The following is a 113,589-nucleotide window of genomic DNA, read 5'->3' on the forward strand; positions in this document are numbered from 1 at the left end:
CCTTGCCTCGCTGAAAACCGAGGCCGTGCTGAACGAAGAGGGCACGCATTACATCGTCAACGGTCAGAAGACCTGGACGACCCTTGGCCAGCACGCCAACATGATCTTCTGCCTTGTGCGCACCGACAAGAAGGTAAAGCAGCAAGAAGGTATCTCGTTCCTGCTGATCGACATGGATAATCCCGGCGTCGAAGTCCGCCCGATCATCCTGCTGGATGGCACCCACGAGGTGAACGAAGTCTGGTTCACCGATTGCAAGGTTCCGGTCGAAAACCTTGTCGGCAAGGAAAACGAAGGCTGGACCTATGCCAAGTACCTGCTGACCCACGAACGCACCAACATCGCAGGCGTCGGGTTCTCTCAGGCCGGTCTGACCGCGGTCAAGCGGATCGCACGCGCCGAAATGTCCGGCGGCAAGCCGTTGATGGAAAACCCGCACTTTGCGGCACGTGTTGCACGGGTTGAAATCGACCTGATGGCGATGAGCACGACCAATTTGCGCATCGTTTCCAAGGCGGCGGCAGGTGCGGCACCGGGTGTTGAATCCTCCATGCTCAAGGTCAAAGGCACGATCATCCGTCAGGAAATCAACGATCTGGCCCGCCGTGCGGCAGGTGCCTATGCGATGCCATTCGCATCCGAAGCGATTGAGGGGTCCAACCTTGCCCTGCCTGATCCGTTGAACGCAGGCCCCGTGGCCGCGCAATATTTCAACAACCGTAAACTGTCGATCTTTGGCGGCTCGAACGAAATCCAGCGCCAGATCATTGCCAAAACAACGATGGGAGGTGGAGCATGAACTTCGACCTGACAGAAGAACGCCAAATGCTTCAAGACAGTCTGCGCCGTTTCCTGCGCGACAAATACGATACCGCGACACGCAACAAGATCCTTGAAAGCGACACAGGGTTTTCCGCCGACATCTGGAACGGCCTTGCCGAACTGGGTGTCATCGGCGCGTTGTTCACCGAAGATCAGGGCGGCTTTGGCGGCGCTGGTTTCGACCTCGCGGTGGTGTTCGAAGAGCTGGGCCGCGCAGGCGTGGTTGAGCCCTTCCTTGATACGGCTGTTCTGGGCGGTGGTCTGATCGCCGAACTGGGCAATGACGACCAAAAAGCCCATGTCGAAGAAATCATCGGCGGCGCGCTGCAACTGGCGTTTGCCCACGGCGAACCTACCAGCCGCTATGATATGAACCGCGTCAGCACCACGGCCAAGGCCGATGGCGACAACATCGTGTTGAACGGCCGCAAGGCTGTCGTCGTGAACGCCGAAAACGCCGACATGCTGGTTGTGTCTGCGCGCGAAAGCGGTGACGTGGCAGACGAGGATGGCATTTCGCTGTTCCTGGTGCCTGCCGACGCCAAAGGCATCACGCTGCAAGGCTATGCCCTGCTGGCCGGTGGCCGTGCTGCGGAAATCACGCTGGATGATGTGACTGTGCCTGCCTCTGCCCGTCTGGGTGACGCTGGCAAGGCATACCCCGCGATCGAGGCACGTATCGCCGCCGCAAACGTCGCGATCTGTGCGGAAACGCTGGGTGCAATGGAAACCGCTTGCCGTCTGACGCGCGACTATCTGATGACGCGCAAACAATTCGGCAAACCGATTGGCACGTTCCAGGCGCTGGCGCACCGCATGTCCGACCTGTTGATCGAGATGGAGCAGGCACGCTCTGCCGTGATCGTCGCGGCTGGCCATCTGGAAGCCGGATACAAGAGCCGCGAAAGCCATGTATCTGCTGCCAAGAACCTGCTGGGCCGCGCTGGCCGTTTGGTTGCCGAAGACAGCATCCAGATGCACGGCGGTATTGCCATGACCCAGGAATACGAACTGGCCCATATCGCCAAGCGTATCATCATGTCAGACCACCGCTTTGGCGACACCGACCACCATCTGGAGCGCTACATTGCCATCGCAGCAGCCTGACGAAAGCTTGCTGATCCGGGACGAGACCGGCACCCAAACGCTGGTCGGGTATGTCGTTGACATATCCGATCCGCCCCACGGGCGCTGTTACCTTGATCTGGGTCCGCAACACCTCAACCGGCACGGCGTCCTTCATGGCGGTATCGCGGCCACTTTGCTGGATAACGCATGTGGCATGACCGGATCGCTGAGCGTTGATCCCAAAGGTCTGAACCCGTTCTTGACGATCTCGTTGACCACGCAGTTTCTGGCAGCGGGTAAACCGGGGCGGGTCACTGCCACGGGTCGCATCAAGGGCGGCGGGCGCAGCCTGCTTTATATCGATGCGGAACTGGTCCACGAAGACGGCACCGTGATTGCCACATCGACGGGCGTGTTCAAACGCGTCCCACAGGAGAAACTGACATGAGCGCACGGATTGAGGACAAGGGTGACCGGATAATCGTCTGGAACGGCAATGCCCATAAACGCGGTGCCCTGTCGCCCGAACTGTACGCCTGCATCAAGCAGGCGATTGAACTGGCTGCCGCACCCCGTGTTCGCGCGGTCATCCTGACCTCCGAGGGCGATTTTTTCTGCGCAGGCGGAGACCTGAACGTGTTGATCGCGCGCCGCGACCTGCCCGAGGACGTGCGCCGCAGCAAGATCGACGAATTGCATGATCTGGTGCGCGCGATCCGCAACAGCCCGGTGCCCGTGATCGCCGCTGTTGAGGGCGGTGCCGCCGGTGCGGGCCTGTCCTTTGCGCTGGCCTGCGACCTGATTGTCGCCGCGAAAGGTGCCAAATTCACTGCTGCTTACGTGAAAGCTGGCTTGGTCCCCGATGGCGGTCTGACCGCGTCGCTGGCCCGCGCCTTGCCGCGTCAGTTGGCGATGGAGATGTGTTTGCTGGCGTTGCCTGTCACCGTCGACCGGATGCATGACCTTGGCGTTGTGAATGCGCTGGCCGAACCGGGGGCGGCGATGGAAGGTGCGATGGCCTATGCCGACCGTCTGGCCCAGGGCCCGCGTCAGGCGCAATCTGTCATTCGCGGCCTTGTCGCCCAAGCCTATGACGTGACCGAGGCCGCGCAACTGGACGCTGAACGCAACGCCATGGCCCATGCCGCTGGCGCGGATGAAGCTGCCGAAGGCATTGCCGCCTTCCTGGAAAAGCGCAAACCGAATTACGGCGGCTGACACGCTGCCAAACTGAATATGCACTTTGCGGCCCAAGCCGGCCCAAAGCGAAAATACCTGCGAGGAGGCAGAGCTATTATGGCGCGCGTAGAGCAATATCTTGAGCAACAGATCACATCACGGGGTGATGCAGCTGCCCTAAGCGATAGCGTCGGCACCCGCTGGACATTCAATGATCTTGGCAAAGCCTCGGATGCGGTGGCTGACCAGTTGAGAGCGGCGGGCGTTCAGCCAAACGACCGGGTCCTGCTGCTGTCGGAAAACTGCGGCGCTGCCGTGGCCACGATCTTTGGCACCTGGAAAGCCGGTGCTGTGATCATCCCCGTCAACGCCCGCCAGACCGAGGGCGAGGTGAAACGCATTCTGGATCACGCCGCACCTGCTGCCGTGTTGATGACCACCGGCGCATCGCCGGATGCGGTAAAACATGCCGAAGCCATGGGCGCGCAGGAGATCACCGGCGCATTCGGATCGCTGCATCTGGCCACGCCCATTGCCAGCAATCCTGACGCCGACCTAAGCGATGTTGCCGTCCTGCTGTACACAACGGGCACCACGGGCGACCCCAAGGGCGTGATGCTGACCCATGAAAATGTGCGCTTTGGCGGCATGACCTCGGCCAATTTGCGCGGCATGACGCCGGGTGACGTGGTTTACGGCGTGTTGCCGCTGACCCATGTGTTTGGGCTGTGTTCGGTGCTGACCGCATCCTGCTATATCGGGGCCGAAGTCCGGCTTGAAGCGCGTTTTTCGGCTGAAAAGCTGTATAAAGCGTTGACGTCGGGCGTGAATTTCCTGTCCGCCGTGCCACAGATGCACGCATTGCTGATGCAATACACCAAGGAAAAAGGGCTGACCCAGCTTAATTCCGAAACCCTGCGCTATGTGTCGTCAGGGGCCGCACCGCTGGACCCTGCCTGGAAACGCAAGGCCGAAGGGTTCTACGGCGTGGCGATCCAGAACGGCTACGGCATGACCGAAACCACCGCAGGGACATCGGCAACCTCCAACCCCATCGGATCGCCCGATGTATCCGTCGGCCCGCCACTGGCAGGAATCGCGGTCAAGATTGACGACACCGTCGAAGGCGGCAGCCCCGGCACAGGCGAAGTGCTGACCCGTGGCCCGCACATCATGAAGGGCTATTACAAGAACCCCACCGAGACTGCGAAAGTGGTCGATGCCGAGGGCTGGCTGCGCACCGGTGATTTGGGCAAGCTGGACGAACAGGGCCTGCTGCATATCCTTGGCCGGTCGAAAGAGCTGATCATTCACGGCGGGTTCAACGTGTACCCACCCGAGGTCGAAGCCGCGATCAACGACCACCCGCAGGTGATCCAGTCTGCCGTGATCGGACGCAGCAAGGACGGCGACGAGGAGGTGCTGGCATTTGTCCAGATCGCCGAGGGCGACACTTTGGCCCCCGACGATCTGCGCGCTTTTGTGAAAGAGCGGTTGACGGGATACAAACGGCCCAAGCATATCATCATCGGCACTGCCTTGCCTGCGGCACCCACGGGTAAGATCCTGAAGCACAAGTTGATCGAGACGTTCAAAGATCAGCTTTCCTGAACCCCATTGAAATAAAAAAAGGCCGGCCCCCCATGATGGAAGGCCGGCCTTTTCATGCGCATCGCATCGTTCGTTCGAGGTTTAGACGTAAACGCCCGACGCCGCAGCGCGGATCGCGCGGATGTTTTCGCCGTAAGGGGCCGGATCGCTGGCCGACCCACCCCGGAACACAGCCGATCCTGCCACCAGTACATCCGCACCGGCCTGCGCCACGCTGGGGGCTGTCTTCACATCGACGCCGCCATCAATTTCGATATGGATCGGACGGTCGCCGATCATGGCGCGCAGGGTTTTGATCTTGTCGGTCATGTTGATGAACTTCTGACCGCCAAAGCCGGGGTTCACGGTCATCACACAGACCAGATCGGTGATATCAAGCAGATGCTCGACCGCCGAGGCCGGCGTGCCTGGGTTTAGCGCCACACCTGCCTTGGCCCCCGCGCCGCGGATCGCCTGAAGCGTGCGGTGGATATGGGGGCCGGCCTCGACGTGGGCGGTGATGAAATCGGCACCGGCCTGCGCGAAGGCATCAATATAGGGATCAACGGGGGCAATCATCAGATGCACGTCCATGATGCCCTTGATATGCGGGCGGATCGCCGCACAGGTCGTGGGGCCAAAGCTGATGTTGGGCACAAAATGCCCGTCCATCACATCGACATGGACCCAATCCGCGCCTTGCGCTTCGACGGCGGCGCATTCTGCCCCGAAATTCGCGAAATCGGCGGCAAGGATGGAGGGGGCGATTTTGATAGAACGATCAAACGACATGTTTCTGGGCCTTATTGGGAGGGTTGAGCGCGATATAAGCATTGGCAGTGCCGGTGGCAATCGGCGGAGCCTTCGGCGAGGATTTTAGACCATTTGGAAATCAGGGTCAGATTTTATAATAGTCGCGATACCAGTCGACGAAGTTTTGCAAGCCGGTTTCAATCGGGGTGACGGGGCGCTGGCCTGTGAGGTTTTGCAGCAAGGTGGCATCGGCCCAGGTGGCGGGCACATCGCCGGGTTGCATGTCGTGGTAGGTCTTGATCGCTTCGCGCCCGCAGGCTTTTTCGATGGCGGCGATGAAATCCATCAGCGGCACGGGGCTGTCATTGCCGATGTTGACGACGCGGAAGGGTGCGACGTTGGACAGGCTGTCGTTTTCAACGGGCGTGTCACCGGGCACGGTGTCGATCAGCGCAAGGATCGAGGCGGTCAGATCGTCGATATAGGTGAAGTCACGCTTCATGTCGCCGTGGTTGTAGATGTCGATCGGGTCGCCGTTCAGGATCGCTTTGGTGAATTTGAAATGCGCCATGTCGGGGCGGCCCCATGGGCCATAGACGGTAAAGAACCGGAACATGGTGATCGGCAGATGATACAGATGCGCATAGCTGTGGGCCATGTTTTCAGTCGCCTTTTTGGTGGCGGCGTAGAAGGACATTTGCGTGTCGGCCTTTTGGGTTTCGGCATAGGGCATTTGCGTGTTGGAGCCATAGACCGAGGAGGTCGAGGCCAGCAGCATATGCGCGGGGGGATAGGCGCGGGCGGCTTCGAGCAGTTCAAACGTGCCGATCAGGTTCGCCTCGACGTAGTCGCGCGGCGCGTCGATGGAATGGCGCACGCCCGCCTGGGCGGCCAGATGCACCACCGCGTCGGGGCGGTGCTGTTCGAACAGCGCCATCAGCGTGCCGGGCGTTTCCAGCCGGTCGTTGATCACGCTGAACCCTGCATGCTGGTTCAGCATCGCCTGGCGGCGTTTCTTGAGGGCGACATCGTAGTAATCCGACAGGCAGTCCAGCCCGATGACTTTCCAGCCGGCCTCCAGCAGCGCGATGCTTGTGAAATAGCCGATAAATCCTGAGGAACCTGTGACAAGGGCCGTGCGCGTCATAGTTCAATCTCCAATACGCCATTCGGGTCGGCCGCGCGGGACTGGCACAGGATGATTTCGGTTTCGCGCTGGTGGGCGGAAAGGACGAAATCGCGATGCTCGGCCTTGCCCGACAGCAGCTTGCATTTGCAGACCCCGCATATGCCATCGGCGCATTTGATGTCCAGTTTGATATCTGCGGCAATCAGCGCATCGCTGGCGGATTGATCCGCGCCCACGGGGATCTCGCGGCCATCCGGCAGGCGCAGGGTAAAGGGGTGATTGACATATTCGGGCTGCACGGGGGGTGCGAAATATTCCAGATGCAGCGCGTCATCGGGCAGGCCGCTGGCCCTGCCTGCGTCCATCACCGCCTGCATATAGGCGTCAGGCCCGCAGGTGTAGACATGGGTGCCCTGTACCGCGCGCGCGATCAGCGTAGCCAAATCGGCGCGGGTGTTTTCCGCGCTTAGGTGGATGTGGACGCGGTCAGACCAGGGGGCCTGCGACAGAAGGTCGGTAAAGGGGGCCGCTGCACGCCACGGGGCCGAGTAATGCAGTTCAAACGGTTTGCCGATGGCATGCAGGCGATGGGCAAAGGCAATCATCGGCGTAATGCCGATACCGCCGCCAAACAGCAGGCTGTGGGGGGCGTCCTTGATCAGTGGGAAATGGTTTGCCGGGGTCGAGACGAAAACCCGCCGCCCTTGGGTAAAGATGCGGTGCAGCAGGGCGGAGCCGCCCCGGCCCGCATCCTCGCGCAGCACCGCGATTGTGTAGCTGCTGCGATCGGCAGGATCACCAAGCAGTGAATAGGGGCGCAGGTATTCGGGGGCGACAACCAGATCAAGATGCGCGCCAGCTGTCCAGGGCGGCAGATCAGCGCCATCGGGGCGGGCGAATTCATACAAGGTTACGGCCCTGCTAAGGGGGCGGACCGACACGATGCGCAGGTCAAGCACAGGCGTGGCTGTTCCGGCATCATAAAGGTGCAGATGCGCGGTTTCGCCTGCCGCTGTGCGCGCGCGGTGTACGTCGGCGGTGATCAGGGCAGCGTGCGCCTTGATCCCTGCCTCGCGGTTCATCGGGTCGGGATAGGGCCAGGGATGCGGGGCAAGCGGGGCGGGGTAGACGGCCAGGGTTTGATCTTCGGCACGCAGTTTGAGGTCGGGGTGAAGGCCGCGGGCGTTGACCGGATGGGTGGGCGATGTGACCGTGCCGTTGCGCTGCTGTTCGATGTCCCACCACCATTTTTTCGCAGGGTTCAAACCGCCACGGCCCAAGGTGTCATCCAGCCGCGCCAGCAACGGGGCCGCGGCGGGGATGGTGCTGGCGGCCCAGCGAAACGGAGCTTCGGCGAACAGCCCTTCGAGGTTCCACGGGCAGGTTTTCATGCAGCGCCCACACATCGACCCGCCCTTGTTGGTGATCCGGTAGGTGGCGCATTTCTGACTGTCGGATTTCCAGATCTCGTAGCCGTTGAACATCTTTTTGGGGCCAGCGGTGATCGCGCCAGACGGGCATTCGCGGGCGCATTTATTGCAGGCCTCGCAGAATTTTTGCAGGCCGAAATCAATCGGTTTGTCATGGGTGACGGGCATGGTGTGGGTGACCACGCCGGATTTCAGCCGCGGGCCAAGGAACGGGTTCAGGATCACCTCTCCGATGCGGCTGACTTCGCCAAGGCCCGACAGCAGCAACAGGGGTGGCTGCAACACATCGCCATCCATCACCGTATGGGCCTTGGCGTCAAAGCCGAGATTGCGCAGATGCTGCGCCAGAATGCCGCCCAGAACCGAAAACCGCAGATAGGCGCGCATGGATTGGGCGGTGCTGATCCAGTCATCGCCGGAGGCACCCTCCATCGTGTCAAAGCCTTGGTCGATCACCACGCTGAGCGCTTGGTCGTGGGGCGGGGTGATCGGCGTGCCAGTTGCGTCATGGCTGTACCATGTCCAGTCAGGGCAGGCGGACAACCCTGCCGCATCGACCCCCAGAAAATACGCCGCCGCTTTCAGGTTTGCGGCGTTTCGCGCGGCACCTGCATCCTGTGCCGTCGGGGCGCGGGGACCCTTTTGCAGCAGGATCAGCGCGCCCAGCAACCTACGTTGCGCCGAGGCAGGGGCAGATTTGACGATATGTTGGCCGTCTTTCATGGCGTCCTGCACTTTGGGCCCCATGTCGCCAAACTGGCCGCGCGCAAACATATCCGTGCGCTTGGGGATGCGCGGCACATTGGCGGCGTCAATATAGGTGGTGGGGCTGTCGACCCGCTTGAGGGTCTCGAACGGGTGGGGGCCATCGACAAAGCTGCGCTTGGCATAGGGGTCGTGGGTCCGGGCGTTGGCCCCGCCATGGGTGCCAAGCTGCCACGCCAGCCCGCGCAAGACAGATGCGGGTTGCTGCGCCAAGGGGCATAGCGGCAGGTCCGCGGCCATTGGCATGTCGGTCGTGATCGCGGCAAGCCCATAGCGTTGGCCCAGCCAAGGCGCGCAAGGCGCATCGTCCTGCATCACGGTCAGGCCCGCCGCCAGCGCGAGTTTCGGCAGATGCACATCGCTGCAGGTCGACGAATGGGCGCGGGCATCAAAGCCGAGGATGCGGATATATTCCGCCAGAATGGTGGCTGTTTCAGTGGCACGCAGGGACGCACGTTGGGCTTGGGCGTCGATGATCCAGTCGGACCCTTTTTCGGTTTGCGCAGGATCACGCGGATAGGCGACCAGCACGACAATCGCGTGGGTGTGGTGGGGGACCGTCGCGGTGTCCGCGCCAGCAGTATCGTGCAGATCGGCCATGATTGCGTCGATGCCGGTGGCCAGCGTTTTGGTCTGGCGGTGTTTCAGATCCTCGACCAGGGCTGCAACATCGGGGTTCTTGCGCGGCACCCGCAGGAAGGCAGATGCGGGCAGGGCGCAAACCCCCATCATCGAGGCGTCGTTGTAATAGCCAAACGCCTTGAGGTGCTGCGCCCGTTCCACAGGGTCATCGGGAATTTCGGCTTTGGTCTCCTTCACCTTGCCCGACCTCAGGGCATCCATCATCGCCTGAAACGGGCCCATCGCGTTGATGATGCTTTGGGGTCTTTCAGGTGCGCAAAACGAGACGGTTGGAAACGGGATTTCCGGAAACTCCGCAGGCGGTTCGGCCTTCCTGCGCAGGCGTTCAAGCGGGTAGGGGCCAAGATGGACGGGGCGCGATTTACCGGAAAAAATCTTCATAGGGTGAACCGTGCCACCGGGGAGGCGGAAAAGACAGCGTAAAGATAATCGGCGTTTGAAAGGCGGCTGTTGCGGCCTCTTGGTCGTCAGGCCGATGCGCGTTCCTGAAAGCGGCTAGGCGGTCGGCCCCGCGAGGGTTACCTCAAGATCGCAGGGCATACGCTGCGCATAAAGGCGGCGCGCATTTGCCATGTCGTTGCCATCGGCACGGGTTTCGGCCTGTGCTTGGGTGTGGTCATGAGCCAGCCAGCGCTCAACCAGCCGCGCGCGCAGGATATCCGGCGGCACATTCAGGAATATCCGGAAATCCCAAAGCTCGTATAAGTCGCGCCAGCCTGTGTCATCGAACAGCAAATAATTGCCCTCAACGATCACGGTTTTCACACCGTCGGACAGCGCGCCACCATCGGGAACAGACCTGTCATTGCTGCGGTCAAACGTCGGAAAGGACACCGCGTCGCGGGTGCCAAGTCGCGCAACCAGATCGGTCAGGCCCGCCACGTCAAATGTTTCCGGCGCGCCTTTTCGGCTGCGCAACCCGCGCAGATCCAGATCGGCGTTGTCCAGATGAAACCCGTCCATCGGAACAACCTGGGTGCGGTGCCCCTGGGCGGTCAGGTGATCCGCGATTTTGTCGGCAAAGGTGGATTTTCCGCTGGCAGGGGCACCGGCCAAAGCGACCAGGCGGCGTTTTCCCGCAACGGGGGCGGACAGGATCGCGGCACAGATATCTGCAAGGGTCGGATCGGTTTCGGTCATCTTTGCCCCATCTTTCGGCTGATCTTAGTCGATACGGCTAAAGCCTTCGACCAATTGGCGCAAGCCGATCACGGCCCCCAAAACAATACAGGCCAATGTCACAGGCGCGCTATAGGCCAAGACCGAAAATGCCGATAATCCCTGTCCGACGCTGCATCCGACGGCAACAACCGCCCCGAAGCCCATCAAGACGGCCCCGCCCATCTGGCGGCGCAATTCGCGGGGGTCTTCGCAGGCTTCCCACCGCATATGACCCTTGATCAGGCATCCGGCCAGCGCCCCCAGAATGACGCCCGCAACAGACCCCGTGCCAAAGCTGATGGTGTTGCCCGAGGACGTCATGAGGTACAATAACGTCTCGCCCACAGGGGCGGTGAAAGTGTGCGAAATGACGATGCTGCGGTCAAATCCGTTTGCGGAAATCCACTGGGTGGCGGCCCAGCCCGAAACAACGGCAACACCAACGACGGCACCCCAGAAAATGGAGGCAGGGCTGGCCCTCAACCCCTTGTGCAGCAAGGTCACAGCGACCAGCAAAACGCCAGCCGTGATGCCGACAATATGCAGATCGACGGGGATATGGCGGGCGACCAGATGCGCCAGACCGGGGGTATGGGTGCCCACCTCGGATGTCGGGAATAATGCCAGACGGGTTGAGGAGAGCGGACCGCCAAGCGCCACATAGCCCGACACGCCCATGACGACCGATATCATAAACGACCGCAAGTCACCGCAGCCCATGCGCGCCAATGCGCCGTAACCGCAGTTGCCTGCAATCGCCATGCCATAGCCGAAGGTCAAGCCGCCGATGATGCTGGCATAGGGGTTCCATGCAAGGGAAAGGTATAGTGTGTGGCTGAGGTCCAGTAACCCGCCCGCGGATAGGCCGAATGTCCCGATCAACGCGACGCCAAGGGCAATGCCCCACATGGCAAAACGGGTGGAGGTGGCACCATAATACAGGTCTTCGATGGCACCCAGTGTGCAAAACCGCCCAAGCCGCGCCGCAAGACCCAGCAAAACCCCACCGAACAATCCGGCAAAGGCCATCAACGCGGGCTCGGAAAACCGGTCCAACATCAGCGCACCCATTCCGGTCATTTCAGATCAGTCTGCGCGACAGAAAAGATCATAGACAACTTCCATGATCTGCTTTGGGCGTTCATCCGCAAGGCGGTAAAAGATGGTCTTGCCATCCCGGCGCGGGATCACCAAACCTTCAAGCCGCAACCGCGACAGTTGTTGGGAAACAGCGGCCTGCCGTGCCGACAGCAATTCTTCGAGTTCGGTCACAGATTTTTCGCCCGATGCCAGATGGCACAGGATCATGAGCCGTCCTTCGTGGCTGATCGCCTTGAGAAAGTTGGAAGCATGAACAGCGTTTGACGCCATTTTGTCGAGGTCTTCGGCACACATGTTTTTGTCAAATACGGGTAAGCCCACTGGACGGTTTCCTTCGTACATTTTTCATAGTCAAAACTGCAGTGGCCATTCCAAAACAGCATTTAACGCCTCAGCTTCCGTTCGGCGGCATCATCAAATTGTTATCATACATTATCTTTTCCAATACACCCCAAAAGAAATCCTCGCCCGGATAGCCTTCGATGCGGGAAATTTCCTGCCCGTCGACCACCAGAATAAAGGTTGGCGTGAACCGCAGGCTGCGCGCGAACGTCAGGTCGGACGGCGTGTCGGCCTTGATATCAATGCGGCGCAGGGGGGCGGTTTTGCCGGCTTCGGTTTTGGGATAGATCGGCGCGATCTCGTCATTCCAGCGGGCGCACCACATGCAGCCTTTTTCCTCGGCCATGATCAAAGAAGCCTCGGCCGAGGCTTGGCCCGACAGTGTTGCCAGAGCCAGAAAAGCAAAAAGGACAGCGCGGATACGTGACATGAAAAGACCTGTTGATTTCGTATAACATAATGCGAATATGTGCATGACACAAGATAAAGGCAGCCCTCATGCTTGAAATTACGTTTATTGGCGCTGCGGTTGCCGGGTTGCTCTCCTTTTTGTCGCCCTGCATCCTGCCGATCGTGCCGTTCTACCTGAGCTATCTGGCGGGTGTCGGGATGAACCAGATCACCGCAGACGGGCCGGTAGATGCCGCTGTGCGCCGCCGCGCTGTGCTGGCGTCGCTGTTTTTCGCTGCCGGTGTCATTACCATTTTCATGGGGCTGGGGGCTGCGGCGTCCACCTTTGGTCAGGTGGTCCGAGAGTATTTCGACTATCTGCGCTGGATCGCGGCGGCGATCATCATCGCCATGGGGCTGCATTTTCTGGGCGTGATCCGCATTGGAATCCTGTACCGTCAGTTCCGGTCGGACGCCGGTGATACCGGATCGACCAGCCTGATCGGGGCCTATGTGATCGGGCTTGCTTTTGCCTTTGGCTGGACGCCCTGCGTGGGGCCGGTTCTGGCGGCAATCCTCTTTACGGCTGCGGGTACCGATACCGCGACCAATGGTGCGCTGCTGTTGTTTACCTATGGCGTTGGCATGACCGCACCTTTCGTTCTGGCCGCGATGTTTATTGGCCCGTTCATGCGGTGGATTGCGCGGTTTCGCCAGCATCTGGGCACCGTGGAGAAGGTCATGGGCGTTTTGCTGATCATCTTTGGTCTGCTGATCGCAACAAATTCGATGAACTATATTGCGCAATGGATGATTGAGACCTTTCCGATTTTTGGTGGCATCGGATAAATTGCGCTCAACAAGGAGTGATCATGATGAAGCTTTTGAATGCCTGCCTGACCGTGGCTGCCGTCGCCTTGTCCGGTTCGGCCTTTGCCGCTGAATTGGGCGATGACGGTCTGCACAAAACCGAATGGATGCGCGACACCTTCAAGGATCTGAACGAGGATCTGGCCGAAGCCAATGCCGAAGGCAAACGCCTGATGCTGACCGTCGAGCAGCGCGGCTGCATCTATTGCGCGAAGATGCACGAAGAGGTGTTTCCTCTGCCCCATATCGATGCCTACCTGAAAGAGCATTTCTTTGTCGTGCAGATCAACATGTTCGGCGATGTCGAAGTGACCGATTTCGACGGCGAATCCCTGCCCGAAAAAGACATGGTGCGCAAATGGGGGATGCTGTTCACGCCGACGCTGGTGTTTTTGCCCGAAGAAGTGCCCGAAGGTAAGACCGCAGCAACCGCAGCGGTCGCGACAGTGCCGGGGGCGTTTGGGCCGGGCACGACCTTTAATATGCTGCAATGGGTGGTGGATAAGGAATACGAGGGCGACGAGCCGTTCCAGAAGTATCTTGCGCGCAAGCTGCAAGAGCAGGGCAACTGAACCGGCCCGCCTTGATCACGCTAACTAAAAATTCACAAAAGCGAATTTATAGTTGCGTCAATTTGGCGCTGAGTCTACGCTAGTATACAAATAAGAGTCTTTGGGAGGACACATGAGAGTTTCAATATACGCCTTTGTTGCGTCAGTTGGGGTTGCTACCAGCGCATTTGCCGCAGAAGTCGCACCATCCGACGTGAGCTATACGGACGGTGCGGTCGAGATGTCTTTGACAGGTGTTGCCGGCAACCCTGAAGAGGGCGCTAAGATCGTTGGCAGCAAAAAGCTGGGCAACTGCGTGGCATGCCACGAAGTCAGCGCTTTGCCAGACATCGCGTTTCAGGGCCTGATCGGCCCCGCGCTTGACGGTGCCGGCGACCGCTGGAGCGAAACCGAACTGCGCGGCATCGTGGCAAACGCCAAGATGATGTTCGAGGGCACGATGATGCCGTCCTTCTACAAGAACACCGGCTATATCCGCCCGGGCAACGCCTATACGGGCAAAGCCGCCGATGACACGCTGGGGCCGCTTTTGTCGGCGCAGCAAGTTGAAGATGTCGTGGCATATCTCGCCACGCTCAAAGATTAAAAGCCCCGCAAAAAGGGGTTTGTTCAGGAGTATGACAATGGAATTCACAAGACGTAATGCGATCGTCATGGGTGCAGGCGCATTTGCCGCGCTGGCGCTGCCAAAGCTGGCCATCGCGGCCGGGGGCGAAGACGCAATTGCCGCCTTTACCGGTGGCGCAGAAATGGCGGACACGGGCGTAACACTTACCGCGCCCGAAATTGCTGAAAACGGTAACACCGTGCCAATCGAAGTTGACGCCCCCGGCGCGACCGAGATTATGGTTCTGGCGATGGGCAACCCGACACCGGGTGTGGCGACGTTCGCTTTCGGCCCTCTTGCCGGATCGCAGCACGCGTCCACACGTATTCGTCTTGCGGGTACGCAAGATGTGGTGGCGATCGCCAAAATGGCTGACGGGTCCTTTGCGAAAGCATCGAGCACGGTAAAAGTGACAATCGGCGGCTGCGGCGGCTAAGGCTTTATAAGGAATTAATGAAATGGCATCTGGTGTAAAACCCCGCGTCAAAGTACCAAAATCGGCAGCAGCAGGTGAATCAATCACCATCAAAACGCTGATCAGCCACAAGATGGAATCCGGCCAGCGCAAAGACGCCGACGGCAACGTGATTCCACGTTCGATCATCAACCGCTTTACCTGCGATTTTAATGGTCAAAATGTAGTGGATATCACGCTTCAGGCGGCGATCTCGACCAACCCATACCTTGAATTCGACGCTCTCGTGCCAGAGGCCGGGACGTTCACCTTTACATGGTATGACGATGATGGCGACGTCTATACAGACACAAAAGACATCGCAATCGGTTAAGCGTCTGCATTCTCGGGAGGAATAAGAATGAATAAATTCACCAAAGGTTTAAGCGCCTGCATGACCGCGATTATCGTGGCATCGGGTGCAATGGCCGAACCAGCAGACGACAATCTGGTCATCAACGAAGATATCGAAATCGTAACCCGCACAGCCGCGCCTGCGCATCTTTCTGATGTCATGGACGAAGTTATGTCGGGTTGGTTGTTTCGTGGCGAGGAAACCCGCGCCATGGAACGGGATGATTTCGACAACCCGGGCATGATATTTGTCGAAAAGGCCGAAGAAACCTGGAACACTGCTGACGGTACCGAAGGCAAATCCTGCGCGGATTGCCATGGCGCATCAAGCGACATGTCAGCCGTACGCCCTGTATATCCGAAATACGTCGAAGCCGCTGGCGAAGTGCGTACCTTGGAAATGCAGATCAACGATTGCCGTGAAAACCGCATGGGTGCCGAAAAGTGGAAATACACTGGCGGCGACATGGTTAACATGACGGCGCTGATGGCGTCTGTTTCCCGTGGCTTGCCTGTGAACGTCGCCATCGACGGTCCTGCGCAATCCACATGGGAACAGGGCAAGGAAATCTATTACACACGTTTTGGTCAGCTTGAGCTGTCCTGCGCAAATTGCCACGAAGACAACTATGGCAACATGATCCGCGCGGACCACCTGAGCCAGGGCCAGATCAACGGTTTCCCCGCCTACCGTCTGAAGAACAGCAAGCTGAACGCAGTTCAGGACCGCTTTAAGGGCTGTGTCCGTGACACCCGCGCCGAAACATTCGCGCCGGGCAGCCCCGAATTCGTGGCGCTGGAACTGTATGTCGGCTCGCGCGGTAACGGTCTTTCTGTCGAAGGCCCGTCGGTCCGTAACTAAACTACTCGGCCCCGCCTTACTTTCGTAGGGCGGGGTTTTTCGTCCATTACTTATTCAAACATGCGCATGTGAATGCGCGAAATTAAGGCAAGTCGCATGATTTCTCGTCGTGATTTTCTTCAGGCCAGCATGGCTGCAACCGCCCTTTACGGGGCATCGTCTTTTGGCAACTGGGGCAAGCTGGCCGCACAGCAGGCGCTGACCCAAGACAAGTTGCTTGAATTTGATACCTTCGGCAATGTCAGCCTGATCCACATCACCGACATTCACGCGCAACTAAAGCCGATCTATTTCCGCGAACCGTCGATCAACATCGGCGTCGGCAACAACAAAGGGGCCGTGCCCCATGTCACCGGTTCTGATTTCCGCAAGCTTTACGGCATCGACGATGGCAGCCATTCTGCTTACGCGCTGACCTATGATGATTTCTCGTCGCTGGCCAAGGGGTATGGCAAGATGGGTGGTCTTGATCGCGTGTCCACCGTGATCAACCAGATCCGCGCCGACCGGCCCGATGCCTTGCTGCTGGATGGCGGCGACACATGGCATGGCAGCTATACCTGCTATCAGACTCAAGGTCAGGACATGGTTAACGTCATGAACGCGCTCAAGCCTGACGCGATGACGTTCCACTGGGAATTCACGCTGGGGTCAGACCGCGTCAATGAAATCGTCGAAGGGTTGCCCTTTGCCGCGCTTGGCCAGAACATTTTTGACGCCGAATGGGACGAACCGACCGAACTGTTCCCCCCCTACAAGTTCTTTGAATCCGGTGGTGTGAAAATTGCCGTGATCGGGCAGGCTTTCCCTTACATGCCGATTGCCAACCCCGGTTGGATGTTCCCCGAATACACTTTTGGTATCCGTGACGAACGGATGCAGGAAATGGTCGACGAAGTCCGCGCCAAAGGGGCCGAACTGGTTGTTTGCCTGAGCCACAATGGTTTTGACGTAGACAAGCAGATGGCCGGAATTGTGACTGGCATTGACGTGATCCTGTCGGGTCACACCCACGACGCGCTGCCCGAACCTGTTTTGGTGGGCGAGACGATCATCGTTGCGTCGGGGTCGAACGGCAAATTCGTCAGCCGCGTCGATCTGGACGTGCAGAATGGCCGCATGATGGGCTTCCGCCACAAACTGATCCCGATTTTCTCGGACGTGATTGAACCCGACAAGGCGATTACTGCACTGATCGACGAACAACGCGCGCCCTATGCCGATCAGCTCAGCGAAGTTATCGGCAAAACGGCCGACGACACGCTGCTGTACCGCCGCGGCAATTTCAACGGCTCGTGGGATGATCTGATCTGCGACGCGCTGCTGTCTGAACGCGAGGCCGACATCGCGCTGAGCCCCGGCGTTCGCTGGGGGCCGTCGATCCTGCCCGGTCAGGAAATCACCCGCGAAGACATCTGGAACGTCACCTCGATGACCTATCCCGAAGCGTACCGCACGGAAATGACCGGTGAATTTCTGCATGTCGTGCTGGAAGACGTGGCCGATAACCTGTTCAACCCTGATCCCTATTACCAGCAGGGCGGGGATATGGTGCGCACCGGCGGGCTTGGCTACCGCATTGACGTGACCAAACCCCAAGGCAGCCGCATTACCGAAATGACCCTGCTGAAAACAGGCGAGCTGATTGATCCGGCCAAGACCTATCAAATTGCCGGCTGGGCCTCTGTTAACCAGGGCACCGAAGGTCCGCCGATCTGGGACGTGGTCGAAAGCCATATTCGCAAGCTGGGCACCGTATCGCTCGCTGAAAATACCAGTGTAACCGTCGACGGCGTTTAACGTCGAAATTTAACTAAGGGAAGGTTTTGTCATGTCAGACACCTTTGAAGCAAAAAAACCAAACCGGCGCGCGTTTCTGCGCGGTGCCGCGACCGCAGGGGTTGGCGCACTTGCTGCCGGCGCTGCGCGCGCTGAGACACCTGATCCGCTGATCACCGAAACGCAGGAATGGGCACAGTCCTTTGGCGATGGCGTTGACGCCACACCTTACGGTTTGCCGATCCAGTTCGAAGGTGATGTGATCCGCCGCAATGTTGAATGGTTGACGGCCGATACTGTAAGTTCGATCAACTTTACGCCGATCCACGCGCTGGATGGCACGATCACGCCCCAAGGCTGCGCGTTCGAGCGTCACCATTCCGGTGCGATCGAGCTGAAGAAAGAAGACTACCGCCTGATGATCAACGGGCTGGTCGACCGTCCGCTGGTCTTTACCTATGCCGACCTTGAACGTTTTCCGCGTGAAAACCACACGTATTTTCTGGAATGTGCGGCCAACACCGGCATGGAATGGGCCGGCGCGCAGCTGAATGGTGCGCAGTTCACCCATGGCATGATCCACAACATGGAATATACCGGCGTGCCTTTGCGCACCCTGCTGGAAGAAGCGGGTTATGATACCGCAGGCAAATGGGTCTATGTCGAAGGTGCCGATGCATCGTCGAACGGGCGTTCCATCCCGATGGAAAAGGCACTGGACGACGTTCTGGTTGCGTTCAAAGCGAACGGCGAAGCGCTGCGCAAAGAGCATGGCTATCCTGTGCGTCTTGTCGTGCCCGGATGGGAAGGCAACATGTGGGTCAAGTGGATCCGCCGGATCGAAGTCACCGATGCCCCGGTCGAGAGCCGCGAAGAGACCAGCAAATATACCGACACGCTGGCCAATGGCATCAGCCGTAAATGGACGTGGGAGATGGACGCGAAATCCGTCGTCACCTCGCCCAGCCCGCAATCGCCGATCACTCATGGCAAGGGGCCGCTGGTCATCACCGGCCTTGCATGGTCCGGGCGTGGCGCGATCACCCGCGTTGATGTGTCCAAGGACGGCGGCAAGACATGGGAAACCGCGCGTCTTGCCAAACCCGGCGAGAAAATGGCCCTGACCCGCTTTTACCTCGATACGGATTGGGACGGCGAAGACATGTACCTGCAAAGCCGCGCGATGGATGAAACCGGCTATGTCCAGCCTACCAAAACGCAGCTGCGCGACGTGCGCGGGCTCAATTCGATCTATCACAATAACTGTATTCAAACCTGGTGGGTTCGCCCGAACGGGGAGGCTGAAAATGTCGAAGTTTCTTAAATCAATCTCCATCGGTGCGGTTGCCACCTTGTTGGCCATGCCTGCGGCTGCGCAAACATTCGGCCTGGGCCGTGCTGCCCTGCCAGAGGAAATCGCCGCCTGGAATTTGGACATCCACCCCGATGGGACGGGCCTGCCTGACGGTCAGGGCGATGCAATCGAGGGCGAAGAAATCTTTGCCGCGAAATGCGCCGCCTGTCACGGCGACTTTGCCGAGGGCATTGATAACTGGCCGAAACTGGCGGGCGGTATGGATACGCTTGACCACAAGGACCCTTTGAAAACGGTCGGGTCATATTGGCCCTATCTGTCCACCAGCTTTGACTACATCCGCCGCTCTATGCCTTACGGCAATGCGGGGACGCTGACGGCAGATGAAACCTATGCGATCGTGGCCTATATCCTGTATTCCAACGACCTGATCGAAGATGATTTCGTGTTGTCCAAGGACACGTTCCTTGACGTCGAGATGCCAAATGCCGACGGGTTTATTGTGGACGACCGGATGGAAACCGAAGTCGCGATTTGGTCCGGCGAGCCTTGCATGACCGAGTGCAAGGACAAGGTCGAAGTGACCATGCGCGCGCTGGTTCTGGATGTGACCCCCGATGTGGACACAACCACAGCCGCAGCCGCTGAACCTGCTGCCACCGAAGAACCTGTCGCAGCCGCCGCCCAAGAGGAACCCACCGCAGAGCCCGTCGTCGCTGCTGCGGACCCGGCCTTGATCGCCGAGGGTGAAAAGGTATTCCGCAAGTGCAAAGCCTGCCATCAGGTCGGTGACGATGCCAAAAACCGGTCCGGTCCGATCCTGAACGGTGTGATGGGGGCATCTGCGGGCCATATTGATGGCTTCAAATACTCCAAAGCGTTGATGGGTAAGGCCGAAGAAGGTCTGGTCTGGACTGACGAAACCCTGGCAGAGTTCCTTGCCGGTCCCAAAGCCTATATCAAAGGCACAAAGATGGGTTTTGCAGGTCTGAAGAAAGACGACGAGATCAAAGCGGTCATCGCCTATCTGGCGACGTTTTCGGGCCAGTGATCCCGGCTGGCTGCCTCTGACATGTTGATCGCCACGGCCTTACCAAGCCCGTGGCGGTCGACCCTGGTTTCGATACCACAGATGAAATGGACCGGGCGATCCGCCTGCGCATTTTACAAAACCGACAAGCTTATAGTGCGACGCAACTCCACCTAGTCATAATGTATACTTGGTCGTCAGGCGAAATCACTGATAAGCTTACAAAATGGGACAGGCAGGACCATTCCGGCCCTGCGCCCCCCCACACCCGTAAGGATACATAAGATGAAACTTACCCTTGGTGCCCTTTTACTTTCCCTAGTTGCAACGCCGTTGTTGGCCCAAGATCAGTCGATCACATACCCTTTTGAAGGCAGTTTCGAAGACGCGACATTCGCGGTCGAAAACGCGATTATCGGCAAGGGGCTGGTCATTGACTATGTCAGTCACACTGGCGAAATGATGAACCGGACCGGTGCCGATGTCGGCAGCGATGTCGAGATTTTTGCAGCAGCGGATGTGTTCTTGTTCTGCTCTGCCGTCTTGTCACGCAAGGTGATGGAGGCAGACCCGTCGAACATCGCCCATTGTCCCTATGGCATCTTCGTCACGGATACGAAGGGCGATGTCGCTATTGGCTATCGCACCTACCCCGAAGGGCCGATGCAAGAGGTTCAGTCACTTCTGGATGAACTTGTCAAAACCGCCGTGGGCGGAATGTAGGGTTTACTCGAACTCCATCTGCTCGAACAGGCGACCGGCGTTTTTGGTGGCCAGTTCCTCGAAAGTGTCCAGATGGGCATAGGGCGTTTGGTCGACGTAATAGGCGTCGGCCAGTGTCCCCCCCGCATCCAGATGCTCTCCGATTTTGCCGCGCAGATATTCCAGATACCCTTTGGTATAGCGCCGCACCTGCGCCATGTTCGTGGGGTGGCCGTGCCCGGGAATGACGTAAGTCGCACCAAGCGCCTCGAACGGGCCATCCCATGTTTCCAGCCATTCATCCGTCAGCGTATCGGGAAAAATCGGCAGCATGCGTTCGTGAAACGCGATGTCGCCCGCGATAACGAGGCTTTGTTCCGGCAGCCAGATCACAATATCGCCGGGGCTGTGCGAGGGGCCAAGATGCAGCGCCTCGATATGAAAATCCCCCATATCAACGATATATTCATCGTCAAAAGTTTCCGTGGGCGGGGTCAGTTCCGTGCCGTCAGCGCGTTCTTTCAACCGCTCTTGGGCGGCGCGCAGTGACCCGGGGCCTTCTTCCTCGAACGCCTCTGCGCCTTCGGTTTGGGCGACGATTTTCACACCTTGTTCGGCCCAATAGGTATTGCCCAGCATCGCGTGGCCTTGGCCGTTTTCGTTGAACACCAGCTTGACCGGTTGATCGGTCACGGCCTTGATCTCGTCATGCAGGGCTTTGGCCAGTTGGTACGACCCGCCACTGTTAATCACGATTACGCCGTCACCGGTCACAATGAAGCTCAGGTTGTTATTGTGCCCGGCGTTTTCATAGGTCGGCGGCGCGGTGGCCCCGATGGCGGAATACACATGGGGGATAAATTCGACCGGTTTGGAATAGAGAACCGAATTGGGATACTGATCCGCAATATCTTCGCTGGCCCAAACGGGCAGGGCGGCGAGGGCAAGGGCAAAGGACAGGGCGCGCATTTTCACAGCTCCGTCACAAAGGTAAAGCCGTCCGCGGCCTTGTCGATCCGGCCAATGCCGCCATGGCCCAAATGGAACCCGACGATCGGCGTGGCCGAAGCCACCAGATCATTGATCAGGCCAACCCGCGTTTTGGCCCCCAGCACGCGGTCTTGATCCGAACCGGATTCCCACGCGGGGCGGGCCAATGCGACATGGTCATTGCCAATGCTGTCGCCCACAATCATCACCGCACTGTTGCCCGCACGGACCTCGAACGCCATGTGGCCGGGGGTGTGGCCGGGGGTCATGCGCGCGCCGACACCGGGCACGACTTCGTCCCCATCGTTAAAAAATGTCATCTGCTCTGCAACCACAGCCAGACGCCGCTCGGCCCCGATCGCAAAGGCCTGACGGCCGCTGTCGATGGTGTTCACGGTATTCGGGTCCGTCCAGTAATCCCATTCGGCCTGTCCCATATAATGGGCCGCATTGGTGAACAGCGCATCGCCGAAATCATCCAGCACGCCCCACAGGTGATCGGGGTGGCCGTGGGTAAAGACCAGATCGGTGATGTCATCGGGGGCGACGCCAAGGGCATCCAGCGCGTCCAGCATCTTGCCCGCTGTGGGCATGAATTCGGAACCGGAGCCCGCATCAAACAGCACAACCCGCCCGTTGCCGCGCAAAAGGCTCAGGTTGCAGGGCGGCGTCAGCTGGTCGTATTCCTGACCGGCGCGTTCAAGGATCGGCATCAATTCGTCCTTGGGCATGGCATCAAAGATGAAGCTGCCGGGAAGCGTCAGATGGCCGTCACTGACCACATCAAGGGTCATGTCACCCACGGGGATCTGGGCATGTAGAAATCCCGGCACACCCATCATTGCCCCGGCTGCGACACCCTGCAGCATGAAGTCGCGTCTATTCGGAAACATATCCCACTTTCCTCTTTAAAAATTCCATAGTATGAATATGTCTTAAGGACCGCGGTAGTGCAAGCATTGTTCACGTCGCGTTTACCCGCCTGTAGAGGAGCATGTTTCGATGACAGACTATCCAGTAGATATGAGCGTTACCCCAGAAGTTTCAGGTCATTTCGACCCCGCAACCAACACGATCAGCTATATCGTGCGTGACCCAAATTCAACGTCCTGCGCGATTGTCGACTCGGTCATGGACATTGATTATGCGGCAGGCCGTATCACCTATGATCACGCCGACGCCCTGATTGCCGAGATCGAGAATAAGGGTCTCAAGCTGGAATGGATCATCGAGACCCATGTCCATGCCGACCACCTGTCTGCCGCGCCCTATATCCAGCAAAAGCTGGGGGGCAAGATCGGCGTCGGTGAAAAAATCATGGTCGTGCAGGAAACCTTTGGCAAAATCTTTAACGAAGGGACCGAGTTCGAGCGGGACGGGTCGCAGTTTGATGCCTTGTTCAAGGATGGCGATACCTACCAGATTGGCGGGATGAACTGTTTTGCCATGTACACCCCCGGCCACACGCCGGCCTGTATGGTGCATGTGATGGGCAACGCCGCCTTTACCGGTGACACGCTGTTTATGCCTGATGGTGGATCGGCGCGCGCGGATTTCCCCGGCGGCGATGCAGGGCAGTTGTATGACAGCATTCAAAAGGTGCTGAGCCTGCCTGACGACATGCGCCTGTTCATGTGCCACGACTATGGCCCCAACGGCCGCGATATTCAGTGGGAAACCACGGTGGGCGAAGAAAAAGCCCACAATATTCACGTGGGCGGCGGCAAAACCCGAGAAGAGTTCATCACCTTCCGCACTGAACGTGATGCGCAACTTGATATGCCCAAGCTGATTATCCCATCGCTTCAGGTCAACATGCGAGCAGGCCATATGCCGAAAGACAAAGACGGCAATGTGATGCTCAAAGTGCCCGTCAACGGCCTATAGGAAAGATCTGAAAACGTGGAAGTCAAGAAGCTCACGGAGCGTCTGTCGGTCAGCCCTCAGGTGCTGGCTGACGATATCGCCGACCTAAAGGCGCAGGGTTTTCGCGCTATTGTTTGCAACCGTCCTGATGGCGAAGGCACCGACCAGCCCACCTTTACCGAGATCGAAGCCGAGGCAAAAAAGCACGGCATCGAGGCGGTGTATATTCCGGTGGTCGCTGGCAAGGTTGTGGATACCGAGGCTGATGCCTTTGGTGCGGCCTTGGAGACACTGCCCGGTCCGGTTCTGGCCTATTGCCGCACTGGCATGCGGTCGGCCACGCTTTGGTCCTTGTCCCAAGCGGGCAAGACCGATCTGGCCAACATCCTGTCCAAGACCAAGGCGGCGGGCTATGACATGTCAGGGGTTGTGCGCCGCATTGCGAATGGCGGCAAGACGCCCACCGAGACGGGCGATGTGACCTTTGAGGTTGTGATCGTCGGGGCGGGCGCGGGCGGTATCGCCGCGGCGGCCAGCCTCAAGGCGCGCCAGCCCGATCTTGAAATCGCAATCATCGACCCTGCCGATGTGCATTACTATCAGCCCGGCTGGACAATGGTTGGCGGCGGCGTGTTCGACGCATCGCAAACGGCCAGAACGATGGCATCGCTGATCCCGCGGGACGTGCACTGGATCAAGGCAGCCGTCGCTGCATTTGAACCCAAGAACAACGCGATCATTCTGGATGGGTGCCGCGTGGTGAAATACAAGCGGCTGATCGTGTGCCCGGGCCTCAAGCTGGATTGGGGCAAGATCGAAGGGTTGAACCAAACGCTGGGTCAGAACGGCGTCACATCGAACTACCGCTATGATCTGGCCCCCTATACCTGGGAATTAGTCAACTCGATCAAATCCGGTCGCGCGATTTTCACGCAACCGCCCATGCCCATCAAATGCGCCGGTGCCCCGCAAAAGGCGATGTATCTGTCAGGGGATGCATGGCATCGCCGCGGTGTGCTGAAAGACATCGACATTCATTTCAACAACGCCGGTGGTGTGTTGTTCGGCGTCAAGGATTACGTGCCTGCGCTGATGGAATATGTGCAGAAGTATAACGCGCATTTGAACTATTTTCACAACCTTGTTGCGGTTGATGGCCCTGCCAAAAAGGCATGGTTTGATGTGGCCAAACCCGACACCCCGGTAGAGCGTGTCGAGATCGAATTCGAGATGATGCACGTCTGCCCGCCGCAGACGGCACCTGATTTCATCCGCGTGTCGCCCTTGGCCGATGCTGCGGGTTGGGTCGATGTCGACCAAGCGACTTTGCGTCACAAGACCTTTGATAACATCTGGGCGCTTGGTGATGTGATGAATGCGCCGAACGCCAAAACCATGGCCGCCGCGCGCAAGCAGGCCCCTGTCGTGGCTGATAACATCATCGCTGACATGGCCGGACATACCGCCAAAAGCCAATATGACGGCTATGGGTCATGCCCGCTGACAGTGGAACGCGGCAAGATTGTTCTGGCCGAATTCGGCTATGGCGGCGTATTGTTGCCCAGCTTTCCCAAAGCGGTCATCGACGGCACAAAGCCAAGCCGCGCGGCGTGGTTCCTGAAAGAAAAAATCCTGCCCCCGATGTATTGGCAAGGCATGTTGAAAGGGCGCGAGTGGCTGGCAAAGCCCGAAGCCCTGACAGCGAAGATTGATTAGGATCAAGCGCGACAGACCCCGCTTAGGGGATGAACCTAACAGGCCGGGGTATTAATCTCGGTCTGCCACCCAATTACGAAAGTCGGCGCGACAATGCCCCAGAACCTGTCCAAATACCTGCCAATCCTAGACTGGGGGCGCAGCTATAATAAAGCGGCCCTGTCCAACGATTTGATGGCCGCTGTGATCGTGACGATCATGTTGATCCCCCAATCACTGGCCTATGCACTGTTGGCCGGTCTGCCGCCCGAGGCAGGGCTTTATGCGTCGATTGTCCCTATCATTCTATATGCCATTTTTGGCACCAGCCGTGCCTTGGCCGTGGGGCCGGTCGCGGTTGTGTCACTGATGACGGCTGCGGCTTTGGGCAATATCGCGGATCAAGGCACGATCGGCTATGCCGTTGCGGCGCTGACGCTGGCGTTCCTGTCTGGTGCGATCTTGCTGGCGATGGGGCTTTTCAAGCTGGGGTTTCTGGCCAATTTCCTGTCCCATCCGGTGATTGCGGGCTTTATCACCGCCTCGGGTGTCATTATCGCGGCCAGCCAGATCAAGCATATTCTGGGCATCAGCGCGTCGGGTGAGAACCTGATCGAACTTATTCATTCCATTCTGACCCATCTGGGGGAAACCAACTGGATCACCCTGGTCATCGGTGTGTCGGCGACGGGGTTTTTGTTTTGGGTGCGCAAAGGGCTAAAGCCGCTTTTGAAATCCAAAGGGTTCAGCGCAGGTGCGGCAGATGTCGCGACCAAAGCCGGGCCAGTGGCTGCGGTCGTCCTGACAACCGTGGTGGTGTGGCTGTTCGGTTTGTCCGGTCACGGTGTGCGCATTGTGGGCGCAGTCCCGCAAAGCCTGCCGCCGCTTACCCTGCCTGATTTTTCATTCGATCTGATGGGCGCGCTGTTGCTGCCCGCGATCCTGATCTCGGTCATCGGCTTTGTTGAATCGATTTCGGTCGCCCAGACCTTGGCCGCGAAAAAGCGCCAGCGGATCAATCCCGATCAGGAACTGATCGGTCTGGGCACTGCCAACCTTGGCGCGGCCTTTACCGGCGGTTTTCCTGTAACGGGCGGTTTTTCCCGTTCCGTCGTTAACTTTGACGCAGGCGCGGAAACCCCTGCGGCGGGTGCCTTTACAGCAGTTGGTTTGGCCATCGCCGCCCTTGCACTGACACCGCTGGTGTTTTTCCTGCCGCAAGCCACCCTTGCCGCCACGATCATTGTGGCTGTGTTGACGCTGGTTGATTTCAGTATCCTCAAAAAGTCGTGGAACTACTCCAAAGCCGATTTCGCAGCCGTTCTTGCCACGATGTTGATCACTTTGGGCAGCGGTGTTGAATTGGGTGTGACCTGCGGTGTTGTGCTGTCGATTCTTCTGCATCTCTATAAAACCACCCGCCCTCATATCGCCGAGGTAGGGCAGGTGCCCGGCACGCAGCATTTCCGCAATATCCACCGTCACAGTGTTGAAACCGACCCGACTATCCTGACGTTGCGCATCGACGAAAGCCTGTATTTCGCCAATGCGCGGTTTCTTGAGGATTACATCTATGACCGGCTGGCGGGTGATCATGCGATCAAACATGTTGTGCTGATGTGTTCAGCCATCAACGAGATCGACTTTAGTGCGCTGGAATCGCTTGAGGCCATCAATGCGCGCCTCAAGGATATGGGCATCAAGCTGCACCTGTCCGAGGTCAAAGGCCCCGTGATGGACCGGCTGCAAAAACAGCATTTCATCGCGGACCTCACCGGCAAGGTGTTCTTGTCCCAGCACTCCGCATTCGATGCGTTGAAAAAATCCGCCGCCTAAGATACATCCATTTGCAAGTTTATTTCTGATCGCTACAACTGGTCCCGACATCCCCTGCGCAACAATGTTTCGCAGGGGGATATAGGAACCAGATCAGGAACAAGCGATGATACCGATCAACCCACCCGCACCCGCGATCACGCCCACCAAAACGATTGTCGAGGTCGTGCGCGCCAATGCCCAAGCCCACCCCGACAAACTGGCGCTGGTGTGCGAGGGGCAGCAGGTGAACTGGGGCGCGTTCAACACCCGGATCAACAAGATTGCCAATCTTGTCCTGTCGATGGGTGTGAAAAAGGGCGACAATATCGCGATCATCTCGCCAAACTCGATCCCTTATGCGGAACTGTTCATGGGTATCCTGCGGGCAGGGGCCTGTGTGACGCCGCTGTCGACGATGGCATCGCCCGAGGCATTGGAAAAGATGCTGACCGATTGCGGAGCCCGCGCGATTTTTGTGGCAAAGCAATATCTTGATCTGGTCCATGGGTTCGTGACCGATCTGGATATCGCCCGCTTTGCGATTGATTTCGACGATCCCGCGTTCGACGCTTTTGACGCGGCGGTCGAGGCGGCGGATGATACCGACCCGAACATCCCGCTGGACATGTCGGATGCGTTCAACCTGATCTATTCGTCCGGCACCACCGGCACCCCAAAAGGCATCTTGCACAATCACTGGATGCGGGCCGCGCAGATGGACCGTGTGTCGCCCAACGGCTATGATGACAACGCGCGCACGCTGCTGTCGACGCCGCTCTATTCAAACACCACAATCGTATCTTTCCTGCCCACGCTTTATGGCGGATCGACCGTTTATCTGATGCCGAAATTCGACGCCCGCGGGTATCTTGAGATCGTTGAACGCGAGAAAATCACCCACACGATGCTGGTGCCTGTCCAGTATAAACGCATCATGGAAATCCCCGATTTCGACAGCTTTGATCTGTCCTCCATGCGGGTCAAATTTTCGACCTCTGCACCGCTGCGCGCGGATGTGAAGGCCGATGTGCTGGCGCGGTTCCCCGGCAAACTGCTTGAATATTACGGCCTGACCGAAGGGGGCGGTGTCACGGTTCTGAATTCGGCCGAGCATCCGGACAAACTGCACACAGTCGGGCAACCGGCACCCGGCAACGAAATACGCCTGATTGATGAGGCCGGGAACGAAGTCGCCCAAGGCCTGGTCGGAGAGATCTGCGGCCGCGGGCCCACCATGATGGCGGGGTATTTCGGGCGCGATGATCTGACCGCCGATTACATCTGGCGCGATGCCGGGGGACAGGTGTTTTTCCGGTCCGGTGACATGGGCCGCTTTGACGAGGACGGGTTTCTGATCCTGTCGGACCGCAAGAAAGACATGATTATTTCGGGCGGGTTGAACATCTATGCCGATGACCTTGAACTGGTGCTGCTGGCCGACCCCGATGTGACCGACGCTGCCGTGATCGGGGTGCCGTCCGATGCATGGGGTGAAACGCCCTATGGTCTGGTGGTGTTGCGCGACGGGGCCTTGCGCACTGCCGAACAGATCTGCGCCGATGCAAATGCCAAGCTGGGCAAAAGCCAGCGGTTGTCAGCGGTAGAGGCCCGCGAAGCCTTGCCGCGCAGTTCGATCGGGAAGATCCTGAAAAAAGAACTCCGCATCCCGTTTTGGGAAAATGCGAAAACCTGATCCAAAGGAATATGCCGTGACTACGCCAAATGATACGCCGATGAACGGCGCTGAAAGCCTTGTGAAAACCCTGCTCGATAGCGGGCTTGATACCTGTTTTACCAACCCGGGCACGTCCGAGATGCATTTCGTTGCCGCCCTTGACCATGTGCCCGGCATGCGGTCGATCCTTGTGCTTCAGGAAGGGGTCGCAACCGGTGCCGCTGACGGGTATTTCCGTCTGGCGGGCAAACCGGCCTGCACCTTGCTGCATCTGGGGCCGGGTTTGGCGAACGGGTTGTCCAACCTTCACAACGCGAAAAAGGCCGGGTCCGGCGTGGTGAATATTGTGGGCGAACATGCGGTCAGCCACATTGAACTGGACGCGCCCCTGACATCCGACATCGAAGGGATCGCGGCCCCCGTTTCCCATTGGGTGCATACGTCGCTGTCATCGACCGATGTCGGTGCGGATGCGGCAAAGGCGGTCCATGCCGCCAATGTGGCACCGGGTCAGGTAGCCACCTTGATGCTGCCCAGTGACACCGCGTGGAACGAGGGGGGCAAAGTCGCACAGCCGATCCCCGCAGCCCCCAGACCCGCCTATGACCAAACGGCACTGGAAAACGCCATCGCGGCACTATCCGGCCCCGACAGTTTGCTGTTGTTGGGTGGTGCGGCATTGGACGAACATACCTTGGAAACAGCGGGGCGTATTGCGGCGAAAACCGGCTGTTCGTTGCTGTGCGAATGGGCCAATTCCAAGCTCGAGCGCGGGGCAGGGCGGGTCGTGATCAACCGCGTGCCGTACCCTATTGATCAGGCGCTCAAGGCGCTTGCGCCGTACAAGCGGATCGTTCTGGTCGGTGCCCGTGCGCCCATCGGGTTCTTTGCCTATCCGGAAAAACCCGCCATCCTGACGGCAGCGGGCACCGAAATCATCGATCTGTGCAAAACATCCCAAGACATCACCGCCGCGCTGGCTGCGCTGTGTGACGGGGCCGGTGCGCAGGATGCAGCACCCGCCAATGTCGCCGACGCTGTTGTTCCGGATAAACCGACAGGCCCGCTTGACCCCGATGGCATCGCCAAGGTTCTGGGGCGCATGATCCCCGAAAACGCCATTGTCGTGGACGAGGCGATTACCACAGGGCGGGCGTTCTTTCCCGTCACCGCAGGGGCCGCCAAACATACCTGGTTGAACAACTGCGGTGGGTCCATCGGCTATGGCTTGCCCGTTTCAATCGGTGCTGCGGTGGCGTGTCCTGATCGCAAGGTACTGGCCTTGGTCGGGGATGGCAGCGCGATGTACACCATTCAGGCATTGTGGACGATGGCGCGCGAACAGCTGGATGTGACGATCGTGATTTTCGCCAACCGCGTCTACAAAATCCTGCGCGGGGAATTGACCAATGTCGGTGTCAGCAATGCAGGCCCCAAGGCGATGGACATGCTGTCGCTGGATCGCCCGACGCTGAAATTCGTCGAGATGGCCCAGTCGATGGGTGTCGAGGCAACCCAAGTCACGGATTGCGAGGCGCTGGAACTGGCGATTGAAACCGGGCTGGCGACCAAAGGCCCCTATCTGATCGAAGCCGTGCTTTAAGCGAGCTTATGTAAGCAACAAAAAAGCCCCCCGCCTCCATAGGAAGCGGGGGGCTTTTTTCTGTCGCGCGGGCTTAGCGGTCTGCGCCGCCCTCTGCATCATCCGCATCATCGCTGTCAGGCACATCATCGCTTTCGATCCGCTTTGTCTCGTGCTTTTTCGCGGATGGCGTTTTTCGTTTCTCGGGGCCTTCGATCTTGAACGGTTGCGTGCTGCCGTCCTTGTTTTCGCCCAGCCAGATGGTTTGCTGCGGGAAGGGGATTTCAATGCCGCGTTCATCGAACACTGCCTTGAGGTAGCCGTTGAAACTGCGGCCAATGCCCCATTGTTTGCCGGGCTCTGTCTTGATCCGCGTGCGCACAACAACGGCACTGTCGCCCAAGGATTGCACGCCGAACCATTCCAGCTCTCCCATGATGTTCTCGGCGACTTCGGGCTCGTTTGCGGTCATCCGCTCAAAGGCCTCGAACATGGCGTCCTTAGCCTCTTCGACGTTCTCGCGGTAAGCGATGCCCATGTCCGTCACCGTATAGGCAAAACCGCGCATGTAGTTGCTGACCATATCCACCGTGGAAAACGGGATCATGTGGAACGCGCCTTGTACATCACGCAAGGAAACCGACCGCACCGACAGCTTTTCGACGGTGCCGGTGGTGCCGCCAACGGTGATCACATCGCCCACGTTGATGACGTTTTCAAACTGGATGAAGATGCCGGTGATGATGTCCTGCACCATCTTTTGCGCACCGAAACCGATGGCCAGACCCAAAACCCCGGCGGATGCCAGCAGCGGCCCGATATCCAGACCGATTTCGCTTAGCACGAACATCAGCGTCAGGATCGCCAGCGCAATCGTTGCGGCATTGCGCATCAGCGTCAGCAATGTCGTCTCTCGGGATGTGGGGACAGCACCGTATTCGGGGTTCAGTTTGTAATCAACGAAAGACGTCAGCGCCAGCCAGATGGCAAAGGCGACTGTCAGGATCGCACCGACCGAGATCAGCGCGGTTGTCATCGCCAACCCGATCTGGCTTTCGAGCCAGCCCTTCAGGTCAATCATGCCGATGACATCCAGCGTGAACATCAGCACACAGATCAACAGCACCAGGCGCAGCAAACTGAATGCACGCGGCACGAAGGTGTTGATCCGGCGTTCGAGCAAGGGCAGCTTTTCGTTGATGTCTTGGGGCAGCGAAATCCCGCGGTGCACCGCACGGGCCAGCAAACCCGACAGCAGCGCGGCCAGAATGATCGCGGCCAGAATTTTCCCCGACCCGACAAGGGCGTTCAGCGTCACGTCCGCAGGCTGGGTCATCACCACAATGAACATCGCGGCGATATACCCCAGAACGATCCAGTGCCAGATCCCGGCCAGCCCGCGCAACAGGCGGATGATCGCGCCTTGCTTGCGGTGGTCTGTGATGACGGGTTGTTCGGCAGGGTCTGCGGCCAATTGCGGCTCTGCCTCGTCTTGCAGCCAACGGGTCACGTCAGCACGGCGGCGCAGCACGATATAGACCAGATACAACAGCACCAAGACAGACAGCACCGCAGACACGCCGGACCCGGCGGCTGTGTTGACGCTTTGGTTGATGATCGGCACGATCAGCAGCTGGCCATAGCCCAGAACGCTGACAACGATGCTGAGGTAACGCGTCAAAACCCGCGCTGCGAAATCGCTGACCGGCACAATCCGCAGACCCGAGGCAACGGGGGACAGGAAGGCGCGGATGATGACCTTGGTCAGTTCGACCAGCAGGAATGCGTTCAGATACATGGATTGCCGGATGCCGATTTGCCCGAAATCGCCGACAGCAAAAATGGTGATCAGATAGCCCGCCGCCCATGCGAAAATCACAATGAAGGCGTCCAGCAGGTTGGACCCGATGAACAGGCCGATCGACCCCAAGACCCCGACATCTTCGGCCTTGCGCCCCATCCTTGCGTATAGATGGCGGGCAAATCGGCGCAGAGTGACAAAAAAGAGGATGGTGATCGCGATGACCGTCAACAGCCCGGGGATCGCCTCAAGCAGCACCGAAAGCTCGGCCCCGCTCAGGCCGGAAAACACACCGCCGCCGCCCTTGAGAGACGCCCAGAATGCAGTGACTGTCCCGACGGTCTCTTGCCCCACTTCCTGAGTGATCAGCGCGATTTGCCGACCGATGGAAATGCCATTTTCATCCGCCGCATCAACGATGGCTTCCGGGGTGACAGGGGCCTCTGGTGTGGCGTCCGGTGTCACGGTTTTTTCCAGATCGGCAATCAGTGCGGCGCGGGCGGTGTCATCTTTGAGAACCTCAAGCAGGGTCGCTAGGGGCGTCTTGTCTGCCTCAGCGGGGCTTTCGGTGCTGGTCTCGCTGGCCTTGGTGGATTTGACGCCCGGATACAGCGATTGCGCCTGTGCGGCAAATGGTGCGAGGAAAAATAGCCCAAGGAGAAGAACCGCCCCGATAAGCTTCGGAATAATGCTCGAAGTGGCATCAGCTTTGGAAAGGTTCGTCATGGGGTCTCTTTTCTTAACAACTGTGGGCCCGACGGATGGCGTCTTGCCTACCCGCTCGAGTGGACTGACGTCTTATGGGGGGTGTTTGTTCCAAAGAAAAGTGAGTTGATTTGCATGATACCAAATGATTTCGACGCAAAAAGCCCGTTTTGATCCACAATCGACGATTTTGGCAGGGTGAATATTCACGGGCGCGCGCTGCAAACGGTGGCAGCAAACGCGGGGTGTTCGGTGCAGCCGGATGCCACTTGCAGGACGGTCGCAATGAAAAAGCGGGCGTTGGGTAAACGCCCGCTTTTCAGCTATCGGCGGTTTGCAATGGGTGGCGATCACCCCGTGCAGTTACGCCTTGTCTTTAGACAGGTAGCCAAAGATTTGATCCTTAAGCAGCATCCGTTCTTTGCGCAGTTCCAACAGATGTTCATCCGATGTTGGTTTCACATTTGTTTCGGCGGCATGTACGGCCCGGTTGGCCACGTGATATGCATCATGCAGCTTTTCGAAATGCGCATCGGTGCGGCAGAGTTCTTGCATCTTGGCGACATATTCAGGAAATTCCGCAGCAAGTTCATGTGGCGTATTCGACATTTACGATCTCTCAATTCAGGTTTGTGCGTGCTCTGCCCGACACCAGGTGAGGGTCAGAACACGGGTTAACTGGCGGCAGGCCCAGACAGTGAAACAAGGGCCATGATCCAAAGATCAAATCCCGTTTTGCGACGTCTTTGGGGGATTAACGCAAACGTCCACATGCCTGTTCTGCCAGTGAAAGGATGCCATGGTTTTAGGCCAGATACTTTGACCTGCATCAATTTTGACCAATGCGATCATAGACATGGCACCTGAATGGCCAATAATATTATACCCGACTAATTTTGTCGGGTTGACATACCCGACTGATTTAATCAGATATGGGGCCAGTCACGTCATTCCGGTACTGAATCGGTCTGGCCAAAGTTAAACTACGCGAGGTCCGCAAGATGCTATTCAAGACGCCACCAACTGCCGGGAACACCGGCTTGGCCCAACGTGTTGAACAGTGTTTGGCATCACGTCATGCCGCGTTCCGCTTTCAAATCTTGGCGGTTTCAGGCTGTGCCTTCATTGCGGCACAGCTGGCATGACCGTCGGACAATTGCCGCCGCAGGTCCCGCATACGCCTGCCTTGCCGACCTATAACGCCCGTGACCTGACGCAGAGCGGTGAGCTGGCGCAGATCGTTCTGGAAGGTCAAATCTATACCCTGCGGATCACGCGGGCTGGCAAGTTGATTTTGACGAAATGACACAGCCAGCAAATAATCGCGGCGGTGCGCCAGTCGGCTTTGTGATCGAACTGGATCAGATCGAAGCCGCTTCCGTCATTTTCCTGAGGCTCTGGTCAGACGGGCCTGATGCGCAAGCCAAGGTCTGGAATGACCTGTCAGCGGCACTTGGGCCCGATCGGGGCCGCAAGGCGCTTCAGTCGTTCGAACAACTGTGCAGCTTGTGCACCCGTTACGGGCGCAGACCGCTGATGCGCCATTCGGTCCAGTGCAAATGCCTTGGGGCTGATGAATCCTGCTTTGCCAACTTCATCGCATCGGCTGCGGATGGCGATCACGAAGATGCCATGTTGATTGCGACATTGCTGGTGCGGGCAGATGTGGCCCCGCTCATCCTGTCATGCGCTGTCGATTTCGGACTGGCGCTCAAGCGGATGCATCTGACACCCGCGCCGGCCCCGACACCTTGCACACCTACATTACACTAAAGGGACAGACCCATGAAAACGATGAAACTGATGACGGCTTTGGCCGCGGTCGCCTTGGCCACACCGGCACTGGCCGTTGAAAAGACGGATGTGCTGAACACCTATGTCTCCATCGCGGCCGCCAATTACCAAGACAGCCTGATTACAGCGCAACGCCTGCAAGCCGCCGTCAATACATTGCTTCAGGCACCATCCGCCGAAAACCTGACCGCAGCCCGCGCGGCCTGGCTGGCGGCGCGCATTCCCTATCAACAGACCGAAGTGTACCGCTTTGGCAATCCGATCGTTGACGATTGGGAGGGCAAGGTGAACGCATGGCCGCTGGACGAGGGGCTGATCGATTATGTCGATGCGTCCTATGGCGGGGCATCGGACGAGAATGAATTCGCGGTTCTCAACGTGGTTGCCAGCCCCAAATTCACATTGTCCGGCGCGGAAATTGATGCAACCGACATCACGCCCGAATTGCTGTCAGACACCCTGCACGAGGCGGACGGCGTCGAATCCAACGTGGCAACCGGATACCACGCGATTGAATTCATGCTCTGGGGGCAGGATTTGAACGGCAATGACCACGGCGCGGGCAACCGGCCCTGGACAGATTACGCTATGGGTGATGACTGCACCAACGGCAACTGCGACCGCCGGGGCGCATATCTGAAAGCGGCGACTGATCTGCTGGTATCCGACCTGGAATATATGGTCGCGCAATGGGCCAATGACGGTGCCGCGCGCACCACGCTTTTGGCCGATACCGATGCTGGGCTGGCGGCCATGCTGACCGGCATGGGGTCGCTGTCCTATGGCGAACAAGCGGGCGAACGGATGCGCCTTGGTCTGATGCTGAACGACCCCGAAGAAGAGCATGACTGCTTTTCCGACAACACCCACAACAGCCATTTTTTCGACGGTATGGGCGTTCAGAACGTCTATCTGGGTGAATATGTGCGCGTCGATGGCACGCTTGTGACGGGGCCGTCCCTGTCTGACATGGTCGCCGAAACAGATGCCGCCCTTGACGCTGAAATGCAGGGCAAGCTGAGCACAACAATGATGGCGCTTGGCCGGATCAAAACCGCCGCCGAGACTGGTTTTTCTTATGACCAGATGCTCGGGCGCGGCAATCAGGGCGGCGAGGCGCTGATCATGGGCGGTGTAAACGGCCTGATTGATCAAACCCGATCCATTGAACGGGTTGTTAAGACCCTTGGCCTTGATCAAATCGCGTTCGAGGGGTCGGACAGCCTTGATGACCCTAACGCGGTTTTCCAGTAATTCCATCCGTCAGTCAAAAATAATCAAGAATCTCAGGACAATAACAATGAAAACGACACTCGTTTTGGCAACGCTTTGCGGCGTTGCTTTGGCAAGCACTTCGGCAGTCGCACAAGACTCCGGTTTCGAATGGGAAGGCAGCATCGAGATCGGCGTTGACAGCACGCTATCATCAGATGACCCGACCGCGGAACTGACAGACGCCTATATCTTGATCGAGGCCGCGTTCGAGGCGGCATTGACCGACCGCATCAAGGCCTTTGGTGGGCTGACGTTTGAATCGGTCTCTGACCCGGTCGCCAGCCGCCAGTTCGGTGACTTGGGGCTATATGTCAGCGAATTGGGGCTGCGCTTTGATCTGGGCGGGGCCGTCGTCTCGGCCGGTAAGATGAGCCCGATCTTTGGTGTGGCGTGGGACGCGGCAACGGGCTTTTATGGCACATCGCTGGCTGGTGATTACGAACTGGCCGAGATGATCGGCCTGACCGTTGATACACCCGTGGCCAGCACCGGTGGCGTGCTGTCCTTTGCGGTGTTTTATGCCGATGACAGTTTTCTCAGTGACAGCATCGGGTCCAAGCGTGGCCGTAATTCTGTTGCCGCTGGCGGGGTCGGAAACACCGGCAAGCTGAACAACTTTGCGATCCAGTACAGCCAGGAATTTGGCGAAACCACCGCATGGATCGGCGCGCGGCAATTGTCGGCAGGGGTTGGCGATGTGTCGGATGAAACCGGCGTTGTCGGGGGGCTGGCCCATGATTTCGGCAACGGCTTTGACGGTATCGTCGAGGTCGCGCATTTCAACGGTGCGGGTGGTCTGAACCAAAACGCGACCTATGCGACTTTGGGCGGTGCCTATGGCACGGGCGATTGGACGTTCTCGTCGACTGCGACGCTGGTTGACACTCAAAGCGGCACCGACAGCATGATCGCCCTTGGCGTTGATCGTGCGCTGTCCGAACGGGCCGAAATCAACTTTGGCCTGGCGCGTTTTGACGTGGGCGGGGTCAAATCCACAGCCGCGGGTCTGGCCGCGGTTGTATCGTTCTAATAAGGCGTCGATGTTTGCCTGCACCAAAACCACCTGTCAGATCGGGCCAGACAAGGTCGATCCCGTCTGGCTGGTGAATGGGCGGGCAATCCTCATTTGAAACAAGAGCAGTGAAAAAGAAATGCCCGACTTGTCAGTTCAAAAAACAATGATGCTTGGATGTGGGGCGATCATGGCGGCGGTTCTTGGGGTTGCCGCCATTGCCGGTGAAAAATCATGGAACCTTGGTGATCCGCATTTGAATGTGATCCCCAGAACCGCGCAAGAAACCGCGCGCATCGCGGCAGTGACGGCCCTGACCTCTGATTTCTCGGCCCCCCAGCGGTTCGAAGACAAACCCGCCGGTGCCGCCACAGTGCGCGCGCGCAGGGATGCGGATGCTTTCTCGCAACCGTCCGGCAACATCAGTTTCAAAGACGAACTGACCTTTAAAATGGGCAACGGATTGTTCCGCAAGCTCTGGGTGTCCTCGCCGTCCTCGACATTGGCATCAGACGGGCTGGGGCCATTGTTCAATGCGCGGTCCTGCCAGCGCTGCCATTTGAAAGACGGGCGCGGACATCCCCCCGAAAACGCGCAGGACAACGCGATTTCTATTTTTCTGCGCGTGTCGATCCCCGGCACCCCCAATGACGCGATGGCTGATATCCAAGGGTATTTCGCGACCCTGCCTGACCCGACCTATGGCTCGCAGTTGCAAGACTTTGCCGTGCAGGGGCACAAGGCGGAATACAGCCTTGGCATCACCTATCACGAACTGCCCGTGACATTGGCGGACGGCATGGTCGTCACCCTGCGTGCGCCGACATATTCGGCCGATCATCTGGGCTATGGCCCGTTGCACCCCGACGCGATGTTCAGCCCGCGTGTCGCGCCGCAGATGATCGGCCTTGGTCTGCTCGAGGCGATCCCCGCGCAGGATATCCTTGCGGGCGCTGATCCCGATGATCTGGACGGCGACGGCATTTCCGGTCGCCCCAATGTGGTGATGTCGTCGGTGCACACCCAGCCGATGTTGGGCCGTTTCGGGCTCAAGGCCGGGGCCGCCACCATTCTGGAACAATCGGCTGCGGCGTTTTCCGGCGACATAGGCATTTCATCGCCCTTGCACGTGGCGGGGGCAGGGGAATGCACAGCGGCGCAAAGCGTTTGCCAAGATGCCATTCACGGCGACAGTGATGACCGTGTGTACGAGATCGACGCCGAAGGGCTGGATCTGGTGGCTTTCTACAGCCGCAATCTGGGCGTTCCAGCGCGGCGCGGGGCGGATGACCCTCAGGTCTTGCGGGGCAAGAGACTGTTCTATGAAACAGGCTGCACGGCCTGCCACACACCCAGCTTTGTGACCCACCGACTGGCAGACCAGCCAGAGCAAAGCTTTCAACTGATCTGGCCGTTTACCGATATGTTGCTGCATGATATGGGCCCTGGTCTTGCCGACAACCGCCCCGAGGCCCGCGCATCGGGCAGCGAATGGCGCACCCCCCCATTGTGGGGCATCGGCCTGACGCAACAGGTCAGCGGACACAGCTATTTCCTGCATGACGGGCGCGCGCGATCCATTCTTGAGGCCGTGCTGTGGCATGGTGGCGAGGCGCAAGCCCAACGTGATACTGTGATCGAGATGCCAACCAAAGATCGTGACGCCCTTATCGCCTATCTGGAGAGCTTATGAAACGCATTCTATTGACCGCATTGGTTGTCGCAGCACCTTTTGTGGCGGCTGCACAATCGAGCGATCCGGTGGCGGCCAAGGTGATCGACACGCATATCCTGCCCCGGTTTGAAACCTTGGCGGACACCTCGGACCAGTTGGCCCAGGCGGCCACGGCCGATTGCACGCCAGCGTCTGAACCCTTGCGGGCGGCCTATGGCGATGCGTTTGACGCGTGGGTTTCTGTCAGCCACTTGCGCTTTGGCCCGACAGAGGTGAACGACCGCGCCTTTGCCTTGGCGTTCTGGCCGGACAGTCGCGGTGTCACCCCCCGCACGTTAAGCACCCTGATCGCAGAGCAGGATCCGGTGATCGCCACGGCACAGGAATTCGCCAAAGTGTCGATTGCTGCGCGCGGGTTTTATGCGCTGGAATTTCTGCTTTATGATGACGTGCTTGGCGCGGCTGGCGACCCTGCCTATCACTGCGCATTGGTGCAAGCCGCCGCCGCAGATATCGCCGTGACAAGCGCTGCAATCCTGACCGATTGGCAGGGCGATTACGCGGCCCGCTTGCTGAACCCCGGCCCAACCGGCACATACCGCTCGCAAGAGGAAGTCTTGCAAGAACTGTTCAAAGCGTTGACGACCGGATTGGAATTCACCTCGGATACGCGCTTGGGGCGGCCCTTGGGCAGTTTTGACAGGCCGCGCCCGAACCGTGCCGAAGTCTGGCGCTCGGGCCGGTCTGCGCGCCATGTCGCGCTCAGCCTCGAGACGCTTGAAAACCTGATGGTACTTTTGGCGGGGGGCAATGCCGATCTGGTGGCACGGTCCGAACAGGCGTTCGATACGGCGCTGTCGCAGATTGAAGCTCTGGACGATCCGGTGTTTGCAGGGGTAGCCGCGCCACAGTCGCGGTTGAAGGTCGAAGTCGTGCAGCAATCTGTTGATGCCATCCGCGATATCGCCCGTCAGGAACTGGGGCCGACATTGGGTGTGGCAGCAGGCTTTAACGCGTTGGACGGAGATTGATATGCAAGCCAACCGGCGGCGGTTTTTAGGGGGCTTGCTGGCAGCAGGTCTGGTCCCGAAACCCACTTGGGCGGATGCGGGCGGCCCGGCCTATCTGGCCGCAGCGGCAAAGCCTGACGGGTCATTTGCCCTGTGCGGGATCGGCGCGGCGCTGGATATTATCTTTGAAATTCCACTGCCCGCGCGGGGCCATGCCGCCGCAGCCCATCCGACCCGCCCCCAAGCCGTTGCATTCGCGCGGCGGCCGGGCACCTTTGCGATTGTGATTGACTGCGCGTCAGGCGCGGTCAAGGCAGAGCTTCATTCCCCGCAAGGGCGGCATTTTTATGGGCATGGGGCGTTTTCCCAAGACGGCGACTGGCTGTTCACAACCGAGAATGATTTCGAACTCGGGCGTGGACGCATTGGCGTTTGGGACGTCAACAAAGGCTATACCCGCGCCGGCGAAGTCGACAGCGGCGGGGTTGGGCCGCATGATATCAAGCGGCTGCCCGGATCGGATATTCTGGTCGTTGCGAATGGCGGGATCGACACCCATCCCGATTCAGGGCGCGTGAAACTGAACATCGCCACGATGCAGCCCAACCTGACCTATCTGGATCAGGGCGCAATCATCGAGGTCGCAAAGCTGCCAGCCGAGATGCACAAAAACTCGATCCGGCATTTGGCCATCGGGCCAGACGGGCAGGTGGCATTCGGGATGCAATGGCAAGGCGAAGGTGAGGCCGCAGCGCTTGTCGGGCTGCACCGGCAGGGTCAGGCGATTGACCTTATTCACCTCGCCGAGGATCAGGCCCGCAGGCTGGATGGCTATATCGGCAGCATCGCCTATTCCCGCAACGGCAAGGTCATCGCCGTGACATCACCCCGCGGCGGTGTTTTGCATCTGTATGATGCGGAACGGCTGGTGCTGGATCAGGTGTACGGGATGCAGGATGTTTGCGGTGTCGCAGCCCGGGATCGCGGGTTCGCGATAACGTCGGGCACTGGCGACATCGGCAGTCTTGCGGGCCAGGGTCCGGTCCTTGCGCATTCGGATGCGCTGCGGTGGGACAATCATCTGGTCGAGGTGTGACCGGCGGTTGAAAACCGGTCGGCGCAGAAAAATGGCGGGGCCATGTGCAGCCCCGCCAAAGGGTGTTTACTTCAGCAGTTCGGTCCAGATCGCGGTGTACAGATCGACTGCGGATTGTGGGCATGTCGGCAGGAACTTACCGCCCGCTGCGAATTCCGCAGGGGTGACGATTTCCGGCGCGGTTTTCATGTCTTCGGGCATGAACTCCTCTGACCCGGCAACCCCGTTTGCATAGCGTGCAAAGCTGGAAATCATCGCGGCGTTTTCGGGCTCAAGGATAAAGTTGATGAACTGATATGCCTCGTCCACGTTCTTGGCATCCGACAGCAGGGCAACCGAATCCATGAACAATGGATAGCCTTCCTTGGGGTAGCCATAGACGATGTCGGGGTTGTTGATCCGTGCCCGCATGGTGGAGCCGTTCCAGTTCACCGACGCCGCATAGTCACCCGAAGACAGCTTGTCTGTGGTGCCATAATCCATCGACAGCCATTTTGGTTTGGCGGCCATCATCTTGTCGCGGACCTTTTTCAGCAGCTCAAGGTCTTCGGTGCAGGCTTCGCCGCCCAGGTTGAAGATCGCCATGTTGATCACGTCGGTCATCTCGGGCACGACGTTGATCTTGCCGACCAGTTCCTCGGGCGGGTCCATGAACAGTTCGGATGTGTTCACGTCGCCGCCATAGACGGTTGTGTTCACCGCGATGCCAACGGAACCCCACTGCCATGGCACGGAATGTGTGCGGCCCGGATCCCATGGCACGTCTTTCCATTCGGCGGCAATGTTGCCGATGTTGGGGATCTTGGAATGGTCCAGTTCGGCGATCAGGCCTTTGCGGACATAGACCGGAATGTAGTTCGCCGATGGCACCACCAGATCGAAACCGGAACCACCCGCCTCGACCTTGGTGAGGGCGGTTGTGTTGCTGTCATAATCGGTGATCGTGACAGCGATGCCGGTTTGCGCGGTGAACTTTTCGATCATTTCGGGGCTGGTGTAGTTGCCCCAGTTGAACAGGTTCAACTCACCTTCGGCAAAGGCACCGATGGTACTGCCGATAAGGGCCGTGGTCGCAAATAGAAGGGTCTTCATATAGCTCTCCATTGTTGAAAATTTACGGGTTAGTCCCGCTTTTTGGTTACGAAAACAAAGACAGTCAGGATCAGGACAGTCAGGGCCAGCAGCGCGGTTGATATCGCGTTCACCTCTGGTGTCAGCGCACGGCGCAATTGGCCCAGCATATAGGTCGGCAGTGTATCTTGCCCTGCGGATTTTACAAATTCGGTGATGATGACGTTATCAAGCGAGATGATAAACGCCAGCATTGCGCCCGCGATGACCCCCGGCAGCAAGAGCGGCAGCGTGACATATCGGAAGGTCTGCCAGGGTGTCGCATAAAGATCGGCGGCAGCGGTTTCCATCGCCGTGTCCATCCCCTCGAGCCGGGCCTTGATCGGCAGATAGGCAAAGGGAATACAAAAGGCCGAATGGGCCAAGATCAGATAGCCCAACCCGGTGTAGCCCGTCGCAACCTTGACCGAGGAAAAGAAGATCAGCAGCGCAACCGCCGTCACGATTTCGGGCACCATCAGCGGTTGGTTGATGATGACATAGATCATCGTTTGCCCCGTGAACTTGCCCCGCCTTGTGGTGCCCAATGCCGCCATCGTCGCCACGGTGGTCGAGATAACGGAAGCCCAGACCGCGATGATCAGGGACCGGGCGGTCGCGTCCTGCACCGCTTCGTTTTTGGCGGCAACGGCGTACCATTCCAGCGAAAAGCCGCCCCATTGGTTGACGGAATCCCCGCCGTTAAACGAATAGATCACCAGCGTTATGATCGGCGCATAAAGCAGAACGAACGCAAGGATCGCGATAAACGTAAAGCCGGGCAGGGTGGTGACATCAAAAACGCGTGGTTTAGCCATTGCTATCATCCCGTGACGAGGCCCGCGTGTAGATGATCAGCGACACCAGTACGACCAGCAGCAACACTGTCGAAAGCGCCGCCCCCAAAGGCCAGTTTTGACCCTGGCCAAATTGCAATTCGATAAAGTTGCCGATCATCATGTTCTTGCCGCCCCCCAACACGCGGGGCGTGACATAGGCACCAAGGCTGGGAATGAACACCAGAATGGAGCCGGCAATGATACCCGGTTTGATGATGGGCAGGATCACCCCGCGCAACACCTGCCACCGCGAGGCATAAAGATCATAGCCCGCCTCGATCAGGCGGAAATCGAACCGGTCGATGGCAGCGTATAGGGGCAGAACCATCAGGGGCAAATACACATAGGTCATGCCGATCAGCACCGCCGTATCGGTGTACAGAATCTGGATCGGTTCCGAGATCAGGTTAAAGTGCATGAGGAAGGTGTTGAGGATACCTTGGTTTCGGATCACCTCCATGATCGCAAAGGTGCGGATCAGCAGGTTTGTCCAGAACGGAATGGTGATCAGAAACAGCCAGAACGCGCGCGATTTTGCGGGGCGGGTGGCGATAAACCACGCCGTGGGCAGGCCAAAGCCAAAGGTGATAATTGTTGTGGCGATGGACAGTTTCACCGACCTCCAGAAGATCGACAGGTTCGCATCGGCAAGGCTGACCGTCTGGTCAAAGATGTCGCGTTCAAACAAGACGCGGAACCAGCCTTCGCCGGACAAGATCCAGCGAACGCCGGAATAATCGCCCTTTTCCAAAAAGGAATACAGCGCGACGATCAACAGCGGCCCGCTTGCCGCCAGCACCAGCAGGATCAGCGCAGGCGCGGACAAAAGCCAGCCATCAAGCCCTTTGCTGCGGCGGGTTTTGCGGCGGCTCATGATTTCAGCACCTGCACGGCTTGCGCGTCGATGGCGATGCCGACCGTATCACCCACGTCAAAGGCACCGGATGACTTTGATTGAATGCGCGCGACCAGCGGGCTGCCGTCTTTCAATGTGATCGTATAGTGGGTGTCGGTGCCCATATAGATCGCTTCGGTGATTTTGCCGCTGATGCCGGTTTGGGTCGTTGTCATACTGACCTGTTCCGGCCGGATCGCCAAGGTCACCGCACCTGTTTCGCCCTGCAATGGCACGGCCAGCAGATCGCCGGTGCCGATCCGCACCTGATTGCCCTCGACGGTGGCATCCAGAAAATTGGTCTCGCCGATGAAATCCGCGACGAAACGGTTTACGGGGCGGTCATAGATATCGTGCGGGGTGCCGACCTGCAAAAGCGCGCCTGCCGACATGACGCCGATCCGGTCGGACATGGTTAACGCTTCTTCCTGGTCGTGGGTGACGAAAACAAAGGTAATGCCGGTTTCGGATTGCAGCCGCTTCAGTTCGCTTTGCATTTCCTTGCGCAGCTTCAGATCCAGCGCCGACAGCGGTTCATCCAGCAAAAGCACCTGTGGTTCAGGGGCCAAGGCGCGGGCCAGCGCCACCCGTTGCTGTTGCCCGCCGGACAGTTGTTGCGGCAAACGGTTTGCGAAATCCTCTAGCTTGACCAGCGCAAGCACGCGGTCGACCGCCTTGGCCACATCAGCCGCCGACGCGCCGCGCATTTTCAGGCCGAACCCGACATTCTGCGCGACCGTCAAATGGGGAAACAAGGCATAGGATTGGAAAACGGTATTGACCGGACGCTGATAGGGCGGGTCATAGGTAATGTCTGTGCCAGACAGATGGATGGAACCGCTTGTGGGCGTCTCGAACCCTGCGATACAGCGCAGCAAGGTGGTCTTGCCGCAGCCCGATGGCCCGAGCAGGGTAAAGAATTCACCCTTTTCGATGCTGATCGACACATCGCCAAGCGCCGTAACTGCGCTGGCCCCCGCCCCATAGATTTTTCCGACGTTGCGCGCATCGATTGCGATATCTGTGTTCACGTCTATTTCCCCTGCTGCGGCTTTCAGTTTGCGTTGGGCCCCGGCACTAAGCAAGGAAATCCGCAAGCATCTTTGGCCTTTGATGTTCCCATGGGGCTGCTTGCTCAAGTTCTGCGCAAAGCGCGATCAGCGTCGCGTCATCGCCGAAAGGTGCCGCCAGATGAACGCCAACGGGCAGGCCTTCATCTGTCCAGTGCAGGGGCACGGTTGCCGCGGGTTGGCCGCTGGCGTTGAACGCCGCACAGAACGGTGAATATTCGAAAACGCCGCCCTTACCCACGCGGTAGTTCTCGTAATCATCGCGGTCGTGGGTGAAGCGGCCAACAAGGGCAGGGGGTTCGGCCAGGGTTGCGGACAGGATGATATCAACGTCGTCGAATGCGGCTGCCATCTGGCGGCCATAGGCGTGGATTTTATTGACCGCCCCCAGATAGGCGGCACCGGAAATTTTGGATGCATAGGCCAAAGCACTGCGCGCCACGCCCTGAACATCGCCCTGACGCAGGTCGCGCCCTTTGGCCTTGAGGGTGTTTTCGATCCAAAGCGCTGTGCCGCAGGCGACGATCTTGGTCCAGGCGTGCATCATCCCTTCGTGGTCGGCCTGGGGGCAGCCGGGGGTCACGTGATGGCCCAAACCTTCGAGTATCCGCGCAGTTTTCAGCACGGCTTCCTTGCAGGCCGGATCAATGGCACCGCCGGTAAATGTTGTGTCACACAGCGCGATGCGCAGACGGCGCGGCGGGCGGATTATGGCTTGGCTATAGGACGTCTCCATCGCGGGGGCGGCATAGGGGGCACCGGCATCGGGGCCCGCGCAGGCATCCATCATCGTGGCATTGTCGCGCACCGATCGGGACAAAAAGCCGTCGATGGCCATGCCGCCCCAGCCTTCGCCCGCAGCAGGACCGTCAGGAAAACGGGCGCGCGTGGCCTTGAAACCGAACAAGCCGCAGCTTGACGCAGGGATGCGCACCGACCCGCCACCATCGGACCCGTGGGCCATCGGCACGATGCCCGCTGCCACCGCAGCGCCCGACCCGCCGGATGACCCGCCAGAGGTATGTGACAGGTTCCAGGGATTGCGCGTCGGCCCGCCGTAAACGCTGGATTCTGTGACCGGGCCGATCCCGCCTTCGGGGGATGTGGTGCGCCCGAAGGTGACAACGCCCGTGCTGCGCATCCGGTCGTAAATCGCGCTGTCATAGGTATAGTGTGTGTCTTTGAGCAGGTTGGACCCGCTATGCGAAGGGAAATCCTTCGCCTCGGCCCCGAGGTCTTTCATCAAGAACGGCACACCTTTGAAGGGGCCGTCGGGCAAACCCGCCTTGATCGCCTGGCGTGCTGTTTCTTCTTGCAACAACACAACCGCATTCAGTTGCGGATTAAACGCGGCAACCCGTGCCAATGCATCGTCGAGCAGTTCATCGGGGGATGCGGCACCGGATGCGACTTGCTGCGCCAGAAATGTTGCGTCGTCTTGATCATAGGTATCCATGTGCTGCACATCCTTTGCGGGCCGGTTCAGCAGATGGTCACAGCCATCGCTGTATCACTAAGGCTACCTTAGGATGATGCCACAAGAAGGCAATACGCGTTTTCGGATGTCGCCTGATACGGGGGCGGCCCTCGTTTCTGCCCGTGGCGGGCTGCGCTATTGCAGCCTTTGAGAGAATCGTGATGAATGCAAACCTGCGGCACAACGATCACGACACTGACCTTCGGAGACCTGATTTGGACCACTTTGACTATGTAATCGTCGGTGCAGGGTCGGCTGGATCTGTTCTGGCCAACAGGCTGACCAGCAGTGGCCAGTTCAGCGTTCTGCTGCTTGAGGCTGGCGGATCGGATATGAACCCCTGGGTCCAGATGCCCATCGGGTACGGCAAGGTCTATTACGACAAACGGGTCAATTGGAAATACACGACAGAGCCGGTTCCGGGCCTGAACGGCCAGCGGTCCTATTGGCCGCGCGGCAAGGTCTTGGGCGGATCAAGTTCGATCAACGCGATGGTCTATGTGCGCGGGCATCCACAGGATTATGCCGAATGGAACGCGGTGGCCCCCGGGTGGGGCTGGGACGACATTGAACCCGTATTCCGCCGCATGGAAAACTGGGACGGCCCGCAAAGCAATGCGCGCGGGGTCGGTGGCCCCTTGGCCGTGCATGACGTCACAGACGAGGTGCACCCGCTGACGCGCACCTATCTTGAAGGGGCCGCACAGGCGGATATCCCGACCAACCGCGACTATAACGGCCCCCACATGGAAGGGGCCTGTTGCTATCAGATTACAACCAAAGGCGGCTATCGCGCCTCTGCGTCGCGCAGCTATTTGAAGCCGGCCAGAAAACGCCCCAATCTTGAGGTCCGCACAAAGGCCCATGTCACGCGGGTCTTGCTGGATGGGACGCGGGCGACGGGGGTCGAATACCGGCAGGGCGGTCACACCCATAAGGTCGAGGCACGGGCCGAAGTGATCTTGTGCGGCGGCGCGATCAATTCGCCACAACTGCTGCAATTGTCAGGCATCGGGCCGGGGGGCGTGTTGCAACAGCACGGCATAGATGTGGTGTCGGACGCATCCCAGGTCGGGCGCAACCTCCAAGACCATCTGGGCAGCGATAACCTTTATGTCTCGCGCGTGCCCAGCTTGAACCAGGAACTGCGCCCGCTGTTGGGCAAGATCAAAGCGGCCCTGCATTATGCGATGTTGCGCAAGGGTCCGCTGTCATTGAGCCTCAATCAGGGGGGCGGGTTTGTGCGTGTCTCCGAGGCGTCAAAAGGGCCGGATTTGCAGCTTTATTTTTCGCCTGTCAGCTATACGCGTGCGCCTGTCGGCGTACGCCCCTTGATGAACCCCGACCCATTCGCGGGCTTTTTGATGGGGTTCAATCCGTGCAAGCCGACCAGCGTCGGGCATTTGCAAATCCGGTCGCCCGACCCGATGGAGGCCCCCGAAATGCAGCCGAACTATCTGGACACTGACCATGACCGCGCGATGATGCTGGCCGGTACAAAACTGATGCGCCAGATCGCGGGCACCGCCGCCATGCGGGCGGTCATCGAAAGCGAACTGTACCCCGGGCCGGATATTGTCAGCGATGATGATATCGTCGCGTATAACCGTCAAAAAGCGTGGACCGTCTTTCACCAATGTTCGACCTGCCGCATGGGCAGTGATCCTGCCGCCTCGGTCGTTGACGTGCACCTTAAGGTGCACGGCATTCAGGGATTACGTGTTGCCGATGCGTCGGTCTTTCCAACCATTCCCACGGGCAACACCAATGCACCGGCCATCATGGTCGGTGAAAAGGCATCCGACATTATTCTGGCCGATGCAAAGCGCTGAAAAGGACAACAGATGAAGCTGAAATCGATCGAGACTTTCACCACCCCCGATGTCGGCTTTGTGCGCGTCACAGCCGAGGACGGATCGCAAGGCTGGGGGCAGGTGTCGAGCTATCATTCCGATATCACCTGCCAGATTTTGCACCGGCAGGTCGCACCGCATGTACTGGACAAAGACACAACCGATCTGGATGACCTGCTGGATATCGTGGCCGAGCGTGAACACAAGTTTCCCGGCTCGTACTTGCGCCGCGCAATGGCCGGGGTGGATACGGCAATCTGGGACATGCGCGGCAAACAGCAGGGTAAATCCGTGGCCGAATTGCTCGGCGGCACACCGGGTTTGATCCGCGCCTATGCGTCCTCGATGAAGCGCGACATCACCCCCAAGGACGAAGCCGCCCGCCTGATACATCTGCGCGACACCCAAGGGTTCGACGCCTTCAAGGTCCGTGCCGGTGCCGAAGTCGGCCGCGACAAGGACGAATGGCCCGGCCGCACCGAAGAGATCATCCCGACAATGCGCCGCGCGCTGGGCGATGATGTTGATCTGCTGATCGACGCGAACAGCTGCTATTCGCCTGACCGCGCGATCGAAGTCGGGCACATGCTGCAAGACAACGGTTTCACCCATTTCGAGGAACCTTGCCCCTATTGGGAGTTGGAGCAAACCAAGCAAGTCACCGATGCCCTTGATATCGACGTGACCGGAGGAGAGCAGGATTGCGACCTGCCAACATGGAAACGGATGATCGATATGCGGGCCGTCGATATCGTGCAGCCCGATATTCTGTATCTGGGCGGGATCAGCCGCACATTGCGGGTTGCCAAAATGGCCGCCGCTGCCGGCTTGCCCGTCACCCCGCATTGCGCGAACTGGTCACTGGTTACGCTGTTCACGATGCACCTGCTGCGCGCGATCCCGAATGCCGGCAAATATCTGGAGTTTTCTATCGAGGGGCCGGATTATTATCCGTGGCAGTACGATCTGTTTGTCCAAAGCCCTTATGGAATCGAGAACGGCCAAGCCCGCGTGACCGATGCACCGGGCTGGGGTGTTGAAATCTCGCCCGATTGGCTGGCCCGCTCGGCCTATCAGATCAGCACGCTGGAATAGCGCTGCGTCTGTCGTCTCGGTTCAGCCTGTGGCCTTTTCTTGAAACCCTCAAGATTTAGCCAATAAAATCAGAGAGCAACCGGCGACAGACCGCCACAAAAGCCGATGAAAAAACGGTTTTGCAAATTAATGTAACAATTTTGAAAAAATCGGACAAAACCGCCTTGCAGCCCGCGCTCAACAGGGGTAGCACACCCCTGCGGGATGGAGCAGTCCGGTAGCTCGTCAGGCTCATAACCTGAAGGTCGTAGGTTCAAATCCTACTCCCGCAACCAAAATATAGCAATAAATCAAACGCTTAGAACCCGACTTAATCAGTCGGGCTTTGTGCGTTCGTTTCATGTCAACGCCATGTCAACGTTTGCCGAGTCGCACCCCCTGAAAAGACGTAGTCACTCATAATCATCCGCATTGGCAGGTAGCGGCTCGCATTCGCCAGCATTGACCCGTGCCGTTTAATCATTGGGTCGCATTTGATGCGTTTAGCTTATTCGATAAGAGGGGCGTCTGAGCTGATATCTTACCGTCAAAGGCAAATAGCCTTGAGCACAGCCCGTTTAGCCTCTACCGTTTACGAGAAAAGACAAGGTCTCGAAGATGCCCAATCAAGCTGAGAGCAATATCCCTGCAGGGTATGGTCGTCAGTTCCGTGAAGCACGCGCCTGGCAGGGATTAAGCTTAGAGGAGCTGGCACGCTTGGCCAGGAAGCTGTAGATGATGGCAAAAGCGACACATAAATGGGCGTTCAAGTCAACCATGCGCGCAGGCGCATACAACTGGAAGTCATCATCCAAGGCCATCGAGCGGCTAAAACTGGCAAGCTCCGAGATCCGAGCCGTTGCACGCGTCGATCCTTTGACGTCCGCTGAGGGAGTCATCGCGCTCGCCCAGCGCATCTGGCCCGCCTTCGAGCATATCGACACGTCCTCGGGCGCCCTTGGGACGGCTGTGCGGCGAACCCTCGACGAGGTGATCCCCGTCTTGATTGCTGCGCCGGCAGACGAAAGGACCCGGACGAAATGGCTCGAGCAGCTTCGTGAGGCGATCCTTGACGATGGCGTCGACTATTTGGCGCCGATTGCCGATCAGTTCGGCAAAATCGCCGCCTATCCTGTCTTGATGAACGAACATGCCGATCGCGATCTCAATCTCATCCACAATGTGTGGTCCGATCATACCCAATACGGGCATGTGCCCACGGCAACCCTGACCCTCTCCTGTCTGCTTGAAGCCGGGCGGTACGACGAGTTGTTGGCCCTTCTTGTTGTGAAAAAGACCCATCTTTGGTTTGATGAAAAATTTGGGGCAGAGGCTCTACGTCGTCAGGGGCGGGAAGACGATGCCTTGATCTATGCGGAGACGCTTTTGACGAATGAGCGCAATGGCTGGGGACGGCAGGAGATTGCGCGGTTCTGCGAAGGTATTTTGGTGCGACATGGACGCTCCGACGAGGCTTACTGTCGGTTTGGTCCTCCCAGCGCTTCGGGCAATACCTATCTCGCGATGTGGCGCGACCTGGTGAAACGCTATCCTGATATTGATGCACGCAGGATCCTCGAAGACCTGATCGCGACACAAGGCCAGAAAGGGAAGTGGTTCGCTGCGGCCAAGACGGCAAAGTATCTCGATCTGGCCCTCGACTGTGCGGCACAACCGGATGCTGCACCTGCAACGCTCATTCGGGCTGCGCGCGATTTTGCAATCAAAGACCCGGCTTTCGCTGGACAGGTTGGGCTCCATGCCATTGGTCATCTATTGTCTGGTCGGGGCTACGACCCAAGCCCGCTCGACATCGACGCGGCGGTGGGGCATGTCATGGCGGCCTCGGAGCGCCTTGGGAAATCAGACGAGGCAATTCAGGAGCTTGAAAGGCTGGCCGGGAATGCTGCGGCGGATGTAATGATGTCCGCGAGCCTGAAATCGAAACTGTCGGATATCGTAAAGGGCAGGACCAAAAAGCTGCGTAACATTTGAACACAAACCCCTCCAGCAAACTCGGGGCGATTCAGTATTTTGAATGCGATTTAACCGAACGCACTCTACTGTTCAACAAACCGAATGCCCGGCGATTTGGTTGCGACCGGCACCTCAGGCAACAACGTGATCCTTGGTCGGGTAAAGTACCCGGCCTTCACCATGTCGCAAAGCCGTGTCGTGGCCGATAGACGGAGCTTTTGAAACAGAGCTTCTGACAGCTGCTGTTGCAGATAGGCAGAATTATCACGCTGATTTCTTGGCACCACAATCACATTCAGAGAGACCTGTTGCTTTCCGCCTGAGATATGCTCGCGCACTTCGACCGCTGTATAGGGCGCAAAGGTATCCCCAAATGTAGCGACGATGGCGGATATCTCCTCATAGCGTAGCTCAACCCCGGCGATGCGCACAAAATCAACATTGGCGCGCCCTGAAAGTTCAAAGGAAATCCCGTCATGCCCGCAGCTGCAACGATCCGGTCCAAGCCAGTCCACGCGGTCCCCTGTTTTGTAGCGTATGAGCGGAAAGGCTGTTGGAACATTGAGCTGGGTGACCAGTAACTCTCCGTCCTGGTTTTCAACGTAGATGCCAGTTGGATTGAGGTGGAAATACCCTGAATTCTGACACTCACAATTGGGACCGCGCGTGCCAGTTTCCTGGCCCATTTCGCCCATGGCATAGTGATGAAAGACCTTGGCCAAAGGAAACACCTGCTTTAGGGCTTGCAAGGTTTGTGCGCGGGCAGGCTCGCCGGTGAGTTCCAGAAACCGAATTTGCAGGCGATCCTCAAGGCGATCCAGCATTTGGCCGAAGAGCAGTAGGAGTGAGGGTGTTCCTGCCAGCGTGTCAGCCTTCATGGCCGCGACCAGCGGGAGATGATGCATCAATTGTTGGGGGTCGCAGATGACAGTCTGCAGGCCTGCCAGCCGGTCATTTTCCACATGGGTGATAACATGCTGATAACCCCAAAGGTAAATCTTGCGGCGTGCACCTGCTTGCACCAATTGTTGCGCCATGTGGCGGTAAGTCGTTGTACGCAAATAAAAAAGAGGAGCTTGCCCAGACGTACCGCTTGTGGAGCGAATATCGTCAACAAGCGTGACTTCAGATGAAAGGCGCTTAAATGGGGCAAATCGGTTGAGCGTAGCGCGATCCAACACGGGCAACATCTCAAAGTCTTCAAGAGAGCTGATCTTGGGGCATTCCATGATGCCATGGTCGGCACAGACCTGCCTGTACCACTCGGAATGCGCAGTCTCGTAAGCAAAGGTAACAATGGCCTGAAGCGCGGCGATCCAGGTCATCATATCAGGTCGTGTTTTGGATGAGAAAGTCTGTGGCAGTTTCCGCTTGCAACCAATTTGATCACAGAGTGTTCAACATCCTGAGCTATATCGCCCACGATGACGACCTGCTTCAATTGCCCAAGGTGGTCTTTGAACATACGACCCTCGGCAAGATAAGGGACCAGTTTCGAAGACAACACCAGGCAGTCATGCGCGATGGTCTTGAAAAACATATCTGTCCAACCTGGGTTGAAGACCGTTCCCAAGGATATCGGTACGCCTGCTTCCTGGCACGCGTAGGAAAAGAACAGGTCGATCTTGTCTTCCGGTGGTGCAAAGCACAGCGGACGCGCGACCCCTGTGACTTGCCACAGCGCACGCAGTTCAGGCCAATCCAGATCTGACGGCGCAGCCTCCAGTATATAAAAGTCCCCATTCGAAGATCGAATGGGGACCAAAACCTTCGGCAACATCATTGAATTCACGGGCCGTCTAAATTGCGCTACCACAACCGCTGAACTTAAAGTCGCCCTCTATATCTCCTTCAAAGCTGCTCAGAATGGTGTGGAAATCCCGGTTTGCGGGCTGTTCACAGCTTACGCGCAGCGCTTTGTCCATCATCGCAATGTCGGCATTGGTCAGATCAAGGGAATGATCAATTGGTGATTTGGCCAAAACAGGGGCGTTACTGAAAGCCAACGTTGCCAAGCCAGCGGTTGCAAGAGTCAAAGATTTGGCGTGTTTCATGTCAGACCTCGAAATGTGTTGATTCAAGTTACGAATAGTGTCGGAGATCGGGTTATGAGAGTCAATGCTTATCGCTCTGCTTTGGCGCAAAACGGGTGCAACTATTGCCTTCATAATGGCTTTGGGTCACCCGACCTGCATTGAGCTTTGCAGTGTACGTCGCTTCATTGTATCGCCTCCCAGGCCTTTGTGAAGCCTATGAGGGAAATTACTGGCTCAACCTCGTCTTGGCCCGCATCAAAGAAGGTGACTTTCATCTCACTCCCCCTTTGCATCGCTTTGAGTAGTTGGGGTGTGAGTTTTATGCCAGCGTGGCACCCTTGAGAATTGCATATCTCGAAGGGTAAAACAGTCTTTCGATTGCCATCGATTTGATATTGCCAACCCGTGCTGAGCAGAATGCCCAATGGGAACGATAAAAGAAGCGTCGGCTCCTCTCCCCCAAAGACTTTCATTTGCAGAATAAGCCGCCGGGTCGAGGGTTGCACAATCGTCTGAGCCATGCGGCACGTTTGCGCCTCATCACAAGCCACACGCCAGTCGGAAAAGATCTGGGGTTCTGTTGTATCTGCCTCTTGAGCCACCACAATTGCGGCGCTTGCAGCCAAGGTCACAGTCGCAACCCAAATTTTCAGAGCCTGAAGTTTCACCTTGATTGCCCGTTTGAAGTGTAAGAAACGTGTCGCTGTTCTTTAACGGGTTTTGAAGGCAAGGGCCATATGTATCAGCTGGGTGGACATAGAGTTGGCGGTAAAATGTCTATCAGGGCGGTGCTTCGTGTTGCTCGGTACCATCGCGGCTTTGGGATTGCGGGGCTTCTAGCGAGTCTTTTTCCGGCCTCTCTTGCAGCACAATCCGTGGCGTCAGATGGCGGGACCGCCACGACTATCACCATTGGCGCCTCGGGCCTTGTCACTGTGGATATCGCTCCTGCGAATGCAGCCTCGATCAGCCACAACACATATTCCAGTTTTTCAGTGCCTACGGCTGGGGTCAATTTGAACAATGAGACTGTCAGGGCAGGCACGATCCTCAACGAAGTCACTTCGGCCAATATCACGACCATTAAAGGCCCACTAACTGTCATTGGACCAAAGGCCGATGTGATTGTGGCTAACCCCAACGGCATCACTGTGAATGGCGGAAGGTTCCAGAACACCGGCAATGTGGCCTTGACCACAGGCGTTCTGGGGCGCACGAGCACCGATCAGGTGACCACCACAGTTACAACTGGGGCGATTGACATTGGCCCCGGCGGGCTCAACGGTACAATGGAAGAGCTGGCGCTGATTTCCAAATCCCTGCGCATTGATGGCCCCCTACAATTTGATCTACCCGACGCCTCTTCACATGCCAATATCATCACAGGCGACAGCACGGTCAGTTTCGACAGGCTGCGCGGTGGCTTTGGACAGGACGGCAGCGGCCTTCTGCCCTGGGCGCTGACCACAGATCAAGGGAATGCCGCGACTGATGCCGTGATCGTGGATATCACGGGCAGTGGCTCTCTGAATGCCGGTCGGATCAGTGTGACCGTCACGGATCAAGGTGCGGGCGTACGTTTTGCAGGTGATCAATTGGCCTCGGCAGGCGGGTTTCGCCTGACCAGCACAGGGCAGTTGGAACTCATGGAGAGCAGCATCACGGCCCAAAGGTCCGTCAATGTGACGGCGGGGAGCGTGGCATTGGTTTCGGCTGATACATCCCGCGCGGAAATTACCTCGGAAGAGAGCGGCGTGACTATTGCCGCGCGTTCGGGCAACATTAACCTTGGCCAGGGTCGTATTGCTGGGCGTGTAGTCTCTTCTGACACACTGGCTTCCTCCGGCGGGGTGACCTTGACGGCCACAGGAGACATTACGTCCGAGAGCGACGGTGAGCGTGTTGCAGAACTGGTCTCAGATGCGGGCGATCTGCCGAATGCGCAAAGCACCAGCAATGTGGTGCTGACCGCTGATGGGACTCTACGCTTTGATGGTTTGAATGTGACCATCACAGATGACTTCCGCCTGACGGCCAACGGGCCAATTGCATTTTTCGAGGCAACGGGTGAAATCGGCGGAGATTTTCGCGCGTTTTCGAATGCTGATCTGAGCTTTGACGCCTCCACCTTGACCGCACAAAGCGATATCCGCCTGGATGGCGCAGAACTACGTTTCGGGGCGGACGAGGTGGATCAGGCGCGCACAGAGCTTGTGGCCGTGGATGGCGGGTTCACCATGCGCTCAAGCAACGCTGATATCCTGAACTTCGGCAGTTTGTTGCAGGGCAAAACCACGACATCTGGTGAGACTGAGTCCAAAGGCGGGATGACCGTCTATGCGGCGGGTGATTTCTTAAACAAAAGCCTTTCGGTAGACCGGTTGGCCGTGGCTTATGGCGAAGACGACGATCTGCACATCGAGACCGTGGGGGACGTCCGCAACGAGACCGGACGGCTCTTTTCGAATGCGGGGATCACCATCCAGGCCGGGGGGGACATCCTGAACGAGACCCTCTTCACCCAAGAGCTCGCCCCTCTGAGTGTGACGCACAGCAAAGGACCCCGCTTTGCGTCGTCGCTCTTTTTGAAGCGCAGCCGCAATACGCGCGTCTCGGGAGATTTTGGCGCGCAGGCCATTGCAGGTGAGCAATCCTTTATCCTAGGCATTGGCGATGTGTCGCTAGCCGCGCAAAACATCCGCAGCACGGGTGCGGATATCACCGGGGCCAACGTCACCCTGAATGCCAGCGGGGTCATCACGAGTGACGCCCGCCAGATCGGGCAGATGGATTTCCGCCAGTCCTGCAAGTGGCTCTGCCGCACCTCCGGAACCTCCTCCTTGCGCTTCGTCGGCGGCACGGTCACGGCGTCTCAGGCGCTTTCCATCACGGCGGGAGAGACCGTCAGCAGCCTGGCAGGGACGTTGAGCGGGGCCAGTGGCATCAGGATCACAGCACCCACAACAGAATTTGTGCCCGCATTCTCTGCACAACTGATCGAGCACCCGGCAGGCCTGACCGGCTGGTTCCAAGGCCGTCGGGGCTACCTCACAGGCGATTACAGCTTCGGAAGCCTGCAAAGCACGGGCGGGGATATTGCCATCGACGGGGACGCAGATCTGGGAGCGGCCGATCTGTTTGCAACAGGAGAGGTGGTCATCACGGGAACCCGAATCCAGAGTACGCCGCCCACGCCGCCCGCGTTATTCGAGCGCCGCCCAATCGGGCTCTTGTGGAATGTTTTCGACTGATGCCGGGGTTGAGACATATCGCGATGGCGCTAGGAATTGCGACGATAGCCCTGCCGTCTATCGCCCAGGAGAATGATCCGGGCACACGTCTTCTCGAGGAAACCCGCCGCCAGCGCCAGGTGGAAGAACTGGCCCGCACCTCTGCAGGCCAGGAGATTACCACGCCAGACGCCAAGGGACCCGTCACTGAGATCCCCTGTTTTCCGATCGAAGCGATTACGGTGACGGGCACCACCATTTACACCGAGGCCGACGTCGGCCCAATTCTAGCCGCGTTCTCGGGCCGATGCCTCGGGCAGGTTAGCATCACCAATCTCCTGGCCCGTCTCACGGCGCGCTACGCCGATGCGGGCTATATCACCACCCGTGCCTATGTTCCGGCGCAAGATATCAGCACGCGGCGCCTGACGATCGAAGTTCTTGAGGGGCGCATTGAGACTTATGTTTTTCAACAGACGGATGCGACTGGGACTGCCAGACCTGGGTCGGCGCACAAACTAAAAGGGGCCTTGCCCCAGCAACCCGGGGATGTGTTTCAATTGCGTGATCTGGAACATGGCTTGGAGCAGATGAACCGCCTGCGCTCATCTGAGGTCAATGCCAATCTTGCCGCGGGCGACGCACCGGGCACGAGCCGCATCTTGCTGACAGAGACAAAGACAGACCCCATTCGCGGGAGCTTTGGCCTCAACAATCGCGGCAGCGAAGCCACGGGGCGGACCCAATTGAGCTTTGGCCTTGAGGCGGACGACCTTTTGAGTGTTAGTGACGCTTGGACACTGAGCTATTCCGGCTCACAAAACAGCAATGCACTGGCCTTTGGTATCTCCCTACCGTACCGTTACTGGCTCTTCTCGCTAAATGGCTCCTATTCCGAAGAGCTGACGCCAGTGACCGCCAGCTCGGATCTATTCGCCCAGACGGTCACAGCCAATATGACGGCAGAACGCTTGCTCTACCGCGGTGCGCGCTCAAAATACTTTGCTTACGCAACACTCAGCACGTACCGCAACAAGCGATACATCAACATTGCGGCTTTGACCCCACAAAAACGCTCGGCCATGCGGCTAGGCTTGCGCCATGAACACCGTCTGGAAAAATCGGTTATCTCTGCCGATACATCCTTGTCTTTTGGGACGCGTTTGTTTGAGGCAGATTGGGATGCCCCGGGATTGCCGGCAGGAAGCCCAAGAGCAAACTTTAAGAAGCTTGAAACCCGCCTGACCTATATCCGCCCCTTTACCAGCGGGCGTCAGCTGTCGATATATCTTGTGGGGCAATTGGCAGACGGGCCGCTCTATAGCAATGAGCAAATATCCATTGGCGGTTGGGATACAGTGCGCGGCTATACAGGCTTTTCCGCCTCAGGTGATAGCGGGACTTATTTGCGGACAGAACTTAGTTTCCCGGCCAGCAAGGTTGACCTGCGAGGTTGGGGCAGGCCACTTGGCGATAGGCAACTCAACCCATTTCGAGAGGCACAGGGTGGGCTCAGGCCTTTCGTGTTTGCGGATGTAGGCTTTGTCAAAGCACGGACAACTGGCCAGTCGACCTCGATGTTGAGCGCAGGCTTGGGAGTCTCTGCACAAGTTGGCAAAACGACATTGAACGGGACACTGGCAGTTCCCCTCAAGAGCGAAAATGGACAGCGCTTCGGTGGGGTCCAGGCATTCATGGGCCTGACAGTGAAGGCGTTTTGAAGACTACAAAGCGTTGGACCAGCACGAATCGACTCGACAGGCAGATCACGTCCTTGTTATCTGGGGTTGCAGATTTGAGGATAAAGACTCTTTGAGGTATTTGACATTGATCTATTGCGCGGCTCGATCCTGTGCTCTCCAATTGGCGGCTTGCGCTCTTATTGCGGTTTCGGGGCCTGCCTTTGCACAAGAAGACAGTCTTCACATCAAGGAGGGTCTTGCAGCCCTTGACGCACAAAATTTCGAGGCTGCGCTAGAGGCCTTTCAGGACGCTTTTGATGAGGGGAACCCAGACGGGGCGTTTTATCTTGGGCGGATGCTGGAACTTGGCATTGGCGGCGGGGCCAATCTACAGGCCGCAGTTGGACTGTACCGTGCGGCGAGCGATTTGGGATCTGCGCCCGCAAAGAACCGCTTGGGCGTATTGAGCATTCAAGGCAACGGTGTGCTTCAAAATTACGTAGAAGGCGCGGCGCTGGTCTGTGCGGCGGCCGAGCTTGGCGACGTGAATGGAGCGTTCAATTGTGGGACGGTTCTGCTTGAGGGGCGCGGCATTGGTCAGGATGAGGTCAAGGCCTATGCCTGGTTTGGGGTGGCGGCCAATCTGGGCCATGTTGCTGGGATGAATGCGCTTGCGGCCGGGTTGATTGAAGGCAAGTATCTGGCACGCGATGTGGCGGCGGGGGTGGCGCTGTTGGAACGCTCCGGCGCGCGCGGTGATCCTGCCGGTCTGTTTGCTTTGGGTCAAATTCAGATGTCTGGGGTCGCAGGCGAACCCGATCTGATTGAGGCACACAAGAATTTTAACGTTGCGGTAGCCCTAGGGCACCCAGAGGCTGCGGCGGCCCGTGCAAGCGTAGAGGTCGGGATGAGTGCAGAAGAGATTACATTAGCGCAGAAGCGAGCAAAGGCCTGGCGACCAGCTGAGGCACAGCGAAATGAGTGAGGAAAAGTGACATGAACTATATTCTAAAATCTACCATAATCGGTTTGGGTTTTTTTACCCTTGCAGGCTGTGATACGCCAGCACCCTCGACCTCTGTCCCAACGACGCTTGCCGCACAGAGTTCTGACGGTGAAACACGTCTGGTGATATATCGCACATCCTACACGGGCCTGGCAGTTCAGCCCAAGGTTTTTGTGGATGGTCAGCAAGCTGGAACCTGTGCACCCGGGCAGGCAACGACAGTTAAAGTCGCGCCTGGCGTGCACCGCGTGAGCGCCACAACACTTACAGAAAAGGCAGTGGAAGTTTCAGTCCCCAAAGGGGGAACGGCATATGTCCGGTGCTCTATTTCAGCAGGGATTGTCGTTGGGGGAGCAAAGCTTGTTGTTGTTCCGGCTTCTGAGGCTGCGCCTAAAGTTGCCAAGCTGAAAGGCTAGACATACCGAAGCGGTCGAATATGTTCCGCAGGTCTTTTTTGAGAAAGTGAATGGGGAAAGACACATGATGAATTTGAGCAAAAAGACGGCGAGTCACCTTCATAAAGCCCTGCACGGTTTTGTGACGATTATCTCATCGGCCTCGATTGTTGTGAGTTCGGTCTCTGCCTCATTTGCTCAAAACATCATCGTGGACCCGTCGGCTCCAGGGACGTCGTTTTTGCAAACGAGCAATGGGACGCCGCAGGTAAATATCAAGACACCGCAAAGCGGTGTCTCTCTCAACAAGTTCACCGAGTTCAATGTCGGCGATAACGGCCTCATCCTGAACAACTCCCGTTCAAACGGTGTGAGCGTTATCGGACAAAACGTGACTGCCAATCCAAACCTGATGGTGTCGGGTCCGGCGAGCACGATTGTCGCCGAGGTGACTGGAACGGCTCCCTCGTCAATGACAGGCAAGACCGAAGTCTTTGGCCAGAAAGCGGCCGTGATTGTCGCAAACCCCAATGGCATTGTGTGTAACGGCTGCGCGTTTTTGAACACCACGAGCTCTACATTGACGACTGGTAAACCCACAGTCAGCGGGTCGCGTGTCGACCTATCCGTCACCAAAGGGACCGTGACCATCGGGCCGGAAGGCTTCTTGCCCGGTGCACAAGGCGCTCTGATTGGGCGCCATGTAATTCTGACTGGGCCCGTGGTGACCACTGGGCAAGGTGCGAACAACGACCTGTTGGTGTCAGGCGGTGCCCAACGGGTACAGGGGTTGAATGGGACGGACCTTTCAGCATCCCCCATCGTGGCCGCCCCGAGCACGACCGCCAAGACCTCGCCCTTTGCCATTGATGCGAGTGAACGGGGCAGGTTGACAGGCGGAGACGTGACCATCCGCAACCCTGAAGCGGGGCAAGGGATCAATCTTTACGGCGCAACGGATGGGCGCTCATTAAACGCGTCATCTGGTGGCAACCTCTTTTACAAGGATATTGAGGCAGACAACTCGGTGACCCTCTCAGGCTCCGAGCTACGCCAATATGGTAACCTGACGGCTGGCGGGGACGTCACGCTCAATGGGCGGGCATTTACGCTCTATGATGGTCGTGTGATCGAAACCCTTGGCGACATCAAGATTACGGCGTCAGATTATGCGATCATTGCAGGTGAAGTCTCCGGCAACAATGTGAACGTTGATGTAACGACGGGCACGCTGACCAATACCGGCTTTTTGATGGCGGATGGCGACCTGACAGTTATTGCGGGCGAGGATGTCAGCCAGCAGCGCCAGATTGCCCGCGAATACGACATCTATTTTGACCCGGCTCTACAGCAATATATCCAAGCCTATTATGCACAGCTTGCAGCGGGTGGCCCTGAATCAGATGTAGCAGCTGAGATGATCGCGCGCGCCAGCCGTCATGAATTGGTGGCGGAATATGTCGAGAAAGGTGCGACTGCCACGGGGACAAATGTGTCGATGACTGCGCGCACTGGTAACATTACCAACGAGGGTGGCGCGATTGCAGCCACGCAAGACGCGCGGCTGCTGGCGGGAGCGAGTATCATCAACACTTACCTGGCGCTGCGTTCGCGCCTTGATGCCGCAGATGGCTGTTCTGGCGAGAATTGTGGCTACCGCACGGATTTCTACGGGGCAGAGATTTTGGCGGGGCGTGATCTGGTGCTGACGGCGGGTGTCGATATCCGCAATGAAGCCAGTGATATGGCGGCGGCAGCTGGCCTCACGCTAACGGCAGGCCGGGATGTGGTCAATTCGTTGAAAACCTCTGCCTATACCGCGACGGGAACGAGTTCGACCACAACGCGGGTTGATCAAGAAAATGTTCTCGCTCCAGGGCGGATCATGACGCTATATGGGGATATCGACATTGCTGCGGGCCGTGATCTCCTTCTTACAGGCTCGCTGTTGTCATCGGGTGGAGATTTGCGGCTTGATGCGACGGGTCAGGTGCGCCTGAGCAGTTATACCGGGTTAGAGAATGATTTTCGAGTAACGCAAGTGGCGGCCCGTGTCTGCACCACGGGCAAAGACTCCTATTGTTACAATACCACCAACAGAACTGTAACGAATGACGGCACGGTGCTTGCGACGGCGACATCAAATTTGGTGGGGCAGGATATTCGCATCACCGCTGGCAAAGATGTGACGCTGATTGGCGCACGTCTGCTTGCCGGGGATGATCTTACCCTGACCTCAACAACAGGGGCGGTTCTAATCGACGGCGCGGATCTTCCGGGATCGGTTGCCCGTGATAGCGCCAAAGAAGCGCAGCTTGTTGAGCTTGATAGTGATCTTGCCAAGAGCATCTTTGGGCAAAATGGGCGAACAACGACATCAGTAACTGGTGAGGATTATATCGCCTTTTTGCAGGAAAACGATCTTTTGACGGCCGTGGAAGCGCTGCGCCGCTCAGACAGCGGTGCCGACATCAAGGATGCGGCGCGTTCTGTCGGAGTGCAATCCTATGTCTCACTGGTGGATACTTCCAAACTGGAAACTCTGCGCAAGGATGCGGAGGCAGAGATCAATGCGATCTGGTCGGATGCCGGAGCCCGGATTGAAGCCCATGACGGGGAAGTTGCTGAGTTCCATGATGTGTTTCGCTCTGAGCTGGCTGAATTGGAGGAGCGCTTGGGCGATACTCCGACCGAGCGTCAGGCCGAGCTCAACATAGCACTCAGAGATGTGACCGCTGAGTATAGCAGTGCGGTGTCCGCTGTAGAGGCGACATACAGAGCTGCGCTTGCAGCCAACCAAGCCCAATATGGAGCGCTTTTGACCAAGCGCGAGCGTCGCTATCGCACAGTGGGCTATGGCAAAGGGCAATATACACAAGCCTATTACGTGACGGTGCCAAATACCGCTTATGTCAACTTAAAGAATGCCGCTGATGCGCGCGCACAGTCTGCGCGCAGTGTATCGCTCAATCAGGCAACCTCCGAGCGAGCGCTGAACACGGCACTGGTGCGGGCATCCTTCACGGATACGGGCATCCGTGATGAGATTGCGGCTCTAAGCACGAGCTTCACCGCGCAACTTGGAAGCTATGGCAGCCAGAAGACGGCGTTGGTGGCTTCGCTCAACAGTAAGCTGGGCGATGCGATGCGACGCGCGGGTGAGGTGTTGGAGCAAGAAGCTGAAAGTGATGCGCTGCGCGGCGCCGCCATCGCCCGTGGCAGCGTTGTTGAGGGAGAAAAATCCTTGGCAGCGGCATTGACCAACAAGGCCTTCCCAGAGCTGTCTCTCGCGGAAAACGTGGTGAGCAATGCGTCCGGGGTTATTGAAAACCGCCGCAACGGGGATGAGCGTCGCACGCGGTTGGTTACCAAGACCCGTGATGTTGGTGAGTACCGCGATGTACAGAGCACGCGCCAGGAAGTGCGCTACACCTATACTTGCACAGGCTATGGCAAGGGACAATCCTGCTACAACGCCCGCAGCTATGTGACCGTGCCAGTCACTCAAACCAACTGGGTCATCACGGGCACTGAACAATACCAGGCCGAGGAAACCTATCTTGATGGTGTGGCCTCGCGCAAAGCGCTGATCTCAGACGATCGGGTTGAACAAGATGCGTTCCTGGCGGCGACGGCCTGGCGGTTTGGCTCTGGCGGAACTCAAAATGCCGGGAGCGACTATCCCTGGAACCAGCTGGTGGCCAATGGTGGGGATCTGACGCTGAACGCAAAGACCAACCTGCTGCTTGAGGATGGGAGCATTCAGGCTCTGGGGCTGCTCAACACGACGTCTTTGGGCAACACAAACCTGCGCAGCGTGGATGTTGCAGCGGGGGACATTCGGCTAGTCGCTGGCGGCATGCTTGGGGCAGAGGCCGTGAGTCTGAATACGCCTGGCAATGCTTCGCTGTTTGGAGCAGCGGGCTTGGCCATAACGCCGCGGGCCTGGGAGTATACGGTTACCGACACAAGAAATCCGCTTGTTGGCGAATTGGCCGCGAAGAATTGGGGCATTCTCGTCGGCCAGACACTGGTCTCTCAGGAACTTTCCGAGGTCATTGTTGGCGGCAATCTTGATCTCAACACACTTGGGACACTGTCGCTCGGCGGCACAGGTGTCGAGGTTGGTAATGATTTGACCATGACGGCCACAGGCGACTTGCGCCTGATCGCTCCACGCTCGGCAATCGAGTATCACGTGGGCGATGCCCGCAACGGCACCGATTTGTGGGATGTGCGCGCGCATAGGACCCGGATCACGACAGGGGGCGATGTGACTGGCCGGGCTGGTGGCATGGCCTTCCTTGAGGGGACCGCTATCGATGCCGGTGGTGCAATTGATCTGGCCTCAGGCGGGGACTTGGTGCTTTCTGCCGCGCAAGATGTGCGGGAATACCGCTACCGGACCTATTCGAGCAGTTTGTTCCGCAAAAAAAGCTACTCGCTCTCAGAAACTCGTGTGACCAATCAGGGGGCAAACCTGATTGCAAAGGGTGCGATTGACCTGGAATCCACGGGAGGTAACCTGACCACGGCAGGAGCTCGGATTGAAAGCCGCGCGGATGATATCAACATCTCGGCCACTCAAGGGGATATCTATGCAGGAGCCTTTACGGATGTGAACCGCCGCGAAGCGATCTCGCGCAGTTCCACCTTCTTTGGCTTGTTCTCTTCTAATTCTTCAAACCTTGTGGATACGCGCCGTGCCACAGGCACGGGAGCGCTGGCGGCCGCCAATCTGTCGCTGGTTTCTGGTGGCAATACCACCCTGATTGGGGCGAAGCTCTCGGCTGGGGGGGACCTCAATCTGAACGTAGGCGGTGATCTGAACATTCAGGCGGCCATCGACAGTGAGCGCAAAGAGTTTTTTGAAAGCAAGGTCGGCGCGATCTTGGCCACCACAGAGACCGAGCGGTCCAACCGAGAAACCGCCATCCTGACCTCGCTGAGTGCGGATGGTGATATCACCTTCTCGGTAGGCGGCACCACCAACTTGACACTCTACAGCAAGCCGGGCGAGGCTAGCGCCAGCGTAGCGGACCTTTATCCCGAGGAGCTTGCAGCACTGGCAGGTCTCGTACTACTCGACCAAAAGTTGCTTGACGAATACTTCCACGACAAGACCAAAGCCCTTTCCCCGGCCTTCACCATGGTGCTCACCATTGCGCTGACCTCGGGTTTTGGAAACTTGTTGACAAGTGTCGGCATGAAGGGGCTGACCGTCACCAACGCTTCTACAGGTGTCACCTCGCTGACCCATGCGGGTAAGGCTGTCGCATCCTTTGCCGCGTCGTCAACCGTTGGCATCGCCAACGGTACGGTATCAGGCGATCTTGATCTGGGACAAATCCTCAAGAACGCCGCTATATCGGCAGGGACAAGCTATCTGCAGAGCTCGCTTAATTTGAAGGCTATGGGGCAACCTCAGGCCGAAGCCCTGGCGGCGCAAGGTAATGCTGCATTCGCTGCCGTCGATGAGCTTGGGACACGTACCCTCCTTGGCACCGCTTGGGATCCAAGTTTAACGACATCGGCGTTTGGCTCAAACCTCACCGTCGCTGGTGTGCTTGAGGGCGCGTTTGACGCCTCCATCGGGGCTACCATCCAGACCGCGGCCTATGGCGGCAGCTTTGGCGATGCGTTCAAAGGCAGCTTCATCAACTCCGTCGTGGCGCTTGGGCTTGCCGATGCGCAGACCGGGATCGGGGATGTGTTCGCGAAGGAAGGCAGCGGCGGCGAGGGATCGCTGGGTCATGTGCTCCTGCACGGGCTCGCAGGCTGTGTGGCTGCCGAAGCTCAGGGCGCTGACTGCGCCGCAGGAGCCGCAGGCGGGATTGCGCAGGCGGTTTATGCGGGCGGGTTGGAAAGCACGGCGCTCACGGACGAACAGCAGCGTCAGCGGGCCGAACTGATCGGGGCCGCAGCAGGATGGTTGTTCTCTGGTGGCGAGGCCCAGAACGTCTCGACAGCGGCCAGCGTTGCGCTGTCGGGCATGATCAACAACCGACAGCTACACGCAAATGAAAAGGAAATCCTGAGCGATATGCTCGGGCGGCAAATCGACGACGCCGATTTTGACACGCTCGACGGCGTGTCAGACGCGGAGCGTGCGACGCTGGCGGCGGCCTGTGCGCTGATCAAGTGTTCGGCCCATCTGTCAGTGAACCACCCAGACTACGCCGCGCGTGTGGCGCTGGAGCGCGTAGGCTGGCAAAACCTAACAGAGATGCGCCGCCTGATGCAGGCAGGCAATACCTATGCCGGTTATGATGTCCAGGCCGAGCACGGTCATCTGTATCTAGGTGGGCGCGGTGATCGCGGCGATTCCGGCTATGAGATCGGAGCCTTCCTCTATACCGGCACCGACGCGCGTTACGACTGGACGCTTTCGGCGGGCCACGACATCTACGGTCAAAAGTCGTCGCTGCCGCAGACCGTTCTGGACGGGCTGCTGGGGCTGACTTCGGACCCGACACAACTCTGGCATGGGTTGGTGGATGAGGTTCAGGGCACGGCAGAGGTCTGGGCTGCGGTATTTACCGATGCAGGTATCTCGGATGCGGGCGAGCAGTTGGCGCTGAAACAGGCGCTGCGTGGTATGGATTACGCCGATGCGGCCACGTTGGCCTATCTCAACGGCGGGCTTTCGAACGAAGAGTTCCGCCAGGCCCTGACCGACACCGCCCAGGCCCCCGCTGTCCTGCAGACCATCGTGCTGGGCTATGCCGCAGGCGGGTATGCGTTGGCTCGTGGTGCGCTGGTGCCGAGGGTGAGAGGCGATGTCCCAATGGGGGTAACGGTTTCAGATATTGGTGAACTGCGGCCACCGGCACGCCCATTGCTGGAAGGCGAAGATGTTTTGATTGGCTCGGCGCAAGGGCTTCAAAGCAGAACCTCTGGTACATTTGATAATGTGGTACAAGGCACGCACGGTGATCGTGCAACGACTTACCTGTACACAGTCGATGACCGTGGTGTGAATATTGCACTCGAAAATACACCAGCGGGGACACCAAGAGGAAATATTGTTCACACCAACCTAAGTGATCGTGCTGCGATAGGAGGCGAAGCTTGGTTTGGCCCCAACAATACGGTGACCATCAATGCTGGCTCAGGTCGTTTTGGTGATGGCGCTGGTATTACACAGCAACAGTGGGACAATACGGTTCGTTATTGGGAAGGGCTTGGTTACACAGTGAACCCAATTCCAATTGGGAGCAGGTAGATGAAATTTTGGGAACTGACTTCGATTTGCCGTGATGAGCCTGACTTGCTAGCCAAAGTTCTGCGTGGTTATTCAGATCAAAAGTATGCCAACTGGCTTGATAATATGCCGAACATTGTCTTGCAGCAGCAGCGGGAAAAGTTGGATGCAGTTGTGCCACACGAATTGTGCGAAGCCGCGCTCAAGCCCCATAAAGGGAAGCTATACAAGAATGGGCCGCATGTTCGAAAAAATCGCTTAAACCCATCTGATACTGAGGTCTCTTATTTTGAGGTGTTCAGATTGTTTGGTGCTCAGTTTTTGGAGGAAGTACTGGAGAAAGGAAGCGCCAAACGATGACAAGTTGCTGGCTTGATCCCGCACCAACTCTTTTGCCACGTTAATCAGCTCCAGCTAAATCGTCACGCGTTCGAGCAAATCTTGCAGTTCTTCGTAAGCGTTAGCTGGCTGGCAACGGCGCATCAGCTTGACGGCGTGAAGGTCCAGGGCAGCAGGCGGCGGGGCAGGCCATCAATCCCACCTTCCCAACCGCCCGCCGCCCCGCTATCCTTCTGCCCATGATCCGTCGCCTGCTGACCCTTCTTGTCGCCCTGCACCTGACCCTCGCCCCGATGGCGCAGGCCGGTGTTCAGACCGTGGCTTATGGCGGCAATTTTGGTGATGCGTTCAAGGGGGCGTTCATCAACTCGGTTGTAGCACTTGGGTTGGCCGATGCGCAGACCGGGATCGGCGGCGTGTTTGCGAAGGAAGGCAGCGGCGGCGAGGGATCGCTGGGCCATGTGCTACTGCACGGGTTCGCAGGCTGTGTGGCTGCCGAAGTTCAGGGCGCTGACTGCGCCGCAGGAGCCGCAGGCGGGATTGCGGGGGCGGTCTACTCCGGTATGCAGAAAGCGCCGGAGCGGGGCAGCGACAGCACCGATGCGGCCTATCAGGCGGCTTACAATAGCTGGCACAGCCAAACGATGGATCAAGCCCAGCTAGTAAGTCTTGCGGCAGGTTACCTCTTCTCGGGCGGCAAAGCCGAAAACGTCTCGGTCGGTGCGTCAGTCGGCACCTCGGCAGTCGCGAACAACTACCTCTATCACGCCGAGGCACAGGAAAAGGCCGCGCTCGAGGACCTGCTTGCGCAATGTGATACTGCGGGCGGCTGCAGCGCGCAGGAGCGTTTGCAGGCAGAAGCGCGCCTGAACGAAATCAATACGCTCGACAGGTTCCGAGACGCAATGCTTGCCTCGGCCTGTCAGGCAAACCGACTGTCCTCGGGCTGTCTTGCCGGGATCCGGGACGCCCAGCTTGCTGTGAACTCCTATCTTGGAACCTCCGATGGCTACAACCGCCTTTGGGAGGACAACGCCAATGCTGGCCGCATCCTCGGGGCGTTCAGCGGATTTGGCTCCGATCCTGCCCTTGCCGCCATGCTCAACGGGATAGACATCGGCAGCGCGGGAGGCGCGGCCGTTGCGGCATTGTTCTTCGGTGGGCCTGCGACGGCGCGCTGTGCGATGGATGCGTTCTGTCGGGCCGAAGTGGCCAAGATGGCGGTCGATGCGGTTGGAACGCAATTCACCGGACAGGTGACGATGTTCCCGGTTGCGGGCGGAGCCATGCTCACTTTGCAAGCGGGGAACAAGGTTATAGGACTTCTGGATGAAGCCAGCGGTTTGACTTACAAGGCAGTCGGGCAGTCGGCTTCCGGCCGGTATTTGGTGGAGACTACGGCTGGCATTGGCTATGTTGACGAGGCGGGGCGAGTTGTTTCGCGAGCCGATATCGTGGCCATGCCGAAACTCGGACGTCCCGATCCAACGGCCTATCTCTCGCAGGCCGAAATTGATGCCCACCTGAGCTTGTTCAGCAGTGGGGCGGTACGCGTGACGCCGGCGGTCAATATTTCGAAGTACGGAACCGCAGGCCCGGATGGTGGCTTTGTTCTTCCAAAGTCCGAACTCGCGAGGATCATGCAGGAGACCGGCGGTGATGCAGCCAAGATTGAGCGCGCGCTGGGACTAAACGCCGGCGACCTGACTTCAGGACAGGTATCTATTCTCGAAATTGCGCCAGAGCACTTTGCCAACCTTCGCGTCCCCTCGGGCAACGAAGGAGGTGTCAACGCCAATTGGCTGCCCGGCGGCTATACAAGCGGTGGTGTGCCTGAGGCGGTGATGGACCTTGGGACAGTTCCCTTCAAAGACGTGACGAAGCAAGTCTTGGGGAAATAGCGATGGATGAAAACAAGTTCGGGCCCTACGTAAAGAAGATTGGCGATGTCTATTATCCTATGGGACGACCACGTCTCCGAACAGACGACCTTTTCCAGGAACCAACGTGGGAGGTTCGTCGTGAAGGCTCAAGATATCTGTTCGAATTTCTGGCGGCTCGCCAGGGTGGGGGCACAGACACTCATGAAATAACCCAAGAGGAATTCGAGGCAGTTAAGGCGGAACAGATGTTATTTGAGGACCTGCTTAGAAAATACGACAGATAGCCGGGAGGTGGCATGTTTGCAGCCAGTCGCCTCCGCGGCCGCTTAGGATCCAAATCGACAAGCCGTCTGTATCAAACCACTGGGGGAGACATCAGAGTGGTTGAACAAAGACTGGGCCTGAACCCGGGCGATTTCGACAATGTTCAGGTAGCCGTTATTGAGAGGCCCAATGTGCAAATTCCTGCAGGAAAAGAACTTGGCGCAAACGCTAATTGGATACCCGGGGGATATACCTCCGGCGGCATTCCAGAGGCAGTTATTCCAGGTCAGTTGAAAACCGATCAGGTCAAGGTCATTTCAATGGCGGAATTGTTCAATGGAAATTGATTTACCACTGGGTTTTTCTCTAATTGCCGATGAGGGCAGTCACTTGCGTATCGGCTTTCCCTATGGCGGGCACGGCGGTGGTGATTGCGAAATTTTGTTACCTAAATCAAAGTTGGAAAAATTCTGCACCGACGAAACTTGGGCTTGGCAGACCGCGGAGAAGTATTTTGTTGTAACTGCCCTCGGGTTACTGAACTGATGCGGTGGATGCCCCCACCCAACGGCATCAACTGTGCCAAGATGGTTTTGTTGTAACCACCAAGAGGGAGGCATCCATGTCCGAGATTAGCATATTGGCGATCGATCTTGCCAAGAACAGTTTTCAAGTTTGCGGCGTCAAGATCGATGGCGTCGCTGTTTTCAACAAATCAGTGTCGCGGTCACGGCTTATCCAGCTTTTGTCGGATCACACGCCCTGTATTGTTGCGATGGAAGCTTGCGCCACGTCGCATTACTGGGGGCGGATGGCGCAGGCATATGGCCATGAAGTGCGCATTATCCCTGCGATCTATGTGAAGCCCTTCGTGAAGCGGCAAAAGAACGATTTTGCCGACGCAGCGGCAATTGCGGAGGCCGCGTCCCGCCCCAGCATGAGTTTTGTTGCAGTGAAAAGCGCTGAGAAACAAGCGCGCGCCGTGGCGTTTCGGACGCACCAATGCTTTGTGAGACAACGCACACAACTAATCAATGCGCTCAGAGGGCATCTGGCGGAGTTCGGTCTGGTCGCGCCAAAAGGCCCGGTGCATCTCAAGCGTCTGCAAGCAGCCCTAAATGGGCCGCAGGTTGATTTGCCCACAACAGTGCGCGAGATGGGGCAGCTTTATGTGCAGCAGATCGGCGATCTGACCAAGGTGATCACGCGTCTGGCTGATGAACTGGAAGTCGCAACGAAAACGGATGACGAGTTACGCCGTCTTTGCACGGTGCCCGGCATCGGCCCAGTGACCGCTGGCGCAATAGCTGCCTTCGCCCCCGATCTCGAAACATTCGACAGTGGCCGCAATTTTGCTGCCTGGTTAGGTCTCGTCCCACGACAACACTCGACGGGAGGCAAAACCCGCCTTGGCGCTGTCAGTAAGATGGGTCAATGTGACATCCGTAAGCTGCTGATCATCGGAGCCATGAGCGTGATCCGATGGGTTGTGCGCAGGGGCGGCAGCGCCAACCGGTGGCTTGCCAGCCTTGTCGCCCGCAAGCCTCGAATGGTTGCGGCGGCCGCCTTAGCAAACAAGATGGCACGGATGGTTTGGGCCATGACGACAAAAGGCGAGGACTATAGAATAGCGTAATCCCGAGTCGCGAGGCGCGGGGTAACGCTGTAGGCCGCAAGGCCTGGGCAAGGTGATCGACAGACGGAGTAAGCGACACGGACTTCAAAGTTCAAGACAGGAAAACCCAGGCCCGGGGCTCGAGCGTCACAGCTCTCTGAACCGATGTGGATCCAGTCTTCCGAACAGCATACTGGCCCGTGGCGTCATAAAGGCCACAACTTTGAGGCCTGACACACGACCGATTGAAGCCCAGCCAAAATGTCGAAAAATCAACTTGCAAAACCGGGGGCATCCACACACGCCCCGGGTTTACCGGAGAGTAAAACTCTCCAAGGATGAACCCTATGACACAACGCAAACACACCCCGTCTTACACAGTTGAGTTCCGCGCGCGCGGCGTTCGGCTTTTCAATGAACAACGCTCGGAATATCGCAGTGACAACGCTGCTTATCAGGCGATCGCGCCCAAACTTGGCTGTGCTCCAGATAGCTTGCGGGGCTGGTGCCGTCAGTCTGAACGCGATGCTGGTGCCCGCAACGGTCTCACCAGTGAGGAGAAGGCCCGGATCAAAGACCTTGAGCGAGAGGTTCGGGAACTGCGCCAAGCGAATGAGATACTGAAGAAGGCTTCCGCGTATTTTGCCCAGGCGGAACTCGACCGCCCGTTCAGGAAATGATTTCGTTTATCGATGATCATCGCGCGGACTTTGGTGTCGGGTCGATCTGCAAAGTTTTGCCGGTCGCGCCATCGTCCTACTATGCAAATTTGGCGATCAGGCGGGATCCCCGGCTCGCCTCAAACAGGGCGCGCCAAGACGTAACGGACAGCGTGGAAATTCGGCGCGTTCACGATGAAAGCCGTGGCCGCTATGGCGCCAGAAAGGTCTGGCACCAGCTGCGCCGTGAGAACGAGGACATCGCCCGATGCACTGTCGAACGCTTGATGAAAGTTATGGGATTACAGGGTGTTGTTCGCGGCAAGCCAGTCATCACGACGAACCCCGATGCCTCTCAGCCGTGTCCGGACGATAAAGTGAACCGCGAATTCAAAGCACAATCCCCAAATCAGCTCTGGGTCAGCGATTTCACTTACGTGTCCACATGGCAGGGCATGGTTTACGTCGCATTTGTTGTCGACGTCTTCTCTCGCAGCATTGTTGGCTGGCGGGTCTCAACGTCGATGACAACAGCCTTTGTGCTTGATGCCTTGAATCAGGCGATCTGTCAGCGCAGCCCTGAAAAGGGCGGCGGCTTGATACATCATTCCGACCGCGGATCGCAAGGCGGATTCAATCGGTCGTCGCAACAACCGATGACAGGAGTTGTTGATGCCCACAGGAAGACGCAAATCGGAGAATTCGACGCGCCCTAAATTATCCTCGCCAGGCAGGCCGAAGGCTGCCCACCGAGAGCAACATGTTTTATTTTGGCGTTTGATAGCAGAAGGTATTTCCAGCGAGGAGGCTGCGGTTCAGGTTGGCGCGTCTGCGCCTGTTGGTGGCCGTTGGTTTAGAGAGGCTGGGGGTATGCCACCATCACAATATTCAAAGTCATCACCGCCTTTATCCGGGCGGTATCTATCGTTTTCTGAGCGAGAGGAGATTGCGTTGTACCGCGCGCAAGGAGTTAGCGTTTGTGCCATCGCTCGCAAAATTGGGCGGGCGGCATCTACAATATCTAGGGAGCTGCGCCGCAATTCCGCGACGCGTAGTGGTGGGTTTGAGTATCGTGCGACGACAGCACAATGGCATGCAAATCGCGCCGCAAAACGCCCAAAGAAGACAAAGCTGGAACAGAATCCGGCTTTGCTTCAGTATGTTGAGGAGAGGTTATCTGGTGGTGTGGCTGGACCAGACGGTGACATTGTATCTGGCCCCAATGTTGTTTGGACCAAACGCCGATCTGTGCGGCGCCAGCACAGACGTTGGGCTACAGCCTGGTCGCCAGAACAAATTGCAAGACGTCTGCCGCTCGACTACCCGAAAGATCCATCCATGCGTATCAGCCCCGAGACCATATATCAGGCCTTGTTTATTCAAGGGCGTGGTGCGTTGCGCCGCGAACTTGTCACATGCCTACGCTCGGGACGGGCTTTGCGCGTTCCTCGAGCGCGGCGAAAGGGCAAAGGGCGGCCCTTCGTCTCAGACGAGATCATGATCAGAGAACGCCCGGCTGAGGTCGAAGATCGTGCCGTTCCGGGGCATTGGGAGGGCGATTTGATACTTGGCCTCAAAAGTTCAGCTATCGGCACACTGGTTGAGAGAACGACGCGTTTTACCCTTCTGCTGCATCTACCTCCTATGCCTGACCATGGAAACGGGCCACGTCAAAAAAATGGGCCTGCCCTCGCTGGGCATGGAGCCGAGGCTGTTCGCGATGCCATTGCCGAAACAATCCAAGATTTGCCACAGCATCTACGCAAATCATTGACATGGGATCAGGGGGCAGAAATGGCCCAACATGAAAAACTTAAATCTGAGACAGGAATCGACATCTACTTTTGTGACCCTCAAAGTCCGTGGCAACGAGGCAGCAACGAAAATACAAACGGCCTTCTACGTCAGTATTTTCCAAAGGGCACAGACCTAAGTCAGCACCATCGAGATGAACTCAACGCTGTCGCTCACACGCTAAACAGCCGACCCCGAAAAACGCTTGGCTGGAGAACGCCGGCCGAGGCGCTGGAAGAAATCTTATCATGAGATATAAACACAATAATTGCGACGACCGATTGAATCCGCCCAATATTTGTCCATAAAATACACTGAGCGATTGGCGGACGCTGGGATCGATCCATCTGTCGGAACCGTGGGAGATTCCTACGATAACGCCCTCGCGGAAAGCATCATGGGCCTGTTCAAAACTGAGGTTACAAAGTTGCTCGGTCCATGGAAATCAATGGGCCAGCTTGAATGGGAAACGCTGAAATGGGTCGATTGGTACAACACCAAGCGCCTGCACAGCGCCATCGGATATGTCCCGCCCCAAGAAGCAGAGGAGATGTTCTATGAAACCTTGATTGAACATGAAAAAGCAGCCTAACATTCGAACCAAACGCTCTCCGGCAAACAAGGGGCGGTTCATACCTTCTCTCAATGAACCCGTTGATAGCATCAATGGCGACAGGTCTGGGATTGTACCCGATGATTGGCAATGACGTTCTTGACCCAACGCAAAACGCCGGCGACCTGACTTCAGGACAGGTATCTATTCTCGAAATTGCGCCAGAGCACTTTGCCAACCTTCGCGTCCCGTCGGGCAACGAAGGCGGTGTCAACGCCAATTGGCTGCCCGGCGGCTATACATGCGATGAGGAGAGGGTGGGTGTCTCAATCGAAGAAGGCCGAAATGGAGCGGATCCTTGGCGCAAAGATAGGCCGGGACGAAAGTCGAATCCCAGGCTCTGTGCCTGTAGGAACCAAAGAGTTTCGCTATTACTCCGGCAATTCGGAAGGAAACCCCAATGATAGCTTCAGTGAAATATTTGATGCCGTCATTGCGAACCATTCGATAAAGGGCTCCGCAAACAACTCAGGTTGCCGCATCTTTCTTCCGGACGGTACGGCCTTCTACTCGCTCTCATATTGGAAGGACATCGAAGGCTGGCGCAAGAATGTCGAGGAGGGTGTCAAGGCTCTCGGCCTGAAGCTCGCCTGGATCGAGAACGATGACTTCGTTGTCGAGGATGGTAGAAGGTTCAAGGTGGCGGACTGCGGCTTTGAGTTCTACTGATTGCAATGTTCCGCGTCATCCTGACCCGTTATGAAGGATAAATCGCATTCAAAATACCGTGCATCATGGGATCACCTCAAACGGGCGTCTTGAATTTTTTTTAAACTTGGTCAAACCGAACATCCTTGAACACATTTTCAATCGGTGAAGATATACGGTCGATCCTGAAGCCGCCCCAAACGGTATTCTGCCTTCAGGCCGTTGAGCAAAATTTCAATCATCTCCGCCTCACTGAATTGGGTTGATAAATCCATCACATAACTGCGCAAGCGCGGCGACACCCCTTCCCGGGGCTGTTCAATCTGAGAATAGCTCTGGCGAATAATGCTTGGATTGGTGCCCCCAAGCAGAAGGTCCGGCGCATTGCGCGTAAATATCAATTCTTCCAAATAGCCCCAAGGCGCGTAAGGCACGTAATCGGCGATCGCAGTATTGCCATAGACAAGGTTCATGATGTCTTGAGAAAAATAGGGCGTGCGCAATCGGTAGGTCAGAACTGCCGTTTCGAGCAGTCGTGTCCGGTCTTCGCCAAGCGCCCCTATTAGTTCATTGTGTTCAAAGCTGCTTAGCAGCTTGCTCGCCTCATAGGCCGCTTTCTCGGTGTCAAACTCGGTTAAGACCTCGGCTACCTGAAGCTTAGAGAATGCTTGCGCGGCCTGGGCTAATGCGACGCTGATCTCTTCGTTTGCTGATTGCATAGATGACCATTGAAATTGCCCAGCAAACTCATAGAGAAATACCATCGCCCGCAACCGAGCTGAACTCTTGGCTGCATCGGGGCAGGCATAAAGGTTGGTATGCGGTTGAAACAAAAATCCGGACATTCCCAAGGTATCCAAGATACGCTCGTAGGCATTGCTGGTCTCATCAATCTGGTGATCATGCACCAACACGTCCGACACCACTTCCGGGCGGAAAATCGGAACCCCGGAACCGGTCGGGAAGGTCCATGTCAAAAACGGTATTTTCGCGTTTTTCCCATAACACTCCGACCCGTTCAGAATGGCCCAACCGCGGCCGACCGCCTTGCCACCCAGCCGACCACCCTCACGGATCGCCTTGGTAATCCTGGCCGGTGTCTGATCAAAAACCTCAGTGTCATAATCCGTTTCATGAGGAGCAGCTATAGCGCGCCAAGAAGGTGCTTCACAGGGTGGCTTTTCTTCTTTGAAACAGTTCCATCGCTCCTTAGCCTTTTGCAAAGACCGCATCGCCTCGGCCTGATAAGCCTCAACACCGCCGATGAAATGTGCAAAGCTGCTGCGTCCAAAATGGTATTCTAGGCCTTTGTAGTTCACCTCATCTGCCGTAGCGGACATGGCGGACTGCAACTCGGTCAAATAGGCGAGATGCGCATCGATCGTGCGCTCCAGCTGAACTTGGTAGGCTTCCAACTGATCCGTCTTCGTTGAGAACGCGAGTGCGCGGCGCTGAGCTTCCAGCGCCCTCATCCTCTCAAGATATGCCGTAGGATACAATGCTGATGCAATGCGGGCCTTCTGGGTGTCATTGTACTGATCGGCAAAGCGCAGGATTTCCGCTCGCGATCTGTTCAGGGCAGAAATTGCTCTCCCCATATCATCCAAATCAACACCCGGCCATGCATAGAGCGGTTCAACCTGTGCCAGTCGTATGAAACGCTCGAAACGTTGCTCATTAACCTCCTGGGCACCAACAGTCCTATCAAAAGCGGCAACAAGATTTGCTAAAACCACCAAGATAGCGACATGGGCTATGTGGGAAAACGGAAACCGGGTGACCATCTAGGCCAGCTTTCGGAGGGCGACAACAACGGCTTTGGCCGTCGAATAGCGGCTGTCCATCATGTCAAATTCTTTCCCTACTCGTTCGACATACCAATTTAGCCCCTCGCTTTGCTCTAGCAATCGTTTGAAGCCAGCATCACTCAACAGTTTGGTATTGAGTGAAAAGATTACCTTGCCGGATGTCTTGAGAAGTCGGTTCAACTCGGGAAACACAGACGCATTAACGTGTCCTGTGGTGAAAATTCCAGAGGCCACAATCGCATCAAAAGCGCCCGCTTTAAATGGTAGCCGATCTCCAAGGTAGTTCTGATGATAGGATTGATAAATGCCCTTGGCTCGGGCAACGGCCAGCATTTTTTCGGAGGGGTCAAGGGCGGCAAGATTATGCAGTCCTCCCCTTCGTAGGGTCTCGCCAATCAAGCCGGTACCTGCTCCGACATCCAATATGGATGCATCTTTGTTGGTGATGAGTTCCAGACTCACCCTTGCTACCGCACCGGGCTGCGCCGACTTACGTTCGCTTGCATGTGCATCATAGGACGCCGCCCACTGGTCATACACTAAGGTTAGATCTTCCCGCGTTTCGGCCTTGTAGCTCTGCGCAAGCATTTCAAGATTTTCATTTGAGGGGCCCATAGTTTTCTGTATTTCCCTTTCACTTACACCCGCTGAATTCCAGGTAGCTCATCAAGGCGATCATTTTGCAATTCTCTTTCCACACCTGCCGTCCGCCTGAAAACTGCCGCTGTCGTTCGATATTGGAAACCAACAGGTTTGCCAATGCTTCAGCTGTCGCATCCTTATCCGCGTTACGCGCAACCACAAATTCAATGAGCGGGCGGTCAAGCATGTTTATCTCATCGGTAGCTCGCGCAAAGAAGGCTTTGTCAAAGGAGACTTCCAAGCCGCTTAGGCTCGGGCCAAAGCCTTGAGTGAGGCCATGTTTGGCCAGCAACTCATCGAACCCAAGCCCGCCAAAACGCTGCTGCGCTACTGGACGCGATTGATAAATAAGCGGATGATCTGCGCAGACCGCATTAAAATATGAGGCAGTCAGTACGAAGTACCGGCAATGGGCGAAGCTCGCCTCTAACGTGTTGAGCATGATCGCGATCCCATCCCGGTCTATATTGAGATCGAACCATGTGGAATACACACCTTTGTCGGTCAGTCGCGCCTTGACCAGTTCCAGAAAATCGCGCGTGTAGAGTTTCGAGGCCGCAAAATATTTTGGGCTCGTCACCGTATTGATGATGGCATCATAGTTGTGGTCTGATCCCAGCAGAACCGACAACCCATCTTGCAACACGATCTCAGTATTGGAGCGGCTCATGACGTTGTGGTTTTCTGGTTCAAAATGCGCGGGGATATTCAGGATCGCCGGATTGATCTCGACAACGCGCGTTTGATCAAAGACGCGAGCGGCCGCGCCTGCTGATATCCCCGTGCCAAGCCCCAAAACCAGCGCTTGGTCCGTGGTGTTCGTAAATAGCGCAGGCGTGGCCCCCACGATGGTTTCATGAAGATCGGACTTGCCGCCAGGCCCAAAGCTCAAGCTGTGGTATCCATTGAAGACAACCGAGCGACTTCCATCACGGAAAGACAACACCGACGCGCTTTGATCATAGGCCTTGTAGGTTGCAACCTCATCAAACTCTTGCAGGCGATTCTTCAATTGATCGGGCTGCGCAATAATTCGGTAGCCCAGCAAAAGTTCGATCTTGGGCCATGCTTGGATTACAGAAAAAGCTAGCGTGAGATAGATCACAGCATTTTTGATAAACAGCCTAGGCGAAGACTGCTTACCAACGGCAATCACGCTCGAGATGAGTAAAGCACCTACCAGCCCCAAACCTATCTGCGGCAGATCCAGCACTCTATAAATGAGTGCAAACATTGCCAGCGAGCCAAGACCATTGCCCAAGCTGGAAATTGCAAGCAGCCGCCCAGAGATGTGTATATCATTCTGATCATGAGCGGCGAGCGCCAAAGGCACAAGTGAACCCAACAGGACAAATACCGGCAGTGGAAACCCGGCTAGAAGAATGATCTTGATGAATGTCTCGCTGCCATCACCAAGACTTGCCCCCGCCATCCATGTCCAGCTTTGCACAAGAGCTGGCACAAAAACCATGAGGATAAGGATGGCAACTGCAAGCCAAGACAAGACATCGCCAAGTGTCAGCCTGAGGCGCGTGCTCAGAGCCGCCCCGATCGCTACGCCGAGAATCGCTGCAGCCAGAATGATGGCGAAGTTTTCTTGCAGCGGGCCAAAGATCGAGAATGACAGCCGCAGCATGAAGAGTTGAAACACACCGCTGGCAAGACTGGCTAGGAACAGCGCGACGGCGATGCGCTTATCAAGGCCCCCGGAGCGGGGAATAACGGCGATATCATAGTCGTGTTCCTTGTGGTGGCCCTGCAAAAGCAGTGCTGCCCCCACAGTTAGGTTCAGACACCCAATCAGAAAGAGGGACGCCTTGAGACCAAACTCTCGAAACAACACAAATTCGATGGCGAGAACGCTCAGGAAAGCACCGAGGTTGTAAAGCCCGTAAATGCGGCTGAACACTGGCCTAGCCTCATCGCCCTTGCGGTTTGCATAGGCTGTAAAGAGCGGAACGCAGGTGCCGATCAGAAACGCTGGTAGCCCAAGCAGCAGGCTAAGCTTGAGGGCATTGATCGTGGGCGTGCCACCCGTCGTCGCGATCTCAAATCCCCAGTTGGAAAACCCCCAAGCGACGGCGAAGGCAAAGAGCCCGATGGCGATTTCAATCCCCCCGAGCCAGCGTATAAACCGCGACGACATCCAAGCGCCAAAGCCCATGCCCAAAAACACCGCACAAAGCGTGACCCCAGTGATCAGAAAACTGTCCCCGAAATAGTTTGTGAACAGCCGGATATAGAGGATTTCATAGGCAAGACCGCAGGCGCCGGACAAACCGGCCAAAACCGCAATCGACGCGCCAAACCGCTTGGGAGTGCGCAGGCCTGCTGTGGGCGTCTTTAGGTTTTTTGCTGCACTCATGGCCCCAACCCCCGCGCCAATACACCGCCCTGATAGCCTGTGCCAAAATGACTGACCAGTGAGAGCCTGTTCAGTTGTGTCACATGTCCCGGAAAAGCATGCCTGCCGTCAGTAGACCCCAGGCCAGCGTCATGAGCCAAAAGCCTGATATCGGCACGGTGATGATTGCAATCCCAAAAACGGGCAGCAGTGCCAAGACGGCGCAGGCCAGGGAGATCAGGAAAAGAATAAATGTTGGAGGTGACAATCGCATGGGTAGGGTCCTTTGATTTTGCAACAAAATACCCCAGAATAGTCCCGCTTGACCAGACCCAAGTTTCACGCCCTGTTTGGCACACCATAGGCTCACGTTTTATTTTAAGGCTTTGTCTTTGTCATTTCCAGACGCCACTTTGATAGTATCCCTGCCGACTGCGTGGATGCGCCGTAAGACATAGGTCTGCCACATCCCGATCCGACACCGTCCTTTGCTTTTGGCTGCGCTCCAGTCAGGCTCGACGCGCCATCAAGGTATGGTCCACCTCAATATCGCCCTCACCAGGATAATCCTTTGGCAAGGGACACGCCCGGTATCAGCTCGGCTGTATTTGCACCACTATCATTCCTGTTAGATGCCAGACCGCAGCCATCAGGATCCCCATATTGAAGGCGAACTCGTTTGCACAGGATTGCGCGAATAACTCCCCTTCGAGGAACATGCAGGAGCCTTTGCAGAGCTGAACGACGGGGCATGATATGCATTCAGGCCGGAATGCAAAATGCGTCGCTGTGTTGAGCGCGATCGCGTCAAATTCGTCGACATGGCCGATCTTGTGCTCGCCCTTCGCGCCAGTGTTCTGACAGGTCATGACATTGCCTTGGAGATCGACGGCGATGTGCTCTGGCCGGTCTATGCCGCATTTCTGGCCGAGGGCTGAGATCGGGCGGCGGGTCTTGAGGGATGAGAGGAAGTCTCTGAGCCGCTTGTCGAGCCCGAAGGCTTGGGGGGCGGTGACATGGCTTTCGAACACCGAGCGCCGCAGAGCATGGAGACCCGCCTCATCAAACCGCCCAGGACCAAGCAGCGTGGCTGCGTCATAGACATTGACCACGCCTTCAAGCGACAGCGGCACATCCAGCCCCAAGCGCGCGTGGAACCAAGCCTTGATCGCGGCGAGATCGTGGTTTTGTGCCGTCAGTACGGTGTTGATGCTGACATGGCCCCTGCGCTCGGCCAACAGTGCCTCAATCCAGCGCCGCTGCTCGGGGTTTTCAAGCGGGTCCGGTCCGCGCAGGTCTTGCCCCGGGCCGTCATGGCTAAGTCCGATGTCGATGTCATATTGCGTGATCAAATCGAGCTTTTCTCGATCGAAAAGCGAGCCATTGGTGATGATAAGGAACCGTGCCGACGCGAACCGCTCGGCTAGCGCCGGGATGAGGCGCTTCAGCTTCGCCCAATAGATAAAAGGCTCGCCGCCCCAAAGCTCGATCCGCTCCGGCGCCCCCTCAAGCCAGCTATCAAGATTGGCGAGGAAAGCCTCAACATCTGTGAGCTTTGAGAGCGTCGCATCGCCAATCTGATGCGCCTGGCTGCAATAGGAACAGCTGTAATTGCACGACAGCCCCAGCTGGATTTTCAGGACCTTGGGGGCGCGGGATTTGCCCAAGGGCGTCGCCTTCGAGACGCGGAGTGCGGTAGGCCATTCGCGCTCGTCGATGAGCCCGAGCTCGATGCCTTCGATCTCCGATGTATGCGGGTTGTAGCGAATATCATGACGGCTGCCGTCACGGGCTTCCAGGGTAAGCGTGTACCACATCAGTCAAACCACTTCTCTTGCAAATGCTCCGGGATCTCGACCCGGAAGTTCAAAACGACCTGGATATGCGTGACCTCACCCCGATAGGGATGCTGATTATGCGGGATCCAAGAGGGGAAGATAACGATCAAACCAGGCGCCGGATTGACGCTGTAGGCGGGCCGGCTCTCGAAGGGGAGCCGCGGTTGATCGGCATAGCGGCTCGGGTCTTCGAGACAAAAGCGCGGATTGCCGACCGAGTTGATCGGCTGACCCGTCCCGCTTCCTGAGAGAAAGAGCACCGCTGTGACATCGCCCTCGCGGCTGTCGGCATGGGTGTTGATGAAGGCGCGATCCTCGATGAGAAGCGCGCGGTTCTCGCAATAGGCGGGATCGAGGAACTCTGCCCCGGGTCCAAGGTAATCCGCCACGCAATCGCGCACGGTCTGAAGCAAGTCCGGCGATTCCGTCATGATCCCGCGAATGCGTCGCTCAGAGGCCGTGCGGTTGTTCTGCGGTAGGCGCCAGGATTTCGCGTAAAGCGCAGCGACCTGTGCCTCTGCCTCCTGCCCCTCGAGCTGGTAGAAACCCACCCGTGTGGGCCAGAGCTCTTCGATCTGCCGTCTAACCTGCATGGGGCACCTCAGCAGTAGCACTGGCAATCGCAGTTGCAATTGCAGTTCGTGTAGCTGCGCAGATAGACATCGTGATAAGTCAGGTTGCTTTGGAACTCGAGGCCTTTGAAGGACGTTGAGACGATATTGCCAGAGCCGGTTGTTTTATACTCTGTCGCCGTCTTGGTATATTCCCCTGCCGGCAACCCCGCAGCCGGCGCGCCAGAGATCCGCGCCCAGGGCACTTGCCCCGCATCATCAATCACGATGGTGGTGCCAACTTTATAGGCCATGAGAAGATCCTCCGATGTCGATGGGATTTTGGGCATTGGGAAAGCGCAAGCTGACCTGCAACGGCAGGCAAACGCGACGGATCCCGGCGAAGGGGGCAGAATCATGGGGCACATGGCCCTCAAAAACGACGAGCGTCCCGGTCTGGGGTCGCACATCGAGCCAGCTGCCAGTAAAAATGGCGGGGTTTTGGTTGGGCCAGAGGCGGTGGCCGCGGCCCGAAGGGTCATAGAACCGTAAGGCGCCCTCGCGATACCGCTGTGGTCCAGCGTCTCCAAAGTCGACTTCGGGGTAATAGGTCACCACGACGTCGGCGCGTGGATGGGTGTGGGTGAAGATGCCGATCGTCTCGCCGTACCCGGCGCCTTGCACAAAGGGCTCAGTGATGGCCATCAAGCTTTCGGGCAACTCTGCCCCATAGCCGCGATGCAAGTACTCGGTCATACTGGCGCGGGCCACACTGAGCCAGGCCTCAACAGCCGCATCTCCGCGATGCTCGGCCAGAAGGTTGTGGCGGATATGGCCAAATGGACTGTCGGCTGTGCCGAGATTGCGCGGATCAGAATCATCAATTACGCGGTGCCGCGCGGCATCTGCGATTGCGATCTGAGCCAAGCGCTGGTTTACCTCCGGTGTCAGCAGATCATGCTTTACCAATACGAAGCTGGGATAGAGAGCGGTGAACATGACAGCGCCCCTTCAGACCACGGCCACATCAACACGGCCCACAGAGGTGTAATGGTCGGTGTTGATCTTGAGGGAGAGGGTGTCCCCAGACTGCAGCCCCAAGGCGCAAGCCCGGATCACCGCCTGACCCTGTGCGTCCGTCACGACCCGGCCATGCGGCACATAGCCTGAGAGCACCTCGAGCTTCAGCCGGGTGGCATGGGCGAGTGGCGCGCCGTCTGCGTTTTCTGCGAGGTGGAGTGGGATCCCAACCCAGCCATCAGGGACGATCGTCAGATCGCTTGGCATGACCACGTGCCAGTAAAAACCAAGGTAATTGCGTGTGTCGCTCACCTGCACGCTATCATTAAGGACAATCGGGTCTGGTGTCTCACCGATCCCGAAGGATCCTGCAAAGGGCAGGATGATCCGTGTATCCACAAAGCGCCCCGTGGCTATCGGCATCCAGACATAGCAGGCGATAGCCGAACCACGCTTGGCACGATTACGCAGCCCATATTCGTTTTTGTCCCAACGCGAGGTGATGAGCCGGTTGTCCCAGGTCGAAAGCATGCCCTCATGATCGATTGGGATCTCAAAACGGCTGTAATCGACGATCTCATCGGCGCCTTGGAGATCGGTGAGGTCAAAGGCGAGATGGCTGCGATAGGCCAGCAACGCCCCCGGTGCGCCGGGATCCTCAATCGCGTGCCCCAGGAAGAAGGATTTTGGCACTCCGGCATCCGAGGGGCCGTCGAGGATTGGCGGGGCCAATGTGGCCATGTCCGTGATGGTAAGACCGTCGAGCGCTGCGACCCGCTGGAAGGCTACAAGAGTCAGTCGTGTGTATGTGAGCGACACGCCAATCCGCAGACGGCTGTCATGGGTCAGGCAATAAATCCCGGTGTCAATCGCGTGCATCGAGGCACTCCTTCATGTCGGTGAGTTCCGTGTGCAGATCCTTGATCGCCTCGACGAGGAGACCGATGAGATTGCCGTAAGCGAGACGCAGGAGCCCATCGACTTCGGTGACGGCTTCGGGCGCAACGGCCTGCACCTCCTGCGCAAGTAGACCCATCTGGCGGGGCTCGCAGCGGTCCAAGCGATAGGTGACGCCGGTTAGCGTCAGAACCTTGACCAGCGCATCAGAGATGGGTGTAATCTCGGACTTGAGCCTGAGATCCGAAGACGAGACGAAGTTCGACGCAGTCACCGGGCCAGTGAAGGTCGCCCCCGTCAGTTTGGCGAAAGCGGAAGCATGGCTTCCATCCAGAAGGTCTGCATCAATGCCAGAGCCTGATCCATCCACGGTCACCAGCTTGGCGAGCACCTGGGTCGCCGTATCCGGAGACCCATCTGCGCCAGCGGGGCCTTGGGGTCCGGTCGCACCGGATGGCCCCGTGGGACCAGTAGGCCCCTGCGGTCCTGTTGCGCCAGTGGCACCAGTATCACCCTTCAGATTCACATAAGCGCCCCACGCCGTGCCGGAGTAGAACCGCAGACTAGTGCCAGACCATTGATGCGCCGGCGTTGGACCCGTGACCCCGGTTGGGCCGGCTGGACCTTGCGGACCAGTAGCACCTGTGGCCCCAGTTGCACCCTGAGGTCCTGTCTGTCCAAGCTCGACAACAGTTTCCGTGCCGGAGACACGCTTCAGGTAGAGCTTGCCATCTGGCACATTGACCGCCAGTTCCCCGGCTGCAAGTTGCGCCGCTGTCGGCACCCGGCCCGCGACTGTCGTGCGTTTCAGAAGAAGCGTATTGGCCATGATCAAAATGTCCCGCCATCCAGGGTGATGCCGTTGATTGTGCCACCCGTGATGGCGACGGCATTTGCGTTTTGCGTGGCCATGGAGCCCAGTCCGAGGTTCGAGCGCGCTGTCGCCTTGTTCGCTACATCAGACAGGTTCGATGCCGCGGAGAGTTTGCCTGCTAGAGCATTGGTCACGGTCGTTGCGAAGTTCGGATCATCGCCGAGGGCTGCCGCCAATTCGTTTAGCGTGTCCATGGCGCCGGGAGCGGCATCAATCAGCGCCCCGAACGCGGCGGCTACAAAAGCTGTTGTTGCGATCTGGGTGGTGTTCGTGCCGGTCGTTGCCGTCGGAGCCGTCGGCGATCCTGTCAGCGCAGGTGATACAAGCGGCGCCTTGGCATCGAGCGCTGTTTGCAGCCCCGTTACCTGTGCAATCGAATGACCATGGCTGGAGGGCGTAAAACTCGTGGGCTTACCCGTGATCCCAGACCAGGGTGCTGCATCTGCAACTTCCGCCGCATCGACCTTGCCATCATTGTCTGTGTCATAGATGGATTTTGCCATGTCTCCGGCGCCAAAGCCGGCAATGGCCTCATTGACGAAGGCTGTCGTTGCAATCTGTGTCGAGTTCGTTCCCGCAACCGCTGTTGGTGCTGTGGGCGATCCTGTCAGCGCAGGCGAAGCCAACGGCGCCTTGGCGGCTAACAGGCTGTCGAGTTGGGACTTGCGGACAAGGTCGGTTCCGCCGCTGGCATCCTGGCTAGACTTCGGAACGAGCGAAAAAGTCTTGGCCCCACCAATAGTCTGGGTGCCGGTGAGCGCCAGAAAGCCGCCCGTACCCGCAATCGGGACAATCGATGTGGCATTGCCAGCCCCGTCGTCGCCCTTGCCGGCATAGACCGTGTTGTCGACCTCGTTGTGGGCAAGTTCTCCCGATTTCAGTGCAGCGGGCGCACCTGCCACGCCGGAGACGCGGCGTTTAAGCTGAATCGTATTGGCCATCAGAAAAATCCTCCATTGATGGGGGTGTCGGCGGGCAGGATTGTGATGCCTGGATCACCTTGATCGCCCTTGTCGCCTTGCGGGCCCGTTGCCCCTTGCGGTCCGGGCTGACCGCCAAGGCGAAGGCGGAAGGGTCCAGTGACGACGCGCACCTTGATGGGGGCTGTGATCATGATCGGGCCTGTTTGCCGGATCACTTCGCTCATGGTCTCAGCCCCCGCGTCACCGGCAGCATCACGGGGACTTCGAGAAGAAAGCCTAAGTGCAGGTCTGGTTCGAGATCGGTGCGCACCAAATCCAGCACCATGTGGCCGGGCGTGAGCGCTGCGGTTTGGGACGGGGTCAAAGACAGTTCCAACACCGTGTCGGTGATACGTGCTATCCCGCCATCAGCGCTGGACAGCTCTGCGAGCAGCGTTGGATCACTGGGCTTGAGGCGCAGATGGCCAGCATAGCTTGCACCCTCGGTAAAGACCGGTGCTTCTGCCTCAATGTGCAGTCGCCAGGCGTAGCCAATGAGAATGGCGGGACCTTCGCTCAAGGTGGCCACCGTCATGGCTGCCACCCGCAAAGTCGCGCACCGATCTCGTTATGGGCGACAATCTGGGCCAAGGTGTTATCGCTCAGCACATCCTGACGGGACGGACGGATCGGCTCGGCCCAATCGCACTCGTCCCGCAAACTCCGCGGGTCAATCGCGCATCCAGCGGTCAGCCCGGCGCTCAAGATCAGCGCGATCAGCGTTTTGAACGTCATGGCGGATGTCCTTGGAAGATTGGAGCGCGCGGATACGGGCGTCCGCGCGGCGGATGGCGAGCTCGGCCTTCGCGGCAAGCCGGCCCTGGTGGATTAGGATCCAGACGGCGGTGCCTGTGGCAGCAATAATCGCGCCCCAATAGGCGAAGCGACGACCAAGGCCCGCGAACAGCGTGGTGAGGATGGTAGTCATGTTGGGGCGCCCACTGAGAGGGCGATGCAGCGTGTTTCGAGCAGCAGCACGATTTGTTCGCGCACATCGGCGACGGCCTGCATGTGATCATGCATGCGTACAGCGGCATCTTCGCGGGCGGTGAAGTCTGGAAAGCGCATTGTGCTGATGCCGCTACCACAGTCAGGCAGATCACCCCCTGCAAGGCAGGAGATTACGATCAATACCCGGGTCATGGTGTTTTCCCCGAGCGATGGTCATCGATCCGGGCCGCCTTCGCGCGGAGCGCATAGATGACGACGCTAATGAACACAGCCGCGCCGATCCACGGTAAGGCGATGGAGAGCCAGCTTTCCAGCCCGACCAAGGTGAACACGCGCCCGGCTATATCGCGCGCCTGTTCAGCTTCGACCAACGCCGGTGCAATCTGGCTGCCGATCGAGCCTGCAGCACCAATCACGCCCAGACCGATCTGTGCATTGGCCGCCGTCATGATCCGGCTATCCGTGGGGACACCGGAAGCCCGTTCGGGGGCGATTTCGCGAGGAGCGGCAGTTTCCAGTGCCTCGGTCAGGGCAACATCGATGGTCGGCACAAGTGGGAGACCGTTATCATCTCGGAAGACAAGGATGGCTCCGCGGGTCCGCGGGCCAATCTTGCCGTCCACTTGACCAACCTCATGGTATCCAAGCGACCGGAGGCGTACTTGCACGTCGCGTATGGAAATAGTGGCGCTACTGGTCGCGTTTCCCGCGCGGCGCACTCCGAGGAGCTTAGAGACCGGGTAGCGCTTCACATTAACCGCGTCGTTTTGGTTGCCCCCGAGGCCCCAGATCCAAGGTCCCTCAATCCGGTCGATGAAGAATACATGGCCCTGCCAGCTGGAGGACCCACGAGGGATTACGCCTATGTCACCCTGCTGGGCGTCGGCAACCTCAATGGGGATGCCCCAGTTGAGATAAGAGCGCGCCGTCAGCTTGCGGGTCGAGCGGAGCCCGGCCCGCTCAAGACAGTGCCCGACAAAAGCTGCGCACCAGGCAACACTATCATGCTCGACCCAGTCGTGGCCAACCGAGGCGTACATTTCTAAGATGACGGGGTTGTCCTCGGGGCCCGGTCCCTCGGTCGTACCAATGTAGCTGCGGGCGATATCAAACGGCGTCATGGTCGTCTCCTATGCAATGCAAAACGCCGCCCCGGAGACGGGATGGCGTGCAGGATTTCTGTGAGTGGTGGGCGGGTTACTTCTTGCGGCAAAGCCAGGCGGCCAGCAGCGCTTCCGCCCCGCGGGGCCCGAGATAGGCGAGCGTTGCCACAAATCCAGTCGAGACCGGCTGCGACAGGCCGATGTAACGCGCCGCCGCCTCTCCGATCAGCGCCATGCCGACGGCAACGGGGATTTCCCAGAGAAGCTCCTTGCCGAAGAAGCGGCGGTTGCCGAGCTTCACTTCTCCTGAATGCCACATCAGCCGTCCTGTAAAGGCGCCGATCAGCGTGGTCACCGCCCCGCCGAAGAATGTGTTGATCATGTCGATGAACCCATCGCTATTCATGGGTGCGCCTCCTCTAGTTTCGCCACGCGGGCGGTCAGTTCCTTGACGGCCTCAATCAGAAGGCCGGTGATGTTGCCGTAAGCGACAGAGAGCTGATCGGTCTCAGCGTCCACCCGCACCACCTCGGGCAGGACTGCCTCAATCTCTTGCGCAATGACGCCGATCTGGCGCGCGCCATCCATAGTGAAGCGCACCCCACGTAGGGCGCCAATCACGGCCAGCGCATCGGCAATGGTTTCGACATCAGATTTCAGGCGGGCGTCAGAGGATGAGACAAAGTTCGGAGCGGTCACGACGCCGGTGAAGGTTGCGCCGGACAGCGCTGCTTTTGCCGCGATCGCCGCGTCATAATCCGCCGCCGACTTGGTCGCCATCGTGCCGAGCCCGAGGTTTGTCCTTGCAACCGTCTTGTTCGTGAGCCCCGCCAGATTGTCTGCTGCATCAAGCAAAACATCCCACCCGGTGTTCGTTGCGTTCCTTCGGCGCAAGACTGGCGGCGAGACCGAGGTGTCGACCCATAGCATGCCCGCGACAGCTGCGCTCGGTGCCGAGGCCCCAGAACTTGTCGATTGAAGCGCCGCGATCACCTCGTTGATCCGCGCGCGTACGGCGGCGCCCGCATCGTTCGCAATCGTGAAGCTGGCGGTTTGCGTCATCAGGCGACCTCATCGGCATAAAGCCGCAGTTGGTTGACGATGGGCGTATAGGACGCGTCTTTCGTCGTGAAAAATGCCCGTGCTTCGACTGCGCGGGCCTCGATTTCATGGTTGTCAAGGCGGCCCCATGGCCCCCAGTTCGGCGATGCGGCCGGATCGTCATCGGTTTCTCGGATTTCAAAGAGCACATCGATTTCCGCGCCGGCCGAGCCGTCAAAATCGGCCCATATGTCCATCAAGGCCGTGCGCGCATCGATCCGGTCGTTGAGGGCCAGCGCCGCCAGGCCAATTTCTGAGCGCAGCCGCACGCGTTTCACGGCACCGAGATCGAGCCCCGCGGCGAAAACGTATTGTCCGTCCAGCGCTGTCACCTGCGTCACGCCATTCGTAGTCTCAGTGGCAAGGGTCAGGGTTGACCCTGTGACCTGAAGCCCAGCTTTCGAGCCGACAAAGCCGGGATCGGCTTGCAGGAAGTCCAAAGTCGAAAAGGCCAGTACCTGTGCGCCCTTGGTCGTAACGCGTGTCTCAAGCCCAGCGCGCCCACCACTGTCTTCAGCTCGCACCAGATAGGTGCCGGGTTTGAGCGGCACGACGGCGATGGCCTCTCCACCCGAGACCCGGTCCATCGAATAGCTGTCGGCCCAGGTGGCCGTTGCCTCCTTGGAATGCCGGATCACGATGTTACCACCGACCCGTACATCGGGATCCACCGAGCGGGACCATTTCAGGATCGCGAGGCCGCCCGCCGTTTGCAGGGTCACATTCTCGAGCTGCGCTGGAGGCGCGGTGAGCCCGAGGATTTCGACCGCTGTCTCCTGCCAGGGCGAGGAGACGCCCAGAACTGAGATCGCTTTGACGCGGAACGCCCAAGCACCCGGCGCAATGTCACGGATATCGAGGGCCAAACCATCCGTCCGGCCATAGTCGACCCAGTCGGCCGCGCCCGCCAGTTTACCTTGCAACTGATAGGCCGCAACAAATCCTGAAGGCGCGGCTTCCCAGCTGATCTTTGCCAGAACCTTCAGCCCACCACCGTCCCGAGTGACATAGAGGTCCTCGGTGACCTGCGGCGCGCCGGGTGCTGGGATGTCATAGGCATTGGGCAGCGCGGTGCGCGGGGCAGCTGCGTAGATTTGCTGCTCGGACGCCGACCAGTCATAGACCAAGGGCGAGGTCTCGCGCAGCACGAGTTCCGGCAGGAGCAGCGCCCCATCGCCCGAGGCCGTCAGATCAAGGCTGACCCCATGCACCTCGAAGGGTTTCGCGGCAAAGCCCCAGCGCGCATAGGAGAGCGTGACCACATCGCCGACGGTGGCCGCCCAAGCTGAGAGCTTGCCCGAGAGCCGCACCGTCATCTGCCGACGCGCGCGTTCAAGCTCGATTTTCGCAAGCCGCTGGGCCATGGCGGCGGAGATCGTGAAGGGCAGCGAGATGTCGCGCCACTTTTGTTCACCACCGTCCTCAGCCACATATACAGCGCTCGAATAGGCCGGGAAGTCATCCGGCTGCCAATCGTTCTCGGGGCTGACGAACTGCCCTCGCACGCCGTTGAAGTTCGACGACATCGTCACGCGCGTGGCGAGGGTCAGCCCGCCCTCGCGGACATGGTCTGAGGTTAAAGCGACGTCCGGCGCGCGCCAGGCCCCCGCGTGGATGCGCCAGGACCCGCTCGAGAAGGCGCAGCGGCCTGCGAAGCTGGAGAGCATTCCCTCGATGATCGTCTTCGGGACCTCAGAGAGGGTGATAACCCCATTGCAGGCATAGCGCGGCTCCGACCCACCGCCTGCAAGGGGAACAGCCTCGTCGCAGATGTTCGCCGCCTCGACCAAGGACAGTTCATCAATGCCGTCTGGCTGGCCAATGCGCGCCCCGATGCCCCAGGTCGGGTTGGCCATATAGTCGGCAAGACAAAGCGCGGGGTTTTCCGAATAGCCTGCGGTTTGCGTCCGCGGATCCCAGATGTCGTCCTTGCCCTCCAAGTCCACCGTGATGTTTGGGATACCGCCCGGAAAGGCGTTCTGATCATAGGTCAGCCGCAGCCGAATAGCCGCACAGCCTCGAAGTCGGTGGTTTTCCGTCCATTTGTCGGGCAACGCTGCCTTGAGGCCCGCAAAGGCGGTCTGGTTGGCGGCACCGAGTTTCTTTTCGACGAGAACCTTTCCGGCCCAGCGGCCTTGAGCCACGCCTGCGGCATTCACCGCCACTTCGCCCTCAAAATAGATGGCGCCGATTGATTTGACCCGATGCGTGGCCAACACGATCACCAGATCGAGGTATTTGTTGTCCGACCCCGAGGAGTGCAGGAAGACAATCACCCCACCTTTGCGGGTGCGGCCATAGACGAGATCGCGCGGCACGACGGGCTCGCGGATCGTCACCGTCCGCGGCTGCATCGTGGTCTGTGGCTTTGGCATCAGGGCCTGCGCCGCGTAGGACAGCAGAAGCGTGCCGCCGATCCGCAGAAGTGCCGCACCAATTCCGCCTGCAGCCAATACGCCGCTGATCGCCCCCGCGATCGCGGTGACGGCTGTCACGATGAAGGGCATGGAGTGGATCCGAGTTCAGATGAGCCAGGCAAGCCGGCAAGAGGTCAGCGGCACGGTCACGAGGCCCGCGGGCGCCATGCCGACGGCGCTGGCCCCAATGCAGATACCGAACCCAAGACCGGTGTGGGCCAGAACGATGTCACCGCGCCCAGCGAGAAGCACGGCCGGGCGTGGCTCACCCAAGAGCGCACAACCCATCTCCTCTAGCGAGGACCAGCCCAGACGGCGCATTACACGCGCGCCGCCTAGCGCGGTGGTGTAGCGCCCGCGCCAAAGGGACGCGACATCCTCACCGCCAGTCAGGATCATGCGCGTCTCGAAGGCAAAGGTCGGGCAGTCATGCACGCCCCAAACGAAAGGACGCGCGCGGGCGGTATCGATCGCTGCTGCAAGCAGGCGTTCCCAGTGGTCAACGCGGGGGAGCATCATCCGCGCCCCCAGGTGATTTCGCGATCCTGGATCGCTGTGACGTACTCAAAACCGAGATCGCCGGAGAACAAGACCTGCTGGCTTTCATGGGTGTAGCGCCAGGTCCGCGCCACGGTGAGATCGATCAGACGGCTCTCATAACTGATAGTGATCGTGCAGGTGTCGGCGTCATCCTTGATTTCGGGAACATCAAGCCGACCCGAAAAGGCCTGAACCGGATCGGCGATGATGCTGCCATTCTCGGCCAGAAGTCCCAGCCAGATGCGGCCCGGCAGGCCTTGGCGCGCTTCCTCGATGGCCATCTGTACGAGATCCAGCGGCACGCCGGAAAGCGAGACGGCCGTGCCGCCGGCCACAACCTCGCCGGTTTCATCGAGCGAGCCGAGGCCCAGAAGTGACCCAGCCCCCGCCCAGCTTTGGTCGTTCCAACTGACCTCTCCCAGCCCCGACCAGATACGCACCCAGCCCGTGGCGAACCTGCCCTCAAAGAAAATGACGGGCCTGAGGCTTTGATCTGCCAACGCAGTTGCGAAGGCGACGGTCAGATCACGTCTCATCAGACTGCCTCCCGCGCTGAGATCGTGAAGCGGTGCTGATCCGCACGACCGATGACCGAGGGGACCGGGGCCGTCAGCCGCAACAGGACTGACGGATCATCAAGGCCGAGCAGCGTGCCGATCGGCACGGAAGCCCGAAGCGGCGGCACGAAGGTGAGCGTCGCCTCGCTGCCCAAAGGCGTTACATCCGCCGTCAACTGATAAAGCCGCGTGGTGGCATCCGAGCCCAGTTGGAAGAAATCCCCCGCGCGAAGGCCAAGTCCCCAACCAGCCGTGCGCAAGGTGGAGGCTCCCGCAGCTTGCACTTCGGTCACGTAAGGATTGCCCGCCGCCACCGGCACCTCGATCGAGGGATCGGGGAAGAGGAACCGGCCGCGCAATCCACCAAGGGCGGTGAAGAAGGCCGAAAGCCGCCGAGCATTAGCCCCTTGGGTCACCGCCATCTCGATCTGGTATTCCCACCAGGAGGCACCCCAGTCCTGGATCTGGGATGTGCCGGTAAAGGGCGAGCGCGCCTCGGCCACAGACGTAATCAGCCTCCGCTCGAGCGAGGACACGAGCGTCAGGGGCAAGACAGGAATGGCCATCTCAGATCACCTGACCCCGCCGCCGCCCATCGGCCACGCTTTCCTTCGCGATGCGGGCGATTTCCGGGATGGCCGCACGAAGGCGCGCGTCGATCTGCTCGGCCACGCCCATCTGTGCCCCACGCGCGTCGATGTTCACGGTCACGCCGGTGCCAGCGCTGGCACCACGTACATACCCAGCCGCCTCGCGCCGGTTCAGCACCCGTTCCCCGCGCTGCAGTATCGTCGGAACTTCGTCAGGGCGCAGACCCGCCCAACCGCCGGAATGCATCCTCGGCGCCCCCGTGAAGGCCATCGCTGGTACCGAGCGACTGTGTCCCGACAATCCGACAATACCACCCGCATGCGAGACCGCCGCCGTGACGGAGCCGCCGCCAAAAATGCCCGAGAGTGCCGAGGCGATGGGCCCCAGAACCGCGCGCTTGAATGACAGGACCGCGAGGTCCGCCAGGATCGAGCGCACGAGGCCCTTGAAGTCGAACTTGCCGGTCTCAACGAAGCTTCGGAACGCACTTTCCGCGCCACTGAACGCGCCTGTCAGGGTTTCGCCGAGGCCTTTGCCCCAGTTCAGCGCATCCGTTGCATAGGCTTGAAGAGACTCCGACACTGCACGCCAACCGGTGGCGATCCGATCCCCGGCGCTGCCCGCAGCCCCTCCCGCGCGCCCCATGGCATCCGACAGCCGATCTGCTGAGACAGCCGCCTCATCCAGCGCCGCCGCGCCTTCTTCCCCGGTGCCCGCAACGGCGTCGCGAAGCGCGCCCCAGGAGGTCAGCGGGGCTGTCGCGCCATTGGCGAGATCGCTAGCCGCCTGACGGTAGGTGTTCGCAGTGGCCAGCGCCTCGGCGGCGATTGCGTCGAGCCCAAGGTCAGGGGCCGAGAGCGGGTTGTCCTCGAAGGCGCGCCGAAATGCCTCTGCCGCAGCCGTTCGGGCATCTGCGGAGGCGCCTGCGAAGGGGTTGGGGATGTCACCGAGATTAATTTCACCGATCTGACCAAAGGTGGTCTCGATGCCCACTGCAGCAAGCGCATCGCGGATGCGTCCCGTGAAGGCATCGATCCGGGCGATGGCGCCGTTCAGCATAGCCTCGATCCCGTCGAGCATGCGGTTGGCGGCCGAGAAGACGAGATCCCCGATCACATCTGGCAGACGCGACCAGATCTCGCGGACGGCAAGAAGCGCGCCCTCGAAGGTGTTGGCGGTCGTGTTGCCAAAAGCCACAACACTCTCGATAGCCCCGGCCATGCCGGAAGCGGCATCGGCCTTGAGATCGTAGAACATCGCCGTGGCCGCGGCCCCGGCGCTTGATGTCCCCATCTTGATCCGGTCCCAGACCGCGACCGCGACGTCATTCAAGAGGCCCATGGCCTCGCCGAAGCCGCCTGCGCCGGAGGCCAACCGGGTGAACCAATAAACCAGCTCGCCTGCGCCCACGATGAGGGCGCCGATGCCGGTGCGGATCAACGCGCCTTTCAGGACCACCAGCGTGGTGGCGAGCCCACGAACAGAGAGAGCGGCTATCGCCATGGCAGCTACCCAGCGGCCGGCGAGGAAGGTGGCAAAGGTCCCGGCGTAGATGGCCAGGCGATCAAGGTTGCTCAGCACCGTGTCAAAAGCCCGGCTGATCGGGCTGGTACTGGACGCAAGGGCGACAAACGCATTGGCCACTGCCTCCAGCGACGGGGCGAGCGCCACGGCAATCCGGTTGCGAACGCCGGTGAATACCTGGCCGATGTTGACCAGCGCGAGTTCCGTCCGGCGCATGGCTGCGATGGCATCAGCGTCGAGCACAGCGCCAAGCGCCTGTGCCTGTGCCCCGAGCCGGGTCATCTCTGCCCCGCCGTTTTGCAGTAGCGGGATCAGCCGCGTTGTGTCAGACGCCATGGCCTCGAGATAGAAGGTCATCTCCTGTTGGCTAACGCCCGCGCGCTCGAGGCTGTCGATATAGAGCTGAAGCGCCTCTGGCCCGGAAAGCCGTGCGAACTGGTCGGCCGTCACCCCAACCCTTGGCGCGATGTTCTCGAAGAAATCCGCCATCGGCCCGCCGCCCGTCTGCAGGAAATCCCCCACGCGGTCGTTCACGTCCTTCAGGATATCGGCCAGCTTTTCTTGCTCGATCCCCACCGTGGCCGAGGCCGCCGACCAGCGCTGGAAGACCTCGGGGTTGGCAGTGGCAACCTGAGAAAGCTGGCCGATCTCGTTGGCGGCCGCGACCGTCGAGCGGGTCATCGCAACGCCAGCGGTCGCAAGCGCCGTGGCGGCAGCAGTCGCCGCAATCCGGGCCCTACGCGCAAAAGCCGCCATGCGCGCATTGGCCTGGTCCAATTCACGGCTCAGACGCCCCATGCCGCGGGTGCCTGCCTCGCCGACGCCTTCCAGCTCGGCGCGCACCTGGCGCCCGCCACTCGCGGAGAGGCGGACGGAAACACGTTTTTCAGCCATACTGGGTCCTTGCAAGATGTATCACGATATGATACATTTAGGTTCATGATTGTTAGCACAAGAGGAAAGCTGGCCGCTGGAGCCGTACAGGACCAGTTTGGCAAAGGCTTTCCAGCGGACATCATAAAACGCACGCGCGCTATACTTTCAGCATTGGATGCCGCCGTCGTGCTTGAAGATTTACGGTTTCCGCCGGGCAATCATCTTGAAGCCCTAAGTGGCAACCGGACAGGACAACACTCGGTGCGCATTAATGGACAATGGCGCATCTGTTTTATTTGGACCGATCAAGGACCTGCCGAGGTTGAGATCGTGGACTATCACTAGGAGGGCCTGACATGAGCCTCATGACCAACCCATCCCATACCGGCGACGTCTTGGCTGAGCTGTATTTGGCGCCGCTTGAGATGAGCGCCATTACCCTTGCTGCAAAGCTTGGTGTGCCGCGCACCCGGATTGAGCGCCTTGTAAAAGGCCAAACCGCCATAACAGTGGATACGGCGATGCGGCTTGCCCGGTTTTTCTCAACGACGCCAGAGTACTGGATGAACCTGCAACGCGCTTGGGATTTGGCACGCGCTCGCGAGACAATTGACGTCTCAGGCATCAACCCCCTCGAGGCCGCCTGAACTAGTTCGTTCGTTTGTCTTGCGCACCATCACCGCCTCGATGGGCGGCAGCAGTTCTGCGATGGTTAGGGGCGAAAGCCCAAGGGCTGCCCCGAGTTGTAAGGCCGCACCCATGTCCCAGCCCAAGACCGCTCCTCCGCTCATGCCGCCGGCAACGCGCACCTGTCCGCCGAGGCGCTGGACCAGATCCCAGACCTGCCAGCCTTCCAGGGTGAGAGGTTTGTGCTGGGTCCGTGGGCATTCCGCGCACATAGAGGGGCACGCCGCGCAATAGTCACCGCCCCTGCCGAATTCCCAGTCGGCGAGAGCGGTCAGGCGTTTTTTTCCGCGTCCAGAATGAGCGCGCTCGCGATGTATTTGGTCTGAAACGCCTCGAAGATCGGCCAGAGCTCCAGCAGGGCGTCGATGCCGTCAGGCGTCAGAGGCAGCAGTTTGCCGTCCTCGTCGCCGACGCCCTCCCAGTCTTTTACCACGATGCGCGCCACGGCCTTTGCGACGATGCGCGCAAGGTCGTCGTTGGAGGCGCTGCCTTCGGCATCCGCTGCTGCTGCGATGATCGTCGGATCGGTCCGTGCTGCCAACATGATGGCGGTGGTCAGCGGCTCCACCAGCAGGCGGATGCCGTGGCCAAGATCAAGCCAGCGGGGCTCGGCGGAGAGGTTCAGGCGCAGCATGGTCAGTAAACCTCACGGTCATTGGTCAGGGTGACGGTGCACATACGACCCACCACGGGTTCGCTGGCCGCCTGCCAATCAAAGGTGGCCTGTACACCTTGCGGGCCCGAGATCTCGATCCGCGGGCGTGGAAGGTAAACAGCATGGGCCGTAACGGTCAGGCTCTCGCCGGTTGGCAGCGTGTAGGAAAACTCCAACTCGCAGGCCTCGCCGTTGATCGCCTGGGTCACGAGCGTCTGGTCCGCTAATCGCGCGACAACATTGCCGGTCAGCGCCGCGATGGACGGGTCCGCGCCGTCGATCTTACCATCGGCCCGGATGGTCTCGATCCGGTCGAGATTGTTGGCATAGGTCAGGTCGGCAGAGACGACATTGCCGATGTTGGCGCCATTCCGCGTGATGGCGCCGTTAAAGTGGCCAAAGCGTTTCAGCGCGATGTTAGCAGGCGTCCCTGCCGCACTGGTCGTGGCGATGGCCTCGCCCTGTGCCACGATACTGGCCGTTGCCGTCAGCAACCCTGAGCGCGCCATCTGCCAGTTCAGGCTGTCCACCATACAGCCGGAATACATCGCATAGCGCGGCACCTCGGGCATCCCGGTCTCAATCGAGAAGCTCGGCAGCGCCCAGTTTCCCGAGTGAAACTCGTGCGTGTAGGGGGCATTGGTATCCGTTGTGGTGGGTGCGCCAAAAGCGGCCTTCAGCCAGAAGCCAAATGCCTCGACATCGATCGGGGTCACCACATCGCCATCCGCTGTCACCGCATCCTTGATAGGCGCCTGCGGATCGCGGCCATAGCCCAAGAGTTCTGAGGCCTGCAACGGTTGCTCGGCTCCCAGTGTCGTGCTGGCAAAGGGCATCTTGGTGTAGCCGCTCGCGGGCGGCGTGCCGTATGTCGTTTCGAACGCAAGCGCCATTTGCGCCCGCGCCCCTTGGGCTCGTGCCATGGTGTTACTCCTTGAATTGGTCTCGTTAGCCCAGCGCGTCACTGGTCGCGTAGTGAAGGGTGATCGGAATGATCCCGGCTTTCAGAGAGGCGGCCCCCTCAACTGGTAGATCGACAGGTTCAGCAGCTTCCGGCTCGACCCAGTCGCATAGATCCCGCAAAGTCCGGTCCGCGGCGATCACAGCACCGACCTGAGCGACAAGTGCGTCGAAAAAGGCGTCCCGATCCGTTGCCGATTGCACGATCATCTCGAGTTCAGCGCGATGCTGAAAATGATAGGTCAGCGGCGACAACGTCACGCCTGGTTCGCCTGGGGTGCCATCGCGCAGGATCATGAGACCTGCGGGCGGGATGCGTTCCGGCAGAACTTCTCCGCGCAGAACAGGCACATGCGGGATCGTCCTTAGCAGGTCCGCCAGGGCGGTCAGGATGGTTTCGCGTTGGGTGGGCATGGAGGGGCCTAATGGTGAATTCGTGTGTGTTATCGACGCCAAGAAAGTGCGAGGGTAATACCTGCTAATACTCACAAGGACTCACCCTATGAATGCTGTGCGCCCCATCGCCGTGAAGCTCGACCAAGACACACGTGACCGCCTTAGGCGGCTTGCGGACGCCCGGGATCGCTCCACGCACTGGATGCTCCGCGAAGCTGTTGCGCAGTTCCTGTCCCGCGAAGAGGCGCGCGAAGCCTTCCGCCAAGCTGGCATTGCGGCATGGCAGGAATATCAGGCAACGGGCCAGCATGTGACGCATGAGGAAGCCGACGCGTGACTTGCCAAGCTCGAAGCCGGTGAACAGGCAGATATTCCTCAATGCCACAATTGATCTGGTCTCCCGCTGCGCTGCGGGATGTTGAGAGGCTCTACAAGTTTCTAGCCGAAAAGAACCCGGACGCTGCACGCCGTGCCGCAAGGGCGATCCGAGAGGGGATGCAAATCCTGCGTGATCAGCCTGCAGCAGGGCGGCCCATGGGGACATGGATCCAGAGTTTCGTGAGTGGTTCATCACCTTTGGCGGCAGCGGTTACGCTGCCCTTTACCGGTTGGAAGCCGACAGTGCCGTCGTTCTCGCGGTGCGACATCAAAGGGAAGCTGGGTACTAAGCCAGCTTTCACCCCAGCTTACCGTCAACCCATCCAGAAATGATCAGCCCCGGTATCGCAGCCTGCGCCCGTTCGGCGTCCCGTGCGAGATTAAGCCGTTTCGACAGCTTCACCTGCGGCACCAGGAGGAAGATGGGCACGGTTGCTTTGCGGCGCCCGGTTTTCGACCGAGAGGCCACACCCAGCCCGCGACTGTTCAGCCGACCATCGGCGACCAGCAAACTTGGTCCTCCCCGCCGATAGACAAACCGAAGGCGCAGACCACGCCGTTTCTCCCATTCGCCCGGTGTGAGCGCCTTGCCGCGCGTGCCTTTGCCGGCCGCTGGCGTTGGGATGGTAAGCCAGAACCCGTCTTTCGACCGGATCAAGGGGCCAGTGTCATGCGCCCCGATGATCTGGGGTGCGTTGGACCAAATGAGCGCGGCCGCTTCCAGGCTTTCGCCCGCCGCAGGATAGGTTTTGGACCTGATCGTGTTGGCAAGCCGCTGGCCGAGGCGGGCGCGCGTGATCTGGGCGCGCCAGTTGGATTTAAGATCGTTGCCCGCCGCACGCATGGCAGCTGTAACGGCCTTTTCGCCAGCGAGGACTTCGGCGCGCATCGCGGTGACGATGTCGCCGGAGACGGAGAGATCGAGCTTCATGCAGGCGTGGCCTCAATGGTCCAGATCAGTCTTTCGCGATCGCGGATCGGCTCGCCCTGGATCAGGAAGGTCTCAAAGCCAATGAGGATCTGCTCATCGGGGCGAGGCACGGGGAGCTCCGAGACGCGTACATCAAAGCGCATGGTCTCTGACACCAGACGCGCGGCCCCGAATGCGGTCACATCATCATTGCGACGCATGATGATGCGGATACGGGTGAACTGCCCTTCGCTGTCGCGATGCCAGGCCTCATGGGCGAGGTTCGGATCAGCGAAGAGCAGATCGAGGGCCAGGGCAAAGGCCGTCATGTCTCCATCACCTCAGTTCGAGCTGAAGATCCGGATGGCCAACCGAGGGCGCTTGTTGACCGGCAGGATCGAGGCCTCGGTCATGAGATCGATCCAGCGCCCCTTGGTGTCCATCATCTGCCGTGCGTAAAGTGGCAGGCCGACAGTGTTGGCGGTTTCCAGCAGGTTCGCCGGTCCGCCATAAGTGGTGAAGGTGTCGAAGGTGCCAAGCGGGAAGGCGATGCCCTCGCCCGCTGGGATCAGCCGCTCCGAGGTGCCGTTTGAGAGCGTGACAGAGCCGTTGTATTCCTCGAAGAGGATGCCGGCGAAGGGGAAGGCGCGGCGCATGTCTTCGCGCAGCGGCTGGCCACCCGTGGCCGAAAAGAATTTGTAGGCCTCTTCGGTCTTGGGATGGCTGATCAGCTTGTCGAAGAACTCCGAGCTCACGAGCGCATGGGCCGTGGTCATGGTCTCGCCCAGAAGGCTGTCCTCAATCCCGCGCAAGACGGTTCGGACCTTGCCCTGCACATTCGTTCCTGCGGTGCCAAAGACGAAGTCGACCGAGATCTTCTCCAGGCCGAACTCGACAAAGTAATCGTAAAGCGTGGTGCCGGCCCCGTCCTTCACGATGCCGCGGAGCGCATTCATCTCCATGTATTCGCGGGTTTGGGCATGCTTGCGGCGCATCAGCGTCAGCTTGCGGTTCATCACCTCGACGAGCGGATCAGCCGCATCCGACAGGCCCAGCGCGGGCATGCCCTGAATGTCGGCGGGCAAGATCACATCGTCATGCGGGATCCAGGGAAGCGCGAAGCTGCGCATTGAGCGGGCTTCCCGATTGCCCACCGTGGCGGGCGCACCCAGCGGCACCGAGGGCAGGAGGCTGAGGACGCCTTCGCGCTGTTCGATGACAATGGAACGTTGCGTGACGCCTTCAAAGCGAAACAGGCCGATCTGGCCGAGGCGGGTGTAGAGATTGGGCAGGATGTTGATGGCCTGCGTCATCTCGGCGAGCGAATAGCCGCCCGCGTCAAACGGGTTGCGCGTGATGGTCATGTGGAACTCCGGGGAATGAGGGGTGACGCGCGAATGCGCGACGGAGAAAACGGGCGATCCGCCGGATTAGGCGGCGTCGCGCGGGATGATGCCGAGCGCGGTCAACTGGGCGCGCTTGGCGGCCGTCTTCGCAGCGTCATCGACGCTGGCGTCAAAGACCAAGGCCGCCTTCGAGACGATAGCAGGGCCGCGCACCACGACGATTCCCGTCGCATCCGCTGCGGTGGCATCAGTCGCATAGAGCAGGACGGCAGACGCGTTCTGCGCGCCGTCGGTGCCAGTAGCGGTGCTGAGCTTCATTTTGCCGCTCGCGGTGATGCGGCCAAGTACGGCGCCGACGGGATAGTTGGTCCCGGCAAGAAGGGTAACGGTTTCGCGGGTGAAGTTGGGGTTCAGCTCGTATTTGAGCACATCGCCCATGGTGGGCGGTTGGGTCAGAACGGACATGGCAATCTCCGAAGGATTGGGGTTCAAAAAAAATCCCCCGCCGGGGAGGAGCGGCGGGGGATCAGGTCGGCGGCAGCTTTTGGGGAGAGCGGTTTAGTCCCTGCTGCCCGCCGAGGCAGCCTTCTTCGCGGCAGCCACAATCGGGCTTTCCGCGGATTTGGGGAGAATGGGCGAAGGTGGCGCGGCAACGATGTCGCGTGCATCTGCGGCTGCAGAGGCGCGCTGAAGGACCAATTTGCGCAGGGCTTCTGGCGCTGTGCCGTCGCGCAGCGCCTTCGCGGCATCGATCGCGATGCCAAGGCGGCCGGCTTGCGCCGCGATCTCGGCAATTTCGGCAGCTGCCTCGCGAAGCTGAACTGAGAGCTCTGCCAGATTGCTGGGCTGTGCAGCGGCTGTTGGGGGGATTGGCGAAGCTGTTGCCGCTGGCGCAGGGTCTTCCTGTTCCACGCTTTGTTCGTCTTTCTGCGCGTCTTCTTCAGCCGTGCTCTCTAGGACGGGTTCTTCGTTGCCAGCGGCTTCCGTATTTACCTCAGTGGCGTCAGTTGTGGCGCTCATGGCGACCTCCTTTTCTCGGGGATAGGTTGCGCGCGGCTGCCGCGCGGTGGGCGATGGGGCGGATAAGCTCTTGCGAAAGCGGGCAAAGCCCCGGGTGAGGTCGATCACCTCATCTGCCAAGCCTGCGCTCACGGCACCCGTCCCGCGATAGGTCGCGGCTTCGGTCGCCAGCGCGGCGTCTTGGGTCAGACGCCCGGCGCGGCCCGCGGCGACAGTCTCAGTAAAGAGGAACCGCAGCACATCAATCTCGCGCTGGATATCGTCGCGGACCGATCCGGGCAGCGGCTCGTAGGGGTTGCCGTCGATCTTGTGCTGTCCGGAATGGACCAGCGTGACGCGCACGCCGTCCTGATCGAGCTGACCGCTCAGATCTGCATGCATCACCACCACGCCGATACTGCCGACGGCGCCGGTGCGCGGCAGCAGGATGCGGTCGGCCTGAGAGGCCAGCGCATAGCCCGCTGAAAAGGCGTGCTCGGCGACGAACGCCCAGACCGGCTTGTTACGGCGCACCGCCCGGATCTGGTCAGCCAGGTCAAAGACGCCCGCCACCTCTCCGCCAAAGCTGTCGATCTCGAGCGCCACCGCCCGCACGGACGGATCACGCGCGGCCGCCTCGATCTGCGCCGCGATCCCCTCATAGCTGGTCTGGCCGGAGGACTGTCCGATCCAGCCCCCGCGATGGATCAGCACGCCCGCGATCTCGATCACCGCGATGCCGTCAACGACCGGGTAGGGCGCATCCCCATGTTGCTGCAGGCGCTCGGTGAGGTTCCCGGCCAGAATGCTGGCGCGGGCGGGTGTCGCGGCCGTGCTGTCGTGTGCCGCGTAGCCGTCCGAAATCTCGACCTGTCGTCCCAGAATGCGCGGCCCAAGCCCCGACAGAAACGCCATGGCCTTGGTGGGTTCAACCATCAGCGGCGTGTTGAAAGCGCGCGCGGCAATGCGGGCATGGAGCATCAGGCTTGGTCCTCGTCAAGGCGCGGGCGGTCTTCCGCGTCATCGGCTTCATCTTCGGTCTCTGGTTGCTCTCCCTCGGCCGGTACGGCCTGGACGCCCTGCGCGGGGGAGCCAGGCCGCCGGAAATCGAGGCCCAGCGCGCGCTCACGTTCCCGTTCTGCCGCAATCTCGCGGTCGACCTGCTCAGCGTCGTAGCCCCGCTCGGCGATGGCTTGGGTGCGGGATTTCAGTCCAGCCTCGATCTGTGCGATTTCAGCATTGGCGTCTTTCAGCGGATCGACCCAGTCCCATTTCGTCGGCAGCCAGTTCGCGGCCAGCATGCGCGGGCGCTCGGTTTCGTAACCGGGCAGGGACAGCGCGCCGGAGAGCACGGCCAAATCCAGCCAGCGTGCATAAACCGGGCGGCAGAGCTGATAGACCATCACCGAATGCTGCCAAGCTGAGACGCGGCGGCGGAATTCGATCAGCGCCAGGCGTGAGTTCGAGAAGTTCCCCTTCACCATGTCGTTGGCGAGGTAGGGGTAGGGGATCCCGAGCGCAGCCGAGATTTGCAGCAGCGTCCTGTACTGGAACGGCTCGTAGGTTGCTCCGCTATCGGCGGGCTGCCCCACGGTGACATCCTCGCCGGCATCCAGCCGGACGATTTGGCCCGGGCTGATCTCCACACCAGCGGGCATCTCCTCATCATCCAAGGGGGCGAGCGGGTTCTCTGGGGCGGGTGAGGTCACGAACATCGCGTACATCGCGGCGACCTTTTTCCGGTCCAACTCCGCGTCGTCGTATTGATCCAGAAGGAACAACTTCACGATCGCCGGGGCCAGTTTCGACACGCCGCGCAGCTGACCACCCTCGACTGGGTCGATGACGTGGATCACCTCCGAGGCGGGCACGCGGACAATTTCCCCAGACAGTCCAGGATCAGTGCTGTCGCCTGGGTGGCGGCGGAAGAAGTGATAGGCGACGCGCCGCCCGATACGATCGAACTCGATCCCCTGGCGTATCGCGTTTCCATTCCGCGCCACGCCCGTTTCATGCAGAGGCAGCATTTCCGAGGGCAGCATCTGCAGCTGAAGTGGCACCGTCAGCCCGTCCTCAACCCGCCGCGGCCTGATCCGGACAAAGACCTCTCCTGCCAGAAACACTTCGCGTGCGGCTCGGCGCTGTAGCCCATAGAAATCCGTCAGCCCCTCGGCATCGGCCTCATCGGTCCAAGCCAGCCACAGCCGCTGCAGCTTCTCCTTGCGTGGAGCGTCCGCGATCTTGGAGATGGGCTTGATCCCGTCGCCCACGGTGTTGGCCGCCCAGCTTTCCACCGCATTCACGGCATAGCCATTATTTCGCACCAGCCAGCGCGCACGGGCGGTGATGTCGGGGCCCGATGCTGCAATAAGCGCGTTCACATGTGCGCGCGTGGCTTGGAACCCGCGCAGACGTCGGTGGTGTTGGCCGGCGTCAAATCCGCCGATGAAGGCGCCCAAGCGCTGCCGCCAGTTCATCACAGGTCTTTCACCGCAAAGGGGCGCAACACGCGCCCAGCGCTTCGCTCGAGTTTGGCCACGCGCCGTTCGACATCGCTGATCGCAGCGGCCAATTCAACATCCGTGCCGTAATTGATCGTCTTGCCGTCATAGCTGACCGACCGCGTGCCGCTGTAGCGCGCGCTCAAAAGCGCGCTGTGGCGGAGTTTTAGCTCGTCGAGGGTCATTCATCATTCCATGTATTTGGGCGTGCTGATCTTCCAGCCGCGCCGCCGGGGCGATGCGATCCGCCCTGCTTGAGGTTCGGTCGATTTCTCGGCTTCAGTACCTTGGGCTATGACCGTCGTCTCCACGCCCGCCTGCTTCTCAAGCTGCCGCCACATGCGCTCATCAAAGCGGTCGGCGCCCAGAATCCAGGCTGCGGCCCGCGCATAGACCCGTGTGTCGAGCGCCTCATTGCGCTCGCGGATCTTCTGCCACTCCTGGCGAGCGAAGCCGCGCTTGTTGCGGATCGTCACCAATTGCTCGGCCACGAGCTGTTTCAGCCATTCGCTGTCGGCCCAGTCAGGTAGGTGGATCATGCCCGCCGGATTGGGCACACCCAGCGCGCGATCCTCATCGGAGGGCCGCTCTAGCCGCAGATACCGATAGGTCTCTGCCTTGAAGGTGGCCGTGGCCACGGTCCAGAGCCGGGCGCCTCGTTTCAGCTTCCGCCCATTCACCGTCGCATCAACGAAGGTGGGCCCTGACACCGGTGTCGCGCGGTTGAAGCCCTCAAGCCCTTTAACAGGTGCAACCTGCGCAATGCCTTGGGCCCGCGCCCAGGCGTAAACGGCGGATGTCTCATAGCCGGTGTCGATGGCCAGCTTCGCCAGCGGCATCACGGCGCCGTTCTCATGCACCCAAGTCTGGCCAAGCAGGTCCGTTAACGCCTGCCAGCAGGCAGGATCTCCAGGCCCACCCGGAAGCACGATGTGATCGACGAGCCAGCTTTCGAGGCCGCGGCCCCAAGCCCAGACATCGACCTCAATGCGGTCCTTCTGGACGTCAGCACCGGCGGTCAGGAACAACCCGCCCATGGGCACCTGAGCGGCGAATGCCTCACGGCGGTCCGCCAGCCGCTGCCATTCCGGCGCGTCCCCGCTTTCAACCCATGTCTCGCCAAGGAGCGTGTTGCGCGCTGCGCGCAGCATCTCGTCCGAGCCCTGCGCCGCCAGCCAGTCCCGTGCGATCTGCTCCCAGCTCTTCCACCCGATCGGCGAATAAAGCGCCGAGAGGTGGAAGCCGATCGCGTTCGGATCGGCACTGCTCTCTGTTGCGCGCCATTCCCCACGCGCCAGCATGTCCGTCTTGTGGTGCTCGGCGATCGGGCGCTCGCAGCTCTCGCAGGCATAGGCAGCCGTCTCAGGCTTCCCCTTGTCCCAGCGCAGGCGCTCGAACTGCAGCCACTGCATATGACCGCACTGCGGGCAGGGTACAAAATACCGCCGCTGATCGCTGGCCTCGAACTCCCGCTCGATGCGAGAGAGCCCCCGGATCGTTGGGGTTGAGACCATGAACACCTTGCGCCTATGCGCAAAGGTGGTGGTGCGCGCCTCGGCCAGCGTTACCGGATCGCCTTCTTCGTCAGCGGAAGCCGGATAAGCGTCGACCTCATCCAGAAACACGTAGCGCGCAGGCATCGACCGCAAGCCGGTAGCGCTGTTCGCCCCTGTCAGCACCAGAATGCCGCCCGGGAACTCCTTTGACAGCATCGAATTGCCCGCATCCCGCGAGCGCGCCGGCTGGACGCGCTCCTTCAGCGCCGGGCTATCCTCGATCAGAGGGTCGATCCGACCGCGCGAGGTGCGCTTGGCCATCTCGACCGTGGGCAGCACCGCCAGCATGGGGCCGGGCGCGTGATGGATCACAAAGCCGATCCAGTTGTTGCCCGCTTCCGTTGCGCCGACCTAGGCGGCCTTCATGAAGCTGATCCGCTGGGCCGGGTGGTTTGGCGACAGCGCATCCATAATGGCGCGCAGATATGGCGTTCGGGCTGTTCTGTATTGTCCGGGTTCAGCTGAGGCCCGCGAGGACAGCTTGCGATGCTTGTCGGCCCATTCGGAGACTGTGAGGTCAGGGTCAGGCCGCATTCCCCGCCGCCAGGCGCGCAGGATATCCTCGGCGCCGTCAAAGGCGAGATCGAGGCCCTCGGTCAGATCAGATGTGTTCTCCTCATCATTCAAGCGAGACCCTGAGGTCGGCCAGGGCGTCGAGCTGCTCTCGGACATGGGTTTCTAGCACCCTTTGCAGGATCGCGGTCTCGATCGTTACGGCCTTGCCGGATGCTGTCTCCATCTCTGCGGACAGTTGTGCGGCTATGAGGGCCGCCCCACGCGTGGGCCAGGTGATCCAAAGATCCCGCTCTTGACGGGCCAGACGAAACACCAAGGTCTCAGCGCGGGCGCGATCGACCAGCACGCCCTTTTTCTTCTGGATCGACAGCTGCCGTTCCTGTGCCTGGTAGACGGTCAGCGCCGTGCGGGCCTTCAGATAGGATGTGCTGTCGCCGCGGCCAGAGGCGGTGCTGCTACTGATCGCACCGCCATCACCATCACCACCATCACCACCAGCGCCAACGCCTCCAACACCACCCCGTGAGCGTATCTGTTGATCCGGATCCGTCATGGCACCGCGGCGTGCATCAGACACCACTGCATTGATCGACCCATCGGCAAACAGCACCAAGCGGCCATTCTTGCGGGCCTTCTGCACGGCTCCGCGCGACAGACCTGTCCGTTCTGCATAGGCGCGTTCGGATAGACCTTCCATGGCGCTTTGAATGTCCTCAACATATTGTAAATAAACGGGAAAGATGATCTATTTGAGTTGATTATACTGCCCGTCAGGGCGATTCTCAGTGCAAGCAAACACGCCAGAACGGAGACAAATCAATGACCCTCGCAGAACGTTACAACGCCCAAGCCCAACGCCTGCTGCCGCATATGGCCGAGAGCCTGGCGGTTGACCCCACGATCACCTGCGCGGGCGAGATCGATGACATCGTGTTCCGCCGCAGCGAGTATCTCGGCGGGATGGCGATCGCCATTATCGCCCTGATCGAACAGTAGGATTGAGGAGCATACCATGACCATGGCATCTACAACCATCCGTATCGACTATGCAGTTCTGCCCGACCACTTTGACCGCAGCCGCCCCAACGCCATCGCGGCAGCCGTCGAAACGGCGCTGCGGGACGCAGGGATTAATGTCGAAGCCTCGGACATCTTCTCGCACATCAAAATCGAACTGCCGACCAGCCTGCTCGCCGCCGCCAGCACCGTGCTGGCTGAGCTGCAGCTTATTTGAAGGAGGACTGGTCATGAGCACGCGCGCACAGATCGCCATCCAGACAGGGCCTGAAAAATGGGCACATGTGTATGTGCACTTTGACGGATACCCCTCCCATATGTTGCCCGCTCTGGCGCGTTGGACACCCGAGGACATTCTTGCCGCCCGCGAAATCCGGCAGGTGCGTGCCGACGCACTGGATTGTTTTGATCCACCACGCGCACCCCGCATCCTGCAACAGCCCACTTGCGAACTTTGCCATCTTTATATCTGGCAAGCCGGTGTATGGCGTGAATTGACCTCCCTGCGTGGGGTGCAAAAAAGCAATCAAATTGCGCCGAATTGGCTACGCTAATCACCCTTTCAGAGCGATGGTTGTTTCAGCAACTCGATGCACCGCACCAAAGGATCCAAGCCCATGACCGCACAGGCCATTCTGCCCAGCCGCAACGAAGATTACGGCTTTTTCCAAACCCTGACAAACTGCCCGCAGCGCGAGCGGCGCAGCGCAGAGGTCTGGACGCTGGCTTCCACCCTTATCGCCACAGCCATCGGCGCCGATAGTGAAGACGAGATGATCGGCATCCGCGACTTTCTTGACAGTCGAATGGGTCGCCACTTTGCCGACGACGTGGTGGGCAATATGACGGGCTGCAATATCGACAGCGAGACGGCCATCAACTCAGCAATCCGCCGCTGGCAGGGCTGGCGCATCAGCCGCAGCTCAGCGCGTGAAGAAGGCATCCCCGCAGGCCTGCCGTATCTGACGGGTTGGGTGCAGCACTTTGCAATCACGGCCGCGATGGAAGACGCGGACTGAGGCTCGCACCCATCACGTTCTGGCCCGCCCACGCTCGCGCGGGCCAATGCCGGTAGAAGGGCACGCATCCTGCGCCGCCCGTTTGACCGGAGGCTACCATGCCCAACCTTACCATAACCCAAAGCCTGATCCTGACCACGGGCGCCCAGCGCGCAGACAACATCGCCATGCCGCTGCCCGAGGGGCTGCATGGTGCCGCCGCGAAGAAGGTCGTGACCATGATGATCGACCGCGGCTGGCTCAAAGAGGTCGATACCAACACCCGCAAAGGCGAACCATTCTGGCGCGAAACTGGTGATGGGCATGGCACCACGCTGGTCGTCACCGACGCAGGGTTGCTGGCGGTCGGGATCGAACCGGTGGTCGTCAAAACCATGGCTGCGGTCCGTCAGCATGCTGCCGCAGCACCGGCGCCCAAAACACCGATGATACGAGCCAATACCAAACAGGCGCAGATCATCGCTCTGCTGCAGCGGCCCGAGGGGGCCTCGATCGCCGAAATCGTCGCTGTGACGGGGTGGTTGGCGCATAGTGTTCGCGGTCTGATCTCCGGTGGTTTGAAGAAAAAGCTGGGGCTGCCGGTCACCTCCGAGAAGCAAGACGGGCGGGGCACAGTGTATTCGCTGTCAGGTGATGGACATGTGCCGTCATCGCAGCCGCACGAAGAGCCTGCGCAAGGCGTAACCTCGCAACAGTGAAACAATGACAAAGACCGCGCCGATTGCAAGATTGTCGTCGATGCTGACCACCAGCCCGAACCATGGGAACACCACAATCTGGGCAATCACCGCGAGTACATAACCGACCGCGACGTTGGAACCAGCCTCAACCAGTGGCATCTTGCGGGACTGACTCATGCCGCCAGCCTTTGCGATTTGAGGACGGCAAAGCTCTCGCCGGTTTCCACAAGCAAGGCGTCCTCGCCGGTGAACTGCTGCCAGCGTTCGATGGCCACATCGACATAGGCCCGGTTCAACTCAACACCGTAGCAGACCCGCCCTATGGTGTCCGCCGCGATCAACGTCGTACCAGATCCCATGAAGGGCTCGAACACCGCCTGACCTGGGCTTGAGTTGTTCAGGATCGGACGCCGCATGCACTCCACAGGCTTTTGCGTGCCATGCACGGTGTCAGCATCCTGATCCTTGTTTGCAATCTGCCACAACGTGGTCTGCTTGCGATCACCTGCCCAGTGGCCTTTGCCCTTGGCACGCACGGCATACCAACAGGGCTCATGCTGCCAGTGGTAATCACCGCGGCTCAGCACCAGCCTGTCCTTGGCCCAGATAATCTGCGAGCGGATGTTGAAGCCTGAGGCGATCAGGCTGTCAGCCACGGTAGCTGCATGCAGAGCCCCGTGCCAGACATAGGCGACATCGCCAGGAAACAGAGACCAGGCCTCGCGCCAGTCTGCGCGGTCATCATTCAGCACCTTGCCGGTGCGTTTGGTTGCGGCAGCACCTGCTTTGTTGCGCCAGCCTGGGTCGTATTCCACACCATAGGGTGGATCTGTCACCATCAGCAGGGGCTTTACATCGCCGAGCAACCGTCCAACGACATCCGCGCTGGTACTGTCACCACAGATCAGCCGGTGCGATCCGAGCTGCCAAAGGTCGCCCACAACCGAGACCGGCGTGACCGGCACATCCGGAATGTCATCCTCACCCTCGACCGGACCATCAGTGCCCAGCGCATCAGGGTTTTGCAGCAGCGCGTCGAGATCTTCATCGGTAATCCCCAGGAGCGACAGATCAAAATCATCCGCCAGCAGCCCTGCGATTTCGTCGCGCAGCATGGCTTCGTCCCAGTCGCCCAGCTCGGTCAGCTTATTGTCGGCGATCCGGTAAGCCCGCCGCTCGGCCTCATCAAGATGCCCCAGCCGAATGACTGGCACATCTGTCAACCCCAGCATTGTCGCGGCCAGTACCCGGCCATGTCCGGCGATCAGTTCGCCATCGTCGGCAACCATGCAGGGCACGGTCCAGCCGAACTTGGCCATGCTGGCCGCGATCTTGGCCACCTGATCGTCGCCATGGATCTTGGCATTACGGGCATAGGGGCGCAGCCGGTCGATCGGCCACGTCTCGATCTCGCTTGGCGCGAAGACAAGGTCCATGAGGATGTTCTCGTTTGTGGGGTAGGGCGGACGTGTTGATGCCACGGCCAAGGAAGCCGGTGACTGCATTGGGATCCGCGATGTGGGGAAACAAAAAGCGCCCGCGAGGGGTATCCTCCGGGCGCAAAACTTCGATGGTTGAGGGATACGTCAAGGGGGCTAGAAATGTCAAACCATTTTTTTGCGACTCGTGTCGTGTCCTTTTGGAGCCTCTGAAACGGCTGCAAAGAGGGTGGCTTCGCTGTTTGGCTAAACTGGCTTGCTTTTGGCCAGGTGGATTCTTGACTAAACCACTCAAGAATCCACCCTGAGAGCCAGTTTTTTGCGTCCAACCCTTTGTAACTGAATCACTTTATTTTGGCCGCCGACCAAACTGGCTTCGAAGTGGATTCCCCGGTGAAAAGGCCAGACGCTAGAAAACTTGCGCGCTGCGCCCCCCCGTATACGGATAGCGCCCGGGAGGAACCATGGCCGGGGGGGGGGCTAACGGCCCGTGGCTGTTTATAAGTAGCAATCAGGCCAATGATCGCGTCTCAGAAGTTAAACATAGCTGTTAATAAGTGTGGGTAGACCGTTATTCGCAATTGCTAGTACGACGCAGCCTTCCCTCCAGCGGCAGCGCAGCGGAAAGAGTATTCGAAATCGTCCCGTATTTCAGTATGTTGCGGTGCAGGAGATCAAGGCGCTGGTCAGTCTCGCCACTGTCCACGACGATGTCATATCGGATCAGAGTCAGCTTAGGTGGGGCATCCAAGCGCACAGCCTCCAGTCGAACCTCGGCGCCATCGATCTGGAAGTGTAGGATCGGTGTCATCCGCTCGATCCCCTTGAGCATGCAGGCCGCCAGTGCCGACAGCAGCAGCTCCACCGGATTCATCGCATCGCGTCGCCCAGCCATGTCGGTGTCCAGCACCACCTCGGCCTCCTTGGCCATCGCAAGGCTGCCGTGGCTGTCGATTCGGCGGGCGGAGACCCGATATTCTGTCACAGCAGGCGCCCGATTTCTTCCGCAGTCAGTACCTTGCCTGCGGATAGCACCTTTTCATCCACGACCAGTCCGGGTGTCGACATGACGCCATAAGCGGCGATCTCGGCGAAGTCGGTGACCTTGATGATCTGGGCGTCCTTGCCTGCGACATCCGCTGCCGCCTTTGCATTCTCGCCCAGTGTCACGCATTTCTTGCAGCCCGAGCCGAGGATTTTGATGATCATGATGTTTCCTTTCAGATGAACCAGTGGGTGATGGCGTTTAAGGTGAAGCCGATGGTCAGGATGCCTACCGTCACCACGCCGGTGAAGGTGACTAGCAGCGGCAGCTTGACCACGCGTTTGAGCATGATCAGCGAGGGCAGCGACAGCGCCGTCACCGCCATCATGAAGGCCAGAACGGTGCCCAGGCCCACGCCCTTACCCACCAGCGCCTCGGCAATCGGCAGGGTGCCGAAAATGTCGGCATACATCGGGATGCCTATCAGCGTGGCCACCGGCACCGCCCACCACTTATCCTGTCCCAAAAGGGCCGAGATGGTTTCGGCAGGCACCCAATTGTGGATCGCAGCCCCTATCCCGACGCCGATCAGCACATAGGGCCAGACCTTGCGCACGATATCCATCACCTGATCGCGTGCGAAGGCGACACGCTCGGCCCGGCTCAGGGTTTCGTCCGCATCCGTGACAGGCACGTTGCGCACGAAAGCGGCGACCTGATCCTCCATCCCAAGCTTGCCGATGATCGTGCCGCCGATGATCGCCACCATCAGGCCGACGCCGACATAGGCGAGCGCAATGGACCAACTGAAGATCGATGCCAGCAGAATGACCGAGGCCATATCTACCAAAGGTGACGAGATCAGGAAGGAGAACGTCACCCCAAGCGGCAAACCGGCGGCTGTAAAGCCGATGAACAACGGGATGGAAGAGCAGGAGCAGAACGGCGTGATGGTGCCCAGAAGTGCGCCAAGGATGTTTGCGCCGATCCCCGACCGCCCACCGAGGATGCGTCGCGTGCGTTCGGGCGGGAAATAGCTTTGCACGTAGGAGATGACAAAGATCAGGACTGACAGCAGAATGAAGATCTTGATTACATCGTAGACAAAGAACTGCACCGAGCCGCCAATGCGCGAGGCGGGGTCCAGCCCGACCGCGTGCACCCCGGCTGTCACGAGATCGGACAGCCACTGCATCCGCAAAAGCTGGTCGTTCATCCAGGTGAAGAGGTTCATGCCATCACCTCTTCGACCAAGGCCGCAGCCAGCAGCGCGCGCAGATGCGTCGGCAGGTCGTGCCTGATCCGGTAGCGGACCCATTGCGCATCGCGCCTGTCTACCACCAGCCCGGCTTGCTTCAGCACCTGCATGTGCCGCGACATCCGGCTTTGCGTCGCGCCCAGCTTGCGCATCAGCTCACAGACGCAATGCTCCGAGCCGTCCGACAGGAGACGCATCGCCTCAAGACGGGTTGGCTCGGCAAGGGCGGAAAGGACGGAGACGATCATCAGGGAACTCCACTTCATGCGCATCTGCGCATAAGCGGGCAATCTCCGCCGTGATCTGGATCAATCAACCTGCCATTTCGACCCGGGTTGTCATGAAACCTTCATTGGACGCACCCATTCACTTCCTTTAATCGGGAAGTATGGAACAGAATCGCGCGACCCATGCCTTTGCCACACTCGGCCATCCCGGTCGTATGGCTGTCTTTCGTCTCTTGATGCGCTTTGCTCCGCAGGGCGTGCGGCCGACCGAGATCGCCGAGGCGCTTGGGATGAAACAGAACACGCTGTCGCACCATCTGGCAGACCTGACGGCGTCTGGCCTCGTTCAGGTCACGCGGGTCGGCCGGTCCCTCTACTACGCCGTCGATCTCGACACGACCGAAGGCTTGATCGGCTACCTCGCCCTCGATGTTGGTCGTGCCCGGCCCGATCTCCTTGCCCCCTTGCTCTCCGCCCCAAAGGACGCCGCCCAAATGGACCCGAATATCCCCGACACCGACTTTGACGTGCTTTTCATCTGTTCAGGCAACTCCGCCCGCTCGATCTTTGCCGAGGCACTGCTCCGCGATCTGGGCCGCGGCAAGTTCCAATCCTTCTCCGCCGGAACACGCCCCAACACCGAGTTGAACCCCTTTGCTCTGGAAATCCTGAAGCGCAACGGGCATGACATCGCCGGTCTGCGGTCAAAGCACATCTCGGAATTCCAACAGCCCGGCGCGATCGTGATGGATTTCGTCTTCACCGTCTGCGACACTGCGGCGGCTGAGGAATGTCCGCCTTGGCCGGGTCAGCCCATTACCGGCCATTGGGGCTTGCCAGACCCGGTGAAAGCAACGGGAACGGAAGCAGAGAAGGCGCTTGTCTTTGCC

Annotated in this window: 113 protein-coding genes, 1 tRNA gene, 3 pseudogenes and 1 other annotated feature (2 of these 118 cut by a window edge); of the genes and pseudogenes, 55 read left to right on the plus strand and 62 right to left on the minus strand. The window is 59.0% G+C overall.

The features are described from left to right. The 5 genes from ACSQ13_RS18555 to ACSQ13_RS18575 form a co-directional block, all read left to right on the plus strand. Positions 1-799, plus strand: the 3' portion of a protein-coding gene (locus ACSQ13_RS18555; protein ID WP_176251224.1) for an acyl-CoA dehydrogenase family protein. Its footprint begins 407 nt before the window's first position; 799 of the gene's 1,206 nt are visible here — the last part of the coding sequence; its start codon lies off the left edge, out of view; the stop codon is at positions 797-799. Continuing rightward, positions 796-1,929, plus strand: coding sequence for an acyl-CoA dehydrogenase family protein (locus ACSQ13_RS18560; RefSeq protein WP_176251225.1), 1,134 nt, complete (start codon positions 796-798; stop codon positions 1,927-1,929). The genes ACSQ13_RS18555 and ACSQ13_RS18560 overlap by 4 nt, the downstream gene beginning before the upstream one ends. Next, positions 1,910-2,338 carry a PaaI family thioesterase gene (locus tag ACSQ13_RS18565; protein ID WP_037227793.1) on the plus strand — a complete coding sequence of 143 codons (429 nt, stop codon included), beginning with the start codon at positions 1,910-1,912 and terminating at the stop codon, positions 2,336-2,338. Before ACSQ13_RS18560 ends, ACSQ13_RS18565 begins: the two co-directional genes overlap by 20 nt. Further along, the gene (locus ACSQ13_RS18570) at positions 2,335-3,108 is read left to right on the plus strand and encodes an oxepin-CoA hydrolase, alternative type (protein ID WP_295508318.1); all 774 of its coding nucleotides are present in this window, start codon (positions 2,335-2,337) and stop codon (positions 3,106-3,108) included. Before ACSQ13_RS18565 ends, ACSQ13_RS18570 begins: the two co-directional genes overlap by 4 nt. Before the next feature lie 78 nt (positions 3,109-3,186). Then, complete coding sequence (locus ACSQ13_RS18575) at positions 3,187-4,680, plus strand: class I adenylate-forming enzyme family protein (protein ID WP_176251227.1); 1,494 nt, start codon at positions 3,187-3,189, stop codon at positions 4,678-4,680. An 81-nt stretch (positions 4,681-4,761) separates the two neighbouring features. Here ACSQ13_RS18575 and rpe read toward each other — a convergent pair whose 3' ends face one another. From rpe to ACSQ13_RS18610, 7 genes are all read right to left on the minus strand, one after another. Next, positions 4,762-5,451, minus strand: coding sequence for a ribulose-phosphate 3-epimerase (rpe, locus tag ACSQ13_RS18580; RefSeq protein WP_176251228.1), 690 nt, complete (start codon positions 5,449-5,451; stop codon positions 4,762-4,764). Between the two features lie 106 nt (positions 5,452-5,557). After that, positions 5,558-6,559: an NAD-dependent epimerase/dehydratase family protein gene (locus ACSQ13_RS18585; protein WP_176251229.1), complete on the minus strand. Its 1,002-nt coding sequence runs from the start codon at positions 6,557-6,559 to the stop codon at positions 5,558-5,560. Continuing rightward, positions 6,556-9,759 carry a 2Fe-2S iron-sulfur cluster-binding protein gene (locus ACSQ13_RS18590; protein WP_295508326.1) on the minus strand — a complete coding sequence of 1,068 codons (3,204 nt, stop codon included), beginning with the start codon at positions 9,757-9,759 and terminating at the stop codon, positions 6,556-6,558. The genes ACSQ13_RS18585 and ACSQ13_RS18590 overlap by 4 nt, the downstream gene beginning before the upstream one ends. A 114-nt stretch (positions 9,760-9,873) precedes the next feature. Continuing rightward, positions 9,874-10,518 carry a nucleoside/nucleotide kinase family protein gene (locus ACSQ13_RS18595; protein WP_176251231.1) on the minus strand — a complete coding sequence of 215 codons (645 nt, stop codon included), beginning with the start codon at positions 10,516-10,518 and terminating at the stop codon, positions 9,874-9,876. Positions 10,519-10,542: 24 nt separating this feature from the next. Beyond that, positions 10,543-11,598, minus strand: coding sequence for a YeeE/YedE family protein (locus ACSQ13_RS18600; protein ID WP_176251305.1), 1,056 nt, complete (start codon positions 11,596-11,598; stop codon positions 10,543-10,545). Positions 11,599-11,625: 27 nt separating this feature from the next. Next, positions 11,626-11,961: an ArsR/SmtB family transcription factor gene (locus ACSQ13_RS18605; RefSeq protein WP_255200257.1), complete on the minus strand. Its 336-nt coding sequence runs from the start codon at positions 11,959-11,961 to the stop codon at positions 11,626-11,628. Positions 11,962-12,031: 70 nt separating this feature from the next. Beyond that, complete coding sequence (locus tag ACSQ13_RS18610) at positions 12,032-12,412, minus strand: hypothetical protein (RefSeq protein WP_176251233.1); 381 nt, start codon at positions 12,410-12,412, stop codon at positions 12,032-12,034. Between the two features lie 68 nt (positions 12,413-12,480). On the opposite strand from ACSQ13_RS18610, the gene ACSQ13_RS18615 reads away from it, so the two are divergent. From ACSQ13_RS18615 to ACSQ13_RS18660, 10 genes are all read left to right on the plus strand, one after another. Further along, the gene (locus tag ACSQ13_RS18615; protein ID WP_176251234.1) at positions 12,481-13,221 is read left to right on the plus strand and encodes a cytochrome c biogenesis CcdA family protein; all 741 of its coding nucleotides are present in this window, start codon (positions 12,481-12,483) and stop codon (positions 13,219-13,221) included. Between the two features lie 23 nt (positions 13,222-13,244). Beyond that, the gene (locus ACSQ13_RS18620) at positions 13,245-13,814 is read left to right on the plus strand and encodes a thioredoxin family protein (RefSeq protein WP_295508332.1); all 570 of its coding nucleotides are present in this window, start codon (positions 13,245-13,247) and stop codon (positions 13,812-13,814) included. A gap of 112 nt (positions 13,815-13,926) precedes the next feature. Beyond that, positions 13,927-14,400: a sulfur oxidation c-type cytochrome SoxX gene (gene soxX, locus ACSQ13_RS18625; protein ID WP_176251235.1), complete on the plus strand. Its 474-nt coding sequence runs from the start codon at positions 13,927-13,929 to the stop codon at positions 14,398-14,400. A gap of 37 nt (positions 14,401-14,437) precedes the next feature. Further along, complete coding sequence (gene soxY, locus ACSQ13_RS18630; RefSeq protein WP_176251236.1) at positions 14,438-14,857, plus strand: thiosulfate oxidation carrier protein SoxY; 420 nt, start codon at positions 14,438-14,440, stop codon at positions 14,855-14,857. A gap of 22 nt (positions 14,858-14,879) precedes the next feature. Further along, positions 14,880-15,209 carry a thiosulfate oxidation carrier complex protein SoxZ gene (soxZ, locus tag ACSQ13_RS18635; protein ID WP_176251237.1) on the plus strand — a complete coding sequence of 110 codons (330 nt, stop codon included), beginning with the start codon at positions 14,880-14,882 and terminating at the stop codon, positions 15,207-15,209. A 27-nt stretch (positions 15,210-15,236) separates the two neighbouring features. After that, positions 15,237-16,091, plus strand: a complete 855-nt coding sequence (soxA, locus tag ACSQ13_RS18640; RefSeq protein WP_176251238.1) for a sulfur oxidation c-type cytochrome SoxA — start codon at positions 15,237-15,239, stop codon at positions 16,089-16,091. A 96-nt stretch (positions 16,092-16,187) separates the two neighbouring features. Next, complete coding sequence (soxB, locus tag ACSQ13_RS18645) at positions 16,188-17,891, plus strand: thiosulfohydrolase SoxB (protein ID WP_176251239.1); 1,704 nt, start codon at positions 16,188-16,190, stop codon at positions 17,889-17,891. Positions 17,892-17,922: 31 nt separating this feature from the next. Continuing rightward, complete coding sequence (gene soxC, locus ACSQ13_RS18650; RefSeq protein ID WP_176251240.1) at positions 17,923-19,194, plus strand: sulfite dehydrogenase; 1,272 nt, start codon at positions 17,923-17,925, stop codon at positions 19,192-19,194. Further along, entirely contained in the window at positions 19,178-20,236 is a 1,059-nt protein-coding gene (locus ACSQ13_RS18655; protein ID WP_176251241.1) for a c-type cytochrome, read from the plus strand. Before soxC ends, ACSQ13_RS18655 begins: the two co-directional genes overlap by 17 nt. A 264-nt stretch (positions 20,237-20,500) precedes the next feature. Continuing rightward, positions 20,501-20,938, plus strand: coding sequence for a DUF302 domain-containing protein (locus tag ACSQ13_RS18660; protein ID WP_176251242.1), 438 nt, complete (start codon positions 20,501-20,503; stop codon positions 20,936-20,938). A gap of 3 nt (positions 20,939-20,941) precedes the next feature. Here the strand turns inward: ACSQ13_RS18660 and ACSQ13_RS18665 are convergent, their stop codons facing one another. Both ACSQ13_RS18665 and ACSQ13_RS18670 read right to left on the minus strand, forming a co-directional pair. Continuing rightward, positions 20,942-21,886, minus strand: a complete 945-nt coding sequence (locus ACSQ13_RS18665; RefSeq protein ID WP_176251243.1) for an MBL fold metallo-hydrolase — start codon at positions 21,884-21,886, stop codon at positions 20,942-20,944. 2 nt (positions 21,887-21,888) lie between these two features. Next, positions 21,889-22,800 carry an MBL fold metallo-hydrolase gene (locus ACSQ13_RS18670; protein ID WP_176251244.1) on the minus strand — a complete coding sequence of 304 codons (912 nt, stop codon included), beginning with the start codon at positions 22,798-22,800 and terminating at the stop codon, positions 21,889-21,891. A 109-nt stretch (positions 22,801-22,909) separates the two neighbouring features. Here ACSQ13_RS18670 and ACSQ13_RS18675 point away from each other — a divergent pair, with 109 nt between their 5' ends. The 5 genes from ACSQ13_RS18675 (at position 22,910) to ACSQ13_RS18695 (ending at position 30,564) form a co-directional block, all read left to right on the plus strand. Next, on the plus strand, positions 22,910-23,794 hold the full coding sequence (locus ACSQ13_RS18675; RefSeq protein ID WP_176251245.1) for an MBL fold metallo-hydrolase: 885 nt from the start codon (positions 22,910-22,912) through the stop codon (positions 23,792-23,794). A gap of 15 nt (positions 23,795-23,809) precedes the next feature. Then, the gene (locus tag ACSQ13_RS18680) at positions 23,810-25,489 is read left to right on the plus strand and encodes a bifunctional protein tyrosine phosphatase family protein/NAD(P)/FAD-dependent oxidoreductase (RefSeq protein ID WP_176251246.1); all 1,680 of its coding nucleotides are present in this window, start codon (positions 23,810-23,812) and stop codon (positions 25,487-25,489) included. Between the two features lie 93 nt (positions 25,490-25,582). Further along, positions 25,583-27,304, plus strand: a complete 1,722-nt coding sequence (locus ACSQ13_RS18685; protein WP_295508340.1) for a SulP family inorganic anion transporter — start codon at positions 25,583-25,585, stop codon at positions 27,302-27,304. Between the two features lie 106 nt (positions 27,305-27,410). Then, positions 27,411-28,979 carry a class I adenylate-forming enzyme family protein gene (locus tag ACSQ13_RS18690; RefSeq protein WP_295508343.1) on the plus strand — a complete coding sequence of 523 codons (1,569 nt, stop codon included), beginning with the start codon at positions 27,411-27,413 and terminating at the stop codon, positions 28,977-28,979. Between the two features lie 40 nt (positions 28,980-29,019). Further along, positions 29,020-30,564 carry an acetolactate synthase large subunit gene (locus tag ACSQ13_RS18695; protein WP_435988259.1) on the plus strand — a complete coding sequence of 515 codons (1,545 nt, stop codon included), beginning with the start codon at positions 29,020-29,022 and terminating at the stop codon, positions 30,562-30,564. 73 nt (positions 30,565-30,637) lie between these two features. Here ACSQ13_RS18695 and ACSQ13_RS18700 read toward each other — a convergent pair whose 3' ends face one another. Then, the gene (locus ACSQ13_RS18700) at positions 30,638-33,070 is read right to left on the minus strand and encodes a mechanosensitive ion channel domain-containing protein (RefSeq protein ID WP_295508349.1); all 2,433 of its coding nucleotides are present in this window, start codon (positions 33,068-33,070) and stop codon (positions 30,638-30,640) included. 342 nt (positions 33,071-33,412) lie between these two features. Then, positions 33,413-33,658, minus strand: coding sequence for a YdcH family protein (locus ACSQ13_RS18705; RefSeq protein WP_176251250.1), 246 nt, complete (start codon positions 33,656-33,658; stop codon positions 33,413-33,415). Between the two features lie 532 nt (positions 33,659-34,190). Here ACSQ13_RS18705 and hemP point away from each other — a divergent pair. The 7 genes from hemP (at position 34,191) to ACSQ13_RS18740 (ending at position 40,911) form a co-directional block, all read left to right on the plus strand. Then, positions 34,191-34,355, plus strand: a complete 165-nt coding sequence (hemP, locus tag ACSQ13_RS18710) for a hemin uptake protein HemP (RefSeq protein WP_176251251.1) — start codon at positions 34,191-34,193, stop codon at positions 34,353-34,355. After that, a complete protein-coding gene (locus tag ACSQ13_RS18715) occupies positions 34,352-34,822 on the plus strand; it encodes a hypothetical protein (protein WP_295508354.1) in 471 nt (156 codons plus the stop codon). Before hemP ends, ACSQ13_RS18715 begins: the two co-directional genes overlap by 4 nt. Before the next feature lie 12 nt (positions 34,823-34,834). Further along, positions 34,835-36,097 (plus strand): imelysin family protein, encoded by a 1,263-nt coding sequence (locus ACSQ13_RS18720; RefSeq protein ID WP_295508357.1) that lies wholly within the window; start codon positions 34,835-34,837, stop codon positions 36,095-36,097. A 46-nt stretch (positions 36,098-36,143) separates the two neighbouring features. Continuing rightward, positions 36,144-37,148, plus strand: coding sequence for a hypothetical protein (locus ACSQ13_RS18725; RefSeq protein WP_295508361.1), 1,005 nt, complete (start codon positions 36,144-36,146; stop codon positions 37,146-37,148). Between the two features lie 172 nt (positions 37,149-37,320). Further along, entirely contained in the window at positions 37,321-38,823 is a 1,503-nt protein-coding gene (locus ACSQ13_RS18730; RefSeq protein WP_295508398.1) for a di-heme oxidoredictase family protein, read from the plus strand. After that, positions 38,820-39,836 carry an imelysin family protein gene (locus ACSQ13_RS18735; protein ID WP_295508363.1) on the plus strand — a complete coding sequence of 339 codons (1,017 nt, stop codon included), beginning with the start codon at positions 38,820-38,822 and terminating at the stop codon, positions 39,834-39,836. Before ACSQ13_RS18730 ends, ACSQ13_RS18735 begins: the two co-directional genes overlap by 4 nt. Position 39,837: 1 nt before the next feature. Then, entirely contained in the window at positions 39,838-40,911 is a 1,074-nt protein-coding gene (locus ACSQ13_RS18740) for a DUF1513 domain-containing protein (RefSeq protein WP_295508366.1), read from the plus strand. Between the two features lie 66 nt (positions 40,912-40,977). Here the strand turns inward: ACSQ13_RS18740 and ACSQ13_RS18745 are convergent, their stop codons facing one another. From ACSQ13_RS18745 to ACSQ13_RS18765, 5 genes are read right to left on the minus strand one after another with little or no spacing between them, the layout of a single operon-like run. Further along, entirely contained in the window at positions 40,978-42,003 is a 1,026-nt protein-coding gene (locus ACSQ13_RS18745) for an extracellular solute-binding protein (protein ID WP_176251257.1), read from the minus strand. A gap of 29 nt (positions 42,004-42,032) precedes the next feature. Next, entirely contained in the window at positions 42,033-42,839 is an 807-nt protein-coding gene (locus ACSQ13_RS18750) for an ABC transporter permease (protein ID WP_217902997.1), read from the minus strand. After that, positions 42,832-43,734, minus strand: coding sequence for an ABC transporter permease (locus ACSQ13_RS18755; protein ID WP_176251259.1), 903 nt, complete (start codon positions 43,732-43,734; stop codon positions 42,832-42,834). The genes ACSQ13_RS18750 and ACSQ13_RS18755 overlap by 8 nt, the downstream gene beginning before the upstream one ends. Then, entirely contained in the window at positions 43,731-44,786 is a 1,056-nt protein-coding gene (locus ACSQ13_RS18760) for an ABC transporter ATP-binding protein (RefSeq protein ID WP_295508375.1), read from the minus strand. Before ACSQ13_RS18760 ends, ACSQ13_RS18755 begins: the two co-directional genes overlap by 4 nt. Positions 44,787-44,832: 46 nt before the next feature. Further along, on the minus strand, positions 44,833-46,281 hold the full coding sequence (locus ACSQ13_RS18765) for an amidase (RefSeq protein ID WP_295508377.1): 1,449 nt from the start codon (positions 46,279-46,281) through the stop codon (positions 44,833-44,835). A 236-nt stretch (positions 46,282-46,517) separates the two neighbouring features. Here ACSQ13_RS18765 and ACSQ13_RS18770 point away from each other — a divergent pair, with 236 nt between their 5' ends. The 4 genes from ACSQ13_RS18770 to ACSQ13_RS18785 all read left to right on the plus strand — a co-directional run bounded on the left by ACSQ13_RS18770 (position 46,518) and on the right by ACSQ13_RS18785 (position 51,224). Then, entirely contained in the window at positions 46,518-48,134 is a 1,617-nt protein-coding gene (locus ACSQ13_RS18770) for a GMC family oxidoreductase (RefSeq protein WP_435988131.1), read from the plus strand. A 12-nt stretch (positions 48,135-48,146) separates the two neighbouring features. Next, a complete protein-coding gene (locus tag ACSQ13_RS18775) occupies positions 48,147-49,250 on the plus strand; it encodes a mandelate racemase/muconate lactonizing enzyme family protein (protein WP_295508382.1) in 1,104 nt (367 codons plus the stop codon). A 198-nt stretch (positions 49,251-49,448) separates the two neighbouring features. Beyond that, positions 49,449-49,525, plus strand: a tRNA-Met gene (locus ACSQ13_RS18780). Between the two features lie 439 nt (positions 49,526-49,964). Continuing rightward, positions 49,965-51,224, plus strand: a complete 1,260-nt coding sequence (locus ACSQ13_RS18785) for a hypothetical protein (RefSeq protein WP_295512690.1) — start codon at positions 49,965-49,967, stop codon at positions 51,222-51,224. Positions 51,225-51,289: 65 nt separating this feature from the next. Here the strand turns inward: ACSQ13_RS18785 and ACSQ13_RS18790 are convergent, their stop codons facing one another. The 4 genes from ACSQ13_RS18790 to ACSQ13_RS18805 all read right to left on the minus strand — a co-directional run bounded on the left by ACSQ13_RS18790 (position 51,290) and on the right by ACSQ13_RS18805 (position 53,910). After that, complete coding sequence (locus ACSQ13_RS18790; protein WP_295512691.1) at positions 51,290-52,534, minus strand: phenylacetate--CoA ligase family protein; 1,245 nt, start codon at positions 52,532-52,534, stop codon at positions 51,290-51,292. Then, on the minus strand, positions 52,531-52,989 hold the full coding sequence (locus ACSQ13_RS18795) for a hypothetical protein (protein ID WP_435988132.1): 459 nt from the start codon (positions 52,987-52,989) through the stop codon (positions 52,531-52,533). The genes ACSQ13_RS18790 and ACSQ13_RS18795 overlap by 4 nt, the downstream gene beginning before the upstream one ends. A gap of 16 nt (positions 52,990-53,005) precedes the next feature. Further along, positions 53,006-53,260 (minus strand): hypothetical protein, encoded by a 255-nt coding sequence (locus ACSQ13_RS18800; RefSeq protein ID WP_295512694.1) that lies wholly within the window; start codon positions 53,258-53,260, stop codon positions 53,006-53,008. A 164-nt stretch (positions 53,261-53,424) separates the two neighbouring features. After that, on the minus strand, positions 53,425-53,910 hold the full coding sequence (locus ACSQ13_RS18805) for an invasion associated locus B family protein (RefSeq protein WP_295512696.1): 486 nt from the start codon (positions 53,908-53,910) through the stop codon (positions 53,425-53,427). 105 nt (positions 53,911-54,015) lie between these two features. Here ACSQ13_RS18805 and ACSQ13_RS18810 point away from each other — a divergent pair, with 105 nt between their 5' ends. The 14 genes and pseudogenes from ACSQ13_RS18810 (at position 54,016) to ACSQ13_RS18875 (ending at position 74,595) form a co-directional block, all read left to right on the plus strand. After that, positions 54,016-56,493, plus strand: a complete 2,478-nt coding sequence (locus ACSQ13_RS18810; protein ID WP_295512698.1) for a filamentous hemagglutinin N-terminal domain-containing protein — start codon at positions 54,016-54,018, stop codon at positions 56,491-56,493. 23 nt (positions 56,494-56,516) lie between these two features. Then, complete coding sequence (locus ACSQ13_RS18815; protein WP_295512700.1) at positions 56,517-58,193, plus strand: ShlB/FhaC/HecB family hemolysin secretion/activation protein; 1,677 nt, start codon at positions 56,517-56,519, stop codon at positions 58,191-58,193. Positions 58,194-58,335: 142 nt separating this feature from the next. Continuing rightward, entirely contained in the window at positions 58,336-59,139 is an 804-nt protein-coding gene (locus tag ACSQ13_RS18820; RefSeq protein WP_295512702.1) for a tetratricopeptide repeat protein, read from the plus strand. Between the two features lie 11 nt (positions 59,140-59,150). Continuing rightward, complete coding sequence (locus tag ACSQ13_RS18825) at positions 59,151-59,576, plus strand: DUF2846 domain-containing protein (protein WP_295512704.1); 426 nt, start codon at positions 59,151-59,153, stop codon at positions 59,574-59,576. A 64-nt stretch (positions 59,577-59,640) separates the two neighbouring features. Then, a complete protein-coding gene (locus ACSQ13_RS18830) occupies positions 59,641-66,780 on the plus strand; it encodes a two-partner secretion domain-containing protein (protein WP_295512706.1) in 7,140 nt (2,379 codons plus the stop codon). Continuing rightward, entirely contained in the window at positions 66,781-67,119 is a 339-nt protein-coding gene (locus tag ACSQ13_RS18835) for a hypothetical protein (RefSeq protein ID WP_295512708.1), read from the plus strand. It begins immediately after the preceding gene. Positions 67,120-67,337: 218 nt separating this feature from the next. Continuing rightward, entirely contained in the window at positions 67,338-68,999 is a 1,662-nt protein-coding gene (locus ACSQ13_RS18840) for a DUF6862 domain-containing protein (protein WP_295512710.1), read from the plus strand. Between the two features lie 362 nt (positions 69,000-69,361). Further along, positions 69,362-69,592 (plus strand): hypothetical protein, encoded by a 231-nt coding sequence (locus ACSQ13_RS18845; protein ID WP_295512711.1) that lies wholly within the window; start codon positions 69,362-69,364, stop codon positions 69,590-69,592. Then, a complete protein-coding gene (locus tag ACSQ13_RS18850; protein ID WP_295512712.1) occupies positions 69,582-69,791 on the plus strand; it encodes a hypothetical protein in 210 nt (69 codons plus the stop codon). The genes ACSQ13_RS18845 and ACSQ13_RS18850 overlap by 11 nt, the downstream gene beginning before the upstream one ends. Positions 69,792-69,867: 76 nt before the next feature. Continuing rightward, positions 69,868-70,881, plus strand: coding sequence for an IS110 family transposase (locus ACSQ13_RS18855; RefSeq protein ID WP_295512714.1), 1,014 nt, complete (start codon positions 69,868-69,870; stop codon positions 70,879-70,881). Positions 70,882-71,207: 326 nt separating this feature from the next. After that, positions 71,208-72,145, plus strand: a pseudogene (locus ACSQ13_RS18860) (IS3 family transposase); the annotation flags it as partial. After that, positions 71,495-71,611: a sequence feature (AL1L pseudoknot), on the plus strand. Its footprint overlaps the pseudogene before it by 117 nt. Positions 72,146-72,191: 46 nt before the next feature. Continuing rightward, positions 72,192-73,565: an IS30 family transposase gene (locus ACSQ13_RS18865; protein WP_295512716.1), complete on the plus strand. Its 1,374-nt coding sequence runs from the start codon at positions 72,192-72,194 to the stop codon at positions 73,563-73,565. Positions 73,566-73,602: 37 nt separating this feature from the next. Then, positions 73,603-73,905, plus strand: a pseudogene (locus tag ACSQ13_RS18870) (integrase core domain-containing protein); the annotation flags it as partial. 306 nt (positions 73,906-74,211) lie between these two features. Then, positions 74,212-74,595 (plus strand): hypothetical protein, encoded by a 384-nt coding sequence (locus ACSQ13_RS18875; protein ID WP_295512717.1) that lies wholly within the window; start codon positions 74,212-74,214, stop codon positions 74,593-74,595. A gap of 137 nt (positions 74,596-74,732) precedes the next feature. Here ACSQ13_RS18875 and ACSQ13_RS18880 read toward each other — a convergent pair whose 3' ends face one another. From ACSQ13_RS18880 to ACSQ13_RS18990, 23 genes are all read right to left on the minus strand, one after another. Continuing rightward, the gene (locus ACSQ13_RS18880; protein WP_295512719.1) at positions 74,733-76,358 is read right to left on the minus strand and encodes a hypothetical protein; all 1,626 of its coding nucleotides are present in this window, start codon (positions 76,356-76,358) and stop codon (positions 74,733-74,735) included. After that, complete coding sequence (locus tag ACSQ13_RS18885) at positions 76,359-76,997, minus strand: class I SAM-dependent DNA methyltransferase (RefSeq protein WP_295512720.1); 639 nt, start codon at positions 76,995-76,997, stop codon at positions 76,359-76,361. A 19-nt stretch (positions 76,998-77,016) separates the two neighbouring features. Continuing rightward, positions 77,017-79,389: a hypothetical protein gene (locus tag ACSQ13_RS18890; RefSeq protein ID WP_295512721.1), complete on the minus strand. Its 2,373-nt coding sequence runs from the start codon at positions 79,387-79,389 to the stop codon at positions 77,017-77,019. A gap of 79 nt (positions 79,390-79,468) precedes the next feature. Next, positions 79,469-79,642, minus strand: coding sequence for a hypothetical protein (locus ACSQ13_RS18895; RefSeq protein WP_295512723.1), 174 nt, complete (start codon positions 79,640-79,642; stop codon positions 79,469-79,471). A gap of 319 nt (positions 79,643-79,961) precedes the next feature. Then, positions 79,962-81,185, minus strand: coding sequence for a radical SAM/SPASM domain-containing protein (locus ACSQ13_RS18900; protein ID WP_295512725.1), 1,224 nt, complete (start codon positions 81,183-81,185; stop codon positions 79,962-79,964). Further along, on the minus strand, positions 81,185-81,799 hold the full coding sequence (locus tag ACSQ13_RS18905; protein ID WP_295512726.1) for a putative 2OG-Fe(II) oxygenase: 615 nt from the start codon (positions 81,797-81,799) through the stop codon (positions 81,185-81,187). The genes ACSQ13_RS18900 and ACSQ13_RS18905 overlap by 1 nt, the downstream gene beginning before the upstream one ends. 8 nt (positions 81,800-81,807) lie before the next feature. Beyond that, positions 81,808-82,071 (minus strand): hypothetical protein, encoded by a 264-nt coding sequence (locus tag ACSQ13_RS18910; protein ID WP_295512728.1) that lies wholly within the window; start codon positions 82,069-82,071, stop codon positions 81,808-81,810. Then, positions 82,061-82,756 (minus strand): putative 2OG-Fe(II) oxygenase, encoded by a 696-nt coding sequence (locus tag ACSQ13_RS18915; RefSeq protein ID WP_295512729.1) that lies wholly within the window; start codon positions 82,754-82,756, stop codon positions 82,061-82,063. Before ACSQ13_RS18915 ends, ACSQ13_RS18910 begins: the two co-directional genes overlap by 11 nt. Before the next feature lie 12 nt (positions 82,757-82,768). Continuing rightward, positions 82,769-83,656, minus strand: a complete 888-nt coding sequence (locus ACSQ13_RS18920) for a hypothetical protein (protein ID WP_295512730.1) — start codon at positions 83,654-83,656, stop codon at positions 82,769-82,771. Beyond that, positions 83,643-84,200 carry a tail fiber domain-containing protein gene (locus ACSQ13_RS18925; RefSeq protein WP_295512731.1) on the minus strand — a complete coding sequence of 186 codons (558 nt, stop codon included), beginning with the start codon at positions 84,198-84,200 and terminating at the stop codon, positions 83,643-83,645. Before ACSQ13_RS18925 ends, ACSQ13_RS18920 begins: the two co-directional genes overlap by 14 nt. 305 nt (positions 84,201-84,505) lie before the next feature. Further along, a complete protein-coding gene (locus ACSQ13_RS18930) occupies positions 84,506-85,489 on the minus strand; it encodes a head decoration protein (protein ID WP_295512733.1) in 984 nt (327 codons plus the stop codon). Then, complete coding sequence (locus tag ACSQ13_RS18935) at positions 85,489-85,695, minus strand: hypothetical protein (protein ID WP_295512735.1); 207 nt, start codon at positions 85,693-85,695, stop codon at positions 85,489-85,491. The genes ACSQ13_RS18930 and ACSQ13_RS18935 overlap by 1 nt, the downstream gene beginning before the upstream one ends. Then, entirely contained in the window at positions 85,692-86,039 is a 348-nt protein-coding gene (locus tag ACSQ13_RS18940) for a hypothetical protein (RefSeq protein WP_435988260.1), read from the minus strand. The genes ACSQ13_RS18935 and ACSQ13_RS18940 overlap by 4 nt, the downstream gene beginning before the upstream one ends. Positions 86,040-86,180: 141 nt before the next feature. Further along, positions 86,181-86,438 (minus strand): hypothetical protein, encoded by a 258-nt coding sequence (locus ACSQ13_RS18945; protein WP_295512739.1) that lies wholly within the window; start codon positions 86,436-86,438, stop codon positions 86,181-86,183. Continuing rightward, complete coding sequence (locus ACSQ13_RS18950) at positions 86,435-86,653, minus strand: hypothetical protein (protein ID WP_295512741.1); 219 nt, start codon at positions 86,651-86,653, stop codon at positions 86,435-86,437. Before ACSQ13_RS18950 ends, ACSQ13_RS18945 begins: the two co-directional genes overlap by 4 nt. Then, positions 86,650-87,582, minus strand: coding sequence for a TIGR02594 family protein (locus tag ACSQ13_RS18955; protein ID WP_295512742.1), 933 nt, complete (start codon positions 87,580-87,582; stop codon positions 86,650-86,652). The genes ACSQ13_RS18950 and ACSQ13_RS18955 overlap by 4 nt, the downstream gene beginning before the upstream one ends. 76 nt (positions 87,583-87,658) lie before the next feature. Next, entirely contained in the window at positions 87,659-87,970 is a 312-nt protein-coding gene (locus ACSQ13_RS18960; RefSeq protein WP_295512744.1) for a phage holin family protein, read from the minus strand. Next, positions 87,967-88,626 carry a tail fiber domain-containing protein gene (locus ACSQ13_RS18965; RefSeq protein ID WP_295512745.1) on the minus strand — a complete coding sequence of 220 codons (660 nt, stop codon included), beginning with the start codon at positions 88,624-88,626 and terminating at the stop codon, positions 87,967-87,969. Before ACSQ13_RS18965 ends, ACSQ13_RS18960 begins: the two co-directional genes overlap by 4 nt. Next, entirely contained in the window at positions 88,626-91,172 is a 2,547-nt protein-coding gene (locus ACSQ13_RS18970; protein ID WP_295512746.1) for a phage tail protein, read from the minus strand. Before ACSQ13_RS18970 ends, ACSQ13_RS18965 begins: the two co-directional genes overlap by 1 nt. A 15-nt stretch (positions 91,173-91,187) precedes the next feature. Further along, on the minus strand, positions 91,188-91,601 hold the full coding sequence (locus ACSQ13_RS18975; protein WP_295512747.1) for a DUF6950 family protein: 414 nt from the start codon (positions 91,599-91,601) through the stop codon (positions 91,188-91,190). Beyond that, positions 91,598-92,158 carry a hypothetical protein gene (locus ACSQ13_RS18980; protein ID WP_435988133.1) on the minus strand — a complete coding sequence of 187 codons (561 nt, stop codon included), beginning with the start codon at positions 92,156-92,158 and terminating at the stop codon, positions 91,598-91,600. The genes ACSQ13_RS18975 and ACSQ13_RS18980 overlap by 4 nt, the downstream gene beginning before the upstream one ends. Then, on the minus strand, positions 92,158-92,745 hold the full coding sequence (locus tag ACSQ13_RS18985) for a hypothetical protein (RefSeq protein ID WP_295509569.1): 588 nt from the start codon (positions 92,743-92,745) through the stop codon (positions 92,158-92,160). The genes ACSQ13_RS18980 and ACSQ13_RS18985 overlap by 1 nt, the downstream gene beginning before the upstream one ends. A gap of 1 nt (position 92,746) precedes the next feature. Continuing rightward, complete coding sequence (locus ACSQ13_RS18990; protein ID WP_295509566.1) at positions 92,747-95,188, minus strand: phage tail tape measure C-terminal domain-containing protein; 2,442 nt, start codon at positions 95,186-95,188, stop codon at positions 92,747-92,749. Between the two features lie 45 nt (positions 95,189-95,233). Between ACSQ13_RS18990 and ACSQ13_RS18995 the strand changes: the two genes are divergently transcribed. Beyond that, positions 95,234-95,515 (plus strand): type II toxin-antitoxin system RelE/ParE family toxin, encoded by a 282-nt coding sequence (locus tag ACSQ13_RS18995; RefSeq protein WP_295509564.1) that lies wholly within the window; start codon positions 95,234-95,236, stop codon positions 95,513-95,515. An 11-nt stretch (positions 95,516-95,526) separates the two neighbouring features. After that, complete coding sequence (locus ACSQ13_RS19000; RefSeq protein WP_295509562.1) at positions 95,527-95,817, plus strand: HigA family addiction module antitoxin; 291 nt, start codon at positions 95,527-95,529, stop codon at positions 95,815-95,817. Here ACSQ13_RS19000 and ACSQ13_RS19005 read toward each other — a convergent pair. From ACSQ13_RS19005 to ACSQ13_RS19020, 4 genes are read right to left on the minus strand one after another with little or no spacing between them, the layout of a single operon-like run. Then, positions 95,788-96,069 carry a DUF7697 family protein gene (locus tag ACSQ13_RS19005; protein ID WP_295509560.1) on the minus strand — a complete coding sequence of 94 codons (282 nt, stop codon included), beginning with the start codon at positions 96,067-96,069 and terminating at the stop codon, positions 95,788-95,790. The genes ACSQ13_RS19000 and ACSQ13_RS19005 overlap by 30 nt on opposite strands. Before the next feature lie 59 nt (positions 96,070-96,128). Beyond that, positions 96,129-96,491, minus strand: a complete 363-nt coding sequence (locus tag ACSQ13_RS19010; protein WP_295509558.1) for a hypothetical protein — start codon at positions 96,489-96,491, stop codon at positions 96,129-96,131. 2 nt (positions 96,492-96,493) lie between these two features. Continuing rightward, positions 96,494-97,435 carry a phage tail tube protein gene (locus ACSQ13_RS19015; RefSeq protein ID WP_295509555.1) on the minus strand — a complete coding sequence of 314 codons (942 nt, stop codon included), beginning with the start codon at positions 97,433-97,435 and terminating at the stop codon, positions 96,494-96,496. 25 nt (positions 97,436-97,460) lie between these two features. After that, positions 97,461-97,886 carry an acyl-CoA transferase gene (locus ACSQ13_RS19020; RefSeq protein WP_295509553.1) on the minus strand — a complete coding sequence of 142 codons (426 nt, stop codon included), beginning with the start codon at positions 97,884-97,886 and terminating at the stop codon, positions 97,461-97,463. Positions 97,887-97,974: 88 nt separating this feature from the next. On the opposite strand from ACSQ13_RS19020, the gene ACSQ13_RS19025 reads away from it, so the two are divergent. Continuing rightward, on the plus strand, positions 97,975-98,205 hold the full coding sequence (locus ACSQ13_RS19025; RefSeq protein WP_295509551.1) for a CopG family ribbon-helix-helix protein: 231 nt from the start codon (positions 97,975-97,977) through the stop codon (positions 98,203-98,205). 41 nt (positions 98,206-98,246) lie between these two features. After that, positions 98,247-98,579 carry a type II toxin-antitoxin system RelE/ParE family toxin gene (locus tag ACSQ13_RS19030; RefSeq protein ID WP_295509549.1) on the plus strand — a complete coding sequence of 111 codons (333 nt, stop codon included), beginning with the start codon at positions 98,247-98,249 and terminating at the stop codon, positions 98,577-98,579. On the opposite strand, the gene ACSQ13_RS19035 is transcribed toward ACSQ13_RS19030, so the two are convergent. The 9 genes and pseudogenes from ACSQ13_RS19035 to ACSQ13_RS19075 form a co-directional block, all read right to left on the minus strand. Beyond that, complete coding sequence (locus tag ACSQ13_RS19035) at positions 98,545-99,177, minus strand: DUF6441 family protein (protein WP_295509547.1); 633 nt, start codon at positions 99,175-99,177, stop codon at positions 98,545-98,547. The genes ACSQ13_RS19030 and ACSQ13_RS19035 overlap by 35 nt on opposite strands. After that, positions 99,174-99,485 (minus strand): head-tail joining protein, encoded by a 312-nt coding sequence (locus tag ACSQ13_RS19040; protein ID WP_295509544.1) that lies wholly within the window; start codon positions 99,483-99,485, stop codon positions 99,174-99,176. Before ACSQ13_RS19040 ends, ACSQ13_RS19035 begins: the two co-directional genes overlap by 4 nt. A gap of 12 nt (positions 99,486-99,497) precedes the next feature. Beyond that, positions 99,498-100,520, minus strand: a complete 1,023-nt coding sequence (locus tag ACSQ13_RS19045; protein WP_295509542.1) for a major capsid protein — start codon at positions 100,518-100,520, stop codon at positions 99,498-99,500. 66 nt (positions 100,521-100,586) lie between these two features. Further along, complete coding sequence (locus tag ACSQ13_RS19050; RefSeq protein WP_295509540.1) at positions 100,587-100,967, minus strand: head decoration protein; 381 nt, start codon at positions 100,965-100,967, stop codon at positions 100,587-100,589. A gap of 93 nt (positions 100,968-101,060) precedes the next feature. Next, positions 101,061-102,482: a S49 family peptidase gene (locus ACSQ13_RS19055; protein WP_295509538.1), complete on the minus strand. Its 1,422-nt coding sequence runs from the start codon at positions 102,480-102,482 to the stop codon at positions 101,061-101,063. Beyond that, complete coding sequence (locus tag ACSQ13_RS19060) at positions 102,482-103,978, minus strand: phage portal protein (protein ID WP_295509536.1); 1,497 nt, start codon at positions 103,976-103,978, stop codon at positions 102,482-102,484. Before ACSQ13_RS19060 ends, ACSQ13_RS19055 begins: the two co-directional genes overlap by 1 nt. Beyond that, positions 103,978-104,187, minus strand: coding sequence for a phage head-tail joining protein (locus ACSQ13_RS19065; RefSeq protein WP_295509533.1), 210 nt, complete (start codon positions 104,185-104,187; stop codon positions 103,978-103,980). The genes ACSQ13_RS19060 and ACSQ13_RS19065 overlap by 1 nt, the downstream gene beginning before the upstream one ends. Before the next feature lie 3 nt (positions 104,188-104,190). Further along, positions 104,191-106,230 (minus strand): annotated as a pseudogene (locus ACSQ13_RS19070) (phage terminase large subunit family protein). Beyond that, positions 106,178-106,771, minus strand: coding sequence for a hypothetical protein (locus tag ACSQ13_RS19075; protein ID WP_295509530.1), 594 nt, complete (start codon positions 106,769-106,771; stop codon positions 106,178-106,180). Before ACSQ13_RS19075 ends, ACSQ13_RS19070 begins: the two are co-directional and overlap by 53 nt. 122 nt (positions 106,772-106,893) lie before the next feature. Between ACSQ13_RS19075 and ACSQ13_RS19080 the strand changes: the two genes are divergently transcribed. From ACSQ13_RS19080 to ACSQ13_RS19100, 5 genes are all read left to right on the plus strand, one after another. Then, positions 106,894-107,070 (plus strand): hypothetical protein, encoded by a 177-nt coding sequence (locus tag ACSQ13_RS19080; protein ID WP_295509527.1) that lies wholly within the window; start codon positions 106,894-106,896, stop codon positions 107,068-107,070. Between the two features lie 16 nt (positions 107,071-107,086). Then, on the plus strand, positions 107,087-107,308 hold the full coding sequence (locus ACSQ13_RS19085) for a hypothetical protein (RefSeq protein ID WP_295509525.1): 222 nt from the start codon (positions 107,087-107,089) through the stop codon (positions 107,306-107,308). 13 nt (positions 107,309-107,321) lie between these two features. Then, entirely contained in the window at positions 107,322-107,645 is a 324-nt protein-coding gene (locus ACSQ13_RS19090; protein ID WP_295509522.1) for a hypothetical protein, read from the plus strand. A 63-nt stretch (positions 107,646-107,708) separates the two neighbouring features. Then, complete coding sequence (locus ACSQ13_RS19095; protein WP_295509520.1) at positions 107,709-108,110, plus strand: hypothetical protein; 402 nt, start codon at positions 107,709-107,711, stop codon at positions 108,108-108,110. A gap of 98 nt (positions 108,111-108,208) precedes the next feature. Then, the gene (locus ACSQ13_RS19100; protein WP_295509517.1) at positions 108,209-108,808 is read left to right on the plus strand and encodes a DUF3489 domain-containing protein; all 600 of its coding nucleotides are present in this window, start codon (positions 108,209-108,211) and stop codon (positions 108,806-108,808) included. Here the strand turns inward: ACSQ13_RS19100 and ACSQ13_RS19105 are convergent. The 6 genes from ACSQ13_RS19105 to ACSQ13_RS19130 all read right to left on the minus strand — a co-directional run bounded on the left by ACSQ13_RS19105 (position 108,758) and on the right by ACSQ13_RS19130 (position 112,720). Then, positions 108,758-108,967 carry a DUF7220 family protein gene (locus ACSQ13_RS19105; protein WP_295509514.1) on the minus strand — a complete coding sequence of 70 codons (210 nt, stop codon included), beginning with the start codon at positions 108,965-108,967 and terminating at the stop codon, positions 108,758-108,760. The genes ACSQ13_RS19100 and ACSQ13_RS19105 overlap by 51 nt on opposite strands. Beyond that, the gene (locus ACSQ13_RS19110) at positions 108,964-110,226 is read right to left on the minus strand and encodes a site-specific DNA-methyltransferase (protein ID WP_295509511.1); all 1,263 of its coding nucleotides are present in this window, start codon (positions 110,224-110,226) and stop codon (positions 108,964-108,966) included. The genes ACSQ13_RS19105 and ACSQ13_RS19110 overlap by 4 nt, the downstream gene beginning before the upstream one ends. A 574-nt stretch (positions 110,227-110,800) precedes the next feature. Beyond that, the gene (locus ACSQ13_RS19115; protein ID WP_435988134.1) at positions 110,801-111,214 is read right to left on the minus strand and encodes an OsmC family protein; all 414 of its coding nucleotides are present in this window, start codon (positions 111,212-111,214) and stop codon (positions 110,801-110,803) included. Then, a complete protein-coding gene (locus ACSQ13_RS19120; RefSeq protein WP_375568434.1) occupies positions 111,211-111,438 on the minus strand; it encodes a thioredoxin family protein in 228 nt (75 codons plus the stop codon). Before ACSQ13_RS19120 ends, ACSQ13_RS19115 begins: the two co-directional genes overlap by 4 nt. A gap of 11 nt (positions 111,439-111,449) precedes the next feature. Beyond that, the gene (locus tag ACSQ13_RS19125; RefSeq protein WP_375568436.1) at positions 111,450-112,448 is read right to left on the minus strand and encodes a permease; all 999 of its coding nucleotides are present in this window, start codon (positions 112,446-112,448) and stop codon (positions 111,450-111,452) included. After that, the gene (locus ACSQ13_RS19130) at positions 112,445-112,720 is read right to left on the minus strand and encodes an ArsR/SmtB family transcription factor (protein WP_375568438.1); all 276 of its coding nucleotides are present in this window, start codon (positions 112,718-112,720) and stop codon (positions 112,445-112,447) included. The genes ACSQ13_RS19125 and ACSQ13_RS19130 overlap by 4 nt, the downstream gene beginning before the upstream one ends. 140 nt (positions 112,721-112,860) lie before the next feature. Here ACSQ13_RS19130 and ACSQ13_RS19135 point away from each other — a divergent pair, with 140 nt between their 5' ends. Continuing rightward, positions 112,861-113,589, plus strand: partial view of a metalloregulator ArsR/SmtB family transcription factor gene (locus ACSQ13_RS19135; RefSeq protein WP_435988135.1) — the 5' portion only. It continues 126 nt past the right edge of the window; 729 of the gene's 855 nt are visible here — the first part of the coding sequence; the start codon lies at positions 112,861-112,863; its stop codon lies off the right edge, out of view.

This window comes from Sulfitobacter sp. SH22 (assembly GCF_965641905.1).
Taxonomy (GTDB): Bacteria; Pseudomonadota; Alphaproteobacteria; order Rhodobacterales; family Rhodobacteraceae; genus Sulfitobacter.

Bases quoted from the DNA above. Each gene is read 5' to 3' on its own strand.
- soxB (WP_176251239.1), top strand. From the start codon at position 16,188: ATGATTTCTCGTCGTGATTTTCTTCAGGCCAGCATGGCTGCAACCGCC.
- ACSQ13_RS18690 (WP_295508343.1), top strand. From the start codon at position 27,411: ATGATACCGATCAACCCACCCGCACCCGCGATCACGCCCACCAAAACG.
- ACSQ13_RS18960 (WP_295512744.1), bottom strand. From the start codon at position 87,970: ATGAATAGCGATGGGTTCATCGACATGATCAACACATTCTTCGGCGGG.
- soxA (WP_176251238.1), top strand. From the start codon at position 15,237: ATGAATAAATTCACCAAAGGTTTAAGCGCCTGCATGACCGCGATTATC.
- ACSQ13_RS18950 (WP_295512741.1), bottom strand. From the start codon at position 86,653: ATGACCCGGGTATTGATCGTAATCTCCTGCCTTGCAGGGGGTGATCTG.
- ACSQ13_RS18740 (WP_295508366.1), top strand. From the start codon at position 39,838: ATGCAAGCCAACCGGCGGCGGTTTTTAGGGGGCTTGCTGGCAGCAGGT.
- ACSQ13_RS18920 (WP_295512730.1), bottom strand. From the start codon at position 83,656: ATGCACGCGATTGACACCGGGATTTATTGCCTGACCCATGACAGCCGT.
- ACSQ13_RS18570 (WP_295508318.1), top strand. From the start codon at position 2,335: ATGAGCGCACGGATTGAGGACAAGGGTGACCGGATAATCGTCTGGAAC.
- ACSQ13_RS18795 (WP_435988132.1), bottom strand. From the start codon at position 52,989: ATGATGTTGCCGAAGGTTTTGGTCCCCATTCGATCTTCGAATGGGGAC.
- ACSQ13_RS18790 (WP_295512691.1), bottom strand. From the start codon at position 52,534: ATGATGACCTGGATCGCCGCGCTTCAGGCCATTGTTACCTTTGCTTAC.
- ACSQ13_RS18695 (WP_435988259.1), top strand. From the start codon at position 29,020: ATGAACGGCGCTGAAAGCCTTGTGAAAACCCTGCTCGATAGCGGGCTT.
- ACSQ13_RS19060 (WP_295509536.1), bottom strand. From the start codon at position 103,978: ATGAACTGGCGGCAGCGCTTGGGCGCCTTCATCGGCGGATTTGACGCC.
- ACSQ13_RS18755 (WP_176251259.1), bottom strand. From the start codon at position 43,734: ATGAGCCGCCGCAAAACCCGCCGCAGCAAAGGGCTTGATGGCTGGCTT.
- ACSQ13_RS18955 (WP_295512742.1), bottom strand. From the start codon at position 87,582: ATGACGCCGTTTGATATCGCCCGCAGCTACATTGGTACGACCGAGGGA.
- ACSQ13_RS18865 (WP_295512716.1), top strand. From the start codon at position 72,192: ATGCCCACAGGAAGACGCAAATCGGAGAATTCGACGCGCCCTAAATTA.
- soxC (WP_176251240.1), top strand. From the start codon at position 17,923: ATGTCAGACACCTTTGAAGCAAAAAAACCAAACCGGCGCGCGTTTCTG.
- ACSQ13_RS18985 (WP_295509569.1), bottom strand. From the start codon at position 92,745: ATGGCCATTCCTGTCTTGCCCCTGACGCTCGTGTCCTCGCTCGAGCGG.
- ACSQ13_RS18930 (WP_295512733.1), bottom strand. From the start codon at position 85,489: ATGGCCAATACGATTCAGCTTAAACGCCGCGTCTCCGGCGTGGCAGGT.
- ACSQ13_RS18895 (WP_295512723.1), bottom strand. From the start codon at position 79,642: ATGCGATTGTCACCTCCAACATTTATTCTTTTCCTGATCTCCCTGGCC.
- ACSQ13_RS18965 (WP_295512745.1), bottom strand. From the start codon at position 88,626: ATGACGCAAACCGCCAGCTTCACGATTGCGAACGATGCGGGCGCCGCC.
- ACSQ13_RS18875 (WP_295512717.1), top strand. From the start codon at position 74,212: ATGGAGCGGATCCTTGGCGCAAAGATAGGCCGGGACGAAAGTCGAATC.
- ACSQ13_RS18915 (WP_295512729.1), bottom strand. From the start codon at position 82,756: ATGTTCACCGCTCTCTATCCCAGCTTCGTATTGGTAAAGCATGATCTG.
- ACSQ13_RS18725 (WP_295508361.1), top strand. From the start codon at position 36,144: ATGAAAACGACACTCGTTTTGGCAACGCTTTGCGGCGTTGCTTTGGCA.
- ACSQ13_RS18980 (WP_435988133.1), bottom strand. From the start codon at position 92,158: ATGAGACGTGATCTGACCGTCGCCTTCGCAACTGCGTTGGCAGATCAA.
- ACSQ13_RS18885 (WP_295512720.1), bottom strand. From the start codon at position 76,997: ATGGGCCCCTCAAATGAAAATCTTGAAATGCTTGCGCAGAGCTACAAG.
- ACSQ13_RS19050 (WP_295509540.1), bottom strand. From the start codon at position 100,967: ATGTCCGTTCTGACCCAACCGCCCACCATGGGCGATGTGCTCAAATAC.
- ACSQ13_RS18735 (WP_295508363.1), top strand. From the start codon at position 38,820: ATGAAACGCATTCTATTGACCGCATTGGTTGTCGCAGCACCTTTTGTG.
- ACSQ13_RS18765 (WP_295508377.1), bottom strand. From the start codon at position 46,281: ATGGATACCTATGATCAAGACGACGCAACATTTCTGGCGCAGCAAGTC.
- soxX (WP_176251235.1), top strand. From the start codon at position 13,927: ATGAGAGTTTCAATATACGCCTTTGTTGCGTCAGTTGGGGTTGCTACC.
- ACSQ13_RS19045 (WP_295509542.1), bottom strand. From the start codon at position 100,520: ATGACCATCACGCGCAACCCGTTTGACGCGGGCGGCTATTCGCTCGCC.
- ACSQ13_RS18715 (WP_295508354.1), top strand. From the start codon at position 34,352: ATGACACAGCCAGCAAATAATCGCGGCGGTGCGCCAGTCGGCTTTGTG.
- ACSQ13_RS18705 (WP_176251250.1), bottom strand. From the start codon at position 33,658: ATGTCGAATACGCCACATGAACTTGCTGCGGAATTTCCTGAATATGTC.
- ACSQ13_RS18970 (WP_295512746.1), bottom strand. From the start codon at position 91,172: ATGCCCTTCATCGTGACAGCCGTCACCGCGATCGCGGGGGCGATCAGC.
- ACSQ13_RS18670 (WP_176251244.1), bottom strand. From the start codon at position 22,800: ATGTTTCCGAATAGACGCGACTTCATGCTGCAGGGTGTCGCAGCCGGG.
- ACSQ13_RS19015 (WP_295509555.1), bottom strand. From the start codon at position 97,435: ATGGCACGAGCCCAAGGGGCGCGGGCGCAAATGGCGCTTGCGTTCGAA.
- ACSQ13_RS18590 (WP_295508326.1), bottom strand. From the start codon at position 9,759: ATGAAGATTTTTTCCGGTAAATCGCGCCCCGTCCATCTTGGCCCCTAC.
- ACSQ13_RS18835 (WP_295512708.1), top strand. From the start codon at position 66,781: ATGAAATTTTGGGAACTGACTTCGATTTGCCGTGATGAGCCTGACTTG.
- ACSQ13_RS18825 (WP_295512704.1), top strand. From the start codon at position 59,151: ATGAACTATATTCTAAAATCTACCATAATCGGTTTGGGTTTTTTTACC.
- ACSQ13_RS18700 (WP_295508349.1), bottom strand. From the start codon at position 33,070: ATGACGAACCTTTCCAAAGCTGATGCCACTTCGAGCATTATTCCGAAG.
- ACSQ13_RS18990 (WP_295509566.1), bottom strand. From the start codon at position 95,188: ATGGCTGAAAAACGTGTTTCCGTCCGCCTCTCCGCGAGTGGCGGGCGC.
- ACSQ13_RS19025 (WP_295509551.1), top strand. From the start codon at position 97,975: ATGAATGCTGTGCGCCCCATCGCCGTGAAGCTCGACCAAGACACACGT.
- ACSQ13_RS19105 (WP_295509514.1), bottom strand. From the start codon at position 108,967: ATGAGTCAGTCCCGCAAGATGCCACTGGTTGAGGCTGGTTCCAACGTC.
- soxY (WP_176251236.1), top strand. From the start codon at position 14,438: ATGGAATTCACAAGACGTAATGCGATCGTCATGGGTGCAGGCGCATTT.
- ACSQ13_RS19030 (WP_295509549.1), top strand. From the start codon at position 98,247: ATGCCACAATTGATCTGGTCTCCCGCTGCGCTGCGGGATGTTGAGAGG.
- ACSQ13_RS18815 (WP_295512700.1), top strand. From the start codon at position 56,517: ATGGCGCTAGGAATTGCGACGATAGCCCTGCCGTCTATCGCCCAGGAG.
- soxZ (WP_176251237.1), top strand. From the start codon at position 14,880: ATGGCATCTGGTGTAAAACCCCGCGTCAAAGTACCAAAATCGGCAGCA.
- ACSQ13_RS18620 (WP_295508332.1), top strand. From the start codon at position 13,245: ATGATGAAGCTTTTGAATGCCTGCCTGACCGTGGCTGCCGTCGCCTTG.
- ACSQ13_RS18810 (WP_295512698.1), top strand. From the start codon at position 54,016: ATGTCTATCAGGGCGGTGCTTCGTGTTGCTCGGTACCATCGCGGCTTT.
- ACSQ13_RS18975 (WP_295512747.1), bottom strand. From the start codon at position 91,601: ATGATGCTCCCCCGCGTTGACCACTGGGAACGCCTGCTTGCAGCAGCG.
- ACSQ13_RS18610 (WP_176251233.1), bottom strand. From the start codon at position 12,412: ATGTCACGTATCCGCGCTGTCCTTTTTGCTTTTCTGGCTCTGGCAACA.
- ACSQ13_RS18890 (WP_295512721.1), bottom strand. From the start codon at position 79,389: ATGAGTGCAGCAAAAAACCTAAAGACGCCCACAGCAGGCCTGCGCACT.
- ACSQ13_RS18750 (WP_217902997.1), bottom strand. From the start codon at position 42,839: ATGGCTAAACCACGCGTTTTTGATGTCACCACCCTGCCCGGCTTTACG.
- ACSQ13_RS19120 (WP_375568434.1), bottom strand. From the start codon at position 111,438: ATGATCATCAAAATCCTCGGCTCGGGCTGCAAGAAATGCGTGACACTG.
- ACSQ13_RS19065 (WP_295509533.1), bottom strand. From the start codon at position 104,187: ATGACCCTCGACGAGCTAAAACTCCGCCACAGCGCGCTTTTGAGCGCG.
- ACSQ13_RS19110 (WP_295509511.1), bottom strand. From the start codon at position 110,226: ATGGACCTTGTCTTCGCGCCAAGCGAGATCGAGACGTGGCCGATCGAC.
- ACSQ13_RS18720 (WP_295508357.1), top strand. From the start codon at position 34,835: ATGAAAACGATGAAACTGATGACGGCTTTGGCCGCGGTCGCCTTGGCC.
- ACSQ13_RS19085 (WP_295509525.1), top strand. From the start codon at position 107,087: ATGACCATGGCATCTACAACCATCCGTATCGACTATGCAGTTCTGCCC.
- ACSQ13_RS19125 (WP_375568436.1), bottom strand. From the start codon at position 112,448: ATGAACCTCTTCACCTGGATGAACGACCAGCTTTTGCGGATGCAGTGG.
- ACSQ13_RS18935 (WP_295512735.1), bottom strand. From the start codon at position 85,695: ATGAGCGAAGTGATCCGGCAAACAGGCCCGATCATGATCACAGCCCCC.
- ACSQ13_RS18910 (WP_295512728.1), bottom strand. From the start codon at position 82,071: ATGGCCTATAAAGTTGGCACCACCATCGTGATTGATGATGCGGGGCAA.
- ACSQ13_RS18655 (WP_176251241.1), top strand. From the start codon at position 19,178: ATGTCGAAGTTTCTTAAATCAATCTCCATCGGTGCGGTTGCCACCTTG.
- ACSQ13_RS18595 (WP_176251231.1), bottom strand. From the start codon at position 10,518: ATGACCGAAACCGATCCGACCCTTGCAGATATCTGTGCCGCGATCCTG.
- ACSQ13_RS19090 (WP_295509522.1), top strand. From the start codon at position 107,322: ATGAGCACGCGCGCACAGATCGCCATCCAGACAGGGCCTGAAAAATGG.
- ACSQ13_RS18560 (WP_176251225.1), top strand. From the start codon at position 796: ATGAACTTCGACCTGACAGAAGAACGCCAAATGCTTCAAGACAGTCTG.
- ACSQ13_RS18850 (WP_295512712.1), top strand. From the start codon at position 69,582: ATGGAAATTGATTTACCACTGGGTTTTTCTCTAATTGCCGATGAGGGC.
- ACSQ13_RS18905 (WP_295512726.1), bottom strand. From the start codon at position 81,799: ATGCAGGTTAGACGGCAGATCGAAGAGCTCTGGCCCACACGGGTGGGT.
- ACSQ13_RS19080 (WP_295509527.1), top strand. From the start codon at position 106,894: ATGACCCTCGCAGAACGTTACAACGCCCAAGCCCAACGCCTGCTGCCG.
- ACSQ13_RS18665 (WP_176251243.1), bottom strand. From the start codon at position 21,886: ATGCGCGCCCTGTCCTTTGCCCTTGCCCTCGCCGCCCTGCCCGTTTGG.
- ACSQ13_RS18675 (WP_176251245.1), top strand. From the start codon at position 22,910: ATGACAGACTATCCAGTAGATATGAGCGTTACCCCAGAAGTTTCAGGT.
- ACSQ13_RS18785 (WP_295512690.1), top strand. From the start codon at position 49,965: ATGATGGCAAAAGCGACACATAAATGGGCGTTCAAGTCAACCATGCGC.
- ACSQ13_RS18575 (WP_176251227.1), top strand. From the start codon at position 3,187: ATGGCGCGCGTAGAGCAATATCTTGAGCAACAGATCACATCACGGGGT.
- ACSQ13_RS19035 (WP_295509547.1), bottom strand. From the start codon at position 99,177: ATGAAGCTCGATCTCTCCGTCTCCGGCGACATCGTCACCGCGATGCGC.
- ACSQ13_RS18745 (WP_176251257.1), bottom strand. From the start codon at position 42,003: ATGAAGACCCTTCTATTTGCGACCACGGCCCTTATCGGCAGTACCATC.
- ACSQ13_RS19055 (WP_295509538.1), bottom strand. From the start codon at position 102,482: ATGCTCCATGCCCGCATTGCCGCGCGCGCTTTCAACACGCCGCTGATG.
- ACSQ13_RS19095 (WP_295509520.1), top strand. From the start codon at position 107,709: ATGACCGCACAGGCCATTCTGCCCAGCCGCAACGAAGATTACGGCTTT.
- ACSQ13_RS19010 (WP_295509558.1), bottom strand. From the start codon at position 96,491: ATGCTGCGCCTGAACCTCTCCGCCGAGCCCCGCTGGCTTGATCTTGGC.
- ACSQ13_RS18800 (WP_295512694.1), bottom strand. From the start codon at position 53,260: ATGAAACACGCCAAATCTTTGACTCTTGCAACCGCTGGCTTGGCAACG.
- ACSQ13_RS19005 (WP_295509560.1), bottom strand. From the start codon at position 96,069: ATGTGCGCGGAATGCCCACGGACCCAGCACAAACCTCTCACCCTGGAA.
- ACSQ13_RS18840 (WP_295512710.1), top strand. From the start codon at position 67,338: ATGATCCGTCGCCTGCTGACCCTTCTTGTCGCCCTGCACCTGACCCTC.
- ACSQ13_RS18615 (WP_176251234.1), top strand. From the start codon at position 12,481: ATGCTTGAAATTACGTTTATTGGCGCTGCGGTTGCCGGGTTGCTCTCC.
- ACSQ13_RS18900 (WP_295512725.1), bottom strand. From the start codon at position 81,185: ATGTGGTACACGCTTACCCTGGAAGCCCGTGACGGCAGCCGTCATGAT.
- rpe (WP_176251228.1), bottom strand. From the start codon at position 5,451: ATGTCGTTTGATCGTTCTATCAAAATCGCCCCCTCCATCCTTGCCGCC.
- ACSQ13_RS19000 (WP_295509562.1), top strand. From the start codon at position 95,527: ATGAGCCTCATGACCAACCCATCCCATACCGGCGACGTCTTGGCTGAG.
- ACSQ13_RS18600 (WP_176251305.1), bottom strand. From the start codon at position 11,598: ATGTTGGACCGGTTTTCCGAGCCCGCGTTGATGGCCTTTGCCGGATTG.
- ACSQ13_RS18775 (WP_295508382.1), top strand. From the start codon at position 48,147: ATGAAGCTGAAATCGATCGAGACTTTCACCACCCCCGATGTCGGCTTT.
- ACSQ13_RS18855 (WP_295512714.1), top strand. From the start codon at position 69,868: ATGTCCGAGATTAGCATATTGGCGATCGATCTTGCCAAGAACAGTTTT.
- hemP (WP_176251251.1), top strand. From the start codon at position 34,191: ATGACCGTCGGACAATTGCCGCCGCAGGTCCCGCATACGCCTGCCTTG.
- ACSQ13_RS19020 (WP_295509553.1), bottom strand. From the start codon at position 97,886: ATGCCCACCCAACGCGAAACCATCCTGACCGCCCTGGCGGACCTGCTA.
- ACSQ13_RS18685 (WP_295508340.1), top strand. From the start codon at position 25,583: ATGCCCCAGAACCTGTCCAAATACCTGCCAATCCTAGACTGGGGGCGC.
- ACSQ13_RS18995 (WP_295509564.1), top strand. From the start codon at position 95,234: ATGATTGTTAGCACAAGAGGAAAGCTGGCCGCTGGAGCCGTACAGGAC.
- ACSQ13_RS18660 (WP_176251242.1), top strand. From the start codon at position 20,501: ATGAAACTTACCCTTGGTGCCCTTTTACTTTCCCTAGTTGCAACGCCG.
- ACSQ13_RS18945 (WP_295512739.1), bottom strand. From the start codon at position 86,438: ATGACTACCATCCTCACCACGCTGTTCGCGGGCCTTGGTCGTCGCTTC.
- ACSQ13_RS18830 (WP_295512706.1), top strand. From the start codon at position 59,641: ATGATGAATTTGAGCAAAAAGACGGCGAGTCACCTTCATAAAGCCCTG.
- ACSQ13_RS19040 (WP_295509544.1), bottom strand. From the start codon at position 99,485: ATGACGGCCTTTGCCCTGGCCCTCGATCTGCTCTTCGCTGATCCGAAC.
- ACSQ13_RS18585 (WP_176251229.1), bottom strand. From the start codon at position 6,559: ATGACGCGCACGGCCCTTGTCACAGGTTCCTCAGGATTTATCGGCTAT.
- ACSQ13_RS18880 (WP_295512719.1), bottom strand. From the start codon at position 76,358: ATGGTCACCCGGTTTCCGTTTTCCCACATAGCCCATGTCGCTATCTTG.
- ACSQ13_RS19130 (WP_375568438.1), bottom strand. From the start codon at position 112,720: ATGATCGTCTCCGTCCTTTCCGCCCTTGCCGAGCCAACCCGTCTTGAG.
- ACSQ13_RS19075 (WP_295509530.1), bottom strand. From the start codon at position 106,771: ATGGAAGGTCTATCCGAACGCGCCTATGCAGAACGGACAGGTCTGTCG.
- ACSQ13_RS18730 (WP_295508398.1), top strand. From the start codon at position 37,321: ATGGCGGCGGTTCTTGGGGTTGCCGCCATTGCCGGTGAAAAATCATGG.
- ACSQ13_RS19100 (WP_295509517.1), top strand. From the start codon at position 108,209: ATGCCCAACCTTACCATAACCCAAAGCCTGATCCTGACCACGGGCGCC.